The 114,905-nt window shown below is 70.6% G+C and carries 97 protein-coding genes and 3 pseudogenes (1 of these 100 running past the window's edge); 52 read left to right on the top strand and 48 right to left on the bottom strand.

All coding sequences use genetic code 11. The features are described 5' to 3' along the window. The 6 genes from ACZ4N5_RS28900 to ACZ4N5_RS28875 all read left to right on the top strand — a co-directional run. Positions 1-416, top strand: the 3' portion of a protein-coding gene (locus ACZ4N5_RS28900) for a phospholipase (RefSeq protein WP_467759970.1). Its footprint begins 37 nt before the window's first position; 416 of the gene's 453 nt are visible here — the last part of the coding sequence; its start codon lies off the left edge, out of view; its stop codon occupies positions 414-416. A gap of 243 nt (positions 417-659) precedes the next feature. After that, positions 660-1,340: a lipoprotein gene (locus tag ACZ4N5_RS28895; protein WP_467759969.1), complete on the top strand. Its 681-nt coding sequence runs from the start codon at positions 660-662 to the stop codon at positions 1,338-1,340. Between the two features lie 318 nt (positions 1,341-1,658). Next, complete coding sequence (locus ACZ4N5_RS28890; protein ID WP_467759968.1) at positions 1,659-2,156, top strand: three-helix bundle dimerization domain-containing protein; 498 nt, start codon at positions 1,659-1,661, stop codon at positions 2,154-2,156. Between the two features lie 41 nt (positions 2,157-2,197). Continuing rightward, positions 2,198-3,235, top strand: a complete 1,038-nt coding sequence (locus ACZ4N5_RS28885; RefSeq protein WP_467759967.1) for a polyphosphate kinase 2 family protein — start codon at positions 2,198-2,200, stop codon at positions 3,233-3,235. 63 nt (positions 3,236-3,298) lie between these two features. Next, positions 3,299-6,016 (top strand): cation-translocating P-type ATPase, encoded by a 2,718-nt coding sequence (locus ACZ4N5_RS28880; RefSeq protein ID WP_467759979.1) that lies wholly within the window; start codon positions 3,299-3,301, stop codon positions 6,014-6,016. Positions 6,017-6,071: 55 nt separating this feature from the next. Next, positions 6,072-7,937, top strand: a complete 1,866-nt coding sequence (locus ACZ4N5_RS28875) for a SulP family inorganic anion transporter (RefSeq protein WP_467759966.1) — start codon at positions 6,072-6,074, stop codon at positions 7,935-7,937. 43 nt (positions 7,938-7,980) lie between these two features. Here the strand turns inward: ACZ4N5_RS28875 and ACZ4N5_RS28870 are convergent, their stop codons facing one another. Beyond that, positions 7,981-10,446, bottom strand: a complete 2,466-nt coding sequence (locus ACZ4N5_RS28870) for a SpoIIE family protein phosphatase (RefSeq protein WP_467759965.1) — start codon at positions 10,444-10,446, stop codon at positions 7,981-7,983. Positions 10,447-10,699: 253 nt separating this feature from the next. Here ACZ4N5_RS28870 and ACZ4N5_RS28865 point away from each other — a divergent pair, with 253 nt between their 5' ends. Beyond that, positions 10,700-12,766: a SpoIIE family protein phosphatase gene (locus tag ACZ4N5_RS28865; RefSeq protein WP_467759964.1), complete on the top strand. Its 2,067-nt coding sequence runs from the start codon at positions 10,700-10,702 to the stop codon at positions 12,764-12,766. Between the two features lie 2 nt (positions 12,767-12,768). Here the strand turns inward: ACZ4N5_RS28865 and ACZ4N5_RS28860 are convergent, their stop codons facing one another. Both ACZ4N5_RS28860 and ACZ4N5_RS28855 read right to left on the bottom strand, forming a co-directional pair. Further along, positions 12,769-13,647 (bottom strand): YhjD/YihY/BrkB family envelope integrity protein, encoded by an 879-nt coding sequence (locus tag ACZ4N5_RS28860; RefSeq protein ID WP_467759963.1) that lies wholly within the window; start codon positions 13,645-13,647, stop codon positions 12,769-12,771. A gap of 293 nt (positions 13,648-13,940) precedes the next feature. After that, positions 13,941-16,034, bottom strand: a complete 2,094-nt coding sequence (locus tag ACZ4N5_RS28855; RefSeq protein ID WP_467759962.1) for a SpoIIE family protein phosphatase — start codon at positions 16,032-16,034, stop codon at positions 13,941-13,943. A 255-nt stretch (positions 16,035-16,289) separates the two neighbouring features. Here ACZ4N5_RS28855 and ACZ4N5_RS28850 point away from each other — a divergent pair, with 255 nt between their 5' ends. Further along, positions 16,290-16,571 (top strand): glutaredoxin domain-containing protein, encoded by a 282-nt coding sequence (locus ACZ4N5_RS28850; RefSeq protein WP_467759961.1) that lies wholly within the window; start codon positions 16,290-16,292, stop codon positions 16,569-16,571. Here ACZ4N5_RS28850 and ACZ4N5_RS28845 read toward each other — a convergent pair. From ACZ4N5_RS28845 to ACZ4N5_RS28835, 3 genes are all read right to left on the bottom strand, one after another. Then, on the bottom strand, positions 16,516-18,003 hold the full coding sequence (locus ACZ4N5_RS28845; protein ID WP_467759960.1) for a hypothetical protein: 1,488 nt from the start codon (positions 18,001-18,003) through the stop codon (positions 16,516-16,518). The genes ACZ4N5_RS28850 and ACZ4N5_RS28845 overlap by 56 nt on opposite strands. A gap of 372 nt (positions 18,004-18,375) precedes the next feature. Then, on the bottom strand, positions 18,376-20,607 hold the full coding sequence (locus ACZ4N5_RS28840) for a S8 family serine peptidase (protein WP_467759959.1): 2,232 nt from the start codon (positions 20,605-20,607) through the stop codon (positions 18,376-18,378). 554 nt (positions 20,608-21,161) lie between these two features. Next, complete coding sequence (locus ACZ4N5_RS28835; RefSeq protein ID WP_467759958.1) at positions 21,162-22,334, bottom strand: serine/threonine-protein kinase; 1,173 nt, start codon at positions 22,332-22,334, stop codon at positions 21,162-21,164. A gap of 483 nt (positions 22,335-22,817) precedes the next feature. On the opposite strand from ACZ4N5_RS28835, the gene ACZ4N5_RS28830 reads away from it, so the two are divergent. From ACZ4N5_RS28830 to ACZ4N5_RS28820, 3 genes are all read left to right on the top strand, one after another. After that, a complete protein-coding gene (locus tag ACZ4N5_RS28830) occupies positions 22,818-23,972 on the top strand; it encodes a S1 family peptidase (protein ID WP_467759957.1) in 1,155 nt (384 codons plus the stop codon). Between the two features lie 240 nt (positions 23,973-24,212). Further along, entirely contained in the window at positions 24,213-25,043 is an 831-nt protein-coding gene (locus ACZ4N5_RS28825; protein WP_467759956.1) for an aldo/keto reductase, read from the top strand. A gap of 243 nt (positions 25,044-25,286) precedes the next feature. Further along, on the top strand, positions 25,287-26,474 hold the full coding sequence (locus ACZ4N5_RS28820; protein WP_467759955.1) for a purple acid phosphatase family protein: 1,188 nt from the start codon (positions 25,287-25,289) through the stop codon (positions 26,472-26,474). Positions 26,475-26,534: 60 nt separating this feature from the next. On the opposite strand, the pseudogene ACZ4N5_RS28815 reads toward ACZ4N5_RS28820, so the two are convergent. From ACZ4N5_RS28815 to ACZ4N5_RS28795, 5 genes and pseudogenes are all read right to left on the bottom strand, one after another. After that, positions 26,535-26,696, bottom strand: a pseudogene (locus ACZ4N5_RS28815) (zinc ribbon domain-containing protein); the annotation flags it as partial. Between the two features lie 115 nt (positions 26,697-26,811). Further along, complete coding sequence (locus tag ACZ4N5_RS28810; protein WP_467759954.1) at positions 26,812-29,610, bottom strand: hypothetical protein; 2,799 nt, start codon at positions 29,608-29,610, stop codon at positions 26,812-26,814. A 263-nt stretch (positions 29,611-29,873) separates the two neighbouring features. After that, the gene (locus tag ACZ4N5_RS28805; protein WP_467759953.1) at positions 29,874-32,819 is read right to left on the bottom strand and encodes an ABC transporter substrate-binding protein; all 2,946 of its coding nucleotides are present in this window, start codon (positions 32,817-32,819) and stop codon (positions 29,874-29,876) included. 202 nt (positions 32,820-33,021) lie between these two features. After that, positions 33,022-33,930, bottom strand: a complete 909-nt coding sequence (locus ACZ4N5_RS28800; protein WP_467759952.1) for a glycoside hydrolase family 16 protein — start codon at positions 33,928-33,930, stop codon at positions 33,022-33,024. 272 nt (positions 33,931-34,202) lie between these two features. After that, a complete protein-coding gene (locus ACZ4N5_RS28795) occupies positions 34,203-35,624 on the bottom strand; it encodes a lipase family protein (RefSeq protein ID WP_467759951.1) in 1,422 nt (473 codons plus the stop codon). A gap of 551 nt (positions 35,625-36,175) precedes the next feature. Between ACZ4N5_RS28795 and ACZ4N5_RS28790 the strand changes: the two genes are divergently transcribed. Together ACZ4N5_RS28790 and ACZ4N5_RS28785 are read left to right on the top strand one after the other, a co-directional pair. Beyond that, a complete protein-coding gene (locus tag ACZ4N5_RS28790) occupies positions 36,176-36,823 on the top strand; it encodes a TetR/AcrR family transcriptional regulator (RefSeq protein WP_467759950.1) in 648 nt (215 codons plus the stop codon). 250 nt (positions 36,824-37,073) lie between these two features. After that, a complete protein-coding gene (locus ACZ4N5_RS28785; protein WP_467759949.1) occupies positions 37,074-38,303 on the top strand; it encodes a carbohydrate-binding protein in 1,230 nt (409 codons plus the stop codon). A 158-nt stretch (positions 38,304-38,461) separates the two neighbouring features. Here ACZ4N5_RS28785 and ACZ4N5_RS28780 read toward each other — a convergent pair whose 3' ends face one another. Further along, positions 38,462-38,809: a DUF1330 domain-containing protein gene (locus ACZ4N5_RS28780; RefSeq protein ID WP_467759948.1), complete on the bottom strand. Its 348-nt coding sequence runs from the start codon at positions 38,807-38,809 to the stop codon at positions 38,462-38,464. 210 nt (positions 38,810-39,019) lie between these two features. Here ACZ4N5_RS28780 and ACZ4N5_RS28775 point away from each other — a divergent pair, with 210 nt between their 5' ends. From ACZ4N5_RS28775 to ACZ4N5_RS28765, 3 genes are all read left to right on the top strand, one after another. Then, positions 39,020-39,493, top strand: a complete 474-nt coding sequence (locus ACZ4N5_RS28775; RefSeq protein WP_467759947.1) for a P-loop nucleotide/nucleoside kinase family protein — start codon at positions 39,020-39,022, stop codon at positions 39,491-39,493. Positions 39,494-39,651: 158 nt separating this feature from the next. Next, positions 39,652-40,314: a hypothetical protein gene (locus tag ACZ4N5_RS28770; RefSeq protein WP_467759946.1), complete on the top strand. Its 663-nt coding sequence runs from the start codon at positions 39,652-39,654 to the stop codon at positions 40,312-40,314. 180 nt (positions 40,315-40,494) lie between these two features. Then, positions 40,495-41,319, top strand: a complete 825-nt coding sequence (locus ACZ4N5_RS28765; protein WP_467759945.1) for a maleylpyruvate isomerase family mycothiol-dependent enzyme — start codon at positions 40,495-40,497, stop codon at positions 41,317-41,319. Between the two features lie 56 nt (positions 41,320-41,375). Here ACZ4N5_RS28765 and ACZ4N5_RS28760 read toward each other — a convergent pair whose 3' ends face one another. After that, positions 41,376-43,268: a glycoside hydrolase family 15 protein gene (locus ACZ4N5_RS28760; protein WP_467759944.1), complete on the bottom strand. Its 1,893-nt coding sequence runs from the start codon at positions 43,266-43,268 to the stop codon at positions 41,376-41,378. Between the two features lie 222 nt (positions 43,269-43,490). Continuing rightward, complete coding sequence (locus tag ACZ4N5_RS28755; RefSeq protein ID WP_467759943.1) at positions 43,491-43,907, bottom strand: hypothetical protein; 417 nt, start codon at positions 43,905-43,907, stop codon at positions 43,491-43,493. A 305-nt stretch (positions 43,908-44,212) separates the two neighbouring features. Here ACZ4N5_RS28755 and ACZ4N5_RS28750 point away from each other — a divergent pair. From ACZ4N5_RS28750 to ACZ4N5_RS28740, 3 genes and pseudogenes are all read left to right on the top strand, one after another. Next, positions 44,213-44,911, top strand: a pseudogene (locus ACZ4N5_RS28750) (helix-turn-helix transcriptional regulator); the annotation flags it as partial. Between the two features lie 409 nt (positions 44,912-45,320). Continuing rightward, positions 45,321-45,818 (top strand): hypothetical protein, encoded by a 498-nt coding sequence (locus ACZ4N5_RS28745; RefSeq protein ID WP_467759942.1) that lies wholly within the window; start codon positions 45,321-45,323, stop codon positions 45,816-45,818. Positions 45,819-46,249: 431 nt separating this feature from the next. Then, positions 46,250-48,904 carry an alpha-L-rhamnosidase-related protein gene (locus ACZ4N5_RS28740; protein ID WP_467759941.1) on the top strand — a complete coding sequence of 885 codons (2,655 nt, stop codon included), beginning with the start codon at positions 46,250-46,252 and terminating at the stop codon, positions 48,902-48,904. Between the two features lie 329 nt (positions 48,905-49,233). On the opposite strand, the gene ACZ4N5_RS28735 is transcribed toward ACZ4N5_RS28740, so the two are convergent. Further along, complete coding sequence (locus tag ACZ4N5_RS28735; RefSeq protein ID WP_467759940.1) at positions 49,234-49,653, bottom strand: ATP-binding protein; 420 nt, start codon at positions 49,651-49,653, stop codon at positions 49,234-49,236. A gap of 400 nt (positions 49,654-50,053) precedes the next feature. Here ACZ4N5_RS28735 and ACZ4N5_RS28730 point away from each other — a divergent pair, with 400 nt between their 5' ends. Continuing rightward, complete coding sequence (locus ACZ4N5_RS28730) at positions 50,054-50,704, top strand: hypothetical protein (protein ID WP_467759939.1); 651 nt, start codon at positions 50,054-50,056, stop codon at positions 50,702-50,704. 352 nt (positions 50,705-51,056) lie between these two features. On the opposite strand, the gene ACZ4N5_RS28725 is transcribed toward ACZ4N5_RS28730, so the two are convergent. Then, positions 51,057-51,548: an FBP domain-containing protein gene (locus ACZ4N5_RS28725; RefSeq protein WP_467759938.1), complete on the bottom strand. Its 492-nt coding sequence runs from the start codon at positions 51,546-51,548 to the stop codon at positions 51,057-51,059. 71 nt (positions 51,549-51,619) lie between these two features. Between ACZ4N5_RS28725 and ACZ4N5_RS28720 the strand changes: the two genes are divergently transcribed. Further along, the gene (locus ACZ4N5_RS28720) at positions 51,620-52,189 is read left to right on the top strand and encodes a TetR/AcrR family transcriptional regulator (RefSeq protein WP_467759937.1); all 570 of its coding nucleotides are present in this window, start codon (positions 51,620-51,622) and stop codon (positions 52,187-52,189) included. Between the two features lie 236 nt (positions 52,190-52,425). Then, a complete protein-coding gene (locus ACZ4N5_RS28715; RefSeq protein WP_467759936.1) occupies positions 52,426-53,484 on the top strand; it encodes a PucR family transcriptional regulator in 1,059 nt (352 codons plus the stop codon). A 1-nt stretch (position 53,485) separates the two neighbouring features. On the opposite strand, the gene ACZ4N5_RS28710 is transcribed toward ACZ4N5_RS28715, so the two are convergent. Then, the gene (locus ACZ4N5_RS28710) at positions 53,486-54,226 is read right to left on the bottom strand and encodes a flavodoxin family protein (RefSeq protein ID WP_467759935.1); all 741 of its coding nucleotides are present in this window, start codon (positions 54,224-54,226) and stop codon (positions 53,486-53,488) included. A 342-nt stretch (positions 54,227-54,568) separates the two neighbouring features. Between ACZ4N5_RS28710 and ACZ4N5_RS28705 the strand changes: the two genes are divergently transcribed. Both ACZ4N5_RS28705 and ACZ4N5_RS28700 read left to right on the top strand, forming a co-directional pair. Further along, positions 54,569-55,429, top strand: coding sequence for an oxidoreductase (locus ACZ4N5_RS28705; RefSeq protein ID WP_467759934.1), 861 nt, complete (start codon positions 54,569-54,571; stop codon positions 55,427-55,429). A gap of 33 nt (positions 55,430-55,462) precedes the next feature. Then, positions 55,463-56,083 carry a hypothetical protein gene (locus ACZ4N5_RS28700; RefSeq protein ID WP_467759933.1) on the top strand — a complete coding sequence of 207 codons (621 nt, stop codon included), beginning with the start codon at positions 55,463-55,465 and terminating at the stop codon, positions 56,081-56,083. A gap of 77 nt (positions 56,084-56,160) precedes the next feature. Here the strand turns inward: ACZ4N5_RS28700 and ACZ4N5_RS28695 are convergent, their stop codons facing one another. After that, a complete protein-coding gene (locus tag ACZ4N5_RS28695) occupies positions 56,161-56,445 on the bottom strand; it encodes a hypothetical protein (RefSeq protein ID WP_467759932.1) in 285 nt (94 codons plus the stop codon). 194 nt (positions 56,446-56,639) lie between these two features. Here ACZ4N5_RS28695 and ACZ4N5_RS28690 point away from each other — a divergent pair, with 194 nt between their 5' ends. Further along, a complete protein-coding gene (locus tag ACZ4N5_RS28690; RefSeq protein ID WP_467759931.1) occupies positions 56,640-58,289 on the top strand; it encodes a protein kinase domain-containing protein in 1,650 nt (549 codons plus the stop codon). Then, on the top strand, positions 58,286-59,005 hold the full coding sequence (locus ACZ4N5_RS28685) for a hypothetical protein (protein WP_467759930.1): 720 nt from the start codon (positions 58,286-58,288) through the stop codon (positions 59,003-59,005). The genes ACZ4N5_RS28690 and ACZ4N5_RS28685 overlap by 4 nt, the downstream gene beginning before the upstream one ends. A 45-nt stretch (positions 59,006-59,050) precedes the next feature. Here ACZ4N5_RS28685 and ACZ4N5_RS28680 read toward each other — a convergent pair whose 3' ends face one another. Then, a complete protein-coding gene (locus ACZ4N5_RS28680) occupies positions 59,051-60,055 on the bottom strand; it encodes a LacI family DNA-binding transcriptional regulator (RefSeq protein WP_467759929.1) in 1,005 nt (334 codons plus the stop codon). A 147-nt stretch (positions 60,056-60,202) separates the two neighbouring features. On the opposite strand from ACZ4N5_RS28680, the gene ACZ4N5_RS28675 reads away from it, so the two are divergent. Together ACZ4N5_RS28675 and ACZ4N5_RS28670 are read left to right on the top strand one after the other, a co-directional pair. Continuing rightward, positions 60,203-61,093, top strand: coding sequence for an amidohydrolase family protein (locus ACZ4N5_RS28675; RefSeq protein WP_467759928.1), 891 nt, complete (start codon positions 60,203-60,205; stop codon positions 61,091-61,093). A gap of 37 nt (positions 61,094-61,130) precedes the next feature. Continuing rightward, complete coding sequence (locus ACZ4N5_RS28670) at positions 61,131-61,631, top strand: cysteine dioxygenase (RefSeq protein ID WP_467759927.1); 501 nt, start codon at positions 61,131-61,133, stop codon at positions 61,629-61,631. An 81-nt stretch (positions 61,632-61,712) separates the two neighbouring features. Here ACZ4N5_RS28670 and ACZ4N5_RS28665 read toward each other — a convergent pair whose 3' ends face one another. From ACZ4N5_RS28665 to ACZ4N5_RS28650, 4 genes are all read right to left on the bottom strand, one after another. After that, positions 61,713-62,147 (bottom strand): alpha-amylase, encoded by a 435-nt coding sequence (locus tag ACZ4N5_RS28665; protein ID WP_467759926.1) that lies wholly within the window; start codon positions 62,145-62,147, stop codon positions 61,713-61,715. A gap of 484 nt (positions 62,148-62,631) precedes the next feature. Continuing rightward, entirely contained in the window at positions 62,632-63,132 is a 501-nt protein-coding gene (locus tag ACZ4N5_RS28660) for a hypothetical protein (protein ID WP_467759925.1), read from the bottom strand. A gap of 395 nt (positions 63,133-63,527) precedes the next feature. After that, positions 63,528-63,785 (bottom strand): hypothetical protein, encoded by a 258-nt coding sequence (locus ACZ4N5_RS28655; protein ID WP_467759924.1) that lies wholly within the window; start codon positions 63,783-63,785, stop codon positions 63,528-63,530. Further along, complete coding sequence (locus ACZ4N5_RS28650) at positions 63,772-64,086, bottom strand: DUF6400 family protein (protein WP_467759923.1); 315 nt, start codon at positions 64,084-64,086, stop codon at positions 63,772-63,774. The genes ACZ4N5_RS28655 and ACZ4N5_RS28650 overlap by 14 nt, the downstream gene beginning before the upstream one ends. 236 nt (positions 64,087-64,322) lie before the next feature. On the opposite strand from ACZ4N5_RS28650, the gene ACZ4N5_RS28645 reads away from it, so the two are divergent. Next, positions 64,323-64,820, top strand: a complete 498-nt coding sequence (locus ACZ4N5_RS28645) for a lamin tail domain-containing protein (protein WP_467759922.1) — start codon at positions 64,323-64,325, stop codon at positions 64,818-64,820. A gap of 238 nt (positions 64,821-65,058) precedes the next feature. On the opposite strand, the gene ACZ4N5_RS28640 is transcribed toward ACZ4N5_RS28645, so the two are convergent. Further along, positions 65,059-65,250: a hypothetical protein gene (locus tag ACZ4N5_RS28640; protein ID WP_467759921.1), complete on the bottom strand. Its 192-nt coding sequence runs from the start codon at positions 65,248-65,250 to the stop codon at positions 65,059-65,061. Between ACZ4N5_RS28640 and ACZ4N5_RS28635 the strand changes: the two genes are divergently transcribed. The 5 genes from ACZ4N5_RS28635 (at position 65,249) to ACZ4N5_RS28615 (ending at position 69,964) form a co-directional block, all read left to right on the top strand. Next, positions 65,249-66,835: a bifunctional phosphatase PAP2/diacylglycerol kinase family protein gene (locus tag ACZ4N5_RS28635; protein ID WP_467759920.1), complete on the top strand. Its 1,587-nt coding sequence runs from the start codon at positions 65,249-65,251 to the stop codon at positions 66,833-66,835. The two genes, ACZ4N5_RS28640 and ACZ4N5_RS28635, sit on opposite strands and share 2 nt — an antisense overlap. Beyond that, complete coding sequence (locus ACZ4N5_RS28630) at positions 66,836-67,789, top strand: YihY/virulence factor BrkB family protein (RefSeq protein ID WP_467759919.1); 954 nt, start codon at positions 66,836-66,838, stop codon at positions 67,787-67,789. It abuts the gene before it with no gap. Continuing rightward, the gene (locus ACZ4N5_RS28625; protein ID WP_467759918.1) at positions 67,790-68,596 is read left to right on the top strand and encodes a phosphatase PAP2 family protein; all 807 of its coding nucleotides are present in this window, start codon (positions 67,790-67,792) and stop codon (positions 68,594-68,596) included. A gap of 55 nt (positions 68,597-68,651) precedes the next feature. After that, on the top strand, positions 68,652-69,323 hold the full coding sequence (locus ACZ4N5_RS28620) for a VOC family protein (protein WP_467759917.1): 672 nt from the start codon (positions 68,652-68,654) through the stop codon (positions 69,321-69,323). A 308-nt stretch (positions 69,324-69,631) separates the two neighbouring features. Further along, the gene (locus tag ACZ4N5_RS28615) at positions 69,632-69,964 is read left to right on the top strand and encodes a putative quinol monooxygenase (protein WP_467759916.1); all 333 of its coding nucleotides are present in this window, start codon (positions 69,632-69,634) and stop codon (positions 69,962-69,964) included. Between the two features lie 37 nt (positions 69,965-70,001). Here the strand turns inward: ACZ4N5_RS28615 and ACZ4N5_RS28610 are convergent, their stop codons facing one another. The 12 genes from ACZ4N5_RS28610 to ACZ4N5_RS28555 all read right to left on the bottom strand — a co-directional run bounded on the left by ACZ4N5_RS28610 (position 70,002) and on the right by ACZ4N5_RS28555 (position 82,957). After that, positions 70,002-70,325 (bottom strand): hypothetical protein, encoded by a 324-nt coding sequence (locus ACZ4N5_RS28610; RefSeq protein ID WP_467759915.1) that lies wholly within the window; start codon positions 70,323-70,325, stop codon positions 70,002-70,004. A gap of 970 nt (positions 70,326-71,295) precedes the next feature. Beyond that, positions 71,296-71,679, bottom strand: coding sequence for a DUF2267 domain-containing protein (locus ACZ4N5_RS28605; RefSeq protein ID WP_467759914.1), 384 nt, complete (start codon positions 71,677-71,679; stop codon positions 71,296-71,298). 180 nt (positions 71,680-71,859) lie between these two features. After that, positions 71,860-72,438 (bottom strand): ester cyclase, encoded by a 579-nt coding sequence (locus tag ACZ4N5_RS28600; protein WP_467759913.1) that lies wholly within the window; start codon positions 72,436-72,438, stop codon positions 71,860-71,862. A gap of 63 nt (positions 72,439-72,501) precedes the next feature. Next, entirely contained in the window at positions 72,502-73,533 is a 1,032-nt protein-coding gene (locus ACZ4N5_RS28595; protein ID WP_467759912.1) for a medium chain dehydrogenase/reductase family protein, read from the bottom strand. 158 nt (positions 73,534-73,691) lie between these two features. After that, the gene (locus ACZ4N5_RS28590) at positions 73,692-74,171 is read right to left on the bottom strand and encodes a DUF5990 family protein (protein WP_467759978.1); all 480 of its coding nucleotides are present in this window, start codon (positions 74,169-74,171) and stop codon (positions 73,692-73,694) included. Positions 74,172-74,443: 272 nt separating this feature from the next. Beyond that, positions 74,444-76,084 (bottom strand): phosphoglucomutase (alpha-D-glucose-1,6-bisphosphate-dependent), encoded by a 1,641-nt coding sequence (gene pgm / locus ACZ4N5_RS28585; RefSeq protein ID WP_467759911.1) that lies wholly within the window; start codon positions 76,082-76,084, stop codon positions 74,444-74,446. Positions 76,085-76,304: 220 nt separating this feature from the next. Then, complete coding sequence (locus tag ACZ4N5_RS28580) at positions 76,305-77,318, bottom strand: MASE1 domain-containing protein (protein WP_467759910.1); 1,014 nt, start codon at positions 77,316-77,318, stop codon at positions 76,305-76,307. 200 nt (positions 77,319-77,518) lie between these two features. Then, positions 77,519-78,403, bottom strand: a complete 885-nt coding sequence (locus tag ACZ4N5_RS28575) for a PP2C family protein-serine/threonine phosphatase (RefSeq protein WP_467759909.1) — start codon at positions 78,401-78,403, stop codon at positions 77,519-77,521. Between the two features lie 187 nt (positions 78,404-78,590). Further along, the gene (locus tag ACZ4N5_RS28570) at positions 78,591-79,130 is read right to left on the bottom strand and encodes an SbtR family transcriptional regulator (protein WP_467759908.1); all 540 of its coding nucleotides are present in this window, start codon (positions 79,128-79,130) and stop codon (positions 78,591-78,593) included. A 31-nt stretch (positions 79,131-79,161) separates the two neighbouring features. Further along, positions 79,162-81,312: an MMPL family transporter gene (locus tag ACZ4N5_RS28565; protein ID WP_467759907.1), complete on the bottom strand. Its 2,151-nt coding sequence runs from the start codon at positions 81,310-81,312 to the stop codon at positions 79,162-79,164. A gap of 254 nt (positions 81,313-81,566) precedes the next feature. After that, positions 81,567-82,340: an LmeA family phospholipid-binding protein gene (locus ACZ4N5_RS28560; RefSeq protein ID WP_467759906.1), complete on the bottom strand. Its 774-nt coding sequence runs from the start codon at positions 82,338-82,340 to the stop codon at positions 81,567-81,569. Beyond that, positions 82,337-82,957: a TetR/AcrR family transcriptional regulator gene (locus ACZ4N5_RS28555; protein ID WP_467759905.1), complete on the bottom strand. Its 621-nt coding sequence runs from the start codon at positions 82,955-82,957 to the stop codon at positions 82,337-82,339. Before ACZ4N5_RS28555 ends, ACZ4N5_RS28560 begins: the two co-directional genes overlap by 4 nt. A 239-nt stretch (positions 82,958-83,196) precedes the next feature. On the opposite strand from ACZ4N5_RS28555, the gene ACZ4N5_RS28550 reads away from it, so the two are divergent. The 9 genes from ACZ4N5_RS28550 to ACZ4N5_RS28510 all read left to right on the top strand — a co-directional run bounded on the left by ACZ4N5_RS28550 (position 83,197) and on the right by ACZ4N5_RS28510 (position 90,455). Further along, positions 83,197-84,132: an ABC transporter ATP-binding protein gene (locus tag ACZ4N5_RS28550; RefSeq protein ID WP_467759904.1), complete on the top strand. Its 936-nt coding sequence runs from the start codon at positions 83,197-83,199 to the stop codon at positions 84,130-84,132. Further along, positions 84,129-84,977 carry an ABC transporter permease gene (locus ACZ4N5_RS28545; protein WP_467759903.1) on the top strand — a complete coding sequence of 283 codons (849 nt, stop codon included), beginning with the start codon at positions 84,129-84,131 and terminating at the stop codon, positions 84,975-84,977. The genes ACZ4N5_RS28550 and ACZ4N5_RS28545 overlap by 4 nt, the downstream gene beginning before the upstream one ends. A 204-nt stretch (positions 84,978-85,181) precedes the next feature. Continuing rightward, entirely contained in the window at positions 85,182-86,540 is a 1,359-nt protein-coding gene (locus ACZ4N5_RS28540) for a sensor histidine kinase (protein ID WP_467759902.1), read from the top strand. Then, positions 86,537-87,214 (top strand): response regulator, encoded by a 678-nt coding sequence (locus tag ACZ4N5_RS28535; protein WP_467759901.1) that lies wholly within the window; start codon positions 86,537-86,539, stop codon positions 87,212-87,214. Before ACZ4N5_RS28540 ends, ACZ4N5_RS28535 begins: the two co-directional genes overlap by 4 nt. 154 nt (positions 87,215-87,368) lie before the next feature. Then, complete coding sequence (locus ACZ4N5_RS28530; protein ID WP_467759900.1) at positions 87,369-87,809, top strand: OsmC family protein; 441 nt, start codon at positions 87,369-87,371, stop codon at positions 87,807-87,809. A gap of 113 nt (positions 87,810-87,922) precedes the next feature. After that, positions 87,923-88,399: an ATP-binding protein gene (locus tag ACZ4N5_RS28525; RefSeq protein ID WP_389283196.1), complete on the top strand. Its 477-nt coding sequence runs from the start codon at positions 87,923-87,925 to the stop codon at positions 88,397-88,399. A 203-nt stretch (positions 88,400-88,602) separates the two neighbouring features. Next, complete coding sequence (locus ACZ4N5_RS28520; protein WP_467759899.1) at positions 88,603-89,556, top strand: Ppx/GppA phosphatase family protein; 954 nt, start codon at positions 88,603-88,605, stop codon at positions 89,554-89,556. A gap of 400 nt (positions 89,557-89,956) precedes the next feature. Then, positions 89,957-90,181 carry a hypothetical protein gene (locus ACZ4N5_RS28515; protein WP_467759898.1) on the top strand — a complete coding sequence of 75 codons (225 nt, stop codon included), beginning with the start codon at positions 89,957-89,959 and terminating at the stop codon, positions 90,179-90,181. A gap of 85 nt (positions 90,182-90,266) precedes the next feature. After that, entirely contained in the window at positions 90,267-90,455 is a 189-nt protein-coding gene (locus ACZ4N5_RS28510) for a hypothetical protein (RefSeq protein WP_467759897.1), read from the top strand. 248 nt (positions 90,456-90,703) lie between these two features. Here ACZ4N5_RS28510 and ACZ4N5_RS28505 read toward each other — a convergent pair whose 3' ends face one another. Then, positions 90,704-91,126 (bottom strand): Hsp20/alpha crystallin family protein, encoded by a 423-nt coding sequence (locus ACZ4N5_RS28505; protein ID WP_467759896.1) that lies wholly within the window; start codon positions 91,124-91,126, stop codon positions 90,704-90,706. 259 nt (positions 91,127-91,385) lie between these two features. On the opposite strand from ACZ4N5_RS28505, the gene ACZ4N5_RS28500 reads away from it, so the two are divergent. Together ACZ4N5_RS28500 and ACZ4N5_RS28495 are read left to right on the top strand one after the other, a co-directional pair. Beyond that, positions 91,386-92,087: a CBS domain-containing protein gene (locus tag ACZ4N5_RS28500; protein ID WP_467759895.1), complete on the top strand. Its 702-nt coding sequence runs from the start codon at positions 91,386-91,388 to the stop codon at positions 92,085-92,087. A 134-nt stretch (positions 92,088-92,221) separates the two neighbouring features. Continuing rightward, on the top strand, positions 92,222-92,773 hold the full coding sequence (locus ACZ4N5_RS28495; protein WP_467759894.1) for an Rv1733c family protein: 552 nt from the start codon (positions 92,222-92,224) through the stop codon (positions 92,771-92,773). Positions 92,774-92,888: 115 nt separating this feature from the next. Here the strand turns inward: ACZ4N5_RS28495 and ACZ4N5_RS28490 are convergent, their stop codons facing one another. From ACZ4N5_RS28490 to ACZ4N5_RS28475, 4 genes are all read right to left on the bottom strand, one after another. Beyond that, positions 92,889-95,432 carry a discoidin domain-containing protein gene (locus tag ACZ4N5_RS28490; protein ID WP_467759893.1) on the bottom strand — a complete coding sequence of 848 codons (2,544 nt, stop codon included), beginning with the start codon at positions 95,430-95,432 and terminating at the stop codon, positions 92,889-92,891. A gap of 495 nt (positions 95,433-95,927) precedes the next feature. After that, positions 95,928-98,213, bottom strand: a complete 2,286-nt coding sequence (locus ACZ4N5_RS28485; RefSeq protein WP_467759892.1) for a M4 family metallopeptidase — start codon at positions 98,211-98,213, stop codon at positions 95,928-95,930. 602 nt (positions 98,214-98,815) lie between these two features. Next, entirely contained in the window at positions 98,816-100,378 is a 1,563-nt protein-coding gene (locus ACZ4N5_RS28480) for an MFS transporter (RefSeq protein WP_467759891.1), read from the bottom strand. A 153-nt stretch (positions 100,379-100,531) separates the two neighbouring features. After that, on the bottom strand, positions 100,532-100,705 hold the full coding sequence (locus ACZ4N5_RS28475) for a CsbD family protein (RefSeq protein ID WP_467759890.1): 174 nt from the start codon (positions 100,703-100,705) through the stop codon (positions 100,532-100,534). Positions 100,706-100,884: 179 nt separating this feature from the next. Between ACZ4N5_RS28475 and ACZ4N5_RS28470 the strand changes: the two are divergent. From ACZ4N5_RS28470 to ACZ4N5_RS28450, 5 genes and pseudogenes are all read left to right on the top strand, one after another. Beyond that, a pseudogene (locus tag ACZ4N5_RS28470) lies at positions 100,885-101,406 on the top strand (DUF5709 domain-containing protein); the annotation flags it as partial. Between the two features lie 604 nt (positions 101,407-102,010). Next, entirely contained in the window at positions 102,011-102,232 is a 222-nt protein-coding gene (locus ACZ4N5_RS28465) for a CsbD family protein (protein ID WP_467759889.1), read from the top strand. Positions 102,233-102,234: 2 nt separating this feature from the next. Then, positions 102,235-102,603 carry a low affinity iron permease family protein gene (locus ACZ4N5_RS28460; protein WP_467759888.1) on the top strand — a complete coding sequence of 123 codons (369 nt, stop codon included), beginning with the start codon at positions 102,235-102,237 and terminating at the stop codon, positions 102,601-102,603. A gap of 434 nt (positions 102,604-103,037) precedes the next feature. Further along, entirely contained in the window at positions 103,038-103,751 is a 714-nt protein-coding gene (locus tag ACZ4N5_RS28455) for a GvpL/GvpF family gas vesicle protein (RefSeq protein ID WP_467759887.1), read from the top strand. Between the two features lie 61 nt (positions 103,752-103,812). Further along, the gene (locus ACZ4N5_RS28450) at positions 103,813-104,511 is read left to right on the top strand and encodes a hypothetical protein (protein ID WP_467759886.1); all 699 of its coding nucleotides are present in this window, start codon (positions 103,813-103,815) and stop codon (positions 104,509-104,511) included. Between the two features lie 32 nt (positions 104,512-104,543). On the opposite strand, the gene ACZ4N5_RS28445 is transcribed toward ACZ4N5_RS28450, so the two are convergent. From ACZ4N5_RS28445 to ACZ4N5_RS28430, 4 genes are all read right to left on the bottom strand, one after another. Then, a complete protein-coding gene (locus ACZ4N5_RS28445; RefSeq protein WP_467759885.1) occupies positions 104,544-104,768 on the bottom strand; it encodes a hypothetical protein in 225 nt (74 codons plus the stop codon). An 86-nt stretch (positions 104,769-104,854) separates the two neighbouring features. Beyond that, entirely contained in the window at positions 104,855-106,714 is a 1,860-nt protein-coding gene (locus tag ACZ4N5_RS28440; RefSeq protein ID WP_467759884.1) for an SPFH domain-containing protein, read from the bottom strand. After that, entirely contained in the window at positions 106,711-108,207 is a 1,497-nt protein-coding gene (locus ACZ4N5_RS28435; RefSeq protein ID WP_467759977.1) for a TIR domain-containing protein, read from the bottom strand. Before ACZ4N5_RS28435 ends, ACZ4N5_RS28440 begins: the two co-directional genes overlap by 4 nt. A gap of 317 nt (positions 108,208-108,524) precedes the next feature. Beyond that, on the bottom strand, positions 108,525-109,148 hold the full coding sequence (locus ACZ4N5_RS28430; protein WP_467759883.1) for a toll/interleukin-1 receptor domain-containing protein: 624 nt from the start codon (positions 109,146-109,148) through the stop codon (positions 108,525-108,527). A 292-nt stretch (positions 109,149-109,440) separates the two neighbouring features. Between ACZ4N5_RS28430 and ACZ4N5_RS28425 the strand changes: the two genes are divergently transcribed. After that, the gene (locus ACZ4N5_RS28425) at positions 109,441-111,090 is read left to right on the top strand and encodes an alkaline phosphatase family protein (protein ID WP_467759882.1); all 1,650 of its coding nucleotides are present in this window, start codon (positions 109,441-109,443) and stop codon (positions 111,088-111,090) included. 176 nt (positions 111,091-111,266) lie between these two features. Here the strand turns inward: ACZ4N5_RS28425 and ACZ4N5_RS28420 are convergent, their stop codons facing one another. Continuing rightward, complete coding sequence (locus ACZ4N5_RS28420; protein ID WP_467759881.1) at positions 111,267-112,640, bottom strand: NAD(P)-binding domain-containing protein; 1,374 nt, start codon at positions 112,638-112,640, stop codon at positions 111,267-111,269. A 171-nt stretch (positions 112,641-112,811) separates the two neighbouring features. On the opposite strand from ACZ4N5_RS28420, the gene ACZ4N5_RS28415 reads away from it, so the two are divergent. Further along, positions 112,812-113,183 (top strand): ArsR/SmtB family transcription factor, encoded by a 372-nt coding sequence (locus ACZ4N5_RS28415; protein ID WP_467759880.1) that lies wholly within the window; start codon positions 112,812-112,814, stop codon positions 113,181-113,183. Positions 113,184-113,563: 380 nt separating this feature from the next. Here the strand turns inward: ACZ4N5_RS28415 and ACZ4N5_RS28410 are convergent, their stop codons facing one another. Next, positions 113,564-114,364, bottom strand: coding sequence for an aquaporin (locus ACZ4N5_RS28410; protein ID WP_467759879.1), 801 nt, complete (start codon positions 114,362-114,364; stop codon positions 113,564-113,566). A 37-nt stretch (positions 114,365-114,401) separates the two neighbouring features. After that, positions 114,402-114,716, bottom strand: a complete 315-nt coding sequence (locus ACZ4N5_RS28405) for an ArsR/SmtB family transcription factor (protein WP_467759878.1) — start codon at positions 114,714-114,716, stop codon at positions 114,402-114,404. Positions 114,717-114,905 lie beyond the last annotated feature (189 nt).

The following is a 114,905-nucleotide window of genomic DNA, read 5'->3' as shown; positions in this document are numbered from 1 at the left end:
CCATGGCTCTGGCAACCATCACGGCGACCGCTACAGCCGCTAGCGCCGCCCCTGCCGACAAGCCCCAAGTCCTGTCCAGTTGGACCCAGACCAGCACGTCGAGCTACAACACCTGGGTCGCCGCCCGCGCGAACCAGTCCGCCTGGTCAGCGTATGCGTTCGACTGGTCCACGGACTACTGTTCCTCCTCGCCGGACAACCCGTTCGGCTTCCCCTTCGCCACCTCATGCGCCCGCCACGACTTCGGCTACCGCAACTACAAGGCCGCCGGCGCCTTCGATGCCAACAAGTCGCGTCTCGACAGCGCCCTGTACGCAGACCTCGAGCGCGTCTGTGCCAATTACAGCGGCGCGACGAAGGTCTCCTGCGACAGCACGGCCTGGACCTACTACCAGGCGGTCAAGGCCTTCGGCTGACCCTCCGCCCACCCACCGGGAGCGCCCGACAGCGCGCAGGCAGTGACATGTGTCCTGCCCGCACCCTGGTGATGTTCGGGCCAACTGCGGTCGAGCTGAACATGGGTGACGGGACGTCAGTCACCAGCCCGTCACAGCGGACACTTCCTGCCCGGTCCACAGACGGAACCTTCCCACCCGCCCCGCACCCCACAGCCATGCCCTCGTCTACATTGTGTCCACAGGACCGAGGGGGAGCACATCATGGTTGTCGGGACACGGGGCGGGTGGCACGGAGCGGTGTACGTGGCCTTGTCGACCGTTGTGGCGACGGGCTGCTCGACCACCGCCGACGAGAGCCCGCGGGCGGGCACGAGCGCGACGTCCACGGACCGGACGTCCGGTGCCACCGGCACCGTGGCCAAGAGCGGCGGCTCACTCGGTCCCGCGGGCTCGGCCTGCGAACTGCCGGTCAGTTTCGACACGGCCGAGAACTGGAAGCCGCAGTCCATCGACGCGGCGGCGCAGGCCCCGATCGGATCGGACGGCTCCAGGGACCTCACCGATCCGCTGTTTCGGCAGGGACCGGTGACCCTCGCCTGCGAGATCGATGCCAAACCCGCCGGGAACATCGGCTACCTCAGGGTCTGGACCGGAAAACCGGGCGCCGATGACGCCGGCACCGTACTCAAGGCCTTCGTGGCGGCCGAGCACGGCGCGAGCAAGGCGGTCTACCGCACGTTCGACGCGGGTGGCCTCTCCGGCACCGAGGTGGAGTACGTCTACACCAGCGAGTCCTTCCACGAGTCGAAGAAGGAGTCCGCCTTCGCCGTCACCACGCATGACGGCCCGGTCGTCCTGCACCTCGGCGGACTGGACACCGGGGAGCACACAGAGATGCTTCCCGCGTACCGCCTCGCCCAGCGGACCCTGCGCACCACCTGACCTCCGCGAGCGATCGGGGCCTCCGCGCGCACTCCGGCGACGAGCCGCCACCCGACCTCACACGATCGGTCGCTACGCGGGCACGGCCCTTGTGCCGTCCCGCGAGCGGCCGTTTGCGACGGCCGCGCCCGCGACCGGGCAGGCACCGGTGAGGACGCACCGTCCGTGAGGCGGTTTCGACCGGGCGGACCCAGAATGAGTGGGACGGCCTCGTACCCGGCCGTCGAGCCGTCTCGGGGCGGTCGGATCGGGACCGTTGGCCCTACGGTCTCCGCCCCTTTGAGGCTCGAGTCTTGCGAGCGCGCGGGTGGTTGAGCGATGAAGACGGACGAGCCGGCATCCACGGCCGACGAGGGCGGCGCACCGCGGGAAGCGAGTCGCGCTCCCGCTCCGCCCGCGGGCACCGTACCGACGGCAGACCCCGCGGCTCACAAGGCTGTCCGCCAGGACGAGGCGGTCGCCCTCCTCCGCCTGGCCGCGAGGCTGAAGGCCGCGTACCCCTCGGTCGACCCGTCCGTCGTGGATGAAGTGGTCGCGACGGCCCGCGGTTCGTTCCAGCAGGCGAAGGTCCGGACGTACGTCCCGATCCTGGTCGAACGCCGCGTCCGGGCGCTGCTCGGCGCCCTGCCCGATGAAGAGGTCTCCCACGCGCCGACGGCCGTCGGCGACCCGACCGCCGAGCGGCCGGCACCGGCAGCGACGGCGGAGCGGCAGGCCGAAAGCCCGGGACGCCCGTCCCTGCTCGGCCGGTGGATTCCCGCCAGGCTACGGCCCGCGCCCGCGTCCGACCTGGGCGGTGTCGGTGAGCGCTCATGACCGCGCGGTGCTCCCCGTGACAGGAAAAGAGGCGGGTCGTCATGACGGATGCCAGGGCCGAACGCATCGCGAAGCTCATCGAGCCACTACGGGTCGAGCCCGGCTCGCGGGTGGACCTGGGCGAGGACTTCGACCCCCGGTACAAGGCCGGTCTGAAGAAGAAGCACGGTGTGGAGCTGCTGCGCACGGGCGTGTCCCTGCTCGCCGAGTACCAGGAACGGCTGGCGGCCCAGGACGCGTACGGCGTACTGCTCTGTCTTCAGGCGCTCGACGCCGGAGGCAAGGACGGCACGATCCGACACGTCATGAGCGGGGTGAACCCGCAAGGCGTCAAGGTCAGCAGCTTCAAACAGCCCTCCGCCGAAGAGCTCGACCACGACTACCTGTGGCGGTACGCCACCAGACTGCCCGCCCGTGGCGACATCGCGATCTTCAACCGTTCGCACTACGAGGAGGTACTCGTCGTCCGGGTGCACCCGGAGCTCCTCGACCGGCAGCGACTGCCGGCGGACGTGCGCGGGGCGGACATCTGGGACCGCCGCTACCGGGCCATCAACGACTGGGAGCGCTACCTGACCGACAACGGGTTCAAGGTCGTGAAGATCTTCCTGAACCTGTCCAAGGAAGAGCAGCGCACCCGTTTCATGAAGCGGCTCGACGTGCCGCAGCGGAACTGGAAGTTCTCCGCCGCCGACGTCCGGGAACGCCGGCGGTGGGACGAGTATCAGCACGCGTTCTCCGAGATGCTCTCGCATACGAGTACGCCGTGGGCGCCCTGGTACGTCGTCCCGGCGGACCGGAAGTGGTTCGCGCGCCTCTCCACCGCGGCGGTGCTGGCCCACACGCTCATGGACATCGACCCCAGTTACCCGGTGCTCGGCAAGGAGGCCCGCAAGGACCTCCGGGCCGCGCGGCGCGAACTGGAGGCCGACGCTCCCAAGGGTGCGCCGGCCGATCCGTACGCAGCCGGTCATCCGGTCCCCGAAGCGGGCGACGGACAGCGCGGGAGCGGCCGTAGGGCGAAGGGGCGGCAGGCGTCCGGCGCGGCATCGCGGACCGGGAAGGGCAAGCGGAAGTAGGTCGCTCGGGGCCCTCGGAACACGGGCGGCGGACCGAATCCAGATCGGAGAGCTGAGATGGGGATGCAGTCGAGCGGCCCAAAGGCTCCGGAGCGCGTTGCTCCGGAGCTCTGGTACGCGCGTGCTCCGCAGGACGTCGCGTCGGCCTTCGGTGTCGATCCCGCGTCCGGACTCACCGCGGCACGGGTCGCCGAACTGCTCGCCGAGAACGGGCCGAACACGCTGCCGGAGGAGAAGCCGAAGCCGGCGTGGCGGCGGTTCGTCGACCAGTACCGCAGCTATATGCAGGTCGTCCTCCTGGTGGCCGCGGTCGTCTCGCTGGCGATCGCCGAGTGGACCACCGCGATCCTGCTCGTCCTGCTGACCCTGCTGAACGCGGTCGTGGGTCTGCGGCAGGAGGGGAAGGCAGAGAGCGCGATGAACGCGCTCCAGTCCATGCTGACGGCGACGGCCCGGGTCAGACGGGACGGAACCGAGTCGGAGATCCCGGCGGAGCAACTGGTCGTGGGCGATGTCGTGCACATCACCGCCGGCGACCAAGTTCCGGCGGACGGGCGGATCGTCGAAGCCCATGCGTTGCAGATCGACGAGTCGGCGCTCACCGGCGAGAGCGTTCCCGCCTCGAAGGACGCCACGACACTTCCGGCCGTCCTCATGGGCCCGGGGGATCAGTCGAACATGGCGTTCATGCACACCCCGGTCACCCACGGCAGCGGTGTCGTGGTCGTCACCGGGACGGGTGAGGGCACCGAGCTCGGAAAGATCTCGGAGATGCTGTCGGCGACCGAGAGGGAGGAGGCGCCGCTCACCAAGGAGCTCGACACGCTGACGCTGTGGATCACGGCCGCCGCGGGCCTGACCATGATCGTGATGTTCGCGCTCGGGTACCGCCGCGACCAGGCGTGGGACGCCCTGTTCGTCAGCGCGGTCTCGCTGGCCATCGCCGCCATTCCCGAGGCCCTGCCCACGGTGACCCAGGCGATCCTGTCCGTCGGCAGTCTCAATCTGGCGAAGCGCAACGCGATCGTGAAGGAGCTGCCGTCCGTCGAGACCCTGGCGTTCACGTCGGCGATCAACTCGGACAAGACCGGCACCCTGACCATGAACCAGATGACGGCCGTGGAGGTCGTGACCCCCACGGACCGCTACACCGTCTCGGGCACGGGCTACGGCCTCGACGGAAGGATCCAGCATGCCGCGGGCTCCTCCGCGAGCATCGAGGACGTGATCCTTCCGTACCTCGTCGCGAACGACGCCAGGCTGGTGGACGGCGAGGTCGTGGGCGATCCCACGGAGGGCGCGTTCCTGGTACTGGCCCACAAGGCGGGGCTGGACATCGATGCCACGCGCGAGCGGCTGCCGCGTCTCGCCACCCTGCCCTTCGACCCGGATTACAAGTTGATGGCGACCTTCAACTCCACGGTCGACTCCTCCGGCCGGCCGGTGGTGCGCTGTTTCGTCAAGGGAGCGGCTCCGGCGGTGACGGCCCGCGCGGCCACGGCGCTCTCGGGCGGCGCGACCGTCCCGTGGGACGCGGAGCTCAGCCGGCGCGCCGACGAGCAGGCCGAGCGCATGGGCGGTGAGGGACGCCGGGTGATGGCGGCGGCCACCCGGGATCTGGACCCGGACGACTTCGATCCCGGCGGAGATCTGCTGGGCTATGTCACGGGCCTGCGGATGACCAGCCTGGTCGGGATGGTCGACCCGCCCCGCGAGGAGTCCCGGGCCGCCGTGGCCAACGCCCAGGCCGCCCATATCCGGGTCCGCATGGTGACCGGGGACGACGTCACGACGGGTGCCGCCATCGCCCGGCAGCTCGGGATCCCCGGCGAGGCGGTCCTCGGCGCGGACTTCGCCGCGCTGCCGGAGCACGAGCAACTGGCCCGCATCGACGACATCGGGGTGGTGGGTCGGGTCGCGCCGGAGCACAAGGTGCTGCTGGCGGCCACGCTCAAGAAGAAGGGCGATGTCGTCGCGATGACCGGCGACGGTGTCAACGACGCTCCCGCCATCAAGTCCGCCGACATCGGTATCGCCATGGGCAGCGGTACGGACGTGGCGAAGAACGCGGCGCGGATGATCCTGTCCGACGACAACTTCGCGACGATCGTCTACGCCGTGGAACAGGGCCGCAATCTCTACGACAACCTCACCAAGTACATCCGCTTCGTGCTCCTGCTGCTGGTCACCTTCGTCCTGACCTTCCTAGGGGCGACCATCTTCAACATCGCGGCCGGTGAACCCTTCACCCCGCCGCAGGTGTTGTGGATCCACTTCGTGGTCAACGCCTCCTTCGGCTTCGCGCTCGGCTTCGACAAGGAGAGCGCGGGACTCATGCGGCGCAGGCCGCGTCCTCGGGGGGAGTCGGTGCTGACCCGGCCCGTGATGGTGACCGTCTCCCTCAGCGGGCTGGCGATCACGCTCATCCTGCTCGGGCTGATCAAGCTGGGCGAATCCCGCTTCGACAGCGTCCACATCGGCAGCTCGATGGCGTTCACGGCGTTCGCGCTCTGTCTGATCGTGGCCGCGTTCGAATGCCGCAGCGAGACGGATTCGGTGCTGACGACGAGCACGTTCGACAGCAAGCAGATGAACTGGACGGCACTGGCCCAGTTCGTCCTCGCGGTCCTGGTGACCCAGATGGACGGGTTCCGTCGCATCCTCGGCACCACCCAGATCGATCTGCGGCAGTTCGGCTGGGCCCTGCTGTCCGCCGTCGCACTCCTGGTCCTGTGGGAGGTGGGTAAGCTCCTGGCCCGCAGGGCGCAGCGCACCGAGTGAGTGGGCGGGCCCGTGTCCGTGCCCGTCCGGCGCGGACCTACCCCGAAGGACGGCCGTGTCGAAGCACCCCGGCACCCCAGGCGGAGGGTGGCGTCGTGCTGTGCCGGGCGTCCCCGGTCTCGCGGTGCTCAGGGGGTACCGGCGGAGCTGGCTGCGCGGGGACCTGCTGGCCGGGGTCACGGTCGCGGCCTATCTGGTGCCGCAGGTCATGGCGTACGCCAGTGTCGCGGGGCTGCCGCCCGTCGTGGGTCTGTGGGCGATCCTGCCCGCCATCGTGCTGTACGCCCTCCTGGGCTCGTCCCGGCTTCTGTCGGTGGGCCCGGAGTCGACGACGGCGCTGATGACCGCGACGGTCGTGGGGCCCCTCGCCGGCGGCGATCCGGCGCGGTACGCGGTCCTGGCCTCCGCGCTCGCCTTCGCTGTGGGTCTGATGTGTCTCGTGGCGTGGGCGGCGCGGCTGGGATTCGTGGCCGATCTGCTCTCCCGGCCCGTGCTGATCGGGTATCTGGCGGGCGTGGCGCTGATCATGATGGTGGATCAGCTCACCAAGCTCACCGGTGTCCCGACGGATGGTTCGGGGTTCTTTCCGAAGCTGGCGTCCTTCTTCGGGAACCTGGACGAGGTCCATCCCACAACGGTGATCTTCAGTGCCGTGACGCTGGTCTTCCTGTACGTGGCGACGCGCTTCCGCTGGAGGATTCCGGGGCCGCTGCTCGCGCTCGTCCTCGGCACGGCCGTGGTCGCGGCGTTCGACCTCCAGGACCACGGCCTCGCGGTGATCGGGGAGATTCCGGCCGGGCTGCCCCGCCCTGAACTGCCCGATCTCGGCAACCTGCCCGAACTGCTGCTGCCGGCCGTCGGTGTCCTGCTCGTGGGCTACACCGACTTCATCCTGACCGCGCGTGCCTTCACGACCGACGACGGCGGTACGGAGCTGGACGCGAACCAGGAGTTGCTGGCCCTGGGCGCCGTGAACCTCGGCGCCGGCACCCTTCAGGGGTTCCCGGTGAGCAGCAGCGCCAGTCGTACGGCTCTCGCGCAGTCCACGGGGGCGCACAGTCAGGCGTACGGGCTCACCGCCGGGGTTTCCGTGCTGGCCGTCCTGCTGTTCCTGAGTCCCCTTCTCACCAACACCCCCATGGCCGTCCTCGGCGCGCTGGTCGTCTACGCCGCGATCCGGATGATCGACCTGGCCGGCTTCCGGCGGCTGGCGTCCTTCCGGCGCCGGGAACTCCTGCTGGCCCTCGGCTGTCTCGTCGGAGTCCTCGCCCTCGACATCCTGTACGGGGTGCTCGTGGCCGTTGGTCTGTCGGTCGCCGAGTTGCTGAGCAGGGTGGCGCGCCCGCACGACGCGGTCCAGGGACTGGTGCCGGGCGTGGCCGGCATGCACGACGTCGACGACTTCCCCGAGGCCCGGGTGATCCCCGGTCTGCTGGTCTACCGCTACGACTCCCCGCTGTTCTTCGCCAACGCGGAGGACTTCCGGCGCAGTGCCCTGGGCGCGGTGGCCGAACAGGAGATCCCGGTCAGGTGGTTCGTCCTCAACGCCGAGGCCAATGTGGAGGTGGACATCACCGCGCTGGACTCGCTGGACGAGCTGCGGCAGGAACTCGACGGGCGCGGGATCGAGTTCGCGATGGCCCGGGTCAAGCAGGATCTGCGCGACGACCTGGACGCCTACGGGCTGAGCTCGTCCGTCGGCGAGGACCGGATCTTCCCCACGCTGCCCACGGCGGTCGCCGCGTACCGTTCCTGGTGCGACAGCCACGGCGTCGGTCTCGGCGACTACGGCGTCGATCCCGGCGACCAGGACGGCGGTTCGGGCGACCAGGACGGCGGTTCGGGCGACCAGGACGGCGGTTCGGGCGACCAGGACGGCGGTTCGGGCCGGGCGGACCGGCCGGAGGCCGGCCTCGGCTGAGGAACGCGGCCCGTGCGGAGCCGGCCGCTGAGGTCCGGTGTACTCACGGAATCTCCTGTTCGGCCCAGATGACCTTTCCCTCCGCCGAGTGGCGAGCGCCCCAGCGATGGGCGAGTTGGGCCACCAGAAAGAGACCGCGGCCGCCTTCGTCCATGCTCCGGGCGTGTCTGAGCCGTGGGGCGGTGCTGCTGGCGTCGGAGACCTCACAGGTCAGGCGGGTGTCGCAGAGCAGCCGCAGTCGAATGGGCGGTTCGGCGTAGCGGATCGCGTTGGTGACCAGTTCGCTCACGATGAGTTCCGTCGTCATGGTCAGTTCCCCGAGACCCCAGGATTCGACGACGCGTGTGGCACGGGCCCGCATGTCGGAGACGGCGGCCGGGTCCACCGGCACCTCCCACGAGACGACATGGTCGTCTCCCAGGGTGTGGGTGCGCGCCAGGAGCAGGGCGATGTCATCGGGCTGGGGCACGGGCACGAGCTGCCGTACGACGTCCGAGCACAGTGCTTCGAGGTCGGGGTCCGACCGTGCGAGCAGTTCCCCGAGGCGTGCCATGCCGAGTTCCATGTCGTAGTGCCCGCCCTCGACGAGGCCGTCGGTGTAGAGACCGATCAGGCTGTTCTCGGCGAGTTCGAGTTCATGGCTCTCGAACGCCATCCCGCCGAGCCCGAGCGGAGGGCCGGCGGGCAGTTCCGGAAAGGTGACCTGCCCGTCGGGGGCGACGACGACGGGGGGCGGATGTCCGGCCCGAGCCATCGTGCAGCGCCTGGTAACGGGATCGTAGACGGCGTACAGACAGGTCGCTCCGAGGAAGGACGCGGTCGTGCTCCGGTCGGCCTCCTGCTCATGGGTCCGCTCCTCGCTCAGCCGGAGCACGAGGTCGTCGAGGTGCGCCAGCAGTTCGTCGGGAGGCATCTCCATGTCGGCGAGGGTCTGCACCGCGGTGCGCAGCCGGCCCATGGTGGCCGCCGCGGTGATGCCGTGGCCGACGACATCGCCGACGACCAGGCCGACGCGGGCACCGGACAGCGGAATGACGTCGAACCAGTCGCCGCCGACCCCGCCGCTCGGGTCCGCCGGCAGATAGGAGGAGGCGATCTCCAGCGCTGTCCCGCCTGTCAGGGCATGGGGCAGCAGACTGCGCTGAAGGGTGACCGCCGCCGTGTGTTCGCGGGTGTAGCGGCGGGCGTTGTCGACACACAGCGCCGCGCGTGCCACCACCTCGCGTGCCAGCAGGACGTCGTCGGGCTGGAACGAGACCGGATTGATGGATCGTACGAACGTGGTGAGGCCGAGGGCGGTGTTGCGTGCCCGCATCGGCACGGAGATGAGGGAGTGCAGCCCGTACCGGCGGATGCTCTCCGCTCTCTCGGGCTCTTCGACGATCCACAGGTCGTCGTTCGGGTCGAGTACCTGGATGAGGACCGGCTCGCCGTTGGTGAGCAGGTGCACGTCGTGGGGCGGCGGGAGGAAGTCCGCCCGGTCCCCGATCCGGGCCACGGCCTCCGGGCAGCCCTCCCGCACCGAGTTCATGCCGGCGCGCCGCATCATCGGCTTCGCGGGCGCCGGTCCCGCGTCCGACAGCCAGGCTCCGTGTCCCTCGGTGCTGAGGACGGATTCCAGGAGGTCGACGACGACGAAGTCCGCGAAGCGCGGAACGGCGAAGTCCGCGAGCTCCTGCGCCGTCCGCATGACGTCGAGCGTCCTGCCGATGGTGGTACCGGCTTCGTTGACCAGCGACAGGAGCAGACGGGCGTTCCACCGCTCGGTGACGTCCAGGACCATGTAACACACACCGGTGTACGAGTTGTCGACGCCCAGCAGCGGGAAGAACGAGGTGGAATAGGCGTGTCGGCGATGCGGGTCGGCCCAGCTCCAGCCCAGGTACTCGTAGTCGATCACGGGCTCGCCGGTCGTCAGGACCTTGTGCATCAGGCCCTCGATCGTCTCCGACTGGAACCCCGGCAGCAGTTCGGAGAGCCGACGCCCGAGCCGCTGTTCGCGGGGCACACCGCCCAGATGTTCCAGGGTGTCGTTCATCCAGACGTAGCGCAGCTGCAGGTCCAGCACCGCCATGCCGACCGGTGAGCGGGTCAGGAATCCGTCGAGGAAGGCCGGGCCAACGGTCCACTGCCGTCTCCGGTCCCGTGCCGAGATCAGGAAGCACTCGCTCTCGCCCATACGGAAGGACGCGGACACGCGCAGGTCCACGTCGATGCGCCGGCCGTCGCGGTGCCGTACGGGGATGAGGCCGCTCCAGCCCATTCCGGCGCGGCACCGGTCCGCGACGCCCGCCACCCGCAACGGGTCCCTGGGCAGCGCGAGCAGATGCGCGGCCGAGGAGCCGACCATCTCGGCCGCCGGGTAGCCGAGGAGCGCTTCGGCACCCCGGGTCCAGCCCAGCACCACCCCGTCGCCGGACACCACCGCCGCCGCGTCCGTGGACGCGTCGAAGGGATCGCCCGGTCCTTCGGACGCGGGCGCATCGGAACCTTCCTGCGCAGAAACCATGAAGCTCTCATCCTTTACACACGACCATGTTCCTGCTTGTCCGCCCGATGTGCAGGCCCGGCGGATGATCACCGGACCGGGCAGCGCCGCACAGCACCCGCTCCCTGGCCCTGAACATGCCAACGTGCTGCTCTGGAGTGGGCAAGGCCGGGGGGAGGGCGCAGCATGGAAGGGCCGGGGTCGGCATACAGGTGCGCGGCGACGGCGACGGAGCCCGGCACACCGCGCCGCGGCCGGTGGAGGAGAGCCAGGGATGACAGCCGATTCCTCGCAGTCCGACAGTGGAGGCTACGAGCCCGACCCTTCCCGGCCGACCGGCCTGCTGGATGTGCTCAGTGTGGCCGCGATGGTCCTCGACGCCGACGGGCGCATCGTGTTCTGGACCCCGCAGGCCGAGGAACTCATCGGCTACTCGGCGGAAGAGGCTCTCGGCAAGTACGCCGCGCGGTTGATCATCCACCCCGAGCACCTGCAGTCCGTCACCAAGCTGTTCGCCGATGTGCTGGAGACGGGGCGCAGTTGGGCCGGCGCCTTTCCCATCCGGCACAAGGACGGCAGCACCCGTCTGATGGAGTTCCGCAACATGCGGCTCCTGGATGACCTCGGGGACGTCTACGCCCTCGGTATCGCGGCCGACCACACCCTGCTCCAGCGGGTGGAGACCGATCTCGCCCTGTCCGAACAGCTGATCAACCAGTCTCCGATCGGTCTGGCCCTGATGGACCCCGATCTGCGCTATCTCATGGTCAACCCGGCGCTGGAGCGGATCGACGGCATCCCCGCCGAGGACCACGTCGGCCGCCATCTGCGCGAGACGCTGCCCTTTCCCGACGTGGACACCGTCGAGTCCGCTCTGCGTCAGGTGCTCACCACGGGCACACCACTGCTCGACCAGTACCACGTGGGCCGCCCGCCGGTCGATCCCGACCACGAACACGCCTGGTCGCTGTCCTTCTACCGGCTGGAGGACGCGGGCGGACGGGTCCTGGGCGCGGCCGCCTCGGTCGTCGACGTCACCGAACGCCATCGCGCCGCGGCCGAGGCAGACCGGGCGCGGCGTCGCCTCGCGCTCATCGCCAGCGCCTCCACCCGTGTCGGCACCACCCTGGAGGTGGAGCAGACCGCTCGCGAACTGGCCGAGATCGCCGCCCCCGAGCTGGCCGACGTGGTCGCGGTGGACGTCCTCGACTCCGTCCTGGCCTGCCGCCGCAAGCGCAGGCCGGACAACGGCCCGGAGTTCTTCCGCGCTCTCGCGCTGAAGGCGTCCTACCCCACCGTGGCGCTGCGCGCCGCCGACCCTCCGGGCGACGTGGCCGCGTACGACGGTGACCGCCTGGTGACCCTGTGCGTCCACACCGGCAGGCCGGTCCTGGTGCGGCACGTCGGCGAGCACGATCTGCCGCGCATCGCCCGCGACGCCGAGGGCACGGCCCTCCTGGCACGGGCCGGCGTCCACTCGTATCTCGCCGTTCCGCTGATCGCGCACGGCGAGGTGCTCGGTGCCCTCGACCTCAAGCGCACCCGCAACCCGCTCCCCTTCGACGACGACGACGTCGTCCTGGCCACTGAGCTGGCCACCCGTGCCGCCGTGGCGATCGACAACGCCCGGTGGTTCCAGAGCGTGCGCAACACCGCCGTCACTCTTCAGCGCAGTCTGCTGCCGGAGCATCCGCCCCATCTCACCGGTCTTGAGGTGGCGTCCCGCTATCAGCCCGCCCAGGCCACCAGCGAGGTCGGCGGCGACTGGTACGACGTGATTCCGCTGACCGGCGACCGGACCGCGCTGGTCGTCGGCGACGTCATGGGCAACGGCATCGACGCCGCCGCCACCATGGGCCGACTGCGCACGGCCACCTGCGCCTACGCGGACCTCGACCTCGACCCCGGAGCTGTGCTCCACCACCTCGACAAGATCACGTGCGACCTGGAGCACTACATCGTCACGTGTCTCTACGCCGTGTACGACCCCCGCACCGGGCAGTGCCGCATCGCGAACGCCGGGCACATGCCGCCCGCGCTGGCCCGTCCCGGCGCCGCCGCCGAACTGCTGGACCTGCCGTCGGGCGCGCCCCTCGGCGTCGGCGGCATCCCCTTCGAGACCACCACGGTCGAACTCAACCCGGGCGACCTGCTCGTCCTCTACACGGACGGCCTCGTCGAGACCCGGCTGCATCCCATCGACGACCGCCTGAACGTTCTTCTCGGCTTCCTCGACGAACCGGACCGGCCGCTCGAGGAGATCTGCGACCTGCTGCTGTACGGCCTGCGCAACTCCGACGACCACGACGACGTCGCCCTCCTCGTCGCCCGCGCGACGTAGCCCTACGGCTTCTTCGTGTCCTTGGTACGGCGGTGGGAGGAGACCTGTTCGCGTGTGGTGCGCCATCGCGACCGGGTCTGTTCGACCACGCTGTCCCACTGGCGGCGGACCTCGTCGTCGGAGGGGCGGTCGCCGCCGCGGATCCGGGTGAGTTCGTCGCGCATCTCGCGTCCGAGGGCCGCCGACGCGACGATGACGAACATCGCGGCGAAGAGCGCCGAGATCATCGCGAACACGGCACCGACCGCTCCGTAGCGTGATGCGTAGGAGTTGAAGAGCCGCGGGAGGTAGACGGTCGCGCCCACCGAATAGAGCGCGGTCAGGACGGCCGCCGTGATGCCGAACGGCAGGAGATCGCGCCAGGGGATCCGCTTGGCGGACAGATCCCAGCCGCTCCAGACGAGGAAGGCGACACTCACCGGAATCTCGCACACCGAAGCCACCAGCCCGAACTTGCTCCCCCCGAGGACCGCTTGGAGCCATCCGGTGAGGGCCGCGTAGCCGCCGAGCCCGAGGATCCACCACAGGCCGTTCTTCGTGTTGCGCACGCTGAGCGGCGTCAGTTCCCAGGTCTGTTCGAACAGGCGCTGTGTGGCGCGTGCGAAGCTCAGCACGGAGATGACCAGGAACACGCTTCCGAAGACACCCACGCTCGCGCTGGTGCCCTCGGCGGGGGCGAGGAGTGACCTGACCGCCTCGGCGCCCTGTCCGGTGAGGCCGTAGCGCTGGATGATCCGCTCGGCGGCGTCGTAGTCCGAGAAGCTGCTCAGCACGGCGCCGCAGAGAATCGTGAGCGGGATCAGCGCTGTGAGCGCACTGGATGCCAGGGCCATCGAGCGGTCGAAGCCCACGATCTTCTGGAACCGGTTGATGACCCGCAACGCGAAGGCGGGACGCAGCCAGAACGTCAGCGTCCTGACGAGGCGCTCGCGATTGATCCCCGCCGTCCTGTCCTCCGTATTTTCGGGCCCGGTATGGCGCTGCGAGCGTAACGGACGGCCGTCCGGGCAGGAACGGACGACACGGCCGGGTGGCGGCGGCCGGGCGGACTACGCGCATCAGGTCACCGGGTCGGCCGTCACCGCCGGTCCTGACCGGCTCCCTCCCTCATCACCAGGGCGCCCTGTTCCGCGTACCCGAAGCACTCACTCGCCGGCCAGAGGGCCTCACGCTCTCATCCGTCCTCGGACAGGGCGATTTCCGCCCAGATCGTCTTTCCGCGGGCCTCGGGGCGGGTTCCCCAGCGGCGGCTGACCTGCCAGGTGAGGTAGAGGCCCCGGCCGCCCTCGTCGACCTCTTCCGCGTGCCTCAGATGCGGCGCGGTACTGCTGTCGTCGGTCACCTCGCAGACGATGGCGGAACCGTCGAGGATGAGGCGTACTTCGATGGGACCGTCCGCGTAACGCACCGCGTTCGTGACGAGTTCGCTGACCACCAGAGTGGCGGTGAAGGCGTGCTGTTCCAGGCCCCAGGCCGCCAGTGCGCGCTCGGTGCGGGCGCGCGCCTCGGCAACGGAGGCGGGGTGGTTGGGCAGCGTCCACGATGCGACCTGATCCGCTCCCAGGGCGCGGGTACGGGCCAGCAGCAGCACGGCGTCGTTCTCCGGGCGCTCCGGCGTCAGCCGGTAGAGCACCTCGTCACAGATCTTCTGCAGGGGCCGGTCGGTCGGCAGCAACGCACCGCTGATCCGGACCAGCTGTTCGTGCGGGTCTTCCGAGACGGCACGCAGCATGGCGGTGTTGGACAGCAGAAGGATGCTGCCTTCGGCGATTTCGAACTCGGCCGTGCCGTACTTCGACAGACCCCGGCCCAGCGACGGCCCGGTGGGTACCACGGCGTATTCGACGGTCCCGTCGGGCAGGGCCAGCACCGGAGGCGGATGCCCGGCACTCGCGACCGCGCAACGGCGGGTGATGGGGCTGTAGACGAGGTAGAGACAGGTGGTGTCCTCGAGCTCGTCGTCAGCCGAGCCGTCCGGATCACGCTGCCGTTCTCCGCGGAGACGGGTCACCAGGGCGTGCAGCCGCTCCAGGACCTCGTCGGGTGCCAGGTCGAGGACGGCCAGCGCGCTGATCGCGGCCCTCACCTCGCCCATGGTGGCGGCGGCCCTCAGCCCCCTGCCCGCCGTGTCGCCCGTCACCAGGGCCACCCGCGCCCCGGAGAGGGGGATGACGTCGAACCAGTCTCCGCCGGCGCCGAGCGGGCAGTAGCTGTAGGCCGTCTCCACCGCGGCGTGACCGAGGATCCGGGCCGGTCGCAGACTGAGCTGGAGTACACGGGCGGCCGATCGCTCCCTCGTGTACAGCCGGGCGTTGTCCAGGCACAGAGCCACGCGATCGGCGAGTTCGGCGGCGAGGGCGAGCTCGCCGTCGTCGAAGGCGTGTGCGGTGCCTGCCCGGTAGCAGTGCGCCACACCGACCACGGAGCCGCGGGCCGCCAAGGGCAGCACGAGCACCGAATGTGCCCCCGCCTGGATCATGCGGCGCCCGCGCACCGGTTCCCGCCCCAGCCAGTCCGCGTCCGGGCTCAAGTGCTCGATCATGCGTGGCCGGAGGTCGGACAGACACTGGGCGAAGGGGGTCGCCGAGGACAGGCCGATCGCCTCGCCGATGGAGGGAAGGTACCCCTCGGCCTCCGGAGCGACGGAACGACGGCCCGTACACCGCAGAGCCCCGAACTCCATCACGGTGCCCGATGGGGAGACCTCGCCCCGCAGGACGGAGTCGAGAACCTCGATGACCACCGTGTCGGCCAGCGCGGGCACCATCTCGTCGGCGAACTCCTGGGCCGTGCGGAAGATGTCCAGCGTCGTGCCGATGCGCCCGCTCGCCCGCTCCAGCAGGGCCAGGCGCGCCGCCGCCCGTTTCCGCTCGGTGATGTCCACGACCGCCGTCGCCAGCCCCAAGACGCCGCCGGCCGCGTCCTCCAGCCGGAAGCAGGAGACCGACAGGACGAGCTCGGGCTGCTCGGGACTCAGATGGCCGCGCACCTCCACATCCAGAGCCGGCACACCCGTCTCCAGTACCTCCAGCACGGTCGCCTCATAGTCCCCTTTGTAGAAGTCACCGGCCCAGTCCCTCGGGTGACGGCCCAGTGCCTCCTCCAGGGCGAACGCCCGGACGTAGCGGGCCGCCGTGTTGAAGCGCACCAGGCGAAGCTGCGCGTCGAGGACATGCAGGCCCACTGTCGACTCGGAGAAGAGCGCCGAGAGAACGGCCTCGTCCAGCTCCGACCCCGGTCGGCCGTGTCCGCCCAGCGATGCACCCATGGCACTTCCGTAGACCGTTGACCGCCCATACATTCCGAATTGTCAGAGTTCCACCATATTCGCTCACCAGTGGCGCGCGACCGGAGCACCGGTGCGTGTCGACCATCCCGCGCCGGAACGAATGGATGTTCCCCCGTCCTGCGGGATTTCTCCTTCCACCGGCCGGAGGCCCCGACCGGTGGCGGGACACCCTGGGCACCGCCCCCTGGCTCGTCTACGCTGCCCGAGGCACCGTGACGATCAAGGGGGAGATCCGTGACCGGGAACGACGAGGGCGTGGTCGTCTATTGGCGGCCGCTGTGCCCGTACTGCATGAAACTGCGCCTGCGGCTGCGCTTCGGCCGGTTGCGGTACACGGAGAAGAACATCTGGGCGGACCCCGAGGCAGCCGCCTTCGTCCGCTCGGTCGCGGACGGGAACGAGACCGTCCCGACCGTGACGGTCGCGGGCACCTCCATGGTGAACCCGTCGAAACGGCAGGTCATGTCGGCGGTGGCGACGCACGCGCCCCACTTGCTCGCCAAAGGCGGGTCCTGACGCTCTTCCCCGCGCCCGCGAGGATGGACTCCGACTCCTCGAAGCAGGAGACCGCCGCGTCGGGGTCGCCGCCCCGACGGAGGGCGCGGCCGAGCACACGGAGACGGCGGGCCGTCAGGGCGTGGTGGGCCGGCCAGTCGGACTCGGCCAGGCGGCGGGTGAGGGCCACCGCCTCCCGGGCGTCCCCGATCGCGCCGTCGAGGTCTCCGTCGTCCTGCCGTCTCAAGCTCAAGCCCACCAGCGCGCGGGCGAGTTGTGGCTCGTGCACGGCGGGGTCGAAGCCCGCGGCACGCCGGCGTGCCGCGACGCCGAGCTCACCCGCCCGCACTGCCTCACGACGGTCACCCGCCGCGTCGTGACAGTCGGCCAGCCGATCGAGGCAGGCCGCGAGGAGAGGGTCGTAGACGTCCGGTCGCTCGACGGCGAGGGCGGTGCAGAGGTCCGCCGCTTCCCGGCGTGCGTTCAACTCCGCCGCGCGATCGTCCAGTTCACCCAGCTGGTCGGCAAGACAGTCGAGCGTCACCATGAGCCACGGCTCCCCCGTCCGCCGGTCCGTGCCTGCCAGGGTCCGGGCCTCGGCGACAGCTTCCTCGGCGGTCTTCAGCGCCGCGGGCAGGTCTCCGGGGATGTTCAGGCAGCGGGCCAGGTCCTCGAAAAGGCGTACCCGCAAAGGTCGTACCGCATCGGGCAAGGCCCACACGAGGATCGGGTCGGCGGCATCCCGGGCCTCCCGGCCGACGTTCAGCGCCGCCTCGTACCGGCCCAATGCCCGCAGTCCGGTGGTCAGTTCACTCAGTACGCGCGCCCGGACCAGCATCACGCGTCCCGACTCCCGGGACGACATGGCCCGCAGCAGCCCGGCGCACTCCTGGTAGACGGCCACGGACTCCTCAGCGCGACCCAGGGTGGCCAGCACCAGCGCGTACGTGCGCGACGCGCCCGGCAGACCGCCCAGGGCGCGATCCCGGCGTGCGGGGAGAAGACCACGGTACGCGGCCACACACTCCTCCGCCGAGGCCAGCGCGTCGTCCGGTCGCCCCAGGTCGAGCTGCGCCTGCGCCCGAAGGTGCAGCAGGAACGCGCGCTGCGCCGGAGACCGCCGCGCACCCGGGACGGCCAGGGACGCGTCCATCGCCGTGCACGACTGTTCACAGCGGCCGACGAGCAGCAGCGCCCAGGCGTGCTGGGCAAGGCTGCGGGCCAGGAGGTCCCGGTGTCGCGGGCGCGGGTTCTCCGTCTCGACCAGGGCCCGGTACACGGCCACCGCCTCCTCGGCCCAGGCCAGCCGACGCTGCGACGGCGCCGGCCGCAACAGCACCCAGTCGGGGGTGAGGCAGCGCATCAGCGCGGCGGCGTGCAACTGCCGCCCCGGACGAGGGCTCAGGCGGGCCGCCGCCCGCGACAGCGGCAGCAGTGTGCGCACCGGCCCCATCAGCGCCTCCCCTCCGGGATCCTCAACCAGAGGACGACCGAGCGCCCGAACTGGTTGCCCGGACGGCACGAAAACGGATCGGGTGCGCGCGATCGGACGGTCCGCGCACGCGCGCCACCGCTCCGCGTGGCGTCGCGTTCTGCCCTGCCGGCGGGTCGGCCGACGGACGGCGAACGGCGGTCGGCGCGATGACGCGGGGGCGCTGGGGCGCTGGGGCGCGGAGGCGGAGGACCATGAAAACGGCAGCCGTCCTGAGCCTCCACGCGTACGGAGGCTGTCGCCCCATCGGTCGCCGGCGGGTGGGCGACACAATGACTCGGGGCGACAGCCTCCGTATTCGGGCTATCAGTCTGCGGCCTATTCCTCTGCGGGCTACTTCAGACCGTAGGCGCGGATCACCTCCTGGGTGATCCGGTTGCCCGCGTCGTCCCAGCCCTCGGCCTTCAACGACACATAGCCGTGGTGCGGGGCGTCGTAACAGGCGCTCCAGGTACCGGACTTGCCGTCCGTCCTGACCGGCGTCCAGGTCGCGCCGTCGTCGTAGGACACCGACAGTGTGGCGCCCTGGATCTTCCCGGCGCCGGCCGCACCCTCAAGATGGCGCGGAGTGAGCCGGAGCGTCTGGCGGCCGCCACGAGCGTCACCCGCCAGATCGGTGTCGACCCCGTAGTCCATCTGGAGAACCGCCATCCGGTCGATCTTCGTCGGATCGGTCACCGGATCGGACTTCACCTGCCACACCGTGTGAGTGCGGGGCGACAACCGGTAGGTGTCGGCGTCGCGTTCGGCGGTCAGGTCGAAGGTGTAGACCGACGGGGTGGCCGGGACGGGGTAGAGCGTGGCTGCCTGCGAGGTGCTCGTCCTGATCAGGGTGCCGTCCAGATAGACCTTCAGGCTCTTCTTGTCACCGCTCTGCATGACGCCGGCGTGCTGTCCCGCGCTGCTGTCGGCCCAAGGCTGGACGTTGAACGCGATCTGGGCCTTCTGCCGCTGCGACCACCAGTAGGTGCCGCCGTTGGCGGGCCGCGTCACCGCTCCGAAGAAGTCACGGACCTGCCGCGATCCCGGCTTGTACGCGTTCCGCACGCTCTGCGAGGAGAGCACCATTCCCGGCCCGGTGGCCAGGGTCTCCACCCACTGGGTGCCCGCCCTCGTCGAGACGTAGTCGGTGCGCGTGCCGGGGATGTCCAAGCGCTGCAGGAACCCGGAGCCGTACTTGCGGTACGGACGGAAGCCCGACCGGTACTCGCCGCTGGGCGTGGTGGTGGTGCCGTGGAAGCGCATGTCCACGGTGGCCAGATCGGACGAACGGGGCCGGTAGGTCAGCCCGGTGGACGGGATCTGTCCCGGGTGGGCGTCGGAGAGGTCGTACACGTACGGGGAGTTGGGCACGCCCTCGACGTCCAACCGCAGTCGGCCCCGCTTGGCGTCCGTGATCAGCGGCGCGCCGGTGCGGGCGGTCACGGTGGCCACCGGCACGGCGCTGTAGCCGCCCCCGGAGGGGCCGGCGTACGCGAACAGCTTGCCGGGCCCGTCGTTGACGATGACCAACTGCACGGCCCCGGCGTCGGCCGCCGCCTGTGCCTGGTCGGGGGCGGAGATCGCGTCCGAACGGGTCACCAGTACGACCTTGCCCTTGGCACGCGCGATCACGAACAGGGCGCCGCTCTCGTCGGTGAGCCGGTTCACCGCGTGGCTCATCGGGTCGGTGCCGTCGGACGGCGTCGAGGAGCCCAGGCTCATGCTGATCACCTTGGCGCCCTGGTCGACGGCCCACTCCATGCCGGCGATGATCCAGGAGTCCTGGCCGTAGCCGGCGTTGGAGAGCACCTTGCCGATCAGCAGGTCGGCGCCGGGCGCCACACCCTTCTCCACACCGTCCGAGGCTGCCCCGCTGCCGCCGACGGTGGAGGAGGTGTGCGTGCCATGGCCGTGGCCGTCGTCGGTGGTCTCGTCGGGGACGAAACTCTGCGACGCGCCGATCCGTCCGGCCAGGTCGGGGTGGTGGGAGTCGGCGCCGGTGTCCAGGACGGCGACCTTGACGCCCTTGCCGTCATAGCCCTTGTCCCAGGCGGCGGGTGAGCCGATCTGGGCGGTGCTGTCCTTCAGAGTGGCCTTGACGCGGCCGTCCAGCCAGATCTTGGACAGCCCGTCGCCGAGCCGGGGAGAGGAAGTGGAGGCCGCTCCGGTGAGGGAATTCGCGCCGACGGAGGTACCGGTGGCGGACGTCGCGGGCGCGACGGACTTCCACAGCTTCCGGGCCTGCTTCTTGGCGGCGCGGACGGACGTCGCGTGGATGGCGGGCAGGGTGCGCACCCGGGTGGCGCCGACGGGCGTGGTCGTGGCGGAGGGCGCCGTCTTCGAGCCGTAACCCAGTATCAGCGGGATGCCGTCGCTGTGGGCGTCGTCGTAGCCCTGCTCGATCAGGGCGGTGACGTCGAACAGCCGCCGGTCCAGCCGGTTCGCGGCCAGGTAGGGCAGTGCTTCGTCCGGATAGACGTAGAGGTCGCCGCCGACGGTCTCGGTGCGCACGCCGCCGAGGGCGCCGGGCGGGCGGGTCACGTCGGCGGTCTGCCGAGCGCTGCCGAGGTCGCTGACGCGCACGACGTCACCGGTGAGGAGAGTGACGGTTTGTTGCCCGGTGCCCGAGGGGGCAACGGGCCGGGTCGCGTCCGTTTCTGATGACGCGTCTGCCACGGCGAGGCCGGGCGGCCACGCCAGAGATGTCAGAACTGCGAGGGAACCGACCGCTGCCGCGAGCGCCCTGCGGCTGCTCCGGCTGGGGGGTATGCGGGAGATCATGGAGCGCTTTCTATCGGCCCCGGACCTGCGGTGGGAACAGTGCGAGGTGGCACGAAAGCGCCACGTCTCACCTGTGCCAGATTGGCGAACTACCCACAAACCTAAGGGAGTTGTCACAACCGCACCGTTCGCTGACGCCCTCACCGTATGCCACCCCGAAGGCCCCCATGAAGGGATACCGCGAAGATCCGGTACGTGTGGCCCGCGTGTCCGATTCGATGCCGGGCTCGACCCCGTACGCGTCGACGGCCGGCCGGCTCGCGGCGCCCGTTGCGGGCCGTCGCGACCGACTCGCGGGCCCGGATCCTGGCCGAACTCCGGCCCGTCCCCGCCGTCATCGGCCTCCGTCCGGCCGGTCACGAGCCCGTGGGAGAACCGCCCGGTGCAGTGACTGCGGGAGAGGACGGGGTCACCGCGCCGGTCGAACCGGGCTGCGGGGTCTGCGCGGAGCTGCTGTCGGGCGAGAACCACGCCACGCCCACGAGCACCGCCAGGAGGAAGACCAGCGCGCCGGCGGCCGCGCCCACGGCTCTTCGCCGATCAGTGAGGAGCTCACCGACTCCCGGGCGCGGGCGTCTGCGCGACCGGTGGCCACCCGCGGTGTCCCTCGCCATCGACGGCAGGGCGTACGTGGTCGCGGGGCCGGCGGCCCTGAGGTCCTGCCGGTCCTGCCGGTGGCGCCACGGCTCCGGCATCGCTGCCGGCAGCGGCTCGGGACGCCCCTGCCAGGCGCCCGCGCCGTACCAGGCGGCTGCCTGAAGGGCGGTGGGCCGGTCGTCGGGCTGCTTGGCGAGAAGGCCGAGCAGGTAGTTCTCGAACGCGGGCGGAACGTCGGCACCGAGCTCCCGGGGCGGCGTGGGGGCGGTGTCGAGGTGGTGATGGAGGACCGCGACGGGGCTGCCGGCCTGGAACGGCGGTCGGCCGGTGACGAGTTGGTACAGGACACAGCCGAGGGAGTACATGTCGGACGGCGGTCCGGCGGTCTTGCCCAGAGCCCGCTCGGGAGCCAGGTACAGGCTGGTGCCGACGATCTGTCCCGTCGCGGTCAGGCCGCCCGCCGGATCGTCCAGGAAGCGGGCGATCCCGAAGTCGCCGATCTTGACATTCCCCTCGGCGTCCAGCAGCAGATTGCCGGGCTTGATGTCCCGGTGCACGATGCCTTGTTGATGGGCGGCGGCGAGCCCCGCGGCAGCCTGTGCCGCGATCCGCGCGACGCGCTCGGCGGGAAGCGTCCCGGCGCCGGCGAGGACACGGGCGAGACTGTCGCCCTCGACCAGCTCCATCACCAGGAACAGCCGGTTCTCGTACGACCCGAAGTCCAGGACGCCCACCACATGAGGATGGTTCAGCAGGCCCGCGGTCTGGGCCTCCAGACGGAAGCGGGCCGCGGCGGTCGGGTCGGCGTCCTGGGAGAGAAGCAGCTTGACGGCCACGGACCGGCCGATCATCTCGTCGTAGGCCCGCCACACCTCCCCCATCGCGCCCCGCCCGAGAGTGGTGTGCAGCCGATACCGCCCCGCTATCAGCACTTGTGCTTCATCCTCACGCCGTTGGGATCTCGTCGATCGCCACGGGTCAATGCCCTACCGAGCAGGAGTGATCACCGGGGCGCCGCAGCAGGTTGAGCCTACTGCCAACACGACAGTGATCAGACGCTGTTCACCCTCGGCCTCAAGATCACGGAGAACCGGTCGAAGTACCAACGGGCGTTGACCGAATGTGACACCAAAAGTCGATCCAGGGTTCACCGACGAGGCCATACGGAAGCGGACCCGGCAGCGATTAAGTCCCGCCGCCCCACGTCCGCGTCCACCCCCGGAAAAGTCTCCGTACTCCCAACCTCTAGCCGGTAGGACCCCCACGCCCTCGGACAACAGGCCGAGCGGGCGGCCGGTGCATTGGTATGGACCTACTTACGGACACCCACTACCCTCGTTCACGCAACTCTGAGAGCGCTCTCTCCTGCCCTTCGCCCCACTCACCGACCATCGGATCGACGAAAGGCAACTCCCTTGAGACGCACCACAGTTCTGCGTATCGCCTTGTCCGCCGGCCTGCTCGTCAGCGCCGCGACGCTCGGGCTCACCCAGGCCGCGGCCGACGAAGCCCCCCTCAACGCCACAGCGACCCGGGCACCCGCCTCCTCCGCACTGATCTCGGCCATGCAGCACGACCTCGGACTCACCGAGCAGCAGGCGACCGCGAGGCTCGCCGACGAGACAGCGGCACGCGGCGTCGAGCACAGTGCCCGGCGCGCGGCCGGCACCTCGTACGGAGGCTCCTGGTTCGACGCCAAGAGCGGCCGGCTCGTCGTGGCCCTCACCAAGGCCGCCTCACGCGAAGCCGTGGAGGCGACCGGCGCCCGGGTCACCCTCGTCAAACACAGCCAGCGGCAGCTCGACGCCACCATGGCACGCATCGACGCGCTCGGCGCACCGGCCGGCGTGGGCAGTTGGCACGTCGACCCCAAGGCCAGCTCGGTCGTCGTCAATGTGGTCGCCGCGCACAAGAATGACAACGATGTCCGGGCTTTCGTCGCCCGGGCCCGCACATCCGGTCCCGTCACCGTGCGGCAGACCGACAAGGCACCGACGACGTTCGCGGCCGGCACGGTGGGCGGAGACCCGTACTACACGGGCAACGTCCGCTGTTCCATAGGCTTCTCGGTCTACGGCGGCTTCGTCACCGCGGGGCACTGCGCCCAGCCGGGCGCCGGCGTCAGCGGCTGGGACCACAGCTACATCGGCAACTTCCAGGGTTCCTCGTTCCCCGACAACGACTACGCCTGGGTCAACGTGGGCAGCGGCTGGTGGACCGTTCCCGTCGTCCTCGGCTGGGGCACCGTGTCCGACCAGCTCGTCCGAGGCTCGGGCGAAGCCCCCATCGGAGCGTCGATCTGCCGCTCCGGATCGACCTCACACTGGCACTGCGGCAACGTCCTCGCGAAGAACGAGACCGTCAACTACAGCCAGGGCGCGGTGCACCAGATGACCAAGACCAGTGTCTGCGCCGAGCCCGGCGACTCCGGCGGCTCGTTCATCAGTGGTGACCAGGCGCAGGGCGTCACCTCGGGTGGCTGGGGCAACTGCACCAGCGGAGGCGAGACCTGGTACCAGCCCGTGAACGAGATCCTGAGCCGCTACGGACTCACACTGCACACCGCGTGACCCTGGTGCACCGGCCCGCCCGCCAAGCGGGCCGGTGCACCGGCGAGTCGGCTGCCGGCCGACCAGGACGAAGGCCCGCCACCTCTGGTGGCGGGCCTTCGGACGGAAATCCGGCGCTCCGCGGGTGGGGCGGGTGTCCGCCGGGCCGGCCCCTGTCGACAGGGGCGCGCCCACGTCGCCACGACGGCGGCGGCCGTGCACGATGGGACCGTATCCATCGCGACTCGGAAAGGCTCTCCCGTGATCAGCATCCCGGCTCACACGGCCCATGACGGTACGAAGATCCCGGCTGTCGGCCTGGGCACCTGGCCGATGGACGACGCGCAGGCCGAGGAGGCCGTCAGCCAGGCGCTCGGCATGGGCTATCGACTCGTCGACACGGCGACCAACTACCGCAACGAGACCGGCACCGGACGAGGCGTCGCCCGCGCCGACGTCCCTCGCGAGGAGATCGTCGTCACCACCAAACTGCCGGGCAGGCACCACGGTTACGACGAGACCCTCGCCTCCTTCGAAGAGTCCCGCAACCGCCTGGGACTCTCCTACGTCGATCTCTACCTCATTCACTGGCCGCTGCCACGCGTGGACAAGTACGTGGAATCCTGGAAGGCGATGATCGAGCTCCGCGCCAGGGGCCTGGTGCGTTCGATCGGCGTCTCGAACTTCACGGCCGAACATCTCACCCGGCTGGAGGCGGAGACCGGGGTGCTGCCTTCGGTGAACCAGATCGAGCTCCATCCCTACTTTCCCCAGGACGAGTTGCGCGCCTTCCACGCCGACAAAGGCATCGTCACGGAGAGCTGGAGCCCCCTGGGCCGTGGCAGCAGCCTGCTCGACGATCCGGAGCTCGGAAAGATCGCCGAGGCGCACGACGTGACGCCCGGTCAGGTCGTACTGCGCTGGCACACGCAGCTCGGCGCGGTCCCCATTCCCAAGTCCGCCGACGCCGGACGGCAGCGGGAGAACCTCGACATCTTCGACTTCGAGCTGACTCCGGCCGAGATGACGGCCGTCGCCGACCATCCGCGACGGCGCCTCGGCGGTGACCCCACGACACACGAGGAGTTCTGAGCACTCAGGGGCCGCCCTCGCGTCAGACCTCCGCGCCGGGGCGCCGACGCGGAGGTGTTCCTCCGGTCCCCCACAAGCCCGGACGCGACATCATTCCCACGGCGTCACTTCAAGTTCCGGCCCCCAACGGCACCGTCGCCGTTCACCGCCCTTGGGCACCCAACCGGCATTCAGCGCCCACGCTTTCCCGCCGTCGCCCCGCGCCGTACGGCACCCGCACGCACTCCCCGCTCACCCGACGCCGTGTCCGCCGTACATCTGGAGCTGGTCACTCTCCTCGAGGACCGCGCCGTCATCACCTGGTTCACCGGAACGTCCGCCACCGACAACGGGCAACGTCGGATGCTCCCGGTCGTGACCGAGGGCGAAGTCGTCTACGGGACCCATCCCGCCCGGCTGAACCGCACCGCCTCCGGAGGCCGCCGGACCGCCCACCACACAGTGGAGTTGACGGATCTGGAACCCGGCCAGACCTACTACTACCGGGCGCACTCACGGGGTTCGGCGGCGACGCCCACACCCCTGCACCTGGTGCGCGGCAACGCGGTGGGAACCTCCCCGTACGGGCTGGGCTCGCACGGCGGCCCGTACTGCTTCACCACACCGGAGCCGCCACCGGGCCGCCATGTGATGTCGATCGCGCTGTGCAACGACCTGCACCTCGGGGAGACCACCGCCGGTCTGATGGCCGGGGTTCCGTTGCTGCGCGGCATCTCGCAGGAGCACGGCCTCGCCCCGTATCCGGCGATCATGGCCCGGGCCCTGGTCGACGAGGCCCGCCGGCGAGGCGCGGACCGGCTGCTGGCCGCGGGCGACATATCCGCCGGGGGCGCGCCGCGGGACCTGCTGGAGGCCAGACGGATCCTGGACGGCTTCGGCGAGCACGGGCAGGACTACTTCGTCGTACGGGGAAACCACGACCGGCCCCGGGACCGTAGCCCCGGAGAGTCGGGGGACAGCTTCCGGGACGGCTTCTTCGGCGGCGACGGTCCCGCGTACTTCACCCGTGACCTCGGCGGGTTGCGGATCGTCGGCCTCGACACCTATGACAAGCGCGGCAACGGCGGCGACGCCGGAGGGCTCTCGCCAGAACAACTGTATTGGTTTCGCAGGCAGTTGAAGGAGGACCGGGAGCGGCCCACCGTGGTCTTCGGGCATCATCCGCTGACGGTCCGCCACTCGGCCTTCCCCGTGACGAGCGGGCAGCGGCTCAACCGTCGCCAGGCCCGGAGCATCGTCGACGCCTACGCCATGGCCCCCGGCGTCTTCCTGCACCACGCGGGGCACACCCACCGCAACAAACGCACCGTCCTTCCGCGGGCCGGGCATGTCACTCTGCAGGAGGTCGGCGCGGCGAAGGACTACCCGGGTGGCTTCGTTCTGCTGCGCGTCCACACCGGCGGCTACGCGGTCAACTTGACCCGGCCGTAAACGACCGGGCTTGGAGGTAGGGCACCACTGGTTGTGGTGTGGCCTCCTCCGTCCAGACACCTAGGAAGGTGCCGGGACGCGTGACTCACGCCCCGCTATCCATACAGCCTCACCGCGAGCGGCGATGTTGTGAGAAGCATTCCGGTCGGCGTGGGCAACGACCCCGCACTTCTGGCAGATGAAGAGGGCCTGGTCGACCCGGTTCTTCTTCTCGATGTGATGACACTCGGCGCATAGTAGGCGTTCGTACGTCGACGCCGTGGACGCCGGTCCCGCGCGCCGGCCGGAGGCCCGGGTCGATGGTCCGGGTCCGGTCGGCGCGCGGGTCGGCGCCGAGCTACGCGGGGTCGTACACCGTGCCGGTGAACTCCGGCCCGTCGTGCGCCGTACCGCTCCCGTCGTAGACGGTCAGGCGCAGCCGTACCGTCTCCTCGGGCTCGGTCACGGTGTCCGCGATGGTGGGGATGGTGATCTCGGCGCTCGTCCGGCCGGGCGGGACATCGGCGAAGAGGAGGAGCCCGCTCACCTGGGACAGCGGCCGTGACGGCAGCGGTTCCTTGCCGGAGTTCTCCCGCAGCCATTGGGGATCGACGTCGGTGGTGGACAGTTCGGCGCCGCCGGTGACCGGCAGGACGGCGATGTCGGCCGAGATGTCCACGTCGGCCGCGGTGGAGAGGGACACCCGCCAGGTCAGGCTCCGGCCCTCGGCGGCGCGGGCGGCGGCCGGGGTCACCTTGAGGGTGGGCGCCGGATCGTCGTTCAGGGCGGTGACACCGCCTCGGTGTGCGCCGATCACTGTGCCGTGGACCGCCTTCACGAAGACGTCGTGCGACACGTCGTAGCCGAAGCGTGTGTCGCCCCGGACCTCCACCTTCACATCAGGACTCCGGCCGCCTGGTCGCACGGCCACCTCACGCGAGATAGTCCGGCCCGTTTCCGGATCGGCGACGAACAGACGGACCGTGCCGCTCCCGTGCCCTGAGACCTTCACCGGCACGTGGTAGGTCCGGACGCCCGTGTCGCCCTCCTTGACGGCCAGCCGGCCGATGTCGACGCGCGCCAGGCCCGCGGCCCGCGCGGCGGGGGTTCCCGCGCGCCATCCCCATGAGTCGATGAGCCACGCCTGCCCGGACCGGGTGCGCGGGACGATCTGAAGGGTCGCCACCTTGTGCAGGTCGACTCCCGCTCGGGTGGCGGCTGTCAGGGGCAGCCGGACCTCCTGGGCCCAGTGGGAGGCGGTGCGGCCGGTTCCGGGGAGGCCGTCGAGGTGGACTCGCCCCAGGACCGCCCGGTGGCCGGAGGTGTCGGTCAGGGCGACGTCGAGCCGGGTGTCCCTGGTGTTCGGCGGAACGATCAGACGCATGGCCAGAGATTGGGAGCCGGAGATCGAGACCGGCCTCGCCGAGCGGACCCGGACCGGGGGGCCTGCGGCTGTCCACCGCAGCGCCACGGCGCGCCGGCCCGGCTCCTTGGAGGTCTCCCACCGGGCGAAGTGCGGCGAGACGCCGTTCGTGCCGGAGCCGAGGCAGGCCGCGGACTCGTTCTCGTCCACCTCCTGGCACAGCCGGCCGCCTTCGACGGAGACCGGTCCGTCAGGAAGGAACGCCGGAGTGCGGTGTGCGCCGACCGCGTGGGTGAGAACCCGCGCGGGGTCGGCGGAGGGCGCGCGGCGGCCCGAACCGTCGAGCAGCGGCCGTACGCGGTCGTCACCGGCGACGAACAGCCGCGCGGCGGCGGCGATGTAGGTCGCGCCGGCGGTCTGCTGCTGACGGGCCGTCAATCTCGTCGCGGTACCCGGCGAGCACACCCGGTCCGGCTGGTCCCCGCTCCAGAAGTCGTCCTCAGCGGGTGCCTGGGCCTGGCCCGGTGTCCACTCGCTGTTGAAGAAGTTGTGGTCGGCGCCGACCATGTAGACGGCGCTGTGCAGGGCGGCGCCACGGCTGACACCGCGTGTCGCGTCCACGTACATCTCGCCCTGGAGGTCGGACACATCGCCGTCGCAGCCGGGCAGGATCGTCGCCGACGGTACGTCGGGTGCCGGGTTCTGGCCGAAGATGGTGGGGCCGATCAGTACGGTGCCACGGATGTGCCAGCGCACCGGCCCGCGGTAGCCGTCCCGGTCGGCCGGAGCGGGGTAGAGGCTGTCCATCGCGGCCCGGTTCACGCCCTCGCCGCCGCGCGAGTGGCCGACCAGCAGGACGCGTGACAGGTCGGCGGCGGCCGCCCGTCGTACGATCGCGGGCGCCGAGGCCGGGCGTGCCGCCCAGTCCGCCCAGCGGGCCAAGTGCTGTCGCACCAGGGACGATCGAGCCTGTGCGCCGCCGTCCTCTGCGGCGGAGTCCTGTCCGTTGATGCCGTTGGCGGCGATGGAAACAGTCACATATCCCTGCGAGGCCAGCAATTTCTGGTCGGCGAGGTAGCCCCGATAGCTCGGGATCGGCTTCGCGCCCGCGGGGCAGGGCCATTCACCGCCGGCCTCGTTGCCGTGGCCGGTGTAGCAGGTGGCGTGCCGGCCGTGCAGGAACAGGGCCAGCGGACGGTGTCCCGGGGCGTTCGTGGGAGCGACCACCACCGCGCGCATCTCCACGGGCTGGGCAAAGCCGGGCAGACGGATCGAGGCGAGCGCGTAGTCGCCGGTGACTGTCCGGTAGGTGCCCGGCCTACCGGGGTCAACCGCGTTGGCGGGAAGCCGGGTCGAGGGCTGGGCCGCGAGTCCGGGCCGTTGTCCGGCGGGCCGGTTCTGCTGGGCGCCCGGCGCGTCCAGGCGCCGTTCGCCCGTCCGTGCCTGGAGGTCCGACGGTTTCCCGAGCTGTGCCGCGCCCAGCGCGAGCCGGAAGGTGCGGCCGTTCTGCGCGCCGACGGGCCGGCCGAGGAACCGGTCGCCGGCATAGAACGCGACGCCTGAATCACTGATCGGCACCGGAGTGTCCGAGCGCCAGACCAACTGGCGCGCCGTTCCCTCGCCGGTGACGCTCCACCCGGCGGGAAGTCCGCCGTCGGCGTCCGCGAGCGGTGCGCGTCCCGCGGACTGTGCGGAGCCGTTCGTGTTCTGCTGTGCCTGGGTCGATCCTGGCGATCCTGCGACCGCTGCGAGTAACACCGCAGCGACAACCCCTATTCGCCGGACTCGGAACAAGGTTCTTCTCCTCTGGTCGGCATTCGCCCCCGTCGCCCCGTTGGTCCCGAAGCGCTCCCCCGTCCCACGAGGACGGCAGGCAAAGCCGAGGGGTTGCCTCAGGTCGCAGGAGTTTCGCTGCCTCAACTCCCCCGCAGAGAAGCGGAGTCCGACGGTCCGGCGCGAGGCGAGGAGGTGCACCGGGCAGGGAAGCCGGTGCGCGGCGGCCGACCTTGGTCACGCGTCCGAGCCGCCGTGCTCGGACGCGTGACGCGAGGCCGTTCTCAGTCGTCCTCCGGACAGAGGAAGTTGCCGGAGGGCCCCCAGCGCGTCACAGGGGCCGCTTTCGCGGCCACCGCTCCGCACGTCAGGTCGGTGATCCTGGTGCCGTCCTCGGTGATCTCCCGAATGTCGACTTCCTTGTTCACCGGATACTTGTGTCCCTTGCCGAAGGTCATGATCCCCGACTCGCCGACGAAGTCGGTGACTCCGGTCGACTGGAGGAACGTGACGACGGCACTGGGGGTGAACTGCGGGTCGGTGACCGAGATTTCGTTCATCACCTGGAAGAAGACCTTCACCGCGTCGTAGCCGGCGGCGGCGTCACTGTCGGAGGAAACCTCGTAGGAATTCCGGAAGTTCGTGGCGAAGGGTCCCTTGGCGTCGGGCAGGCTGAACTGGTTGTAGAAGAGGCTGAGCGAGCCGTACTCCCGCGCCATCAGTTCCGGGTGCAGCACGAGATTGGGAGCGGCGCTCTCGGCCAGCACGGCGACGCGGCCCTGGTGCGTACGGCACTGCTTGTCGCTCTGGAGGTAGTAGAACAGGTCGTACATGACGCTGGACCGGCCCGCGTAGAGGACGAAACCGTCGGTCCTGCGGATCAGCGCGCAGATACCCGCCGCAACGGAGGGCGTCTGGCTGTCGTTGCCCGATTCGCCGTACGGCACGGGGTAGACCGGCCCCGCCGAACCGTAGGCGTCGGTGAACCGCTTCTTCAGATCCGCGCTGAAGTACGTGTCGTGCGGGTCGAAGACCAGGACGGCCGCGGGCGCGGTGTGCCCCGGAGCCACCTTGGTCAGGGCCGCCAGCCGGGGTGAGCGCCGGGCGAAGGACGCCATGATCCGCGCGACCCGCGCGTCCGGCGCCGAGAGCTGGAAGTACGACACCGGGGAGTCGCCCTCGACCATGGGCTGGCCCGAGACTCCGGTGCCGAGGACCGTGACGCCCTGGGCGTCGAGTTCGATGGCGGCCTGGAGGGACTCCGGACGGCTCTGTGTGAGGCCGATGACGCCGGCGATGTGGTCTCGGTGGATACGGTCGACGATCATATGGGCCACATCCACACCGGTGTGGTTCTTCGTGTTGAGTCCTCCGTGCGATCCGAACGCGAAGTATTCGCCCGCGTTCGCGACGAGCAGCCGGATCGGCATCTGTGACTTGAGGTTGAGGTCGTTCACCTCCTTCTGGGCGAGCAGCGCGCCGCGCAGCATCTGGAAGCCCGTGGGCACCGTTCGGCGGGAGGTGGAGCCGACGCTCAGCGGAGCGAAGAAGACCAGGGTGCGATAGGGCTTGGTCCGGTCGACGTCCGCGTTCTGGCGGCCCAGCCGGGCTTCGAGTGCTCGCAGTTCGGGCGCGTACAGGCCATGGGCGAGCTCGCAGGTGTCGCTGCCGTCGGTGATCCCGACGCGTTCGCCCGTACCGACCCGCGGACACCAGGTGTCGGTGGCGCGGGGTACAGCGCGGGTTTCGGTGCGGGAGTGCGGCTCGCCGGCCCTCACCGCCTGGAACAGTCCGGCGGCGACCACCGCCAGCACGGCCACGGCGGCCACTCCGGGACGCAGCCAGTCACCCGCGCGCCGCTCGCGGGAGCGCACGGTCCGTTGCACGGCCGGCCGTTCGGCACTCGTCCCGTTGTCGGGCACGCGTGACAACGGCACCACACGTACCGCTTCGACCGGCTGTCCGGAAGCGCCCGCCGCGAGCAGCGACGCCACCGCCTGAGCCGTCGTGCGGTGAGCGCTCTGCCGGACGCCCTGGCCCGGGATGCCGGGCCTGGGCAGGCCGACGGCGTACGGCGGGATGTCCGCCGTGGCGGCGCCGAGGACGAGCAGCGGGCAGGTCCCGACGTCCTCGGAGACGGCGGCGAAGGAGTTCAGGAGTTTACGGCTCGGGGAATCGTCGCCGCCGACCGTCGGGAGCAGCAGGACGAACGGCCATCGCCGCCGCGGCCTGCGCACGCTCCACACCGGCGGGTGCGCCGCCCGCGCCAGGTCATGGATGAGCGCGGTCAGCAGGACCTGGCGGACCACCGCCTCGTCACGGGCCGACACGGCGGGCACCGCGGACCTGGCCGAAGCCCCCGGTGCGCCCGCGTCGGCCGGGGCTCCCTGATCGGCCCTGTCCTGGGCCCGGGAACGCAGGTGGGCGTCGCGCAGGGACATCGCGGCGTTCAGGAAGCTGCGCCCCGGCTCGTCCAGCATCCCGCCGACCCACCGGAAGCGGGCACCGCGGTCGATCCGTACGCCGTACGACCACCGCCACAGCCAGGCCAGCGGTGTGGTCACCAGCTTCGTGATGGCCGACCACTGCTTGGCGCCGAGTTCGTCGCCGAGGGCCGTGACCTCGGAGGCGAACCCGAACTTCCAGGCGTACTTGTCGTAGATCCGGTCGCGCAGTGCCCGGCGTTCGTCCGTCACGTCCCCCGGGACGACGACGGCACGCAGCACCGACAGACAGGCGTCGAACTCGGTCAGCCGCAAGGTGCCGGAACCGTCCGGCATGGTGACGCGCAACTGCCTGGCCACCCTGTCCAGCAGCCGTACGTGGGGGCCGTCCTGCCCCTCGGCGTCCTCCCCGGGGTGGTCGCACGCGAGCACTTCCTCGTCGACCAGCGCGTGCGGCGCGAGGCTGGCCAGGTGGCCGGTCTCACCGGTGCTGAGGCGTACCAGGCGGTGGTGGTAGACGTGCACCAACGCCGAGAGCGCCGGATCCGGCTCGCCCCGCGCGGTGTCGGCCGCCGCGAGAGCGGCCGCGGTGGTGCCGTCCGCGGTCGTGTCGGCCGCCGGCTCGCGGGTGAGCAACAGGGCGGGCAGCCTGTGTCTTGAGCTCCGCCGCCTGGGCGGGATGCCGGCTCGGCGGTCGACGACATAGCGGTCGATCACTCGGACGATGTCGTCGAAACCGCTGGGAAGGACGAGATCATGCTCGTTCGTCCGATGGGGTTGCGGCACGCGGGGCCTCCCGGATGCTGAGAAACAGGAGGCGAGCCTAGGAATATCCAGGCCGATTCAAGCTGCTTTGCCTCTAATAGGCGCCCATTGAGCGATTACGGCCGCTTGTCTTTCGGATCGGACACACGCGGTCGGACGACCTCGACGCGGTGTGCGGCGCTTTCCGGGAAAGCCTCTTCTACGGCCGTACCCGCGCGGCCGGTCACTTCCACCCGTAGGCGTAGGCGGCCACCCAGGTGACATCGAGTTCGGCGCTGCTGCCCGGTGCCGCGCCGGGGCCTTCGAGTGCGCTCTCGTTCTGCAGCACCCAGGAAAGGGGTATCGAGGGAACCCGGCGGGTGTCCTCACCGGTCTGACGGCCGTCGACGAAGAAGCGCACCCGCCCGGGGGTCCATTCCGTGGAGACGGTGTGCCACTGGGTCCAGTCGTCGTTGCTCGGGAAGTAGCCCTGTTCGCCCCCTCCGCACGGATGGTGGAACGCGGTGATGGTGCCGGTCCACTCTCCTTCGGGGTGGTCCATTTCGCAGCCACCGCCGTAGTGCAGCCATGCGGACTTGTATCCGGGGGCCGGCTTCGTCACTTTGATACGAGCGCTGTACTTGCCGTACGCCATCTGCATCACGGCACGCGGTACGAGCGCCGCAGCGTGCACGGGGCCTCCGTCCTCGGGGCGCCACATCCGGATGTGCATCATCCCGTCGCCGTTCTCACCGGGACCCACGCTCACCGTGTCCTCGGGGTGGTACTCGCCCACGACGTCCCGGCCCCGGTCGTTCGCCGTGTCCCGCCAACCGGTGGGATACGCCCACCAGTTGTCGCGGTACTTGCCGCTCAGCCCACCGCAGTACGCGCCGGACGTGTCGACGGCGTGGTCGCAGTCGCTGAACGAACCCAGCGGTACCCGGTCGCCGTTGAAGTCCTCCGCGAGGACCTGCCAGAACGGCCCGCAGTCACCGCGGGGCAGGACGGTACTCGCGTTGTGGCAGGCGTCCGCCGGGCGCGGTGCTCCGTCGGCACGGGGTACCCAGAACAGGGCGCCGGCCAGGAGGGCGAGAGCGAGAGGCATCAGCAGAGCACGCCCGCGTCGGCCGGGCGCCGCGTGTGAACCCATCGGGGGGCCTCCCTCGCTCCTCGGCGTGCGGGCGCCGTCGCCCTCCCCGTACGGGGTCCGCGAGGACCGCTCCGGACACCGTCCGCGGCGGCGGGCACCACGCGAAGGAGCATCCTCGCGTCACGACAGGGCCGGCACCACCCCGTGGACACCGCACGATGCGGATGGTCCGGCTCCGACGCACCGGAATTGCGGGCCCTGGCGTCCGCTGTTCTTCAGCGTCCCGCGGGCCCCGGCGCCGAGGATCCGCGCCGGAGCCCGCACCACGTGGATCAGGGCTGCAAGGGCATCGTCCAGCAGTTGGAGGTGGCACGCCGGCCCGAGAGGCGGTCGGTCAGCCAGGAGATGGCGTCGCCCTGATCGGTGATGAGGGGCGCGACATGGTTGGTGAGCAGTCCGTCGCCGAGGTTCGGCAGGTTGATGGCGTCGTAGGTGATGTTCGCGCCCTTGCGGCACCAGTCGACGGCGAGTTGACGGGCCTGGGCGTGCGGGACGATGTCGTCCTGGATGCCGGTGGCCAGGCGTACCGGACTGGTCGGCTCCAGGTTGCCGATGCGCTGGTTGTCGAGCGTGGCCCGGAGCGCCGGTGTGCTCTCGACGAGGTCGCTGACGGACTCGCCGTTCGTCGTCCAGGACGTGCTCTTCTTGAACGCGTATCCGAGGATCGCGTCACCGACGCACATCGTGGACAGTTCGTTCAGCGCGGCCTTCCCGGCGGCGTTGAGGTGCGCGTCGGCGACGGCCCGCAGGGCGGGGTCGGACTGCAGGAATCCGTTGAGCGACCAGCCCAGGGCACCGGCGAGGGCGCTGCCGTCGATACCCTTGATCACCTCGGTGAGGTTGGCGGGCGGGGCTCCGGAGTAGGTGCCGGCCAGCGTGATGTCCGGGGCGTAGGAGGGCTGGAGTTCGGCCGCCGACGCGCTGGCGCCGCCGCCCTGGCTGTAGCCGAAGAGGCCGACGGGTGAGGCGGAGGTGATCGATGCCCCGGTCAGCGCGCGTGCCGCGCGGACGGCGTCAAGGAGCGCGTGGCCGCCGTCGAGGCGGTTGACGTACGTGTGGAGCCGGTCGGTCGCGCCCAGCCCGACGTAGTCGGTGACGACGACCGCCGTGCCGGAGGCCAGGAGCCGGTAGATCGCGAGATCCTCGTAACCGACCGACACCGTCTCGCCGTTCAGGGTGATCGGGTGCTGAAGGCCCATGGAGGCGGCGCACTGGTCGCCCTGGCCCATGGTGCCGGGGGCCACGGCCACCAGGGGGCGCGGACCGCTGCCCCGCCAGGCGGCCGAGGGCTCGATGTAGGCGCCGGTCACCGCCACGGGCTGCCCGTTGGAGTCGGTCGACTTGTACATCAGGCGGGTCGCGGTGCCGGGGAGCGGACCGTCGAGACCGGGCAGGCTGAGCGCGAGCGGAAGGGGTTCGCTGCGGACCAGGGCGCCGTTGGCCGAGGGGAGGCTTGCGGGCGGCATGTAGAACGCGGGAATGGTCACGCCTCGGGAGACCACGTCGTCCGTGCCGGCGGCCGCCGCGGGGATCGCCTGGACACTCAGGCAGGCGAGAGCCGCGAGTGCGGTGGCGAGGAGACGGCTGCGGTTCGGTGTGGCGGGCCCGGCGTGCGCGGAGGGCAAGGACCGCTCTGCGCGGGGACTTCGGCTGGACGCCGGACGCGGCTGATGGGTGCTGTGGGGTCGTTCCATGCGGCTCACTCCCTGCTTCGTCAAAACGTGGGGGTCGTGCGGGCGGCCGACGGCGTCAATGGCGTGACGCCGCTGTTGACTGAGGTGCGGACCACGCCGCCACGGGGGGCTGGTGGCGGTCTCAGATCGGTGTGGTGGGGGGAAGGGCAGCGCCCGGAGACGGACGCGGGCAGGACGAGGCCGCCTCCGCCCGCATCGCGGAGGTGGGCAGGACGAAGGCACCGCCCGCGCGCCGTCGGCCGGGCGGCGCGCAGTGCGGTGCCCGCCCACGCGTCGTACGACGCCGGGCGAGGCGGATGTCCTTGGGGGTTCTGTATACGGCGGAGCCCGGTGCTCGTGGCTTGGCTCCGCCGTCCTGCGCTGTCCTGTTCCTGTATCTGTCCTCGACAGTGAACGGACGCCGAAGTCCCGTACGACGCCCGCTAGTTACTCCCGAGTTACATCAGGAGAGTAGGAGTGGATGTCACTCAGTGACAAGATGTCTGCGTGCGTCATTTCTGAGGGGTTCGCTATGCTGCCGACGGTCGAAAGACAGGGGTGGTGGGGCAACGGTGCGCGATGCGGCACCCTCAGACCGGGCCACGACGGCCGCCGCGGCCGCGAGGCCGTCACTGGGCGAACGGCGCAAGCAGGCTCTCCGTCTCGACATAGCCCGCGAGGCCGTCCGCCTGTTCGTCTCGCAGGGCGTCACAAGCACCACGGGGGACCAGATCGCGGAGGCTGTCGGCGTCTCGACCCGCACGCTGTGGCGCCACTTCCCCACGAAGGAAAGCTGCGTACGCCCCCTGCTCACAGCGGGACTTGACGCCGCCACGGATCAACTCCGGCACTGGCCGCCGGAGACCGGCCTGCTGGACTTCCTCACCCATTCCTGCCGACACGGGAGACTGCCGTCCGCCGACCCCGCGGTGCTCGACCTGATCCGCATGACCCCGACCGAGCCCGCACTGCGCGCCGTCTGGCTCCAGGCGCACGACGACGCACTGCCCGTCCTCACCCAACTCCTCGCCCGGCGTTCCGGCAGGAGCTCCGACGATCTGCGGGTGAAGGTGCACGCGGCCACCGTCAACGGCGCACTGCGCGCGGCGGCGGAGGACTTCGCCGTGCGTTTCGCCGACGAGGCGAAGGCCTCGGAAGAGGATCTCGCCGCATGCCTGCACGCCGCCCTGCACGCGGCGTCGGAGGGCCTGCCGTACTGACAACGACTCACCAGGTCCGGCCAATTGGAGCTGGGCCGCGCTTGAGTGAGGCACCCGATCGCGCGAGGGCGCCCGGGGCTCGCAAAGGGCGAATCGTCCCCTCGCGCCCCACAAGCGACGAGAAGGGAACGGCGGCCGAGTAAAGAGTTCGTCTGGTCTAGTCCAAAGACCCGTTTGGTCTAGTCCAACTTATTGACGTGATCTCGACAGAGACCGGAGGCTGGGGCTCCCCCACCCCTCTGGAGGCACAGTGAGACGTCTTCGCGCATGTCTGGGCGCGGCAGCCGCCGTCAGTCTGGCTGCGGTCGGCACGACCGCACTCGTCGCGGGCAGCGCCTCGGGCGCGACCACCGCGCTCAGCAACCGGTGGTACGCCGCCGCCCCCTACCTGATGCCGCTGGACAACGATCCGCCGGACGCGGCCGCCATCATGGACGCGACCGGTCTCAAGGCATTCCAGCTCGCCTTCGTCCTCGCCCCCAACGGCGGCGGATGCTCGCCCACTTGGGGCGGGACGGCCGCGGTCTCCTCGGACACCGCCGTGCAGTCGGTCATCAACACCATCCGTGCCAAGGGCGGCGACGTCTCCATCTCCATCGGCGGCTACGGCGGCACCAAGCTCGGCCAGACCTGCTCGGACCCGGCCGCCACCGCTGCCGCGTACCAGCAGGTCATCACCAAGTACGGCCTGCACGCGATCGACTTCGATCTTGAGGAGCCGGAGTACGAGAACACGGCCGCCATCAAGAACGAGATCGGCGCCGCCAAGATCCTTCAGCAGAACAACGCCGGCCTGTACGTGTCCGTCACCACGGCCGGAACGGCGGACGGAACCGGCTGGTTCGGCAAGCAGATGCTGCTGGAGGCGAAGTCGCAGGGCTTCACTCCGAACAACTTCTCCATCATGCCGTTCGACGGCGGCTTCAACGGTGCCGCGTCGCAGACCAGCGCGCTCGCCAACTTCAACACCATCCTCCAGTCGACGTTCGGCTGGGACCAGGCGACCGCGTACGCCCATGAGGGCTTCTCCGGCATGAACGGCCGCAGCGACAGTGGCGAGTACTTCTCCCAGGCCGACTTCCAGACGGTCCTGGACTTCGCCACCGGTCACAACATGGACCGCTTCACCTTCTGGTCCCTCAACCGGGACCGTCAGTGCTCGCCCGCCGACAACGGCGGCCGTACGTCGGGCACTTGCTCCAGCGTGGCCCAGAACTCCTGGGACTTCGCGAAGTATTCGGTGAAGTTCGCCGGCGCGACCCCGCCCACCGGCACACCCACCCCGACGCCCACACCGACTCCGACCCCGACTCCGCCGCCGGGCACCGGCTGCAAGACGGCCTGGAATGCGACCACGGTCTACACCGCCGGCAACGAGGCTTCTTACAACAACCACAACTGGAAGGCCAAGTGGTGGACCCAGAACGAGACGCCGACCGGCGTTGACTGGGGTCCGTGGCAGGACGAAGGCGCCTGCTGACACCTGATCGGCTCCGGACGGGGTGCCCAAGAGGTGCCTCGTCCGGCTCCGTCGCCGCCGGGCTTCCCACCAGGCGGTACCCCCTGAGGGGATGACGTCATCCCGAGGTCCGGGCGGCGCCATCCCCTCAGTGCGTACTCCCCCGGCCGGCACGCGGGCTACGCGGCCGGCAGTGCCTCCCTCATCGCCCTCGCGGTGGCCCTCGGGTCGTAGCCCTCGGGAACACCCGGGACCAGGATGATGTCCCCCTCGATGTGCCGCGAGCGGAGCGGTGCGATCTCCCGGTACGCGGGTGAGTCCCACCAGGCACGTGCCTCGGCGATGGCGGGAAAGCCGATCACCACGACATGGCCGGGCCAGCTGCCCTCCATCACCTCGTGCTGCGCGGCGTGTACCAGGAAGCGGCCACCGTACGGCTCGAAGGTGGCGCCGATCCGCTCGATGTACTCGGCGATCTCCGGGTGCGGTGCGGCTTCCCGCAGGTGAGCTATGGCGTACGCGGTCATGACATCCTTCCGGCCGTTCGGGCTCCGTACACGAACGACCCTGCCTGCCGCGCGCACCGGAGTCGATTACCCGAGGGGTAAGCGCCCCCTCCGTGAAGGTTCCCGGGTTGTGGGGTGCCGCCGCAGCCGATGCCCTTCTCGCCCCGGAGGATGAGGTGTCTTCCGCACTAACCTGGCTTCGTGACACAACATGTGAGCACCGTTGTCCTGATGTGTGGTCTTCCGGGGTCGGGCAAGACCACGTACGCGATGGAGCTGGTGCGACGTGGCTATGTCCGGCTCTCGATCGACGAGGCGGTCTGGCGACGACTCGGGCAGCGCGACGCCGGCCTGGTGCTGGAAGCGGCGGCGTTCGACCAGCTCAAGGAAGTGGTCCGCAGCGAGCAGCGGCTGGAACTGGTCGAACTGATGCTGGCCGGGCGCGATGCGGTGGTGGACTACAGCTTCTGGAGCCGCGCCGCCCGTGACGACTACAAGGCACTGGTCGAGAGTCACGGCTGCCGTTGGGAACTGGTCCACCTCAAGGCCGACCGGACGACGCTGGAGCGTCGCCTGAAGGTCCGCAACCGCGAGGAAGGGGCCAACTCCGTCACCGTGGACCAGGAGTTGTTCGACCGCTACCTGACCCGATTCGAGGAACCGAGGGGTGAGGGGGAACAGGTCCGCACACAGTCCCCGCCTTGAGGTCCACCGGAACCCCTGCCCCCGCGGGCCTTGTTCGTCACAGCACTCGCCGAGTGCCGCCGCCTCCCGATCGCTTGTGCGGCCGCGGTCGCTCACCACGGACCTGCCACCCGCGGCAGCCTTACGCTGGGCACGTTGCCTGGACAACGGGGGGAATTATGAACAGGCTTCGTTCGTTCGCGCTGGCCGGCACCGTTCTTCTCTCAGCGGCGGCGTGCACCGGCGGTGGCCAGTCGTCCCAGGCCGAGGCACACACTCCAAGGGCGACGCGGACGACGACACGCACCGCCTCGCCGCGGGCCGCCACACCCACCCGGAACGAGGTGATCGCCGCAGCGACCTCCCACACGCCGGCACAGTTGCCCGCCCGGAACCTTCCCCGCCCGCCAGGCATGTCCACCGCCGCCGTCGACTGGTGGACGGCACTGTTCGTCTGGGAGACCGCCGACATGCGTTTCTGCTTCGGTTCAGCGACGGAGGACGGCGGCGCCGTCACGACGACGTGCACCTCGTCCCCCGGCAACACCCCCTTCTCCGCCCGTCCCGCGATCGTCCCCCTCGCCACCGTCGGGATCCTCGACCAGCACCACGTGATCGGCGCAGACCGCGAAACCGTCCTGTCGGTGACATGCAACGGCACACCCCTCGCGCTCCGACCGCTTCCCCCCTTCCTTGACGGCAGGCGCAGGCTCCACGCCTTCGACCTCCCTGGCCGGACCGGTGGACGGGTCACGGTGACCGTCAGCCGCCCGCACGCCATCGCCACGGAACACGTGAAGCTTCTCTGGAGGCGCGCCAAGGGCCGCCCGTCATGCGACTGACGCAACACATGACCGTTTTGGCGCCGCCGTCCAGCACGGGAAGCGCGTTCTCGCTGTTCAGGGTCTTGTCGCCGCCCCCGTTGCCTGGTCTTCTGGACGCCCGGTGATCGACAGTGTCTCGCCTCCCCACGGTCTGCCCGCAGACGATGGGGAGGCGAGGCCGGCAGGAAAGGCAACGACGTGGACTCAGTGGCTGGGCAGGACGTGCGGAGGTCGCTGCCCGAAGGGCTGGGTACGGCGATACGCGAGACCGCCGAGGAGATCGCCGCGCTGCTGCGGTCCGACGCCGACATGGACCGCCGGATCCCCGGGGCACAGTGGAGTGTCGGCGAGGCGGCGGCCCATCTGGCCCTGGCCAACGAACTGATGGCCGAGCTCGCGGAGGGACGGACGCGCCCCTATGGGGACGGCACACCGCAGAGCCTCGCCGAGGCCAATGAGCGGTCGCTGTCGGAGTTCGCGGAGCGGGCGGCCGAGCCGCTGGCGGCGATGATCGTCGAGCACGCCGATGCCTGTGTGAAGGCGTTGGAGGAGGGTGCGGCGGAGGGGACCGTGGTCACTCCGCTGGGCTCGATGAGCCCACAGGAGCTGGGGTCGTACCTGCTCACGCACATGCTCGGCCACGGCTACGATCTCGCTCGCGCGCTCGGCCGGGCGCACATGCTCGACCGGGCCCGCGTCGCGCTGACCCTGCCGTTCATGCTCACCGCGATGCCACGCGTGACCGATTCGGCCCGCACGGCCGGGATGAACGCCCGCTACGACATCCGGTTGTGGGGCGGCAGCGGCCGGTTCGGCGTGACCCTGGCCGACGGCGTACTGACCGTCGACCCACAGCCACCCGCCAGGCCGGACTGCACCATCTCCATCGAGCCGGTCACCTTCCTCCTGATGGCGCTCGGCCGCCAAGGACAGGTGAGCCCCATCGCCCGCGGCCGCATCCTCGTCCGGGGCCGCAAGCCGTGGCTCGCGCCCCGCTTCCCGGGCCTGTTCACCGCGCCCTGAGCACGCGGACGGCTCTCGCGGCGGACCCGACAGATCCGGCCGCGCTCCCGACGGGGTCAGCCGAGTTTGCGGTCGAGGTTGAAGGCGGCGCTGATCAGGGCGAGGTGGGTGAAGGCCTGGGGGAAGTTGCCGCGCTGTTCACCGGTGTGGCCGATCTCCTCCGCGTAGAGGCCGAGGTGGTTGGCGTACGTGAGCATCTTCTCGAAGGCGAGTCGGGCCTCGTCCAGACGGCCCGCGCGGGTGAGTGCCTCGACATACCAGAAGGAGCAGATCGAGAAGGTGCCTTCCTCGCCCTTGAGGCCGTCGGGGCTCGCCTGCGGGTCGTAGCGGTAGACCAGGGAGTCGGAGACGAGGTCCTCGCCCAGGGCGTCGAGGGTCGCGAGCCATTTCGGGTCGGTCGGGGAGATGAACTTCCCGAGCGGCATCATCAGCAGCGACGCGTCGAGGATGTCGCTGTTCTCGGTCTGGGTGAAGGCGTTGCGTCTGGTGGACCAGCCCTGGCTCATGATCCGCCGGTAGATCGTGTCCCGGACGGTGCCCCAGCGGATGACGTCGGCGGGCAGGCCGCGGTGCCGGGCCAGCCGCATGGCCCGTTCGATGGCCACCCAGCACATGAGCCGGGAGTAGAGGAAGGGCTTGCGCCCCCCGCGGGTCTCCCACACTCCCTCGTCGGGCTGGTCCCAGTTGTCGCACACCCAGTCGACGAGCCCGCTCACGGTGTCCCAGTGCGCGCTGGAGAGGGGCTGTCCCCACTTGTCGTAGAGGTAGAGGCAATCGACGAGGGCGCCGTAGATGTCCAGCTGGAGCTGGCCGACGGCGCCGTTGCCGATGCGTACGGGAGCGGATCCGCGATAGCCCTCAAGGTGTGTCAGCTCGTGTTCGGGCAGGTCACGGCGCCCGTCGATGCCGTACATGATCTGCAGCGGGCCGTCCGGGCCGACACGCTCGGGTATGTCGCTCTGGACGTGCACGGCGAGGAATCCCATGAAGGCCTCGGCCTCGTCGGTGAAGCCCAGACGCAGCATCGCGTACACGCAGAACGCGGCGTCGCGGATCCACACGTAGCGGTAGTCCCAATTGCGCTCGCCGCCGATCCTTTCGGGCAGGCTGGTGGTCGGCGCGGCGATGATGGCGCCGGTGGGGGCGTAGGTGAGCAGTTTCAGCGTGAGGGCGGAGCGGTGCACCATCTCCCGCCAGCGACCGCGGTAGCGCGACTGGGACAGCCAGCGCCGCCAGTAGCGCACGGTGGCGTTGAAGTCCCTTTCGGCCTCGGCCACGGCGCAGAAGCGCGGGCCCACCTCGTCGTCGACCTGGTCGAGGGCGAAGACCGCGGACTCCCCCTCGCGCAGCTTGAACAGCGACCACACGTCCTGTCCCGCGACCTCGATCGGCACGGTGGACGTCAGGGCCAGGATGAGCGCGGGCGAGGTGAAGACGGCCTGGCCGGAGTCCACGCGCACGGTGTGCGGGACCGTCCCGTACTCGAAGCGGGGGGCGACCCGCGCCCGAAAGGGAAGCGTTCCGCGGACGCACACCACACGGCGGATCAGGCGGTGCCGACGGACCTCGCGCGAGTCGTCGACGACCGGCATGAAGTCCTGGATCTCACCGACCCCGTCGTCCGCGAAGAACCGGGTGATCAGCACATTCGTGTCGGGAAAGTAGAACTGTTTCGTACGCGCCGGGACGTCGGCGGCGAGTTCGAAGCAGCCACCGCGGTCGGCGTCCAGGATCGAGGCGAAGACGCTGGGCGCGTCGAAGCGCGGGCAGCAGTACCAGTCGATGGTGCCGTCCGTTCCGACCAGAGCCGCGCTGCGCAGGTCGCCGATCAGACCGTGGTCGGAGATGGGCAGATAGCGCGGAGAGCCCGCGCCACGCGGTCCGCCAGGCACACCACGGGTCCCGTCGTCCCCTATGGCCTCAGAAGTCACATCAGCGATACCGGCCATACCGGCCTCCTCTGGGCCGTCACCCGAGCCTCCCCCTCCGCTCCAGGCTAACGAGTTATCCGGGGTCCGGAGCGCTCGTACGATCCGCGGGCCGGGTCGTTCGCACATCCGGGGGTCGCAGGCGTTCGCGCATTCCGGGGTCCGGGGCGTTCATGCGTTCCGGGGGTCCGGGGCGCGTTCATGCGTCTGGACACCCGGCCGCTCGACAGCCGGGCCGCGCCATCAGTGCTTCAGGACGACCTTCGCGGCCACGATGATCAGTCCGAGAGCCAGGTTGACGAAGCCCTCGGCGACGATCAGCCCGCGGGAGGCGCCGGCGCGGGCAGCCCCGAGGCACGCCCACATGACCTGTTGCGCCACCGCGATGCCCAGCGCGATCCAGAGGCCCGTGCTCACACTCATGTCGAATACGGCGCTGAGGGCCACAGCGGCAGCGGGAAGGGTGGCTGCCTCGACGATGGACCACTCGTGCGTACCGATCCGGCGGATCTCCCCCCAGGACCAGGGCTGACCGACCATGCGCTCCCCGGCGATCTGTGCGTAGACATGGGTCGCCCAGAAGACCAGGCCGGTGATCACCAGCAGCACGACGGCCTGGAGCCGCGGGTACTCCCCTCCCGTTCCGGCCGTGGCCACCACGGAAGCCGCCAGGATCGATCCGTAGATGGCACCCGCGTAGTCGGTTCGATGGCCGGCCGGCCGGTCTGCACGATCCCCACGCTCAGGTGGAACGCTGGAGCCACTCACACTCACCAATTCAACATAGGCGGCGGGCCAGGACCACGCCCGGCGGGTGGGCCGTCCGGACGGGCCCTGCGAGCTCATCACGCTCTCCGAGTGCTGCTCCCTCTCCGACGTGGCCGGACAGTACGTCACCGAAGCGGCCGTGACCACGCTTCTCCTGGCCGCTCCGGCATTGCTCGGCGCCTGCGTATCCAGCCCGCGAGGACGCCGTACACGCCCTCACCATGATCCGCCAGGTCATGCCGTCCCGCCTTCGCCACCGCATGGACATGCTGCGCATCACGGCCGTCCACCCACCCGAGAACGGCGACGTCCCACAGGTCGACACCCAGGTCTTCACGGACCTGAGCAGCGCCATCCACGCCCGTGAGGAACTCCGTTTCGACTACGTGCAGGACCAGAAGGCCGCAACCGGGCAGCAGCATCGTCGGGTACAGCCCCACCACCTGATCGCCTGGCGCGGCCGCTGGTACCTCCTGGCCTGGGACCTCGACCGCGACAACTGGCGGACCTTCCGCGTCGACCGCATACACCCGCGCACACCGACCGGCCCCCGCTTCACCCCGCGTGAACCGCCCGGAGGCGACGTGTCCGCCTTCATCACCAGCCGATTCCGCGGCTCCGACGGCACCACCACCGACTGGCCCTGCCAAGGCGAAGTCGTCCTCGACCTTCCCGCCACCGTCGTCGCCCCCTTCGCCCAGGACGGAATCGTCGAAGAGCTCGGCCCGGACCGTTGCCGACTCGCCCTCGGCTCCTGGTCGTGGACCGGTCTGGCAGCCACCATCGGCCGCTTCGACGCCGACGTCGAAGTCATCGGTCCACCCGAACTCGACGCGGCCTTCGCCCGCCTCGCCACCCGCTACGCCAACGCCGCCCGCTCAACCACCCTGCCCTGACGGCCAAGGAGCACTCACCCGCTCCGCTGGTTACAAGGCACTCAGTCACCGCGATTGCGGCTCGTCGCCAGGGCCTGCTTGAAGCGGTCCAGCGAGGTGCGGAACTTGCCTTGCAGCGGTGATGAACTCCCCGGCGTCCTGCGGCTGGCCCAGCGCTGTGTAGCGCACGTCCCGGTTGCCCTCGAAGTCCGCCGCCAGGCCGTCCTCCGGAGCAGCCGCATCATGTCGTCTTCGAGCAGCGCCCAGACCCCGATCAGGCTTTCCGGCCCCCAGTCCTGCCGCAGCCGTACTCCCCCACCCAACCAGTTGGATCACCACATCGTGGGGACCGGGCAACAGTCGGAACGCCAGAAGATCAGGACCGTCGGAAGATGGTCGGTGCATCCGTGGGTCCGGTTGGAACACGAGGGTGCTGTGCAAGCCGAAGGGCTTCGGCCGTGACATCGGCGTCGACCTGCGCCGGTGTTCTGTCGCCGTATTCGAGGGTGTCGTACTCGTCATCGAGTTCAGCGAGCCGTTCGGCCAACGGCAGCTCGTGTCCGAAGCGCTGGTGGATCCGGAAGGCCAACTCTCGTGGGGTCAGCTCACCGGCCGGCATCCGGGCGGCAAGTGCTCGTGCGGCGGCTTCCTGTCCGGCAACGCTGCCCACGGAGTAGTAGGTGAGGCCCAGTTCGTCGAGTGCCGGGGGAAGGAGGTCGGGGACGTCGTATTACGCCTCCGCGCGTGTGCACGCGGCCAAGATCCGCAGGGCTGGACTGTCGAGGCCGGCAACGAGTGCGTCACAGGCAGCGGTGACGACGTCGGTTGCGCGGGCCTCGCCCATGCTCCAGAGAACGGCACGGTCCTGAAACTCGCGGGCTGCTGGTTCGGTCGACGGCATCTGTCCATGGTCTCGTCAGCGAGTTGAGCAGGTCGAGGGGGTTTCACTGCGATGCCTGCTCGGCAGCGTCTGCCAGAAGCGCGCCGAGTCCGCGTAGCGGACAGCGGTCCTTTCGTCGATGCCGAAGGCGAGGGTGAGGCGGAGCGGGTCGGCGCCCATGGGTGAGGGCCTCTTCGAGCCGACGGTCGACACGGAGCCGTTCGATTGTGGCGGTGAGGTTGCGGGTGGGCCCGGTGGTCCAGAGCGTGCCGGCCGGGCCGAGTTCGACACCGGTCTTCCGCCGGACGGACAGAACCCCAGCTCGGCGGCGAACGCGGGCCGGCCCCCCTCTCTGCCCGAAGACCATCAATCCGCGCAGCAGAGCCCGGCTCAATCCCTGTACGCGGACCAGGTCCTGAGATAACGTCACCTCGCCCACTACGATTGAATCGTTTCAATCAGTTGAGGAATGAGGCGTCATGCCGTCGAACAGCCCTTCTGAGAACGCCCCGCAGTCCGGTCTCCCCCGGCGAACGGTCATCGCCGCCGGGGCCGGCGCCCTGGCCCTGTCCGCCGCGGGCCTCCCTGCCGCGGGGGCCGCGTCCGCCGCCGAGAGATCGGCCGGTGCGGCGGCCCCAGCGGCCCCCTCGACCGCGCCCCGCTCCGGAACGGGCTGGCAGCGCTACGTGCAGGCCCCGGCATCGCGCGCGGTACAACCCGTGCGCGTCATCGCCTCCACCGGAGACGTCGGCAGCCCCGAGGGCCTGTTGCAGCCCGGCGGCCCCCGGACCGTCCTGCGGCGCCCCCGGCCCGCACCGGCCCCACGCTGGCCCGACGGCACCACGGCCGAGGCCTCGTCGGCGCACGCGGGCAACAACGGCAACGACGGACAGCCACGCACCTACGACGCCAAGAACGCCATCGACGGCGATCCCGGCACGTTCTGGAACGACGACACACTGGGCGTGTTTCCCGACACCCTCACCATCACCCTTCCGGCGCCGCGGGAACTGTCGGGCATCACGCTGATCTCCAACAGCGACGGCGTCCCCACAAGCTTCGTCGTCGACGTGTTGCAGAACGGCGCATGGCAGACGGCCGCCACCGTCGCGGACAACGATGTCATCCAGCGAGCCGTCCCGTTCGCGGCCAAGGTGTCCACCACCGGGGTCCGCATCACGGTGACGGGCGTCCAGGACACTCCGCGCGGAGCCTTCACCCGGGTCAACGAGGTGTGGCCGGAGCCCGTCGCGCCGGTGGTGGCCCCCAGTGTCACGGTGGACTTCGGCAAAGTCGTCGTCGGATACCCGCGCGTCCGCTTCACCTCCGCGTCGGACAACTCCCCCGGTGTGCGACTCGCGTTCTCCGAGACCCGGCAATTCCTGACCGACCGCTCCGACTTCACCCGCTCCGACCAGTCCGGCGGGGCGGGCCAGGGAACCGACCAGTTCGCCGTGCCGGCCGCGGGCGCGTACTGGACCGACCACAAGGGCTTCCAGGCGGGCGACAAGGTCTACGCGGACGGACTCCACGGCTTCCGCTATCTCAGGATCACGCTCGACGCACTGGCGGGGGACGCGCCCGCGGCTCAGCCGTGGGGAACGGTCGAGATCGACTCCGTCGGCCTCGACTTCAGCGCCTACCTGGGCACGCCGAGCACCTACCGGGGATGGTTCCTGTGCTCCGACGACGACCTCAATCGCTATTGGTACGGAGCCTCGTACACCAATGAGCTGGTCACGGACACCTTCCGTCAGGACGACGTCGACCCGCGCAACGCCTGGAGCCCTTCGCTCGAAGGCAAGTCGGTGCTGCACGACGGTGCCAAGCGCGACAGGGACCCCTACGTCGGTGACCTGGCGGTGTCCGCGCGTACCCTCTATCTGACGCATGACGACGCTGCCGCCGCCGCACGCAACGTCCTGGCCGACCTGGCCGACCACCAGCGTGCCGACGGCTGGATCCCTCCCGCCTCCATCTCCGGTTACGCACTGCCCCTGTTCGACTATCCGCTGTGGTGGGTGACGTGCAGTTGGGACTATGTGCTCTACACGGGAGACCGCTCCTACGCGAACCGCTACTACCCGAACCTGCTGAAGGTGCTCGACACCTGGTACCCGAGTGTCACCGACAGCGCCGGTCTCCTGAGCAAGGGCCTCAACGGCACGGGCGGATACGGCGATTACGCCTTCCTGGACCGCACCGGACGCATCACCTACTACAACGCCAACTATGTCCAGGCCCTCAACGACGCGGCAGTGCTGGCACGTTGGCTGGGGCGCGAGGAGGACGCCAAGCGCTGGACCCAGCGGGCCGCTTCGGTGAAGGACGCCATCAACACCCATCTGTGGGACGAGGCCGCCGGCGCCTACCTCGACTCCGCGACGGGACCGATCAGGCACGCGCAGGACGGCAACGCGATCGCCATCACCGCGGGCGTCGCCGACAGCGCACGCGCCGCCTCGGCCCTCGCCCATCTGGACGCGACCACACAACGGCCCTACGGCAACGCGTTCATGGACAACGACACCATCTTCGGCGATGCCTCACAGCGTGTGTACGCCTTCACCTCGTACCCCGAGATCGTGGCACGCTTCGAGGCCGGTCGGGCGGAGTCCGCCCTCGACCAGATCCGGCGCACCTACGGCTGGATGGACAGCCACGACCCCGGCATCACGAACTGGGAGGGTATCGGTCCCGGCGGGTCGTTGTACGAGGGTGCCTACACCAGCATGGCGCACGGCTGGTCCACCGGCGTTCTCCCTGCGTTGACGCATCAACTGCTGGGCGCCCTGCCGACATCCCCCGGATACGCCACCTGGGAAGTACGGCCGCATCCCGGCGGCGTGGCCTGGGCCCAGGGACAACTGCCCACACCTCAGGGCCCTTTGGAGGTCAAGTGGGAAAACAGTGCGAGGGTCTTCGCGTTGACCGTTCATGTGCCCGCGGGAACCCGCGGTGCGGTCGTGTTCCCGATGGACAGTCATGAGGTGACGGTTCGAGGGGGCGGGCGCGTGCTCTGGAACGGACACCAGGCATCGGCCGGCAGCAACGTTCGGGTCACCGACGGCCGGATCACGGTTTCCGGTCTGCGCACGGGCACCCACAGCTTCTCCGCCGTTCGACACGGCTGAGCCGCGCTTGTCCGAGGCGATCCGGCTCGGTCCCGCGGCGCCCCACCCGGTGCGTTGTCTCGGCATCCGCGAGGGGCGTCGCGGGAGAGGTGCTCAGGTCGCCTGGCCAGGCGCCGGGGAGGAACTTCGTCAACGTGCCGCTGTTGGTGACCGCACACCACTCGCAAACCGCTGCCCCTTGATGCACCGAGCGCGGGGCCGACAGCAAGTCGGCCCCGCGCTCGGTGAGGTTGGTGTCAGCCGAGTTCCGCTCCGCCGGCCATGAGAATCCCATCGGCACCGGCACATGGACATCACGCGCACGCTCCGCCCACGAAAGACAGGGAGCCTCAGGCGTCGTCACCGTGCTGCCGGGCACCGACCGGGCGGAAACACGCCGTGACCGTCTTCCCGTGCCGCTGACACTTCATGCCCCACTCGTCGGCGAGCATCCTCACGATGCCGACCCCACGGCCGGACACCGCGCCCGGTTCCGGATCACGCTGGAGCGGCAGTGTGGAGTCCTCGTCGTGGACACTCACATGCAGGCAGTCGCCGTCCCAGGTGAGAACGAGATACGCGTCGCTCCGGGCGTGGATGTGGGCGTTGGTGAGCAGCTCGGACACCGTCAGCACGACGGCGTCCACCGTCTCGGGTTCCTCGGCCGTCCACGCCAGGGACTCCAGGTGCCCACGGGTCCAGCGCCGCCCGGCGCTCACCCCTCCGGAGACCGGGAACGAGTGCGCCCAGCCCATCGCCTTGACCGCCATCGCCCGACCTCGCTCCCGATTGCGTCACCCGTGCCTCTCGTACTCGCCGGGTACCCGAAAGCCGCCCACCCAGTCGGCACCCCGCCGACCCGTCCGAGACATCGCGCCGCTCCAGGCCTGCTCCGTCGATGAGTTGAAACGGGCGTCGTGCGCTCGGTGCGGAGCGCGGACGACACCTGTGGGGGTCAATCCGGCACCACAACCCGCGTTCCCCTTTGGGGCGAACCAGCACGCGAACGGAACAACAGGCCAACAGTGTCCGTACTATCTGTAAGCCGGGGCATACGCATCAAGTGCGGCCGCCCAGCCATGCAGCCCGGTCAACAGGAACACGCCCCGCCCTCCGGCACCTTCCCGGTGTGTTCATGTGGCGACCGCGCATCGAAGAGAGGTCTCCATCGTGCCCGACACCAAGACTCCCACCGAACTGACATCGCAGTACACCGCTCAGGTGGTCGGCGACCTGGAGCGCAACGCCAAGGAGCAGGAGCGCATCGGCGCGGAAATCGACGCACTGCAGGAGCAGTTGAACGCTCTGCGGCACGACCACTCCGTCCTCACCAACCTGCACCAGGCGCTGGGTGCCACGGGCGCGCTCGTCGAGGCCGAGCCCGAGCCGAAGGCGGCATCCTCGGTGCCTCGCCAGAAGACTCCCGGCAAGTCGGCCGACGGCAAGCGCGCGCGGACCAGGAAGGCCGACGCCGTGAAGGACACGCCGGCGCGGACGTCGGCGGCCAAGAAGCCCGCGGCCGAGGCCACCTCGACGCAGCCCACCCTCATCGACCTCATCCGCCGCTACCTCACGGAACAGCGGGAACCGCGCTCCGCCGCGGAGGTGTCCACGGCGCTCGGCCAGACCCACCCCGACCGTCGCATCCAGACCAACGTCGTCCGGACCACGCTCGAAAACCTCGTGGCCAAGAGCCATGCCCACCGTGCCAAGCAGGGCAGTTCCGTGTTCTACACGGCCGTCGGCGCTCAAGAGCCGTCGGCGCCGGCGCCGAGCGCGGACCGGCCGACGGAGGCGGAGGCTGTGGCGGACAGCAACTGAACCCTGTCAACCTCGGTTCGTCGCACGGTAGTTGGACATCCGCTCCGATCCCGTGGACGGAAATGGTGGGGCGCTCGCGACGGCCATCTGTATGTCCGGCGCGGCTCCGCACCGAACACCTCGATGTGCCCTCGCCCGAAGGTGGTCTCCGCCACTTCGAGCACATGGTGAGGTCCGGTGCCACGGCCGCGGCGTTCGCGCTGCGGCCCGCCGCCGACACGGCGAGCCGGTCCGACGCCGGGATCCCGCACATCCCGGCGACCTGGCTCACCACCGCGACCGAGCGCCGCGCGACGGGCCCGACAGACCGACGCGTCCCCCGCTTCGGGCTGCCGGACGCCCGGAGAGTCGCTCAGGCCGTCACCTTGGCGATGAACGCCGCGAGGTTCGCCACGGTCCGCTGGATCTTCTCCTCCAGGGTCAGCGACTCGTGGAGCCGCCCTCCGACGCCGGCGTCCTTCTTTCCCCGTACGTACAGCGAGCAGGCCAGGTCGCTGCACAGATAGGCACCCACCGAGTTGCCCTGCTGTCCGGCCTTCCCCGCCCTGGGGGCGACCATCAGGGAGACACCGCCGGTGTGGGTCGTCACGCACATCGAGCACATGCTGCGCCGCAGTTGGCCCGAGGTGGCGCTGGGGCAGCGGAGCTGGAGGGCCTTCGGGCCGCCGTGCAGTTCGGCCACGATGTACGCGCGTTCGGGCGCCTGCGGGTCTCGCCAGCCGAGGTGGTCCAGGTCGTCCCATGGCCGGTCGGCCAGGTCACGCGGGACGGAGAGGCGCTTCGCCTCGCCCTTGGTGCAGTTCACGAACGCGGCACGGATCTCTTGCTCGGTCAACGGCTTCATGGACCCCACGGTAATTTGCCTAAAAGTATTAGGCAAATGCATAATCAGTTACATCGAGGGAGAGGAAGGGCATGGTTCGCGCGGGACTGAACGCCGAGCGCCTGACGCGGGCGGGAGCGGAGCTGGCCGACGAGGTCGGCTTCGACCAGGTGACCGTGTCGGCGCTGGCCAGGCGGTTCGACGTCAAGGTCGCGAGTCTGTACTCGCACCTGAAGAGCTCCCACGACCTCAAGACCCGGATCGCCCTGCTCGCTCTGGACGAACTCGCCGACCAAGGGGCCGCCGCGCTGGCCGGGCGAGCAGGCAAGGACGCCCTGACCGCCTTCGCGAACATCTACCGCGACTACGCCAGGGAACACCCCGGCCGCTACGCCGCCGCGCAGCTCAGGCTCGACCCGGAGACGGCGGCGGCAAGCGCCGGCGTCAAGCACGCGCAGATGATGCGGGCGATCCTGCGCGGCTACGACCTGACGGAACCGGACCAGACCCATGCGGTCCGGATGCTGGGCAGTGTGTTCCACGGCTATGTCAGCCTGGAGATGGGCGGAGGGTTCAGCCACAGCGCCCCCGACTCGCAGGAGAGCTGGTCGCGTGTCCTCGACGCCCTCGACGCCCTGCTGCGGAACTGGCCCGCCCCCTGAGACCGATGCCTCCACCGGCGGGATGCGGACAGCACCGGCATCTTTCCGGTCCTGTGCCGGTCACCGTCGACTCTGCCGGTGTCCGGCACAGGACCATCCGCCGTGCTCCCCTGCCGACATCGTGCATCGCGGTGCGTGACAGGCGCATTGCCGGTTCCCGGCAGTGTTGCCTAGTCTCTGCGTGCCGGTCACCGCTAAGAAGTCGTCACCGGGCCGTCAAGAAACCGGGGGACGATGTGATGGAACGGCAGATACCCGAGCAGTATCTGGAGGGCTATGCCCGGATACTGGCCGATGTCTCCGTCACCGGCAGGCGCCTCACCCGGGACGAGATCGAGTCCCGGCGAGCTCTCGGCGAACGGGCCGCCGACGCCGGTCACGGCCTGGCCGCCCTCGTCAGTGCCCACCTCTCCGCCGCCCGCGCCGCCTGGCCCGCCTCACCCGGTTCGGCCGACTGCACACTCGCCGCGATCCAACAGGTCATCGACGCGTTCGCCGAGGGTTACGGGCGGGCCCAGTTCCTCGCTGTGCGCAAGGAGGAGGCCGCGCGCCGCGAGTTCATCGACGACCTCCTCTACGGGCGCAGCGACCTGGGCCGTCTCGCCGAGCGCGCGGAACGCTTCGGGCTGCGGCTCTCCCACGCGCACGCCGTCGCCGTCGCACAGGGCCCGACGGCCTACGACGAGTCGGCGCCCGTGCCCCGCCGGGTGGAACAGTCCCTCATCGCCCGCTTCGGCGACCGCAACATCCTCTTCACCACGAAGAACGGCAGGATGCTGTGCGTCGCACCGGGCGAACAGGAGGACGTCCTCACCCACTTCGCCAAGCAGGCGCACGCGGCGACCGACGGCGGGCATGTGGCCATCGGCCGTCCGCAGCCCGGCCCCGGCGGAGTCGTGCAGTCCTACGAGGAGGCGCTGAACACCCTCGAACTCGCCGAGCGGCTCGGCCTGGACGCTCCCGTGCTGCACGCCGCCGACCTGCTTGTCTACCCCGTCCTCACCCGGGACCGCCAGGCGATGGCCGACCTGGTCCTCGCCGCGCTCGGCCCGCTCACCGGCGCCCGCGGCGGCGCCCAGCCACTCCTGGACACCCTCACCGCGTACTTCGACACCGGCTGCGTCGCCGCCGCGGCGGCCCGCCACCTCTCCTTGAGCGTGCGCGCCCTGACGTACCGCCTGGAACGCATCCACCAGCTCACCGGGGCCGACCCCGCGGACCCCGCGCAGCGCTACATGCTGCAGACAGCGGTCATCGGTGCCCGGCTGCTGGACTGGCCCGCGCGGAGCCTGTGAGTCAGCGGTAGTCGGGGTTCGGGGCGTCGGGACGACAGCCCGCATCCCACTCCGAACGCTGGTTGCCGTGGGCCGGGATGCCGCCGGACCGCTTCAGCAGGGCCGCCATATGCATCAGGTTCCAGGTCATGAAGGTGGTGTTGCGGTTGGTGAAGTCGTTCTCGGGGCCGCCCGAACCCGGGTCGAGATACGACGGACCGGGTCCCGCCGGGCCGATCCAGCCCGCGTCGGCCTGCGGCGGGATGGTGTAGCCGAGGTGCTGGAGGCTGTAGAGGAGGTTCATCGCGCAGTGCTTCACGCCGTCCTCGTTGCCGGTGATCAGACAGCCGCCGACCCGCCCGTAATAGGCGTACTGGCCGGCGGAGTTGAGAAGTCCGGAGCCGCTGTAGAGCCGTTCGACGACCTGTTTGGTGACCGAGCTGTTGTCACCGAGCCAGATCGGCCCGGCGAGGACGAGGATGTCCGCGGCCATCACCCGCTCCTGAATGGCCGGCCAGTCGTCCGTGGCGAAGCCGTGTTCGGTCATGTCCGGGTACACGCCCGGCGCGATGTCGTGGTCGACGGCGCGTACCTCCTCGACCGTGACTCCCTGCGCCTCCATGATCGCGCTGCTCTTGTCGACCAGCCCCTGGGTGTGGCTCTGCTGGGGTGCCGGTTTGAGGGTGCAGTTGATGAACAGCGCGCGCAGATCGTCGAAGCGGTACGCGTCGTCGGCTGCCGAGGTCGACGGTGACTCGGTCATGGGGGACTCCTTCGTGCGGGGCTGCGGCGATACGGCCGGGGTACGGGGTGACTCGGTGTCGGGTCCGACGGGTCACTCAGGAGCAGGGTCTCCCGTGCATCCCGGCTTGTCCCCGAACGACGCACGCGAGCGCGTCACGTATGGCGTGCACGGGTGCGCCGTGCGGGTGTACGACGTGTGTCGTGCGCCCTGTGGTGTACGCCCTTGCGGTGCGCGCCCTGTGCGGGGCTGGATTCCGGTCGCGCGACCGCCCGACCGGCACGGCTCGCGGGCCGCGCAGCCGTTCGAGCGAGGCCCTCGTCACCGATATCGCCCTTCCGCCGTAGGTCTAGGGTGGTGATCGTGACGACTGAACGATGGGCACTCGGCGGCGACTTGAGCGTCGCACGAATCGGATACGGCACGATGAAGCTGACCGGTTGGCCTCGGGGCGACCGGCCGGACCGGGACACCGCACTGGGGATTCTGCGCCGTGCCGTGGAACTCGGGGTGAACCACATCGACACCTCCTACTACTACGCACGGGACGGGGTGTCGGCCAACGAACTGATCCGGGAGGCCCTGTACCCCTACCCGGACGACCTGGTGATCGTGACCAAGGTGGGCGCGCTGGTCGAGGGCGCCGACATCGCTCTGCCGGCGGCCGAGAAGACGGGCCTCACGGCCGACAATCTGCGCCGTGGAATCGAGGCGAACCTCAGCTCGCTGGGCCTGGACCGGATGGACGTGGTGAACCTCCGGCTGGGTGATCTCGCCGAGACCGGGACACCGTCCTTGGCCGAACCCCTGGAAGCCCTGCTGGCGCTGCGCGACGAGGGCCTGATCCGGCATCTGGGCATCTCCAACGTCACGGCCGACGAGTTCGCCGAGGCCCGCAAGATCGCGCCGATCTCCTGTGTCCAGAACCTCTACAACCTGTCCCAGCGCGATGACGACCCCCTCGTCGACGCCTGCGCGGAAGCAGGCATCGCCTACGTCCCCTTCTTCCCGGTCGGCGGCTTCCAGCCGGTCACCGCCCAGCACCTGGAGTCCGTCGCCGCCCGCCACCGGGCGACCACGCCCCAGGTGGCCCTGGCCTGGCTGCTGGCCCGGTCACCCAACATCCTCCTCATCCCCGGCACCGGTTCCCTGGCCCATCTGGAGGAGAACCTCGCCGCCGGAGCGCTCGAACTGAGTGCCGAGGACGTCGCCGAACTGGGGTAGCGCATGCGTTTCGGAGGTGCGGGTTCGGAAGCGGTGGACGAGACTCAGTCTGCCGATGGGGCAGCCGGGGCCTCGTACGCGGACCGTCCGGACGAGTTGAGCGACGCGGAGCGCGAACGCTCGGGATCGCGGCGGTGGTTGGGGTGCGCGGGCGTCGTGATGGTCGTCCTCGCGCTGGTGGCGGGAGGGTTCGTGTGGCTGTTCCAGGACGAGTTGTTCCATCCGTTCGGGGACACACGAGCATGTGACGGCAGCGAAACCAGGCTGCCGAACGTGATCTCGGCCGGGGGCGTTCCGATCCCCGCCGACGCCTCGGACATCCACTACGTCACCCGGAAGGGCGTCGCCGAGGTCTCGTTCCTCAGCGATCTCATGCCCGACTACCTGCGACGCGCGGGGATCATCCCGAAGGGGGAGCCCCTGCTCGACGAGCGGTACGGCAGCCCGTACGGGCTCGCCGAGGGCGACAGCGAACGACCCGAGGGACTGTGCGGCCCGGCGCTCAGGGGACCTGCCTGGAGCTATCAGGCCACGGGCCCGGGCCCGGACAGGGGGCGCGGTCCCAGCGCCGAGATCCTGATCGAGCGCTTCTCCATCGACTCGGCCGGCTTCCGCACACCGGCCCGGGTCATCATTTCGTTCGCCACCCCCTGAACTCGCCGCCGAGGGGCTCTGGTCGGCCGGCGTGCGGGGGAGGTGGCGCACGGCGCGGTGTCGCCGGAGTCGTCGCTTCAGAGCGGGTCCGCCGCCGGCCCGGCGTCCGGCGCCTTGGCTCGGCCCCGGCCGGACGTGCGCGCCGCCGCGTCCATGCCCACCTCCCGGCGGTCCACGGTCCGGCCCAGGCGACGGGTGAACACCTCGCACAGCGGATCCGGGACCGGTTCACGGGCACGGGTTCCGCGGACCCTGCGCGCGATGGAGGTCCGGTGGTAGGTCATGGCCCTGCCCCAGGCGCGCCCCAGCGCGTTGACCCGCCGGGCCGGCGCCTCGTACGTCGGATCCGCTTCGTCGATCAACGTCAACGTGCGCCGCCACGACAGCCCGGGACCGGCGACGACCGACCGTGTGACGAGGATGACGGCGGTCCGGCGATCCGGCCTCTGGCCACCTGCAACCGAAGTGGCCAAAATCGTGTCTCACTGCACACGGCTGGGAGCGCGTGGGGACCGGAATGCCTCACGTGCCCCATGTCTCGGGGGAGAGTTGGGGCATGAGTACATGGGCGGTACCGGGCTACACCGAGTCCCGCGAGCTCGGTTCGGGGGCGAGCGGACGCGTCGCGCTGGCCGTTCACGAGGAGACCGGCCATCCGGTCGCGGTCAAATACCTCAGTGAGTCGCTGCGTACCCGTCCGGGCTTCGTGCTGGAGTTCCGGGCGGAGGCCCGGCTGCTCGGCGGGCTGCGGAGTGATCACGTGGCCGGCCTCTACGAGTACGTGGAGGGGCCGGAGGGCGCGGCGATCGTGATGGAGCTGGTGGACGGCGTGTCCCTGCGGGCCCTGCTCGCCCGGGAGGCTCCCCTCGATCCGGAAGCCGCTCTCGTCCTCCTCAAGGGCTCACTGCTCGGCCTCGCCGACGCCCACCGCATCGGCGTGGTCCACCGCGACTACAAACCGGAGAACGTCCTCGTCCGCCCCGACGGCACGTCGAAGCTCGTCGACTTCGGGATCGCCGCCACCGACGGCACCACCGCGGGCATCGCGGGCACCCCGTCGTACATGGCTCCCGAGCAGTGGACCGGCGCCCCCGCCTCGCCGGCCGCCGACGTGTACGCCGCGACCGCGACGTTCTTCGAGTGCCTGACCGGCCGCAAGCCCTACACGGGCGAGAACCTGGCCGAACTCGCCCTCCAGCACGTGGACGGAGCGATCCCCGCCGACGAGGTCCCCGAGCCGGTGCGCTCCCTCGTCCAGCGCGGCCTCGCCAAGTCGCCCGAGCAACGGCCCGCCCATGCCGAGGACTTCGTCGCGGAACTCGAGGCCACGGCCGGCGGCGCGTACGGTCCGGACTGGGAGGAGCGCGGCCGCGGACGGCTCGCGGCACTCGCGGCGCTGTCCCTTCTGCTCCTTCCCTCCGCCCCCTCCGTTCCGCGCCGCGCCACGGACACGGCGCGCACGATCCTCGGCGGGACGCCCGACTGGCTCCGAGCCTGGCAGCCGAGCCTCCGCGCACTGCTCGTGTCGGGGGCCGCGCTCGTCGCGGCCCTCCTCCTGACGTACGGCATCGACCGGCACGCTCCGGACTTCGGCACACCGCGAAGGGCGGCACAGGCACTCGCCACCACCAGCGCGCAGCCGACCGGCAACGGCGGCCCCACGACGACGGCGGACCCCGGCTCCCCGACGCCGTCCTCCTCGTCGTCCACCTCGGCTCCGCCCACGCCTTCCGGCTCGGTCGCGGACGCCACCACGCCACCGCCCGCCTCGGCGTCCGCGACCACTACCGCGACCGCGACCGCCACGGTCGCGCCCCCGACGGCACCGGCCACGACGACAGCCGAGCCCACGACGACATCCCCGTCGCCCACCATCGGCGTCAACGTCAAGTCCGTCACGTTCAGCGGCTTCCGGCAGACGGGCACGGCGACCGCGGCGGCCACGGCCACCGTCACCGCCGACGGAACCGGACCGGTCACCATCACGGTCGCGTGGTTCACCGGTGAGGTCAGCGGCCAGGCCGGGGCCCAGGACGGGGCGGCGGACACGTACCAGCGCAGCGGTTCGACCCAGTACACCATCGCCCTCGACCACACGTTCCAGGGAGCGGGCTGCTACTGGGGTGTCCAGGCCAGGACCCAGCCGGCCTCCGCCGACGGCGGCGCCTTTCAACAGCTACTGACCCGGCGGTGCACCCTCCGATGAACGAACACCCCAACGCTCCGGGCGCCCACTCCCCCGACGACGACTACAGCGCGACCGCGCTGGCCAGCCACTGGATCCAGCGGCCGGACTCACCCGACACGCTTCCCCTGTCCGGGGATACGGCGACGGTGGCGCTGTCGGGTGCCACGGCAGCGACGGTGGCGCTGACGGAACCCACGGCAGCGACGGTGGCGCTGACGGAACCCACGACCGGGGAGACGCGTCCCGACCGGATCGAGGGCACCCTGCTGCGCTTCGGCCCCGGCGTGAACGCCGACACCATGCGCCGGGTCACCGAGGCTCCTGTGGCGGTCCCGGTACGCCGCCGGACCTGGCGCAGACATGCGCTGCCCACCGTGGTGCTGCTGGCCGTCGTCGCCTTTCTTCTCTGGCACCGCGCAGCGCCGTCCCTCGACGTCGACCACGTCACGGTCTCCGCCGCGTCGCCCTCCCCCGGATGCGACGAAACCGCCGACATCACGGGCACGGTCACCACCAACGGCAGGCCCGGCACACTCACATACCGCTGGGTCCGCAGCGACGGCACGTTCTCGGACGTCCTGCACGAGGACATGACGCGCGGTCAGAAACAGGCCCGGCTGCACTTGTTGTGGACGTTCCAGGGCGACGGCCGCTACGAGGCGAGCGCCGAGCTGCACCTGCTCTCACCCGTGCGCCGTACTGTCTCGACGGGGCTCACCTACCACTGCCCATGACAGGCTGACCGGCCGGGCGGCCGGCCCGCGGCACCTCCGTGGCCTTCAGACGGCCACGGCGGATCCGCGCGCGCACATCACCGGAGCGCACAGGATCCGCTTTCTGCGCGCCCGCTTCCCCTCGATCGCGGAAGCGGTCAAGCGGGCGGCTTCCGCGGCGATCTGCGTCAGTCCCCAGCCCACCGTGGTCAACGGCGGTGTGAGGACCCGGGAGACCGGGTGGTCGTCGAAGCCGACCACCGAGACGTCACGCCCCACGACGAGTGACGCCTCCGCCGCCGCCGCGTACACCCCGTACGCCAGGGAGTCGGAGAAACAGAAGACGGCCGTGGCAGGCCGGTCCCCGTCCAGGACCCGCCGTGCGACAACGGTCGCCGCACCCAACTCCTGCGGGCAGGGCACGAGTTCGGCGCGCAGCCCTATCCGGTCGGCCGCCTCGCGCACATACACGTCGGCGGGCCGGTCGGGCGTGCTCGGCCGGGTCGGGGTCAGCACGGTCACCCGGCTGTGGCCGAGACCGTGGAGGTACTCCAGTACGGCGTCGATCCCGGCCCGGTTGTCGAAGATGACCTGCCCGGCCGTGCGCGCCCGGCTCAGTGAGTCGCCCACGGCGACGACCGGCAGTGCGTCGGCGATCGCCCCCCACGCCTCCGCCGCCGGGTTCACCGGGGACACCACGAGCGCGTCGACGCGCTGATCGCGCAGCTGCTTGGCGAGGACGAGCTCCCGGTCGGGATCGCCGCCCGCGTCCAGGATCAGCGCATAGCGGTCGCCGGCCAGGAGTTCCCGGCCGATGGCCGCCATGAGCTGCTGTTGCCACAGATCCTGGAGGTCGCCGGCGAGCACGCCGACCATGCTGGTCCGGCCGCTGGCGAGGGCTCGGGCGATGGGGTCGGCCTCGTAGCCGAGTTCGGCCGCGGCCTTGCGTACGCGTTCCTCGGTCTCCTTGGAGACGTGCTTGCCGCGCAGGGCGTAGGAGACGGCGGCGGTGGAGAGGCCGGTGGCCTCGGCCACCTCCCTGAGGGTGGTGCGCTTCTGAGGCCTGACCATGCCGGAAAGCCTACCGGGCCGCGTCCGCAGCGTGGGCATGCGCTTGACACGCTTCGTTGTTAAGCGCTTAAGTGAAGCGCATCACTGAAGCGCTTAACCCATGCCACTCCCGCGCAGTCACCGCACGGACTCCTCAAGGACTTCAGGGTGCACATCGACGTCCACCAGCACATCTGGCCGCCCGACTTCGTCGGTCTGCTGCGTGCGCGCACCACGCCGCCGCACCTCGACGGCTGGACGCTGCGTCTTGAGGGCGAGCCGCCCTACGAGGTGGACCCGGCCGACCACGACATCGACGCCCGTACCCGTCTGGCCGCCGCCGACGGCCTCGGCCTCGCCCTGGTCTCCCTCTCCAGTCCACTGGGCATCGAGTACCTGCCGGCGGCCGAAGCCCTGCCGCTGCTGAGCGCCTTCCACGAGGGGGCACTCACCCTCCCCGCACCCTTCGGTGCCTGGGCCTCCCCCTGTCTGAGCGAGCCGGACCCCGGGGCGGTGGAGCGCGAGCTGCGCCGGGGCTGTGTGGGTCTTCAACTCCCGGCCACGGCACTCCTGGACGCGACAGGCCGGCGGGACTGCGCCCCGTACCTGGACCTGCTCACCCACCTCGACAAACCCTTGTTCGTCCATCCGGGCAAGGCCCCGCCCACCCCCCAGGCCCCGCCCTGGTGGTCTGCCCTGGTCCCCTACCAACAGCAGTTGCACGGTGCGTGGTTCGCGTTCCGGGCCTTCGGCCGCGCCCGCCATCCGGGACTGCGTGTCTGTTTCGCCGCACTCGCCGGCCTGGCCCCCTTGCACGGCGAACGGCTCGCGGCCCGCGGCGGCGGCCGAGGCGAGGTCGACTTCGACGTCTTCTACGACACCTCCTCGTACGGCACGCGGGCCGTGGACGCTCTCGTCCGGGCCGTCGGCATCGATGTCGTCGTCGGCGGAAGCGACCGGCCGTACGCGCCGCCCATCATCCCCGACCTGGGGGCGGACGCCGCCGTCCACGCCCTGCGCACCGTCAACCCCGCCCGTCTGCTGTACGGCCGCACCTGAGCCGCCCGGCGGACCACTCCTGGAAGGGCACCTCGCCGTGACGTACTCCTCCCTGCCGGACCGCACGCTCGACAAGCACGAACTCCAGCGGCTCGTCGACGATCTCGCCGCCCGGCCCGAGCTCTGGCGCGACCGGATCGCCTTCTCCCACGAGGAGCGGCACTACGCCTCCCTGCACCGCGACGAGTACGTCGACGTCTGGCTGCTGTGCTGGACCCGGCGGAACGACACCGGCTGGCACGACCACGACGTCTCCTCAGGTGCCGTCCGGGTGGTCCAGGGCGCCCTGATCGAGTCCAACCCCCGCATCGGCGGCCGTCACCTGTCCGTCGGCGTCGGCGCGGGTGACTCGTTCTGCTTCGGCCCCGACCACATCCACCGCCTCACCGGCGCCACCGACGACGCGGTCTCCCTGCACGCCTACTCGCCGCCGCTGTGGCGCCTGGGGCAGTACGACATCGCCGAGGACGGTCTGATGCGCCGCGTCTCCGTCTCGTACGCCGACGAACTCCGGCCCCTGGACAGCCCTGCCGCGTGACGGCGCTCGGCCCGCCCGCACGGACCGGAGACCCGGGCGAGGGGGAGACCGTCGCCCGGGTCGGCACGAGGTGCGACGACCTCACACGCCCGCCGGCGTGCAGGTGCTCAGGCCCGTGACGTAGTTGAGCTGGGGGCCGTAGCCCGCGAAGGTGGCGATGGCCTGGGGAAGCAGGGTGCGGCAAGGGGCGCCCTGGCCGTCGGTGTACTCGACGGTGACGTTCACGGTGGTGTCGCAGTCGTTGACGACGGTCGTGTAGCGCCAGTCGCTGTAGTAGTGGACGCAGTCCAAAACGGCTGCCGCATGGACGACGTCGTCGGCGAGGGGACCCCGGCCGGCGTCGCGCGCGGTGGCGGGTGCGCCGGTCGCACCCAACAGGCCCAGAACGGCGGCGGACAGACCCAGGACCGTCCTGAGCCGGTGCGAGGGTACGAAGCGGCTGACGGGGAGCATGGTGGCGTCCTTCATGTCGGCGAAGCAGCGGCCTTGGAGCCGCTGCGCGGTGCCACCCTGCAACGCCTGCAAGAATTGCGCAAAACTCTGCAACGCCTTTCAGTCGATGATGAACTCTCAACCGAGTCGGTGCCGTTCACGCAAATGCCCCGATCCTGGCCTTGCGCCCGCCTCCGGGGCGACATGCGCGTACGCCGCGTCGCCGACGGACATATGGGCGCCGGCGCTCATGCGCGGGCCGGGTGAGGACCGAGGGGAACCCTGGGCAGGCCGGGCGCACCGTTCGGGTCGTCCGGTCGTCGGATCGGTCGGACCGGCGCGCAGCGCACTCCCGCCGAGGGGTGGAAGGGGACCCGGGCTTCGCCTTCGCCCGGGTCGGGTCGGCCACCGGTCGACGACGATCGGCAGCGGGGCGAGCGGCCACGATGGGACCACGGCCGACCGCCGTGGACCGTGGTCGGTCGACCACTAAGGCCGTGGTCAGCGGGCTGGGGCCATGGTCAGCCGACTGCGGGTGGGGCCCGTGGTCAGCCGGCTGCGGACATGGTCAGCCGCGAGATCTGCCCTGATCCCGTCGGCCCTGTCGGGGCTGGGGGCGGCCACGGCCGCCGGCGCGGCGCCGTGACGGGGCCGGCGGTGCGTCCGCGCTGTTGAAACCGGGCCCGCTCGGGGCACTGAATCCGCCGGGGACCGCGGGGGCGACCGCAGGGGCACCGGCGGTCGCCGCCGGAGCGGACGGCGCGGTGGGTGCGGACGGCGTGCGGGTGCGGGGCACGGCACGGCCCACGACGCGGGTGTGCGTCATCAACGGGGCGCAGGCGGCGCAGACTTCCATCAGGGTCCACACCTGGGCAATGGCCGGATCATGGCGCAGCACCAGCAGCACACTGCCCATGCAGTGCACCTGGCTGTCCTCGTGGGAGGCGCATTGCGTCTGCCTGCAGGCGCAGGCGGCGTCCGCATGCACGGTGGCCGCGCGGGCATGCGCCCCGACGTGGGCCTCGGCGAAGCGGCGCAGCGAGGCGAGGTCACGGGACCGCGGCGGCATGGCACAGGGAGAGGAGCACGTGACCGACGCGGTGCGGTCGCTGTGGCCGGAGATGCGGACGGTCCAAGTACGTCCCGGACGTCGCGCGGCAGCAGATTCGGAGTGTGGGAGGTCCAAGACCGGCAGTCCTTCGGCAGTGGGATGTTCGCGCTGGTGCGCATAGTTTCTTTACCCGCGCGGGCCGGTCCGTCATCCACCGGTGGGCCGCGAGCGTCGTCGAATCTACGAGCGATGGCGTGCACGGGCCCGGACTGCTGTCGTGCGGGGTTGCGATCTTCCCACAGCGGCGCATCGGACAAGTTCGACCCGCCTGGGGCCCTTGAGGATATCCCCGCCGTGACATGCGGTTCCTTGGGGGTGGGCAAAGAATTGGCCTCGCGTCGCCTGCCCGCCGGTCAGCGTTCGGGGCGGCGGCCCGCGAGGCGGTTCCACAGGGAGCGGGTGGCGCCGAATCCGGTCTCGTGGACCCAGACATGGGTGCACGAAGGGCACTGCAGGTGGAGCAGGCTTCCCGTGGTGGAGAGCAGGTAGCGCCAGTGGTCGGAGCACGACCGCCGCTGCTCGCACGACGCGCACCCGCGACTGTCGGCGCAGTTCGGGCACGCCACCCAGGCGCGGCGCCCGATGTCCGCCTGCGGGTCAAGCGGCAGCACTGTCGCCTCCACGCCGGGGGAGCACGCCGGACGCGACCAGGCCGTCGTAGACGCGCTGCTGCTCCTCGTCGAGACCGGAGTACAGGAGGGCGTACGCGGCTTCCTCTCCGCGCATTACCTCCATCGGGTCCCAGTCGGGTCCGAGGGCGGCCAGGACCTGGGCCTGCCGCAGAACCTCCTGAGAGGTGAGGTCGATGGCGAAATCGACCAGCGCGGGTGCGCCCGGTCGACCGGCACCCGGGGAGCGCGGTGTGTCGGCGTCGCCGGGGCCTTCCGGGAGCGGGGGATTCTGTGGGGCCATGGGACAGAACTTAGGTATGCCTTCCTTGTCGGGACAAGAGGAGGTGGGAGAAGTCACAGCAGGTCGGCGGTCACGGCGGCGGGCTCCCCCGACGAATCGGCAGGTCCGTCCGCCGGGCGGCACGGGACACCCGCAGCGCGAGGGCGTTTACGCGTCCCACACATTTCCGCCATCCGCCGATCACATCGTCGGTATGCTCCTGGAGCTTCATCCGCACCACCGAGGGGGGAATCCTCATGCGTATTCGCCACGTCCTGGCTGTCACCGCCGCCGCTGCCGGCACGCTCGCCGCCATCGCCGCGGCCCCGGCCCAGGCCACGGAGTACTCGTCCGCGCTGAAGATCAAGGGCGTCCAGTACGACGCGCCCGGCCGGGACTCCAACAGCTGCTCCAGCGGCAACACGAGAGACGAGTACCTGACGATCAAGAACTACTCGTCCAGCACGACCGTGAATCTGAAGGGCTACGTCGTCAAGGACGCCGCAGGCCACAAGTTCACGTTCCCCGCGAACCACTACCTCCAGCCCGGGGACTACATCAAGCTCCGGGGCGGGTACGGCACCGACTCGGACACGAACAACGTCGTCTACCGCCAGAACTGCAACTTCATCTGGAACAACGACAAGGACACCATCTACCTGTACAAGTCGTCCGGCGCGCGCGCCGACGTCCACTCGTACACCAAGTCGGCCAACGACCGTGACGGCAACGGCTACATCTCGTATCACGGCTGAGCCGATCCGCGGAGCCCGTTGACCGGTCTTCGGACCGGTCAACGGGCTCCGCCTGCGCGTGCGATCCGGTCGGGCTCTCCGCACCAGGGGCGGCGAGCCGCTCACCCGGATCGGCGCCCGGCTGCGGGACACCCGCTCGAACCGGGGCCTTCGCCCAATTCCACGGCGTGCCAGGCCTGTCCGAGGCGTTCCGGGGCAAACGGCGATGGACCCGGGAGGAAGCGCGGCCCGGGCGGAATCAGGCCGCACCGCGCTGCCCCTGGGAGTCCCCGATGCCGACCGCCGTACCGGACAGAACAGCCGGAACGTCCGGCAGCCGCACCGAAGCCACGGGCTCCGCCCGCTCGTTCGCACTGCCCCGGGGCACCGGCGGGACCACCGCACGCATCGGTGCGCTGACCGCGTGCCAGGCGGCGTTGATGGTGGGCATGGGGCTCCTGATCACCGGTCCCGCCCGCGGACTGTGGCCGCTGACGGCCGAGGACACCGTGAACGAGCGCCTCGAACGGGCCCGCACCGGCACCCTCACCACGCTGTCGTCCGTCGCCTCGGAGGCCGGCAACACCCTCACGGTCATCGCCGTCACGCTTCTGACCTGCCTCGGCCTGCTCCTGCTGCCCCGTCTGCCGATGTGGCGCCAGGCGATCTTCCTCGCCGTCGCCGTCTCGCTCCAGTCGCTGGTCTTCCTGGCCATCACCGAGTCGGTGGACCGGAACCGGCCGGACGTGGACCGCCTCGACGCCTCGCCTCCCACCTCCAGTTACACCTCCGGACACACCGGGGCTGCGACCGCGCTCTACGCGGGTCTGGCGGTGGTCGCGCTGTCCCGGATCCGCGGGCCGTGGCGCAGGGTCGTGGCCGGACTGCTGCTGCTCCTGCCGCTGATCGTGGGCGCCGCCCGGCTCTACCGGGGCATGCATCACCCCACTGACGTCCTGGGCGGCCTCGCCAACGGCGGGCTGTCCCTGCTGATCGTGGGCCGTGCCCTGCTCGTCGACCGGTCCGTGACCGCCGCGCCGTCCGCGGGCGGCGTCCCCGCCGCACGGACCGCCGATGAGCGCCGATCCGGCACGACAGCCGTGATCCTCAATCCCACGGTGACCGACGAGTCCGAGCGCCACGAGCTGCGGCGAACCCTGGAACGGCACGGCCACCGCGAACTCATGTTCCTGGAGACCACCGCGGACGATCCCGGGGCCGGGCAGACGGCCCGCGCGGTCCGCGAGGGCGCGACCCTGGTCGTGGTCTGCGGTGGCGACGGGACCGTCCGCACGGTCGCCGACGCGCTGGCCGGGAGCGATGTTCCCCTGGCCATCGTCCCGTGCGGCACCGGCAACCTGCTGGCTCGCAATCTCGGTCTGCCGCTCTCCCCCACCGCCGCGCTCGACGCCGCGCTGGGCGGCGGTCCGCACCGGCTCGACCTCGGCAGAATCGAGGGCGACGGCCTGACCGCCAACCGGTTCGCCGCGATGGCCGGGGCGGGCCTCGACGCCGCGATGATGGAGCACACCGATCCGCGCGCCAAGGCCCACCTGGGCTGGCCGGCCTACACCCTGGCCGCGATCGGAACGCTGCGCACCCCCCGCATGCGGGTGACGATCCGGCTGGACGGATCCCCCGCCATCCGCCGGACGGCCCGCATGGTGCTCGTCGGCAATGTCGGAACCGTGCAGGGCGGGATGACCCTGCTGCCCGCGGCACGTCCCGACGACGGGCTGCTCGACCTTCTGGTCCTCGACCCGCGCGGCCCGGGCGGCTGGCTGCGCGCCGTGCGGACGCTGCTGCGCGGCCGCGCCGAGTCGCCCCGGCCGTCCGCCGTGCACACCATCCCCGCCGATGGCGCCGCCCAACGCCGGGTGCCCGTCGAGTTCTTCACCTTCCGACGCGCCGAACTCACCTTCGACACCCCTCAGTCCCGGGAACTCGACGGGGATCCGGTGGGCCTCGGCCGCCGCCTCACCGCCGAGGTCGAGCCCGGTGCGCTGACCGTCCTGCTGCCCGCCCGGGAGAAGTGAATGGGTACCGCGACCAAGGTCCCCGAGACCCGCGCCATGACCGGAGACGAGCTCTCCGCCGACGAGGCACTGGCGTCCCTGCGCCGCTACGGCGGCTGGCCCCTGCTGCGCGACGCGTTCATCCGTTTCCGCTACGCCGACGGGTTCAGCCACTCCCGGGCGCTCGCCCTGCAGACGGTACTGGCCCTGATCCCGCTCGCCATCGCGTTCGTGGGTCTCTCCTCGGCCCTGCACACCGAGGACATCGGCAGAGTCGCCGAGCTGACGATCCGCCGGATCGCCGCGGGCCCGAGCGCCGACGTCGTCGACGACGCGCTGCGCCGCAGCCGGCACACGGCGGGCGACGGGGCACAGGTCGCGCTGTGGTTCGGTCTGGCCTTCTCCCTGGTCAACGTGACCACCGCAATGTGCCAGATAGAGCGCGGTGCCAACCGGATCTACGGCAACGAGCGCGACCGCGTATTCCACCGGAAGTATCTGCGCGGCCTGGTCATGTCCCTGAGCGCGGGAATCCCGCTCGGCCTCGGATTCGTCCTGATGGTGGCCGGCGGCGACCTGGCGTCCGCGGTCGTGACCGTCTACCACCTCGACGGAGGCGCCAAGACCGCCTGGGACATGCTGCGCTGGCCGTTCGGGCTGCTCCTCGCCCTCCTCTCGGCCAGCGCGATCTTCCGCCGCTCGCCCCGCCGCCGGCAACCCGGATACACCTGGCTGGCCTTCGGCGCCGCCGTGTATCTGGTGCTGTGGACGGCGCTGACCTGGCTGTTGAGCCTCTACCTCGGGGTCAGCGGCTCGTTCGACACGGTCTACGGCCCCCTCAGCGCCTTCATGTCGCTGCTGCTCTGGGCCTACCTGACATCGATCGCCCTCTTCCTCGGGCTGTCCTTCGCCGCGCAGTTGGAGGCCTCACGCGCCCGGCGCCCCGGTCCGATCCACCCCGATCCGGGAGTCTGAATGACGGCGCGCGTCACGGTCCGGAACCTGCGAGAGCGTCGCCGCCGGGCGGCCGACCGCAGATTCGGCGCCCGGCTCCTCGGCTCGGCCACCGTCGCGGCGATCGCCGCGGTGCCCTTCGGTCTGCTCCTCGTCCTCGTGGAAGGACAATGGCAGCCTCTGCGCCGGCTGGACGCGGGCGCTGCCCGGCGGCTGCACGGCATCGCCCTGGAGCATCCCGCCTGGACGAGTACGCTGCGCTTCCTCTCCGATCGGGTCTGGGACCCGCTCACCTTGCGCACGGCTGTTGCGCTGCTGACCGTCTGGCTGCTGTACCGCCGGGCATGGCGTCTGGCCGCCTGGTCCGCGGTGACCGCCGTCGCCGGCGGAGTCATCGGGCTCCTGGTGAAGACGGTCGTCGAGCGGGCACGTCCGTCGCTGGAGGATCCGGTGGCACGGGCCCCCGGTTTCTCCTTCCCGTCGGGCCACGCGATGACCGCCACCACCTCGTTCGCCATCCTCTTGCTGGTCCTGCTGCCCGTGGTGCCGCCCTCCCGGCGAGCGCTGTGCTGGTGCGCCGCTGTGCTCTCCGTCCTCGGGGTCGGCTTCACCCGCGTCGCCTTGGGTGTGCACTGGTTCAGTGATGTGGTGGGCGGCTGGCTGCTCGGTCTGGCCGTCGTCGCCCTCACCGCGTGGGCCTTCGAGGCATGGCGTGCCGACGCGGGGAGGCGCCCTGCCGCCGTCGGCGAGGGCCTGGAGCCCGAACTCACCGACGAACGCCCCGAACCCGGGGCATCCGGCGGGAAGGGGGAACGGCCCGTCGTCTGACGGTTCGTTCGGACAGCTTCTCGTGGCACGGAAGGCAGCCTGGAAACATGGGCACATGGACAAGATCAGCAACCGCGAGATTCTTGAATCGATCGCGCACGGGCTGAACGACTGGCGCAAGCTCGCTCAGCCCCTCGCCGCCCGCTACCGGGCCCCTGATACCGGCTGGGGGGCCGCTTTCGTGGGCGCTGTCGCGCAGGCGTCGGTCTCCGCCGGACATGGCGTCCCGGACATCAGGTCGGCGCCCGGTCTGGTTGATGTGAGCCTTTTCAGCGTCGATGAGAGCGGTGCCCGCTGGGTCACCTCGAAGGACCTGGAGCTGGCTCGCGTCATCTCGGCTCTCGCCCGCGAACACGGGCTGACCGCTGCCCCTGAAGAGGTGACCCAGCTGGAGATCGCCCTCGACACCGCTGACGACACGGCGGCAGGCCCCTTCTGGGCGGCCCTGCTCACGGGAGACGCCGACAACACGGTGTACGACACGGTCTTCGACCCGACGAACCGTGTCCCCAGCGTGTGGTTCCAGCGGACGGATGCCCACGAGACCCCGCGCCAGCGCTGGCACATGGATCTCTGGCTGGCCCCCGAGACGGCGGGGACGCGCATTCGGGCCGCCGTCGCCGCCGGGGGCACGGTGGTCGACGACTCCCACTCCCCGTCGTACACCGTGCTCGCCGACCCGGGGGGAAACAGAGTCTGCGTCTGCACGGCGGTCGGACGCGACTAGGGCCTGTCTGACCATGCGCGTCGGATCAGGCCGCGGCGTCCGGTGCCGTGCATCGCAAGGCGGAGTCTCGCCCTCGTAATGGGCGTACTCGGGCGTGCCCGACAACGCGGCGAGGTGCGGCCAGGCGCCGCGGGCCCGGCGGGAATGGTCAGACCCGGCCGTAGGGAAATTCAGCACCGGACGGAGGCTCTCGCGGGCCCCGTGCTCAGGGCCTCCTCGTGGAGGTTCCCCCGGTCGGCCTGCGGGCCCATGGTGTTCAACTGCCGCAGACAGCACAGAATGACTCAACACATACCCGAGGAGCCTTCATGATCTTCATTACCGTCAAGTTCCGCGTCCGCCCCGAAGACGCGGAGAAGTGGCCTCAGATCACAGCCGACTTCACCGCCGCGACCCGCGCCGAGCCCGGCTGTCTCTGGTTCGACTGGTCCCGGAGCCTCGATGATCCGACGGAGTACGTCCTGGTCGAGGCCTTCCGGGACGACGAGGCCGGAGCGTCCCACGTCCAGTCCGCGCATTTCAAGGCCGCTCAGCAGACCCTGCCCCCTCACCTGGTCGCGACGCCGCGCATCGTGAACATGAAGATCCCTCAGGACGACTGGTCACTCCTGGGCGAGATGGTCGTCGAGGAGCAGTCGTAGAGGTTGTCGGACGCCGGAACGGACGGCTACGGCCGCCTCAGGCGGCCGTGCCGTCGGGTTCTTGGACGAGCCCGCCGTTGACGGCGCGGTCGTAGAGCCGGTGATGCCACTCGTTCGCGTGGGGTGCGGGGCGGGTGGCCAGGACCGGGTTCGGACCCGTCTCGATCAGGTGCAGGAGCGTCCACGCGACGCCGTAACAGTCGTCCGGGCCGAAACAGGCGACCAGCGCGGCCGCCTCTTCCGCCGTGACCGGCCGGGCGATTCCTTCGAGTTGCCGGACTCGTGCGTCGATCTCTTCCTCGCTCGCGTCCCAGTCCGGGAGCGGACCGTCATCGACGAACGCCCGCACTTCGGATCTCATGGCCGGATCATCGACCGCCACTTCGGCCGGGCCAATTCGAGCACGCTGAGAGGCTGTTGCGTCGCACGTCGGCCCGCTCACCGCCGCCCTGCGAGTACGCGGCCCCGCCCGGCCCCCGAAGTACCCGGCGCTACCGGGCGTTGCCGGGGTCGTGGCCGATGGCCCGGGGTGAGTTGATGTGACCGTGTTCTGCTGGAGGGCATCGCCCCGGAGGATCAGCGGCATCAGGGGGGCCGCCGCAGGCTCCCGCATGGGGTGGACGACCGCTTCCGTGCGCAGGACGGCCGCGGCACGGTCGTGCTCCCCCAACGTGGTTTAGGCACGGGCCAGTTGTTCGACGGCCGCCGGCCGTGGTTCCTCCAGTGAGTGCGCTGCCGCCGGGAGCGACGGGCCGGGGAACGCACCCGCGAGGGCCGGTCCCTGCCGCAGGCACAGTGCGTCCTTGAGTATCAACACGGCGTCGTGCGCGTCTCGTTGCTCCCTGGCCGGCACCCGAAGTGGGAGACGAGGAGGAAGACTGGAGGATATCGGGGCTGCGACGGGACCCCGACGGGGTACATCGGTGTCCGGCCACGGGCAGCGAGGCACGCGAACCCGCGCCCAGGGACCGCACGGCGCACCGGAGTCACCGGCGTGCGTGGCTCGAACGGCCGCCCGGCCCCAGCGGCGGTCCGGCCCGAAGGCGGCCCGGCGCGAAGGGGCAGGGATCTGCGGCGGCTCGTGCGGCACCTGCGGACCGCGGAGCACGTCTGCGGTCCAGGGGCCCACATGCCGACAGCCCGGCACACGGTGCCGGGACTGCCGGGTGAGGCCAGTGGCTGCCCTGCCGCGACGCGACAGCTTGGCGCGAGGCTACGGCGGGGAGAGCGCTACTGCGGTACCGCGGGGCTGTCCGCTCGGAGGGCGACGCCTTGATCGGACGCGGGAACGGAACTTCCGGAATCGTGTGCCCGCGAGAAGGGCCGGCGCGTCAGCCGACGAATTCCTCGACCGGGTTGGAGAACTCGGCTCCGAGCTGCGACATCATGTTGCCGAATTCCTTGTCGCTGATCGCGTCGCGCAGCGTCACGAGCACGGCGCGGACGCCACGGTCGGCCTCGTCCTTCTTGAGCATGTTGCGTTCGGCGACACGCCGTACGGTCTCGTCGTAGCCGAAGACCTCGATGGCCGAGGTGGCACCTCGCCGAACGGACTCGGCCAGGCTTTCCGGGAGCTCCAGCGCCAGGGCCCGGTCCTTGCTGCCGCTCAGCCGGTGGGCAAGCGTCTCCAGCGTGGCGCGTGTCAGATCCGCCGACTCCTGTCGCGACAGGCCCGTGCGCTCCGACACCGCTTGGATGAATTCCCTATCCTCCACGCGCTGTCTCCTTTTCTGCCTCGTCGGTCCGACGACTCGGCGGTCTGAGGGCCTGGCGCCCGAAGTCCTGACGGTCTCGCGGCCACGTGGCCCTGAAACCACATTGACACGCGGCTGCCGGGCCCGCGCGGGCAAGTGGCCACGCCCCCGTTCACGAGCACCTCGGAACGGGGGCGTGCTTCAGAGGACTTCGAGCTGGGTGAGGAGCTGCAGGGTGTCGGAATTGACCCAGTACTCGACGAACCTCCCGTCGCGAATGCGGAGGGTGTCGGTACCGGTGAAGGCGACCTCGGTGCCCGGGGCGGCCTTGGCGCCGGGGAAGCCGCCGGCGTAGGTGCCGGTCGCCGTCCACCGCAGGGACGCGTACCGGCCGTCCACCAAGGGAGCGACCTGCAGCGCGAAGCGCAGGTCCGGGAACGCGGCACGGGTCTGCCCGATCCAGGCCACGAGCCCGTCGGCACCCCGGATGGCACTGCCGTCGCCGCCGTCGAGGAGCGCGGCGTGGACGCGGAAGTCGGCCGAGATGATGCCCGGCGCCTGGGTGTGGTCGCCGTTCCAGAGGCGCAGCCACGCGTCGAGCATCGCCTTCGTCTTCCGGGCGGTCCCGTGACGGCCCGCGCCGGAGACCGTCCGTGCGGACGAGCCGGTCGTCGAGGTGTCCGCGGCGGCCGTCGTGGCGGTGAGCCCGAGAGCGGCGAGCGCGGCGGGGGCGAGCAGGAGCATCCGGCGGCGCGGAGGGGTGGCGCAGGTGTCGGGCATGGCAGGTCCTCGCGTTTCGGAGAGGGAGGGAAGAGCTGCTGTCAGGCGTGTCGAGGCATGGCCCTACGGATTGAGGACGACCTTTCCGGCGACGGTGCCGGACTCGGCCAGCCGCAGGGCCTCGGCTACGCGGGTCAGCGGCAGCTGGGCGGCGATCTGCGCGGTGACGTCACCCTGCTGGAGGGCGGTGAAGACCTGTGTGAGGTCGGCGCGCAGCCGGGCCCGGAAGCGGTTCTTGGACAGGGCCCGGCCCGCCCAGACGTTGAAGAAGTACGCGTGGCGGCCGTTCGGCAGGGCGTTCCACAGCCACACCCGGCCGAGCAGCTTGAGCACGGGCCCCTGCTTGGACCCCGTGTCGTCCCGGGTGGAGGCGCTGCCGTAGGAGACGAGCGTGCCGCCGGGGGCGAGCAGGTGCCAGGAGTCGACGGCACTGTGACCTCCGACATGGTCGAAGACGGCGTCGACGCCACCGGGGGCGAGTTCGCGGACGCGGGCGGCGACGTCATCGGTGCGGTAGTCGACAGGGGTGACGCCCCGTTCCCGCAGCGCGTCGTGGTGGCGCGCGGAGGCCGTACCGATCACCTTCGCGCCCGCGGCGTGCGCGAGCTGGACCAGGACCGAGCCGACGCCGCCGTTGGCACCGTGCACCAGGACCGTCTGTCCGGCCCGGACCCGTGCCTTGCGGTGCAGCATCTGCCAGGCGGTGATGCCGTTGACGACCACGGTCTCCGCCTCCGCGGCGCCGATCCCGTCGGGCACGGGCACCACGTCCACCGCCTCCACGCGCACATGACTGGCCCAGCCGCCGACCTTGACGAGAGCGGCCACCCGGGTGCCGGCAAGCCCCGGGTCGACTCCCTGGCCGGTGGTGAGGACCGTGCCGACCAGGTCGTAGCCGGGTACGAAGGGGAACGGCGGCTGGTCGTAGTACCGCCCGCGGCGCATCTGCTGCTCGGCGAAGGAGACACCGGTCGCCTCCATCCGGATCACGACCTGGCCGGGGCCCGCGACGGGGACGGCGCCGTGCCGGATCTCCAGCCCTTCCGGCTCCACCTTGCCCGGCAGGACGACCTCGACGAGCCCTTCGGCGTTCATGACGACCTCCACTGCGCTTCGCGCGAGTTATCGACTATCGCTTTAGTTAGAAGCTATAACTCACGGGTGTGAACGTCAAGAGCTTTCGTTATAGGTTCTAACTGCGATGGCATGGGCGTGTCGGTCGGCCGCCATCGCCTCAGGGGCGGCGCAGGGATCTAACCGGCGTGTTCGGCGGTCCACTCGATCTCTGGCGGTACGACGCGGGCGCATCGCGGGTTGCCGCGTTCGTCGGTCAGGCCCAGGCGCCCGACGAGGAGACCCTCGCGCGCGGCCGCCGCGAGTACGTCGGAGGGGACGGCGTCGATCATGAGCTTGGCGCGGCGGAACATGCTGAAGACGCCCGCCTCGTCGACGGTGCCCCACGACAGATAGATGAACCGGTGGCCCAGTCGGTCCTGCACATAGGGACCCTTCACCTCGACACCCGTCGGCGAGGGTGTCGCGGTGCATTCGAGGGTCCAGGTCGCGGACGCGCCGTCGCCCGGCTGGGGATCGAGCAGCTCGCCCGGGCGGTCGCGGCGTTGCACAGCCACGTGGATGTTGTCGTACGCCGAGACGGTGCGGCCCTCGGGGGCCGGGCACGTGAGGCCGGGCAGGTCAATGGCGTCGATACGGATGCGCATGCGGGCCATCATGCCGCCGAACCGCCCGGCGGCGAGATCCGCGAGACGTGCCACGCACCTCGAACGCGGCGCTGCACACGCCTTACATGGCGCCACAGACACTGAACACCGCGCACATCGGCACGGAACACCGAACAGCGCCCGCCTCGGCACGGAACGCCGAACGCCGCCCGCCTCGGCACGGAACGCCGAACACCGCGCGCCTCGGCAGGGAATTCCGTGCGCCGCGCGGTCGACGGGTGCCGGCGCCGGGTCGCGGGGACCGCGGCGCCGGTGGCGTGCTCTCAGCCGGCCAGTGCCGCCGAGACGACCGCCTTCGCCTCGTCCTGCACCTGGCGGAGGTGATCGGTTCCGCGGAACGACTCCGCGTAGATCTTGTAGACGTCCTCGGTACCCGACGGGCGGGCCGCGAACCAGGCGTTCTCGGTGGTCACCTTGATTCCGCCGATGGGCGCGCCGTTGCCCGGGGCCTCGGTGAGGACCGCGGTGACCGCTTCCCCGGCGAGGGTGTCCGTGGTGATCTGGGCGGGTGAGAGCTTGGCGAGGAGGGCCTTCTCGTCGCGGGACGCCGGGGCGTCGATGCGCTCGTAGGCGGGCTCGCCGAATCGCGCGGTGAGCCCGGCGTAGTGCTCGGAGGGCGTCTTTCCGGTCACTCCCGTGATCTCGGAGGCGAGGAGGGCCAGGATGATGCCGTCCTTGTCGGTGGTCCAGACCGAGCCGTCGCGGCGCAGGAAGGAGGCGCCCGCCGACTCCTCCCCGCCGAATCCGATGGAGCCGTCGACCAGCCCGTCCACGAACCACTTGAATCCGACGGGCACCTCGACCAGCTGACGGCCGAGATCGGCGGCGACCCGGTCGATCATTCCGGACGACACCAGGGTCTTGCCGATCCCCGTGTCGGCGGGCCACTGCTCCCGGTGGGTGTAGAGGTAGGCGATGGCGGCGGCGAGATAGTGGTTGGGGTTCATGAGTCCGGCGTCCGGGGTGACGATCCCGTGGCGGTCGGCGTCGGCGTCGTTGCCCGTGGAGATCTGGAAACGGTCGCGCCGCTCGATGAGCGAGGCCATCGCGTACGGCGACGAGCAGTCCATCCGGATCTTGCCGTCCCAGTCCAGCGTCATGAACCGCCAGGTGGGGTCGGTGAGCGGGTTGACCACGGTCAGGTCCAGTGCGTGCTGCTCGGCGATGCGCCCCCAGTAGGCGACCGAGGCCCCGCCCAGCGGGTCGGCGCCGATCCGGACGCCGGCCGCGCGGATCGCGTCCAGATCGAGCACCTGGGGCAGATCGGCCACGTAGGTGCCGAGGAAGTCGTGACGGCCGGTGCCGGGAGCGGCGAGCGCCCTGGCGTAGGTGACGCGCCGTACGCCCTTGAGGCCGTCCCTGATGAGTTCGTTGGCCCGGTCCTGGATCCAGGAGGTCGCCTCGGAGGCCGCCGGGCCGCCGTTCGGCGGGTTGTACTTGAAGCCGCCGTCGGCCGGCGGATTGTGGGAGGGGGTGACCACCACACCGTCCGCGAGACCCGAGGACCGTCCGCGGTTGTGGGTGAGGATGGCGTGCGAGACCGCCGGAGTGGGCGTGTAACCGTCCGCGCTGTCGAGGAGCACCGACACGTCGTTGGCCGCGAACACTTCCAGGGCGGTGACCTTCGCGGGCTCCGAGAGCGCATGGCTGTCGGCGCCCAGGAAGAGCGGGCCGTCGATGCCCTGGCCGTCGCGGTACTCGCAGATGGCCTGGCTCGTCGCGGCGATGTGGTCCTCGTTGAACGCGGTCGCCAGTGACGAACCGCGGTGTCCGGACGTACCGAAGGAGACGCGCTGGCCGGGTTCGGCCGGGTCGGGGTGGAGCGCGTAGTACGCGGTGACCAACCGGGCTACGTCGACGAGATCCTCGGGGCCGGCCGTACGGCCCGCTCGCTCGTGCTGCATGTGCCCGCACCTCCACATCGGTGGTTCTTCGCTGGTGGTCTCATCTTTCCCCACCGGGCTCCACGGCGGTACGGCAGCCGTCGCGACGGCTGCCGTAGGCGGCACTGGGCCGCATCCCTTCGCGAGGGCGGCCGGGCACCTTCGGGTGACGGCGGCGCCGGCGACGGAGCGGCGGACGGACCGGAACGGCAGAGAGCCTCCCCCCGCCCCTCCCCCGCCGTCAGCCCAGTCCGTCGTCGTCCGCGGGAGAGGGTCTGGGCGTGGGGGGCGGTCTGGGCATGGGGTTCCCGGCGGTCAGGTGTTCCAGCACCTGAACCAGCTCCTGGCAGGCCAGTTCGACGGAACGTCTGGTGTTGCGCTGTTCGGTGATCACGGCGGACAGGAGAAGCGCTGTCAGGGCCATGGTTCCGTTGAAGGCCTGCAGCTTGAACATGATCTCGGTGTGGCTCAGCCGGTGGAACGGACCGACGTCCTCCGTGGCCGCGACGGTGGCCATGACGGAGGCGAAGAGGGCGCACCCCAGGCTGCCCGGGAGCTCAAAGCGCAGCGCCGCCCAGATCAGCAGCGGATAGATGAGGAACAGCAGACTGATGGAATTGCGCGTGGCGATCGGCACCGTGACGCAGACCGCGACCAGCAGTACGGCGGCCTCCTTCCATCGTGTCAGGCTCACCGGCGCGCGTACGGCGTACAGCATCAGAAGCACCGGGGTGACGATCAGAACCCCCATCGCGTCACCCACCCACCAAGCCAGCCAGACCGCCCAGAAGCCGGCCGCGGCGAGTTTGTCCGTGAGCACCAGCAGACCGACATCCACCGTCGCGCTGATCATCATGCTGCCCAGGGCCGCCAGGAACACCAGGGCGAGGCCATCGCGCAATCGGCTGAGATCGGAGCGGAAGCGCACCCCGCGCAGCAGGAGGTAGGCACAGATCGGGGCGACGGTGTTGCCCGCGACGATGCCCAGCGCGGAGGGCTGGAACGAGGAGAACGAGGAGAGGGAGAGGACAACCAGAAGGGCCCCGATCGCGATCCCGAGCCACGACCGGATCCCCAGGATCAGCAGGGCGGCGACAGCCACGCCGGTGGGCGGCCAGATGGGTGTGAACACTGCTCCCTCGACGGAGAGCCGCCGCAGGAGTCCCAGCCGCCCTGCTCCGTAGTAGCAGGCAGCGATCACCAGAGTCTGAACTGCGAAGACGGCCGATCGGCGCAGCTCGTGTGTAGCCACCACAGAGCCATCAGACACCGCCGGGGCCCGGTCGGCGAGGCGAGCGGGTCCTGCGGCCGGACCGGGGGTGGTGTCCCTGGGGCGGGACGCGGGTGGCGTCCCTGGGGGCCGGACGGGGGTGGCGCCCCTGGGGGCCGGAGGCAGGTGGCGTCCCCGGGACCGGACGGGGGTGGCGTCCCCGGGACCGGACGCGGGTCGCGTCCCTAGGGCCGGACGGGGGTCGCGTCCCCAGGGGGCCGGGCGGTGGGCGCGTCCCCGGGGGGCCGGACGGTCGGCGCGCCGTGGCCGACCACGAGTACGGCCGCGTCGTCCTCGTGTCCCACACGCTCGGCGCCCCTGATCACCGCGGCGGCCAGCGCACCGGCCGACAGGCCCGCGACGGCGGCGATGCCGGCGAGCCGCACGACCTGGTCGAGTCCCTCGTCGACGCTCATGGAAGGTCCCTCGACGACGCCGTCGGTCAGCAGGACGAAGACTCCGCCGGTGGTGAGCCGGTGCCGGGTCACCGGGTACTGCATCCCCGCCTCGATGCCGAGCGGCGGCCCCCCTTCGTCCTCGGCGATGCCGGACTTGCCGTCCGCGGTCGCCCAGACGCTGGGTATGTGCCCGGCCCGCGCGGTCTCCAGCACGCCGGTGGCCGGGTCGAGCCGCATGAAGGTGCAGGTCGCGAAGAGGTCGGCGCCGATGGACAGGATGAGGTCGTTGGTCCGGGCGAGGATCTCTCCCGGGTCGCTCGTCACGGAGGCGAGCGCACGCAGACCGACCCTGACCTGTCCCATGAACGCGGCGGCCTCGATGTTGTGGCCCTGTACGTCACCTATGGACAGGCCAATGCGATCGTCGGGCAGCCTGAAGGCGTCGTACCAGTCCCCGCCCACGTTGAGGCCGTAGCAGGCGGGCGCGTACTGGACGGCCACGTCGAATCCTGGGGCGGACGGCATGTCTCCCGGAAGCATGCCGCGTTGCAGCGCGATGGCCAGTTCGACCTGCGAGCGCTGGAACTCCGCGCGTTCACGCGCCTGGGCGGTCAGCGACCCGAGCCGGGCCAGCAGCTCGTCGTCGTCGCCCGTCGGGGGCTTGCGGGACATCGACCACCCCGGAAGAAAAGCCACACAAGGAAAGAAATGTTAAGAAAGCATCTCTATCGGATGATAACGACCCGGGCGGCAGGACCCGACATCGGCACCTCCCGGCCGACGGCGCGGACGATGGGCGGGGATGACGTCGGGCTCGACCGGAGGCGTACGAGTTGTCCGGCGACAGGGACGGGATTCGTCAGATCGTCGGCTCGGGACGCGGCCGGCGGAGGCCGTCGACGATCAGGTCGAGGATCCGTGCGGCGCGGACGTCGCCGCCGCGCGCCGGATCGATCCACAACACGCTGAGCTGCAGCAGGACGTCCTCGGGATCGAGACCGCCCTTGAGCGTGCCCTCGGCGGCTCCGGCATCGAGCAGCACGGTGATGGCACGGAGAAAGGGTTCGTAGTACTCGTCGTCGAGGCCGCGATCCGTCACGGCGTGGATGACCTCGGCGACGCCGTACTTGAGCCGGCCGTAACAGGCGACCTCGTCGAACCACTGCCGCGGGGCCTCGAGCGGGGGGCGCGTCCTCGGCCGGCGACCGCGTCCAGCCCGCCGGACGGTAGTGGACTGCGGGAGAAGTCTGGTCGCACACGGAGCCGTCCGCGCCTGACCGGGCCCGGCAACCGCCCGTGCGCGAGCGCCGACGGACCCTGCGCCAGGACAGCGGTGCCGGGAAAGCGACGCCGGGACATCAACTCCCGGACACCCAAGGGCCGGTGCGGGCGCGGCCACGGGGAGCCGTGCCCGCCCGCGTTCGCCGGTATCAGACGGTCGTGTGCGGCAGTCGGCGGTCCAGCCAGGGCGGCAGCCACCAATTGGCCCGCCCCATAAGGAACATGAGGGACGGCACCAGCACGAGGCGGACGACGGTGGCGTCGAGGACGACACTGACGGCGAGGCCGAGCGCGAGCATCTTCACCACGACGGCCGGTGAGCCGGTGAAGGACAGGAACACGGCCGTCATGATGAGCGCGGCGCAGGTGATGACCCGTCCGGTGAGCGAGAGACCGGTGCCGACCGCCCGCTCGTTGTCGTGGGTCGCATGCCACTCCTCGGCGATGCGGGAGAGCAGGAAGATCTCGTAGTCCATCGAGAGCCCGAAGACGATGGCGAACATCATCATCGGGACGTACGACTCGATCGGTACGGGCTCGCTCATGCCGAGCAGGTCGTCGCCCCAGCCCCACTGGAAGACGGCGACCAGGATGCCGTACGACGCGCCGGTCGTCAGCAGGTTGAGGACGACCGCCTTGAGCGGGATCACCAGGCTGCGGAAGACGAGCGTCAGCAGCAGGAACGCGGCGACCAGCACGATGCCGATGATGAGGGGCAGGCGTTCGGTGACGGTGTCGCGGAATTCGAGCTGGCCCGCGGTGCTGCCGGTCAGATGGCCTGTCGCGCCGGTGCCCTTGAGAGCGTCGGACACGGCGGTGTCGGTGAGGGTGGCGAACAGGGCGCCCGTGTCGGCCGATTGGGGGCCGGTGGCGGGGACGACCGTCGTGACGAGCACCTTGCCGTCCGGGCTGGGCCGCGGTGGTGTCACGCGGGCGACGCCGTCCGTCTTCGTCAGACCGTCGGCGAGCCGGTCCGCGACCCGGTCGGCGGACGCGGTCGCGTCGGCGAGGTCGACGACGAGGGTGAAGGGTCCGTTGACGCCCGGCCCGAATCCGGGACCGTCGGCGTCGGCTGTCCAGTCGTAGGCGTCGCGGGTGGTGCTGCCCGCCGGATCCGCCCCGTCGTCGATGTGCCCGAGGCGCATCGAGAACAACGGGATCGCGCAGAGGGCGACGAGGACGAATCCCGCGGTGAAGAACTTCCACGGGTGCCGGGCGACCATGCGCGCGTAACGGTGCCATCCGTCGTGGTCCCCGGCGCTCTCGGCGACCGGCCGACGGCGGACGCGCAGTACGTCGATCCGGCGGCCCACGAGCCCCATGGCCGCGGGCACCAGGGTGAGCGCGGCGACGGCGGTGACGACCACCGCGACGGTGGCGGCGAGACCCAGCCGCCCGATCATGGTCAGACCGCAGGCGTACAGGCTGAGCAGGGCCACGGCCACGGTGACGGCGGCGACCAGAACGGCCTTGCCGCTGACGGCGGTTGTGCGGCCGACCGCCGTTTCGGGATCGTGCCCGTCGATCAGGTACTGACGGAACCGTGTGATCAGGAAGAGCGCGTAGTCGATGCCCACGCCCAGCCCGATCATCGTGGCCAGCGTGGGTGCCGAGGTGGCGAAGGTGAGGGTGCCGGCCACGATGCCGACCACACCGAGTCCCACACCCACGCCGATCAGGGCGGTGACCAGCGGCATGAGGGCCGCGGCAACGCTGCCGAAGGCGAGCAGCAGCACGATCAGCGCGGCGCTGATGCCGATGGCCTCGGCGGCGGCGTCCTCGGCGGGCGCGCGCACGATGTCGTGCAGGTCGCCGCCGTAGCCGACGCCGATCCCGGCGTCCCTGGCGGGAGCGGTCGCCTCGTCGAGCCGCTCGGTGTAGGCGTGGCCGAGGGACTTGAGCTTCTGGTCGAAGGACACCGTGGCGTAGGCGGTAGCGCCGTCGGAGCTGGTCACCGGTGCGGCGACGGCGGTGACATGGGGCAGATGCTTCAGGCGGTCGAGCGTCGTCTCCAGCCCGGCGTGGTGGTCGGACACCTTCCCGGAGCCGACGTGGAACACGACCTTTCCGCTCGCCGCGCCCGCTGCCGGGTCGGACTTCTCCAGCAGGTCCGCGCCGATGCTCGCCTGGCTGCCGGGAAGGCTGACCTCGTCGCCGTAGGTCGCCCCGACCGCGTGCCGGCCCGCGAACGCGGCCGCCAGGACCAGCAGCCAGGCGGCGATCACCCACACGGGGTGCCGGGCACAGAAGGCGCCCGTGCGGTGCAGGACCGTCGGACGGGGGGCAGGGGGAAGGGACACTGCGCCTCCAAAGAAGTGGCAGGACTGCCACAACTTAACCCGGAAGATGGCAGGGACGTCAATTGTCAGTCGTGCCACTTTCCTGAACGGTCCCGCCCGGCTCCTCACCCGACCGCCACCCGGTCAGCGCCCGACCGCCACCCCTCAGCACCCGGTCAGCGCCCGGCCCTTGCCCGGCCGGAACCGTTCTCACCCCGGCCCCGCCCGGTTCCGGACATGGGCGCGGCGCCCCGGGGCGGACGACGGATCGACCGTCAGCTGTCGGCCTGCCGCCGACCGGAAACGCAGGCGGAACCCGCCTTCGCCGTCTTCACCGCCGCCTTCGGACCGCCGGACGACACCTTGAAGTCCAGGACGAGACCGTCGCTTCCGGCGTGGGCGCCGACGAGTGTGGCGCCGTCCGGGAGCTTGTGGATGTCGATGGTGCGCGGCTTCAGCTTGTCGGCGAAGCCTGCGGCGCCCGGGAGCGCGGAGAGCGCCGACACCGGCACTTGGCGGCCGAGGATCTGGACGTCGGCGGGGGTGATGGTGAGGCTGTGGGCCGTGGTGGACAGGTTCGTCACCACCGTGACGGGCATACCGGCGCTGCCCGCGGCGCCCGTGAGCGTGAGATGCGTGCCGTCCGTGCCCGTCTTCAGCCCGCTCGCGCCGGCGTCGGCACCGCCCTGCGCGCCAACCGTCTTGTCCAGGGCGCCGTACGCGATGGTGGCGGTGGCCGTTCCGCCGGAGGTGGCGCCGCCCGTCGACACGTCACGCAGGTAGACGTCGACGTCCATGTCGGTGCCCTGGCGGCGCACACCGTCGGCGCTGACATGGACGGCGCCGACCGTGCCGGTGAGCGCCTCGAGCCCGGCCAGTGTGTCGTCGAGGTCGACCTGCACGCCTCCGGTCGCGCCGAGACGGCACTGGGCGGCCTCCGCGACCCGGCGCTGCACCTTGTGCTCGACGACGAGGTCGGCGGCCGCGGCTCCCACGACGGCGGCGGTCAGGCATATCGCGGTGATGGTGACGCGACGGCGACGGCTCACGAGGTGGTGGCTCCGATCATGGTCAGGAAGGTGAACGCCTGCGGGAGCAGGCGGTCGGGTTCCACGGGAATTCCGGCCGTACGACGGTTGCGCAGGGTGCGCAGGACGGCGCGCGCGGCCGACAGCGCGCAGTTGGCGATCACGGCGGCCTGCAGGTCGGCGTCCGGAGCCCCCGACGGGAGGCGCTCCAGGACGAGTTCGGTGAGCCTTGCCTCGAACTGCTGGAACTGCCGGGCCAGGCCTTCGCGCGCCTGTTCGCGGATCTCGCCGAGCGGATGGGCCAGCGCGGTCAGGCTGCTGGTGGCGAAGTAGGACACGGCGTCGGTGATGGCACCGCAGGCCGCTTCGAGGGGGGTGTCGCTCTCCGGCCGGGCCAGGAAGGCTTCCTCTATGCGCGCGAAGAGCTCGATCCCGTCCGGGAGCAGCAGGGCTTCCTTGCTGTCGAAGTAGCGGAAGAAGGTCCGCTCGGACACGTTCGCCTCCGCGGCGATGTCGGCCACCGTCGTCTGCGCGAACCCGTGTTCGGCGAAGAGCCGCCCGGCGGCCTCGCGCAGTCCGCGCCGGGTCTCGTCCTTCTTCCGCTCACGCAGACCGGGCTTCTCGGTTCTCTCTGGCATGGTGACACCCTCACCACTGGCGCCGGGCCTGTCAATTGTCAGCCCTGCCATTTTGGCGCGCGTCGACGTCCGCCGGTTCCCCGGTCTGTCATCCGAGCGCCCGACCCGAGTGATACCGCGGTACTACGGGCCGCCCGGCAAGCCAGCTCTCAGGTGCCACGGATCCGGGGCGATGGTCTCCTAGCGTTGAGGGTGAGCAGTCAGGTGGGGGGCCTGCCCCCGAACGTAAGGGAACATCGATGATCGAGGCACATCAGCTGACGAAGCGGTACGGGGAGAAGACGGCGGTGGATCAGCTGGACTTCGTCGTGAAGCCCGGCACCGTCACCGGCTTCCTGGGCCCGAACGGCGCAGGCAAGTCCACGACCATGCGCATGATCGTCGGACTGGACGCGCCGTCCAGCGGCAACGTCACGGTCAACGGCAAGCACTACGCCCAGCACGCGGCGCCGCTCCAGGAAGTCGGCGCGCTGCTCGAGGCCAAGTCGATCCACCCGGGCCGGTCCGCCTTCGACCACCTCATGGCCCAGGCCTACACCCACGGCATTCCGCGCCGCCGGGTGGAGGAAGTCATCGAGCTGACCGGCCTCCAGACCGTGGCAAAGAAGCGCGCGGGCGCCTTCTCCCTCGGCATGGGCCAGCGCCTCGGCATCGCCGCGGCCCTCCTCGGCGACCCGGCCACGATCATGCTCGACGAGCCGGTCAACGGACTGGATCCCGAGGGCGTGCTGTGGATCCGCAACCTGCTCACCGGGCTCGCGGCGGACGGTCGTACGGTCTTCGTCTCCTCGCACCTGATGAGCGAGATGGCGCTGGTCGCCGACCACCTGATCGTCGTCGGACGTGGGCGGCTGCTGGCCGACACCACCGTGCGGGAACTGATCCAGCAGGCCGGCGGTGACACCGTCACCGTGGCGACCGACCAGGCGTCCCGCCTGCGCGAGGTGCTGGCAGGCCCCGGCGTCGAGATCACCGGTGCTGCCGGATCCGAAGAGCTCCAGGTGACGGGTCTGACCCCGCGGGCGATCGGTCTCAAGGCCGCCGAGCACGGCATCCCGCTGTTCGAGCTCAGCTCCCGGACCGTCTCTCTCGAAGAGGCGTTCATGGATCTGACCCGCGACGCTGTCGAGTACCACGCCAGCGCCACCGTCGAGGCCCCTGGGAGGGCGGCATGAGCACCGTCACCGTCACCGACAGCCCCGCGCCCGCACCGGTGCGGGCGGCACGCCCGACGTACAAGGTCACCGGGCGCCGTGTGCTGCGCTCCGAGTGGGCGAAGCTGTGGTCGCTGCGCTCCACCTGGATCACCCTCGGCCTCGGACTGCTTTTCCTCGTCGCGTTCGGCGTGATCGCCGCCGCGCACTACAAGTCCGAGCTCAACTCGGGCCGTCCCCTGCACCGGGACGACGTCGGGGCCACCGCGCTCAGCCTCTCCGTGTTCGGCACGAACTTCGCGCAACTGGCGCTCGGTGTGCTGGGTGTGCTGATCACCGCGGGTGAGTACTCGACGGGCATGATCCGTTCCACGCTGGCCGCCGTGCCGCGCCGTCTGCCGGTGCTGTGGTCCAAGGCCTCGGTGTTCGGCCTGGTCGCCCTCGTCGTCTCCACCATCGGCGTCTTCGTCGCGTTCACGATCGACAGCGGCATCGTCTCCGGCACGCCCGCGGCCCTCACCATGTCCCACTCGGGCGTGGTCCGGAGCCTGCTGGGCGCGGGCCTCTACCTCGGTCTGGTCGGCGTGATCGGCACCGCCCTGGGCGCCCTGCTCCGCTCGGTCGCCGGTGGCATCTCGGTCCTGGTCGCCTCGCTGATGCTGGTGCCCGGCCTGATCTCACTGCTGCCCAGCTCGTGGCAGGACAACATCAGCCCGTACCTGCCGAGCAACGCGGGCCAGTCGATGTTCGCGCTGACCCACGACTCGACCACCCTGTCGCCCACCGCCGGGCTCGTGGTCTTCCTCGGCTGGACCGTGCTCGCCCTGGCCGGCGCCGCCTACCGTCTCGTCCGCTCGGACGCCTGACACACGGCGCACCGCGCCCCACGACCGGCACGGCACCCGACCGGAACACCCGGTTCGGTGTCGTGCCGTCCGGGCACCGGGGACCGGGCGTCACGACCGACCTGCGCGGTGACGCCCGTACGAGGACACGAGGAGGCGCGTACGAGGACGCGGCCGGACCCACAATGGACAGGTGAGACCCATGAGCGCGGACCAGTGACTCCCATGAACATCGACGACCCCGCCCTGCTCGGACCGGCGGACGACCGGCCCTTCGCCGAGGCGGACCTGCCGTGGAACCACCCGCTGGCCCGTGCGCTGTCCCGTCTCGGCCGCCGGCTCAAGCAGGGCGACCGGAGGCGTCCATGGATCCTCGACGCGACGGTGACGGCTGTCGTGGCGCTGATGTTCTGCGTGCCCGACCTGGCGCACGACAACGACGGCAGACACCATGGATTCGACACCCAGTTCACCCATCTGCCCTGGCCGGGGACGCTCGCGCTGCAGGCCGGACTGGTCCTCCCCCTGCTGTGGCGGCGGAGAAGGCCCACGCTCGCCTTCGCCGTGATCACCGCGGTGTTCATCCTCCAGCTGACGCTGGGCGTCTGGCTGCGCGCCGATGTCGCCGTGCTGATCGCCCTCTACAGCCTGGTGCTGCACGGAGAGCTGCGACGGCTCCCCGCGGCCTGCGCGGTCACGGCCGGCGCGCTGGGGCTGGTCGCCGTACGGCTGCCGTCCGACGTGCACGTGCTGGACGCGCTGTTCTTCCTGTTCAGCACCATAACCGCGGCCGTCGCGCTCGGACTGGCGGTACGGATCCGGCGTGGCCAGCTCGCCGTCCTGCGGGACCGCGCGACCCGCCTGGAGGTCGAACGCGACCAGCGCAGCAAACTGGCCGCCGCCGCCGAACGCACCCGCGTGGCCCGCGAGATGCACGACATCGTGGGCCACAACCTCTCCGTCATCATCACCCTTGCCGACGGCGGCGCGTACGCGACCGACCTCGCGCCGGAACGCGGCAAGCAGGCCCTGCTGCTCATCGGTGACACCGGGCGGCAGGCGCTCGGCGAACTGCGCCGCATGCTCGGCGTCCTGCGCGAACAGACCCAGGCTCCCGCCACGCCCGAGCTGAGCCCCCAACCGGGCACAGGGGACATCGACGGCCTGTGCGAGCGCATCCGGGCCGCCGGCCCGCGCGTCGTCCACCGCAGCCGTGGCGAACTGGGATCCCTGGACCGCGGCGTCCAACTGGCCGTCTACCGCATCGTCCAGGAGGGTCTCACCAACGCCCTCAAGCACGGGGGACCCGAGACACGCGTGGATCTCATGGTGAGCGTCGAGGACACCTTGCTGCGCATCGACGTCCACGACACCGGCCCGGGTACCGGCACCCCCCGTTCCCGGCAGCGCGACGACGAAGGACACGGAATCCCCGGCATGAGAGAACGCGCGGCCCTCTACAACGGGACCGTCGTCGCGGGACCCGCCCCCGACGGCGGATGGACGCTGCAGGCCACCCTCGACCTCACCCCTCTGGCCGGCACCGATCTCGCTCCCTCGGCCGCCGCGGGCGGTGCGCCATGACCAGTGTGCTCATCGTCGACGACCAGCCGCTTCAGCGCCTCGGTTTTCGGATGCTCCTGGAGAGCACGCCGGACACCGATGTCGTCGGTGAGGCGTCCCACGGCGGCGACGCCGTCCGCAGGGCGGCCGAACTCCGCCCGGACGTGATCCTCATGGACGTACGGATGCCCGGTATGGACGGCATCGAGGCCACCCGTCGGGTCGTCGCGTCCGGCGGCCGCTCCCGCGTCCTGATCCTGACCACGTTCGACCTGGACGAATACGCCTACGCCGCACTGCGCGCGGGAGCCAGCGGATTCCTCCTCAAGGACGCCCATCCGGAGGAACTGCTCGCCGGTATCCGCGCGGTCGCCGCGGGCGACGCGGTGATCGCCCCCGCCCTGACCCGCCGCCTCCTGGACGCCTACGCCAAGCATCTCCCGCACGGTTCGTCGACCGGAAGACCGCAGGACGACACCCGCGTACGCGCCCTCACCGAGCGGGAGTACGAGATCTTCGTCGCCATCGGCGAGGGCTGGAGCAACAGCGAGATCGCCGAGCGCCTGGTCGTGGCGGAATCCACCGTCAAGACCCATGTCGGCCGCGTCCTGGCGAAGGTCGGAGTCCGCGACCGGGTCCAGGCGGTCATCCTCGCCTACGACCTCGGCGTCGTCCGCCCGAACCCGCCCGACTGACACTCCCGAGCCCGTCGAGGGCTGCGCGTACTCCACCCTCGGCAACCGGTGCATGCGTCCGGCGGCGGACAACTCGGCCGGCGTGGCCGCGGTCGGCGACCGGGCCTGGGCGCATCCGATGCGGGTGCTGCGACCCGACATTAGGGTCGGCGGTATGACCGACAACAACCTGCGCCTCGTCACCGTCGAGCGGACCGGCACCGGCCACTTCACAGCGACCAACGCGCGCGGCGGGACGATCGCCTTCGGTACCGGTTCCGGTCCCGACGGGGAGGACGCGTTCACCCCGGTCGAGTTGCTGCTCGCCGCCATCGGGGGCTGCACCGCCGCCGACGTCGATGTCGCGACCGGCCGCCACGCGGAGCCCTCGACGTTCACCCTGACCGTGACCGGCAACAAGATCGCCGACGAGCTCGGAAACCGGATGACCGACCTCGCGGTCACCTTCTCCGTGGCGTTCCCGGACGGCGAACCCGGCGACCGCGCCCGCGCGATCCTCCCCCGGGCCGTCAAGACCTCCCACGACAAGCTCTGCACGGTCAGCCGCACGGTGGAGGCAGGCACCCCCGTCGCCGTGACGATCGCCGACGTCTGACGCACCGGAGCCGGGCGGCGTGCCCGGCAAACGATTGCGTGACGGGGTGGAGTGAAGTGGGATTTCCGGGGCAGACGCCGAAAGTCGAAGAGGGTGGATGCGGGACGGATCGTATGGGCCAACCGGTGAGCGAAGCGGGACAGCAGGAACAGCGGGGTGCACTGATCGAGGCGTCCGTCGCGTACGACGGTGGGTCCGCGTGCATCGCCCAGGCGCGGGCGTTCACCCGTGACTTCCTGACGCGGGTGCAGGCGGTCGCCGGGCTGCCCGTCTCCGCTCGGGTGATGGGCATGGTGCCCCTGGTCGTCAGCGAACTGGTGACCAACGCGGTCAAGTATTCGGGCGGACCGTGCCTGTTGTCGCTGGAGGTGGACCAGGGTGCCGTGAAGGCGACCGTGTGGGATTCCGACCCGACCCTTCCGGTGGCGCGGGCCGCCGACGCGGGCCGGGTCGGTCAGCACGGGTTGGAAATCGTCATGGCCGTGTGCCACGCCTTCGAGGTGCACCGGGAGCCCGTCGGCAAACGGATCACCGCCGTGGTGACGCTGGCCGACCCGCCGGGCAGTGATATGAGCCACTCCGTCACCTGACGCCGAGCCCCGTCACCCCCGCAACAGCGGGGAACACGGCAGCGCGTACGAAATCGCCGCCGACAGCCGCGCGGAGTCGCCGTGGCACCCTGAAGGGCGCCCCGAAGAGCGCTCTGAAGAGCCGAAACGAAATCGTGTCGCGTCACTGCGGCCGGCTTGCGGGACAATGGTGAGTTCGCAGATCTCCTTCGGCAGGAAAACGGGTGGTTAACACAGTGCGGCAGGCAGGTGTACTAGACGTCGGATGTCACAGCGCGTTGCTCACCGTGGCGCGGCGACGCGCCGGGGTCGACATGGAGCCGGTGCTGTCCCGAAAGGTACGACTCCAGTTGCACGAGACGCTCGACGCCACGGGGCGCCTGGACAAATCAGGCGTACGCAGTGTGCAGCGGGCCGTGGCCGAAACGCTCGCCGAGGACCGGGAGTCCCTGCCGGAGGTGTACGCGTTCGCCACGTCGGTGATTCGCGACGCGCCCAATCGCGAGGAGGTCCTCGCCCAGGTGGCCCGCGCCACCGGCACCCGGCTGCGGGTGCTGTCCGGCGAGGAGGAGGCCCGCCTGGCGTATGTGGCCGCACGCCAATGGGCGGGCGCGCGGGCCGGCTCGCTGCTGGTGCTCGACATCGGCGGCGGGACCGTGGAGATCGCGTCCGGCACGGCCAAGCAGCCCCGTACGGCCCTCTCCCTGCCGCTGGGCGCCCGGACGGTCACCCGTGACTGGAAGCTCGACGAGGCCGTGTCCTCGAAGCGGCGGCTGGCCGAGGTACGCGACCACCTGAGCGACCGCCTGGCCGAGGTGACCGACCTGCCGCGGGCCGAGCCGGACGGGCGCGTGCTGGCCTGTTCCAAGACCTTCACCCAGCTCGCCCGCTACACCACCGCCGGCCGCGACCGCTCCCGGGCCCCGCAGCGGCTGACCCTTGACGACGTACGGGCCGCGGTGAACGTGCTGGCCAAGAACGGGCCCGCGGGCCGTGGCCGTCTGCCCGGTATCTCACGTCACCGGGCCGGGCAGTCCCTGGCCGGGGCGCTGGTCGCGGAAGCGCTGATGGAGGCCTGCCGGGCCACGAGCGTGGAGATCTCCCCCTGGTCCACCAGGGAGGGCCTGCTCCTGGAGCGCCTCGGCGCCCTGCGCACCAAGGGTTCCACCAACCGCTGATCCGCCCGATCATCCCTGTGAATCCCCCGGCTCCGGGCTCGCTGCCGCCGGATCCCGTCAAAAGGGCGAATGCCACGACGCGTTCGAGGCGCACATGCCCGACAGGCGGCTCGGCGCGAGGAGTTGCGGGGGGCGCGTGACGATCGCGGGCGGGGAACAAACCGGTACCGCCTGATGCTGATTTGAATAGCCCGGCGGGTGCCGGGGCGCGGAGTGTCACCCGGTGCGGTGGACCCAGCGGCGGCTCTGTTCGTGGAAAGGCGTGAGAACGATGATGGCGTCCGGACAGCGGCGATTGCACGGGGCCGGGGCGGACGAGTCGCCCCTGGTGACTTCCTGCGGACGCAGGATCTCCGTGAGGGAGATGCGGCTGGCCACGCCGGACCGGCCGATCGGCCGCGTGACTCTGGATGTGGGCCCCGACCAGGGCGACGAACACGGGGTGTGGGCCTCTCTCACCCCCGCCGAGGCACGTGAACTGGCCCGTCGTCTCCTCGCGCACGCCGCCTTGGTGGAGCCGGCGGGACCGCCCGACCAGGAAGCGCCCAGGCCTCACAGCGCTCCGGTCGACACGGCGCTTCCCGGCACGCGGGCCGGAACACGCGAGGACCCCCTCCCCCGCTGAGGGAAAGACCCCGGCGACCGATGTGGCTGACGGACCGCCGTCGTCAAGGCGCCATCACCCAGTCGCGTCCTCGTGTGCCACGTGGGTGCGATCTGCGCCCGGCTGCGTGGTCGTGGAACTCGCCGACGGTGACGACAGCGTGAACCTGCTCCACGAGGTCGTTCTCGTCGAGTTCGGCCTGCGGCGCAACCGGTCGGCCGTCAGTGGGCCGGCGGTGCCGCTTCCGAGAATGACGATGTTCTTGGCCATGTTCCCTCTGTCGTACGGGAGTTGATGGCCCGGCAGGGGCACAGGTCCCTCACCGAGCACCCACGGCGATATCCCGGTCCTCCCGCGAGTCCGTCGCTCTCGGCCGACCAGGAATCCCGTCGCCGAAACACCCTGCGGGGTCTGCCTCGACCGACAGGGACCCGGGGGCCGCACGGCTCCCGTCGGGCCGCGCGCTCGCGGCACGCGAAAGTGCCTGCGCGACCGGCGCCTGTCCGGTCGCGCAGGCGTGTGCGGTACGGCGGGGACGGTCCTTCAGCCGTGTCGCACCGGGATGGTCCTGGTGCCCGTCTTCGGTTCGGGAACCGGGACCGTGATGGTCAGAACGCCGTCCTTGTAGTCCGCGGTGGCGTCCTCGCCACTGGCTCCGGCCGGCAGCCGGACCGAGCGCGTGAACGTGCCGTAGCGGAACTCCGAACGGTGCTTCTGCGCTGTCTCCTCAGTGCGCTCGGCACGCAGTGTCAGCACGTCCTCGGAAACCGTGATCTCGACGTCCGAGGCGGGGTCGACCCCCGGGAGTTCGGCTCGCAGGACGTACGTGCCGTCCGTGACGCGCTCCTCGATGCGGATACCGTGCAGGCCCTGAACCACGTGCGCACCGGGGAATCCGGCCTCGACCCAGCCCATCAGGTCAGGCAGCGGCGGCCAGCCAGGCAGCCGTTCCATCATGGTGCTCATTGTCACCCTTCCTTCCCGTCTTGCCTCTGTCTCGCGCTCACGTTCCGTCCCCTTCAGCGTCACGCGACGGGGCCGCGGGCGCGTGGGCCGACCGGCTCCGCGCGCGGGCCGTCGGGCCCCTGGTGGCTGTCCGCTCAGCCACTCCCCCTTCGCCGCCGCATGGGCCGGTCGGCGGCGGCCGGGGCCTACCGGCCCAAGCGGTCGAGACCCGGCGGGCCGGACAGTGGAAGAAACGCACGTGACGGAGGAGGCGGTTGCTATGCGGCACCGGATGGTGAGCGATCTGATGACGACATCCGTCGTACGGGTGCGCGGGAACACCGGTTTCAAGGAGATCGCCAAACTGCTCGCCGAGCACGACATCACGGCCGTCCCGGTCGTGGACGACGACGACCGGCCGGTCGGCGTGGTGTCCGAGGCCGATCTGCTGCGCAAGGAGGCGGGTCAGCTGGACCAGGCGGGACTGCTGCCGGTCCTGCATCCGCGCCCCACGGATCGGGCCAAACAGGAGGCGACGACCGCGGAAGGCCTGATGAACAGTCCCGCCATCACGGCCCGTCCCCAGTGGACGGTGGTGGAGGCGGCCCAGGTCATGGAGACCCACCGGATGAAAAGGCTGCCGGTGGTGGACGAGGCGGACCGGCTGATCGGCCTGATCAGCCGCGCCGACCTGCTGCGGGTGTTCCTGCGCTCGGACCAGGCCATCCGGGAGGAGATCTCCGGGGACGTCCTCGTCCGCACGCTGGGCATCGCGCCCTCCGCGGTGACGGTGCACGTCGTGGACGGCCGCGTCACGCTGAGCGGAACCGTCGAACGCGCGTCCCTCATCCCCCTCGCCGTGCGGCTGTGCCAAGGCGTGGACGGGGTGGTCGATGTCTCCGAGCGCCTGGACCACCGGACGGACGACACCGCCGAGGCCGCGTCCGGCGACGCGCCGCGCCGCGCCCAACTGGCGCCCTGACCGCACGACCCGGCACGGTCCACGAGTCCCCCGACAGGGGCCGGTCGTCCCCGGCTGCACGGCCTGCCCGGCCCTGACGCCAGGGGCGCCACCCGTGTCACGGTCTGTGCATCGGCGAGCGAAGGGGGCGTGGGATGGGTACGAGGATCAGGTTCTGGCGTTGGCGGCGCAACCCGCTGCGGCGGCGCTCCGACGTGGCCGAGGCGTGGGTGGTGCTCGGCACGTCCGTGCTGCTGGCAACGGCTGCTCCGGCGGTCGGTGCGGCCGTCGGACTGAACGCGGACACCGCCGCGCTGCGGCACGGCCAGGACTGGCACAAAACCACCGCCGTGCTGGTCATGGACGCCTCGACGAGCATCTACGCGGATGTGCACGCCGATGTGCGTTGGACGGCACCCGACGGGTCCATCCGTACCGGTACCGCTCTTGTGCGGGCCGGTACCAAGGCGGGGGCCAGGACCACCGTCTGGCAGGACGAGCGTGGCGTGCAGCACGAAGCGCCCGCCACGGCCACCGAGGCCGCGGCACAGGGCGTCCTCTTCGGGGCGCTGGCTGCGGGCGGCGCCGCCACGGTGATTCTCGGGGGCCGCTGGGTCGTGCGCGTCCGGCTGGACCGGCGCCGCGACAGGGAATGGGAACGCGAGTGGGCCGCGATGGGCCCCCGGCCGGGGCACCGCCCCGCCTGACAGGGCAGACGGCGGCGAAGCCCTCGCCCGCCGCGAACGGCACACGGGTGCCGGGCTCCCCCTGTTCCGGGGGGAGCCCGGCACCCGTGTGCCTGTCAGCCTGCGCAGTTCGGGGTCACGGGAACTGCGTGACCTTCGACGGGACGGTGTCCGTCCCCGATGTGGGTGCGCCGGTGTTGTTGATGACGTGGGCGTACTGACCCTTGCCACCCAGGGAGATCACCAGGATGTCGTGCATCTTGACCCCTGTCTTCACCGGGACCTGGAAGCCGTGCGCCTGGACGATCGACGGGTCCGTGGTGAAGTTGCAGTAGCTTCCCAGACCCCATGCCTCGTGCACGGCGACGGAGTCGGCGACCTTGTAGGCCGCGTATCCGACGATGCCGTCATGGGTGATGGCGGCGGAGTTGGGCACGTCGTACGCCTTCTCGTTCTGGAAGAAGATCGTGCGTCCGTTCTCGCCGTTCCACAGCACGTCGTACTTGTTGAAGTGTTCGACGAACAGGCCGGTCGCCAGGACGTCGTCGCCGTTGACCACGAGGCCGTAGTCGGCACGGTTGGTGTCCCAGCCGACCCCGTCGCCGTGGTCGGCGCGCCAGAGCCAGGTGTGGTCGATCACGACGTCGTCGCTGTTGACCACGACCGAGTTGGTGGCGAGGCCGGGGCCCGCGCCGCCGATCCGCACGAACACGTCCTGCATGGTGGTGGGGTTGGCGGAGTGGTCGGCCGAGGAGCCCGACGGGCCGATCTGGAGCAGCGTGTCGGAGTTGGAGCGGCCGGCGTCGATGAGGAATCCGGCGAGCCTGACTCCGTCGACGTCCGCCACATGCATGGCGTCGATGCCGTTGTCCGGCACGATGGTCGCCAGGCCGAGACCGAGGACGACGGTGTTGGCCCGGGTCACGTTGATGGTCTGGTCGAGGTGGTAGACACCCGGGGTGAACAGCAGGTTGAGGCCCTGGGCGAGGGCCGCGTTGATGGTCGCCGCGGTCGCTCCGGGCTTGACGACGTAGAACTGGTCGAGCGGGATCGACGTACCTGCCGTGTTGGGCCACGAGACACCGCGGGCGTTGGTGCGCTTGGAGGGCACGAACACCTTGTAGGCGCTGCCGTCCAGGTAGAGGAAGGGCTTCTCGCGGGAGACCGGGGTGGTGTCCAGGGTGGTGTAGGGGCCGGAGTCGAAGTTCGTCGCCGGTGCGCCCTGGACACCGGTGAAGGTCATGTTCCAGACGCCGTTGGTCCAGCCACCGACGGAACTGTCACGGGTGTACCACTGCTGCTGCGAGTACGGGCCGACCGTGCCGTCGATCTTGGAGTCGGCGATGTAGCCGCCGGAGGCCCAACCGTAGCCGTTCGGGGCGAGGTTGAGGCCGCCCTGTACGTGGATACGGCGGAAGGGGGCCGCCTGTGCCACCGCCCAGCGGTCGGTGCCGTTGGAGGGAGTGATCGACAGGTTCTCCGCCGAACGCCAGAAGTTCTGGGTGGCGTTGCCGTTGAACCAGCCCGCGTCCACGGTGATGTCACCGTTGATGTGGGTGTCGTCGGGGTTGAGACCGAGGCCCGAGACCGAGGTGTAGAAGCCGAGTTGGGCGTTGATGCTGTTGTAGGTGCCGGGCTTCATCAGGAACTGGTAGCGGCCGGCGCCGAACTGGTTCGACTCCTGCTGGGCGAAGACCTGGTCGAACTTGCCCTGCAGATCGGGCGTCGAGGGGTCCACGACGATGACGTTGGGCCCGAGATCGCCGCCGCCCTGCACGGGCGGGATGCCGCTTCCTGTACCGGTGTGGACGGCGACCTCCCACAGGGAGTACCCGTAGGCGGTGCCCCGGGTCGTCCCGTAGATCCGTACGTAGCGGCCCTGGCCGGAGACGTCGTAGGAGGCCGTGCCCCCGGTGCCGTCGGTTACGGTCTTGAGGGTGGTCCAGTTCTGGCCGTCCGTGGAGGCCTGGATCTGGAAGGCCTTGCCGTACGCCGCCTCCCAGTTGAGGTCGATCCGGCACAGGTCGCTGGTCGCTCCGAGGTCGACCTGGACCCACTGCGGGTCGGAGAAGACGCTGGACCAGCGCGTTCCGGTGTTGCCGTCGAAGGCGGCCGAGGCCGGGCTTGCCGCGTTCTCGGAGGAGGAGGCGGTGGCCGTCCTGCCCTGCGCCGCGTTGGCCGCGTCACAGGTCGCGGGCGTGGTGGTGCCGCTGGTGCCGAACACCTGGAACTCCCAGAGGGAGTAGCCGTACGGGGTGGCGCGGTGGACGCCGTTCATCCGTACGTAGCGGCCCTGGCCCGAGACGTCGAGGCTGTCGGTGCCCCCGTCGCCGCCGGTCACCGTCTTGATGTCGGTCCAGGTGCTGCCGTCCGGGGACGTCTGGATGCGGTACTCACTGCCGTACGCGGTCTCCCAGTTGAGGACGACCTTGGTGATCGTGGCCGAGGCGCCGAGGTCGACCTGGAGCCACTGGGTGTCCGTGGCGGCCGAGGACCACCTGGTGGCGGTGTTGCCGTCGACGGCGTAGGCGGCGGGAGTGCCCCCGTTCTCGTCCGAGGACGACGTGGCCGTCTTGCCCTGGGACAGCGGGAGATCGGCCGCGGCGGCCGGTCTCTGCAAGGGCAGGGTGATGAGCGCGGCCATTGCGGCCAGCGCGACACCCAGGGTTCTGAGTTTCATGCCGTGACTCCATGCGGGTGGGGTGACGAGCGAAGCGGACACACTGGGTCAGGAGCTGAGGAAACAGCTGCTTGCGAGGGGATGGACGTGAACTGGCCTTCCGGCACGCTTAGTTCACGATTTGATTTAAGTAATGAACCATCAGGGTGGCAAGTCCCGCGACGCGAGTTTCTTCAACTCGTGTGCGCGGAGCCCACATTGGCGGGCCACTCCAAGGGGTGTGACCTGGACGGGGGGCGTCACGGACGGGCCGGAGGCCGCTCGATTCCGTCAAGGCTTGAAGGCGCGCAAGGGTGCGGGAGGAGGCCAGAGGGGGCTGGAGGGGGCGGGACACCCCGGCAGCCCGGCTCGCGAACGACGTTCGCGGAAACACAGAAGCCGAGCGTCCCGGGGCGCCGGCCGTCGAAACGGCGGGACGCCCGCGGACACTCGGCGCGGACAGCAAGCCCGTCCGGTCCGCGAGGGCGGTCCGGACGGGCACGGGTCAGTTCTGCGTCAGGGCGTGATCCGCCACTGCTGGATGTAGCCCACGTCGATCGACGCGAGGTCTTGCACGCGCAGCTTCCAGGTGCCCTCGACCGGCTGTGCCGAGGCGTCCACGGTGAACGTCTGGTCCACGTTGTCGGCCGAACCCCCGCTGCGGTTCAGCAGCGAGTACACGGTGCCGTCGGGGCCGACCAGATCGACCTTCAGATCACCGCGGTAGGTGTGGATGATGTTGACGTAGACCTCGGTGGTCGCCGAGGCGTTGCCGGGCCGGCCCGTGATCGTGATGGGCGACTCGACCGCCGCGCCCAGGTCGGGGATGTCCACGCGGGTGCTGTTGGCGTAGATGTACGCGATCCGCCACTGGAAGGCCACCGACACGGCCGCGCCGGTGCTGTCGGTCACCGTGACCGTCGTGTCGCTGGTCCCGATCGTGGTCGGGACCCCGGAGATCAGCCCGGTGTCGCTGATGGCCAGACCGTCCGGCAGGCCGGTGGCCGCGTAGACCAGGGTCGCGCCGGTGTTGGTGGTGTACGCGTTCACCTGGAGGGACACCTCCTGGCCGACCCCGGAGGTCTGGTCGGCGACCGGGGCGATGTTGACACCCAGGGCGATGCGGTCGCCGACGTTGATGCCCGCCCAGGCGTCGGCCACGGCGAGATAGGTGCTGCTGTAGGCCCCGAAGAGATCGGCCGCGGCCTGCAGGGTGGCGACCCTGGCACCGGCGTAGTCGGTCGTCGATGTCATGTACGTCGTCAGCGCGCGGTACCAGATCCGGGCGGCGTTCTCGATGCCGATGCCGGTCACCGGCAGGCCGTCATGGGTCGGGCTGTCGTACGACACGCCGTTGACGGTCTTCGGGCCGCTCCCCTCGGAGAGCAGGTAGAAGAAGTGGTTCGCCGGCCCCGAGGAGTAGTGGACGTCGATGCCGCCCAGCGAGGAGTCCCAGTAGTCGCGCGAGGAACCGTCCTTGGAAGGCTTGTCCATGTAGCGCAGCGGTGTGCCGTTGCCGCGGATGTCGATCTTCTCGCCGACGAGGTAGTCGGGGACGTCGGCCGCGAGGTTCGCGTGGAACTCCACCGCCGCGGCGAAGATGTCCGACGTCGCTTCGTTTAGGCCGCCGGACTCTCCCGAGTACGCCAGGTTCGCGGTGGCGCTGGTGACGCCGTGGCTCATCTCGTGGGCCGCCACGTCCAGCGCCGTCAGCGGCTTGGCGTTGTTCGAGCCGTCGCCGTAGGTCATGCAGAAGCAGCTGTCGGACCAGAAGGCGTTGACGTAGTTGTTGCCGTAGTGGGCCCGGCTGTAGGCGGCCACACCGTCGTTGCGGATGCCGTTGCGGCCGTAGACGTCCTTGTAGTAGTCCCAGGTCGCCGCCGCTCCGTAGGCGACGTCGACGCCGGCGGTCTGCCGGTCGCTCTGGGTGCCGTCGCCCCAGACATCGTTGTCATCCGTGTAAAGGGTTCCGGTGCCCGAGGTTCCCTGGTTGAGGTCGTAGGTGCGGTGGCCCGCGCGGTCCGCGTCGACCAGTTGGTACGACGAGCCGGACGGCGTGGTGGAGAGCGGCACCGTGCCCACGTACTGGCCCGTGCCCGTGCCGGTGTCCACGCCCTCGTACTGGGCGGCGACCTTGCCGCTGGACGCGTCCGTGATGACATGCAGCTCGCTCGGTGTGCCGTCGCGCTGGAAGCCCCCGATGACCGACTCCCAGGCCAGGACCGGGCGGGTGCCCTCGGCCCAGACGACGAGCCGGGGTGCCCCCTCGACCCGGGATCGCCCGACGGCCGCCTTCCTGCTCACCGAGAGAGCCTTCGCCGCGGCGTCGGCGGCCACGATCCCCGGTTTGACGCTCGGGACGGTGATGGTCGCCCGACTGGCCTCGGACACGGTGCTCCGGCCGTTCTTCAGGTGCTCGACCAGGTCACCGCCGACCACCGGAAGTCCCGCGAAGGTGCGCTCGTACCGCGTGTGGGTCGTACCGTCCACGTCCTGGACGACGTCCTTGACGACGAGTTTCTCCCGCGCGCCGAGGCCGAGCCGCTTCGCGGTGGCACCGGCCGCCGCTCCGGCGCCGCGGACGAGGGCGGTGCGCCTGGCGGGCGACAGCGGGACCTGGGCGGCACCGGCCCGGGGCTTGGCGACGATCTTGGCAACGCTCTTGGCTGGGCCGGGGTCCGCGGAGGCGGACGCGGAGCCCGGCTGGACAGCGAGGGCCAGTAACGAGCTCGCGGCGGTGAGGGCGAGGGCAGCGGCGCGTCTGCGCCGACGTGCGGAGGGGTGTTGCCGGTTCAAGGTCATCTCCTTTTGCGGGGGGTTGGCCCGGGTGGAGACCCTGGGCGACCGGCGGACGGGGTACGGCCGGCCCGTAGAGGGCTGGGCTGGAAGAAGCGCCGCAGGAAGTGGGAAGTGCCGCACGAAAGCGCTCGCGGACTCGGCGGCGCGTGGATCGCGAGGGGGCGGATCGTGAGCGTGCGGATCGCGAAGGGGCAGATCGTCAGCATGCGGATCGCGAGGGGCGCGACGGCACTGGCGGGGGACGAGGGGAGCGGGGGCGTGAACGAAGCGTGAAGGTTCGACAGCAGAGTGACATCTCGCCGTTGGTCTTGTCATGGAGGCGACAAGACATCGGCTTGAACTGACCATTGCCTACTGCGAGTTCATCACCTCGGTGAGACCATTTCGGCCCCTGTGAGGTGGCTGTGGACGCGCCCGCCATCGCCGACCCGCACGGACCGGCGTCCGGACGCCTCCTGGCGGAGAAGGGTGCGCTCGGCGGGATGCTCGGCTGTTCAGTGACTCAGAGTTGCTCGGCTGTTCGGCGAGTTCCTCGGCTGCTCGGCCGGTTTCGGAGGACCTGCCCTCTCAGGCCTGCGAGGGATCGGTCCTCGCAGGACCGGCTCTCAGAGCTGACTCGCGTGGGTGTGGCCGTGGGACAGTTCAGGTGGGCAGGGCGGCGGCTGGGGCTTGCGGTCGCGCAGCCAGTCGTGAACGGCGAGGCCGAGGGCGCCGAGGATGAACACGACCCCGGAGCCGACGGCGATCACCACGGCGGAGCGGTAGTCGTGACGGCCGGTGCCGAGCACCACGTAGAACAGCCCCGGCAGCGCGGCCGTACCGACGGCGCCGCCCAGCCGTTGGGCCGTCTGCAACGCGCCACCGGCCGCTCCCGCCATCCGCACCGGCACGTCCCGCAGTGTCATCGTGACGTTGGGCGAGATGACGCAGCCGCTGCCCAGACCGCCGACGAGCAGGACGGGAGCCGCGAACCACACGGCGGTGTCGCCGGGAACGAGGCGCAGGACGAGCACCGCTCCGCCCAGTCCGACAGCGACGGCGGCGAGACCGCAGACGGTCAGCAGCCGGCCCAGCCGCTCCACCAGCCGTCCGGCCACCACGGCCGCCGCGGCCGAACCGATGGCGAAGGGGGTCACCGCGAGTCCCGAGCGCAGCGGGGAGTAGCCCTGACCGTTCTGGTAGTAGAGGGCGAACACCAGCCACACCCCGCTGAACCCCACGAAGTACAGGGCGGCGATGGCCGCTCCGGCGGCGTACCCTCGCGTGCTCGTCACCAGGCGGGGATCCAGGAGCGGCTGACCGCCGCCCGCCGCCAGGCGACGCTCCCACCGCGCGAAGGCCACCAGGAGGCCCAGCCCCACCGGGAAGAGCCACCACAGCTTCCGTATCCCGCCGGACTCCGCGAGGACCAGCGGAAGCATCATCGCGAGGACTCCACAGCCGAGCAGCAGCACACCCCGCAGGTCCAGCCGTTCCCGGCGTCCCGGAGCGACCTTGGGCAGCAGGCGCACGCCCAGAAGGAAGGCGACGGCCCCGACCGGTACGTTCACGTAGAAGATCCAGCGCCAGCCCTGGGGGCCGTCGGCGAGCATCAGGATCAGTCCGCCGATGACGGGGCCCACCGCGCTGGAGATGCCGACCGTGGCGCCGAAGAGCCCGAAGGCCCGACCGCGCTCGGCTCCCCGGAACATCTGCTGGATGAGGGCGGAGTTCTGTGGTGCGAGGCAGCCGGCGGCCACACCCTGCGCCAGTCTGGCCACGATGAGGAGCGTGATGGTCGGTGCCGCACCCGCCGCGGCACTGCACAGGACGAACGCGGCGAGCGCGAGCAGGAAGATCCGCCGTCGGCCGATCGCGTCGCCCAGCCGTCCGGCCGTCACGAGAACCAGCGCGAAGGTGAGGGCGTAGCCGGAGACGACCCACTGGATGGACGGGGCGGTGGCGTGCAGGTCTCGCTGCATCGAGGGCAGGGCCACCGCGACGATGGTGACGTCGAGCAGGCTCATGAACCCGGCCGCCAGGGTGACCCACAGGGCGCGCCACCGCCGCGGATCGGCGCCTTCGGCCGCCCCTCGCGGCCTGTCCCCGCGTCCGCCTGCCTGCGTGTCCGGTCCCACGCCGGGGGCTCCTCTCCGCCGCTCCCCACCATCTTCGGCCCGTGCGGGCATCCGGCAACAGGAGATCCCGCGCGGCTCACCCCGAGGGCATGACTGTGGGGGGGCGCATGACTGTGGTGGACGCATGACTGTGGGGCCCGTTCTCCGGAACGGGCCCCACGTCGTTCGGTCGGACGACCGCACCGACTCCCTGAACGTGAGCGGTCAGTGCTTGAAAATGTCCTTCGTCTTCTCCTTGGCCTCTCGCGCGTCGCCCTTCGCCTTCTCGGCCCGGCCCTCGGCGGTCATCCGCTCGTTGCCGACGGCACGTCCAGCCGCTTCCTTCGTCTTGCCCTTGGCCTGCTCCATCTTGGCCTTGGCCTTCTGCTCGCCACCCACGATGTCTCACTTCCCCATCACGATCGACTTCGGGTGTCGAGTCATCGAGTGACCCGTCCAGCCCGCGCCAAACGTGAAGATCGAGGTTCGATACCCGGCCGATCGGTGACCCTCCGTGGTCGCGTGCGGCTCCGGCGTGCCGGAACGGGTCTGCTGGGCCAGCCTGGATACATGGGCCGATGACGCTTCGATCCGTCCGGAGGGTCACGCCCGTATTGGGCAGCCAGAGCGAGGACGACGTCATGGGTGATGAGGTCTACCAGCCAGGAGGCCCCGATGTCCGCGAGGACGAAGGCATCCTCGACCCGGAGGACACCCTTGAGGTCCGGGGCTCGGATCCCTTCGACGAAGGGTGGTCGCCGCCCGAACGCCCGCTCGCAGTGGAACATCGAGGCACTACGGCGCGTGAGCAGCGCGAAGGGGAGACCCTGGACGAGAAGCTGGCCGAGGAACGGACGGATCCGGCCCTGGAGGAGCCCGACGAGGACGACGGTACGGGCGATCTGGAGGGCGCCGAGGGCGAACTCCTTGACGACGAGGTGGGCCCGGACCCTGCGGACCGGATCCTGGCCCTCGACGAAGGCGCCCATCAGGACGCCGAACACGACATGATCGCCGAGGACGTCGACTCCGACGACGGCGCGTCCTCCGGTGAGGAGGATGCGGCGGTGGGCCACCTGATTCCTGACGACGACATGCCGGAGCGCCTGCCGGACGAGGACGTGCGCCGCCCCCCTGAGGACGAGGTCCGTCGACTGCGTTCCAAGACGGACACCGCTCCCTAGCGAGGACCGGGACGCGGGCACCGAGTACGTGCGGTCCCCGAGTTCTACCGAGCCCAAGTGACCGTACGAAGCCCGGGTGTTGCTGCGAAGCCGAAGTGAACGCACGAAACCGAAGTGCGCGTACGAAGCCGAGGCGACGGCTGGTCAGTCCTCACCCCTGACGATGTTCCACTCGGGGGCAAACCGGTCCGTGCGGGCCGTTCGGTCGGCCGTCGCCGGAACACAGGTCCGCGGAGCGCTCTTGCGCCGACGCCGCGCCATGGCCCATCCCGTTTCGGGTCGTGTGGTGATCCTGATGCTGATGTCCGCGGTCACGGCGCTTCATCTTCCTTCTCTGCTCGGCCCCGGTTTCCTCTGTGTTCGGGCCCCGTCGGGTCCGGCCTCTCCTACGGCTCCGGGCTGTCACCATCGAGTCCCCCTCGGTTGCGCGGGGAAACCCGGGCGCACGCCACGGGGCGTCGTACGTGGACGGACATGCCGGTTTGCGGTGCCGTCCGCGAGGCCACACGGTGAAGAAGGAGTGGCCCGACGCGCCACGGAGCGCCCCGAGAGGACGGCGACGATGATGTTCAAGGGCAACGCGAAGGTGAAGCAGGTCAAGGGCAAGGTGAAGGAGTCCGTCGGAAAGGCGTTGGGCGACACGTCGGTCCAAAGAGCGGGGCGCCGTGATCAACTGAGCGGCAAGGCCCAGGAGATGACGGAGAAGGCCACGGCACGCGTCCGCAAGTGGACCAAGCACTGACCATGACCTTTCAGCATCCCGCCGACCGCGGGGGCGACCAACGCGGCAGGTTCGAGCGGCTCGCCGAGTCCGGGTCGAGGTTCACCAGCTCGCCGGCCTTCTTCGCGTTCTGCGTCGGGCTGGTCTCCCTCGCTGTCGCCGCGCACATCGCAGGGCTCGCCGAGGAATGGCTCCTTCTCGTCGGCGAGGCGATGACCGCGGTGACGCTGCTGCTCCTCGCCTTGCTGAAGAACTCCGAACTCCGGTCCGAGCGGGCGATCCAGCGCAAGCTGGACGCCATCGCGGCGGCGCTGCTGGAAGCGCAGGAAGGCGCACCCGGCAAGGCGCACGAGGACCTCAGGCGGGTGATCCGCATGGAGGACGAGACCTAGGACCAGACCCAGCGACCGTGGGACCCGGCGGCTCACCACCACCCAGCCGGGCAGGGCCGCGCAGGGTGTTCCCGTCGGATCACGCGGCCCGCGACTCCCCCGGGCCGCGTGATCCGACGGAGGCACCTCATCAGTTGCCCCTGCCCACCCGATGTCACAAATGCCCCCTATATGATGGTATTGGGCCTTTTCGGTACCGGCGACGGATGCCGCCCACACGTGGGGCGGACCGACCGGCGCGGAGGCGTCGCGACCGGTGGAAGGAGGCGCCATGTCACCGAAGCGCTCCGGGGAGTGACAGGCAACGGGGCTGCGGCGGCGGGGCGGACAAGGGAGAAGTGGGGGACGAGGAGGAGACGGTCGAGCGAGGGCGGAGACCGGCCCGGCGCTCCTCCCAGCGGGAGAGCAGCGCGTCTCACGCGGAGGAGTGAGCCATGGCCGTATACGTCTACTCGATCACCTTCAAGGACCATCCATTGCGCCTCGACGATCTCGACGGCATCGGTCCATCGCCCGCCCGGCTGCGTACGGTGAGCGCCGGCCCGCTCTGCGCGGTGGTGAGTGACGCGCCGGAGGAACTGCCCCTCGAACAAGGGGACATCGGCGCGCATCAAGAGGTCCAGAAGCATCTCATGACGGACGGCACCGTTCTGCCACTGAGGTTCGGCTACACCGCCCCGGACGACGAAGCGGTCCGGTTGGCGCTGGAGACGCGGGCGGACGAATTCACTGACCGGCTGGGCCTGTTGGAGGGCTGCGTCGAGTACAACCTGAAGGCGTCGCAGGACCGGGAGATGCTGCTGCGGGAGATCCTCTCGCAGTCGGAGGTGGCCCGACGGCTCGACGACCGGATCCGCGAAGGCACGGCGGACCCGGACGCGGCTCCGCGTCTGGGTGAACTGGTCGTTGTGGAAACGCGGGCACGGCAGGAGGCCTTGGCGTCGGGAGTGATCGAGGCGCTCCGCCCGTTCGCCCGGGAGATCTCCTCCGCTCAGCCGCACGGAACGGATTTCCTCAGCGTCTCTTTCCTGGTGAGCGAGGAGCAGGACGAGCTGTTCCTCGCAACGGAGTTGAGCCTCGCCCACCAGATGGGCGAGGGTTTCGACTTCCGGCTCGACGGTCCGCTCCCTCCGTACAGCTTCAGCTGACGGAGGACGCCCCGGGCGCGTACCGAGCAACCCGAGGCACGGAAATGGCATCTGCCCCGGTATGGCGACGATCTCTCACCCTTTCATCGGCTCCATCGGGCGGGCCCGCGCGCTCGGTCTCGTCGTGGGAGCGTGCCTGGCCGCGTCCGCGTGCGGTTCGACGGGCGACTCCTCCCGGCCGTCGGCGGCGCCGCCCGACGGGACCGGTCGGCCTGCGTCCGCGCCCGGATACCGGCAGGCGTACGACGCGGGATTCGCCGTGGGCAAGCGGCTGTTCGAGGACGGCGGCAAGGGCGCCGCGGTACGGGAGGTGAACGGCGGGTGCGTCCGCCGCTCCCACACCGCCAAGCCCACGGCGGTGGTGGACCTCGACCCGGGAGCATGGATCCTGGGCTGCAAGCAGGGCACCGGAAACAGCACCCCCAGCCCGCCGAGCGGCCCCGTCACCCGGCGCGAGCCGGACGCGGACCTGTTGCACCGCTTCGGGAGCTGGGCGCGGAAGAGCGACGCGGCCGACTCGGCCCGGCACGTCACCCGGGTGACATTGGTCCACCTCGACGCCACCGAGTACGACGTCGAGATCACCACCACGTACACCGCTGGCGTCGACAGGCCCGAAGCGCGGCGCCTGGCCCGCGAGTTCACACGCTGGTGGGACAACGACGACGGTGACGGAACGGCCTGGAACCTCGTGGTCGCCGACACCGGCGGCCGGCGCATCGCCACCCGCGACCTGCGCCCCCGGGACGAATCATCGTGACCGACGCGCTGCGCGAACTTCTCGCCCCCTCCTCACCATGGCGTGTTCGCACCCGCGACGATCACGACGGCGACGGCGGCCGGCGGGAGTCGCACATCATGGCCCGGTGACTCCGGGCCGGCCGGGAACGTCAACTGCGCGGAACGCGGCGGCACCAGCCGGCACCGGGCCGTCGCGACCTGCGTCAACGACGTCGGCAGCCGGTGCACGATCTCGGCCCGACGGCCGCCGCCCGCTGCGGGAGCCTCTGCGGGCACTCGGGCCTTGATCGCTTGCCCCGTCGCGGGGTCGGAGAGGCTGGAGCCCCGGCGCCCGACGACGGGTCCGAAACCGTCGTCGTCGGCTACTCCTCGTCGTGCCCGTCGTGCCCGTCGTCCGCGTCCGCGCCCAGATCCTCGTACTCGACCCCATCGGTGTCCGCGTCGATCGTCTCCGTCCCGTCCTCGGTCAATTCCCTCCGCTTCGGGGCGGCCGCGATTTCCTGGCCCGTGCGCAGCTCGCGCAGCCGGGCGAGCAGGTCCTGCATGGTGGTCATCGGGAGGGCCTGGACGAGTGCCGAGATGTCGCCGCCGCCGATGTACTCCGGGACGTCGAACTTGGCGAACTCCCGCACGATGCGGATCATCGACACGTTGTCGGGGCCCAGCAGGGCCACCTCCGCCTTGAGGTCGAGGGCGACCCGCCGGGATTCCTGCCGGGCGCGGTACTTGTCGATGAGATCCTCCAGCTTGGCGTTCTGCAGGCTCACGCCGAGGTTTTCTCCGCGCATCTCCTCGTAGAACTTCTCCTTGAGGCGTTCGAGGAGGACCGGGTCCGTGGGGGTGAAGCTGCCGAGGGTGGTGCCCAGCATGCCGAGTTCCCACTTCTCCAGCGCGTGCATGACCCGGTCGGTCAGTTCCTTGCGGACGTCGTGGTAGCTGGCGAGGAAGTCGAGCACCGAGCTGGTCGTGGCGATCTCGGCGAAGTATCCGGCGACGGCCAGGCCGAGGACGTCCCGGACGAACCGCTTCATGGGTGCCCGGTCGTTCACGAGGCCGCCCAGGTCGGAGTCGCGGTCGTTGCCGAACTGACTGACCAGCTTCGGTGCCACGCGCGCCGGGATCTGCAGGTTCTGCGAGAGCGTCACCGCCAGGTCGAAGCCCTGGACGTTGACGACGATCTGCCCGAGGTCCGCGTCGTAGTTGTCGGTCTCGGCGCCCTGTTTGTTGTGCCAGGTGAGGATCAGAACCCGGGTCGGAATCAGCATCACGCGGACGAACCAGGAATTGAGGGCGTACGTGGTGCCCTGGCCCAGCGTCTCCGCCTGGATACCGCGCTGTCCTTCCTTCGCCAGGAAGTCCCAGGGTCGACGGAAGCTGCTGTGGCCCGGCACCCGCGGGGCCACAGCGCCGGACTCGTCGTCATGCGGGGGTTCGGTCCCGTCCAGGGTGACGACCACTCCGGTGTAACCCTCGTTGATGGCGATCTCCCGGAGGTGGGCCTTGGTCAGTCCCTCGCTCGAGTCGGCCACGTTGTCGACCGTGATGACCTCGAACAGGGCCGGATTGATGGCGTACGAGGTCCCACCGCCGAGAATGGCCAGCTGTTTGCCCTGCTCGCCGCCGCCGGACAGGAAGGCCTGGCCGTCCTGGAAGCTGTCGCACTCGACATGGCGGCCGAACCGCTGGTCCGGCGGCCGTACGGCCCCTGCCTTGGCCTGGACCAGACCGATCGTGCCCGCCGGCACCTGAACGCGTGGGCGCATCTCGACTGTGAAGAGCCGGGTGTTGAGGTAGTACGACTGACCGCCGGCCAGCATCGTCACCTGGACACCCTGTTCACCGCCGCCGCGCAGGAAGGCCTGGCCGTCCCGGAAGCTGTTGCACTCGACATGGCGGCCCAGCATCCGCCCGTCGGCGCGGTCCCTGCCCTCCGTGGCTGTGACCAGGCCGATCATCCCCGCAGGAACATGCACACGCGGGACGTACTCCACGGTGTGCAGCACCGGCGCTCGCCAGTGGAACCCGCCCGGGAGCAGGGTGCGCGCGTGCACACCCTTCGCGCTGTCGGGATTGATCTCGTTGAACGCGGGATCGTCGTGCGAGCGGCCGAAACGGCGGGTGACGATGCCGACATGATCGGCGGGCACCAGCACGCGTCCCGCCCAGCCGGCCCACCCGGCGGCTCCCAGCAGGAGTAAGAACACAATCAGGATCAACGTCATCGGGCAGCCTTCCACTCGCGCAGCCGTGCGTGCACAGCCAGCACGGTTGAGCTCCAACGGTCGTACCAGTCGGGGTCGTTCTCGTGTCCGGGGTCCCGGAGGGTCGGAAAGAATCCGGGGAGCCGGAGCGGGCCGGGCTCCACGTCGGCTCCGGGTCCGGCCTGTTCGCCGACGGGTGCGGACCGTCGTACGAAGTCGCGGTAGAGCCGGGGGACGGGGTCCTCGGGCGCGCCGCGCCAGCCCAGGGCCGTGCCCAACTCGGTGAAGCGCGGGGGGCGTCGGCCCCGGGAAGGGGCCTGCGCGAGCTGTCGGCCGAAGCCCTGGCGGCCGTCGGAGCGGGCGGTCCACAGCGCGTCCATGCCGGCCAACAGGTTCAACGGGACGCCGATGGCCTGCCGTTCGCGCAGCCAGCCCTCCGTGAGACGGCCCGCCGCCTCCAGGACGAGCCGCGTGGTGAGCAGGTCCGCGTGCTCGTACTCGTCCTCGGCAAGATGGGCGCGCAGCCGTTCGAGCCCGGCGGATCCCGTCATGGCCACCACCGGGCGCCGCGAGCCGGCGGGCACGCGGCGCGCCGCCTCCGGAAGACGCACGGGGCGGTTCTCCCTGACGTCCTCGTGCAGTTGGCGCAGCAGGTCGAGTCGCGCCTCGTCGAGCAGCGCTCCGTCGCGGGCGTCCACGTACCAGGTGGCGGCCAGGTGGTAGTTGACGTCGCCGTCCAGGAGTACGGGTACGAAGGGCCGCCCGTGCACCTGGCCCTCCAGGATCATGCGGGTGACGTCGTCGGAGTCCTGCGACCGGGGAGTCATCACCACAACGACCGCCGCGGCGTACCGGAGTTGCTGTCTGATCGTCCAGAAGTGGCCGTCGCCGGGCCGGAGATCGTCCGTCGACCACACCGGCAGCCCGGCCTCGAGCAGTTGTCGGGCCAGCCGAGCGCCGTACGCGGCGTCGGCCGGGGCACAGCAGACGACGAAGGCGGGACGGGGCGGAGGCGTGACAGGCCGGGGCGGAGTGGGGTGGGTGGCACGGAGGGTGTCCGGGGAAGGGGTGCCGTCGGTCGGGGCGGGGCGGTCCGCGATGACGGCGGCGAGTTCGGCGGCCTTCATCGTGAACTCCCGGCCGGTGACGTCGCTGAAGTCCCGCCAGACACGGTGGGCGGCGAACGGGGGCGCGGGCACATGTCCGAGGAGCACCGGGATGAAGCGCAGGCCGCGCGAGGCGGCCTCGGTGGCCAGCACGGCGTACTCGTCCATGGCGCGCGCGTCGCGCATGGCCGCCGGGCTGATCACGGCGATGCCGTGGGCGGAGGCGCGCAGGGCGGCCTCCACCCGGTGGAGGACGATGTCGCCCGGTTCGATGCTCCACTGGTCGAGGAAGGGCGACAGCCCGTGCCCGGTCAGCTGTTCGGCCAGGGTCCTGGCCCAGGCGGCGTCGTCGGCGGCGTAGGAGAGGAACACATCGTAGGACGGGGGTAATTCGCCGGAGAGGGACATGTGGTTCAACCGCGCGGACCTCCTCGACCGACCGCTGGACTCCTGGGTACGCGGCAGAACCGAAGCGTCCGCCGCGGGCGACCAAAGTACGGGCGGAATACCCCTCTCCGGCCGGCCTTCGCATAACTGGTCCCCTACACGCATCCACTGGGGTAGGAGGAGGTCCCTGGTGCCCTGCGCGTGCTTGCCTACGCCCCCGCGAACATCCACCGCGGGAGCGGCCGTTACCGGTCTTGGGCCGTTGGGCCTTTGCCGTCAGGCGTCAGGCGTCAGGCGTCAAGGTGAGGGATCAGAGTGAGGGGTTTCGGGGCGGGTCATCACGCGTCCGGCACGCGGCGCCGTCCACGCGCGATCCGCACCAGTCGCCCGACCTCGGCGTCGTACCGGGCGGAGCCGGGCGCACGCAGGTCCACCGGCTGACGGACGGCGGCGAACGCCGGGAGCGTGACGTCGTCGACCGGCGCCGGTACGAAGCGCAGACCGCCCCGGTGCGCGCGCTGGAGGAGCGCCGCGTACTCGTCGGCGATCCGGGCGTCGTCCATGGTCGTACGCCCGAAGAGGAGCACCCCCAACGCGGCTCCGTCCAGCGCCCGTTCGGCCTCCATCAGCGGGATCAGCCCCGGCTCGACCCACCGCACCAGGAACACCGACGCGTCCGCCTCCCGCAGGCACCCCGCCAGCCGTTCCGCCGCGTCGCTCTCCGTGTCCGCGTACGAGACGAAGACGTCGTACGTACCTTGCCCGTCGGGGCGGTTGTCCCCGGGGCCGGCCGCTGATCCGCCGGTTGATGCCGCGATCGGTGCCGCCATCGGTTCCGCCTCGGGCCGACCGGCGTGCCGTCGTCGAATCAGATGCCGAACGCCGAGGTAACCGAAGTAGGTTGACGCCAGCGTGGTCACCAGCCCGACGGCCGTGGCCACATCGCCGATGATCCGGTCCATGGGCGGGAGTCTAGGATGACAAGGCTCAAAATAACGGGAGTTGCACTGCACCCGACCGGCGCAGCTCCGCCCGCATCGGGCCGCGGAGTCGTTTCCCTTCGCCTGCGGCCCGGTTGAGAACCGGTCCGGGCCCGCGGACAGTCCTCCTTCCTGGCGAAATCCAGACCCCTGCTTGGCGAAGACCCGACCCCTCATTCCGTGTGCGTTCACACATACGCCGTTTCCGGTACACAGGGCGCGACTCTGATGGGTCCGGCCCTCGCAGCTCACCCTGAACACCCGGGAGACCTCTATGTCCAGACGCTATGTCAGGCACGCAGCCCTCCTCACCGCCACCGGAGTCCTGACCGGCTCGATGGTCGCCCAGCCCTCCGCTTTCGCCGCCTCCCACCGGCGGTCCGACGCCCGGCACGTCCTGCTGATCTCGGTCGACGGGCTGCACCAGTCGGACCTGGCCCGGTACGTCTCCCGGCACCCGGAGTCCGCGCTGGCCCGGCTGGTTGGCGGTGGCGTGGAATACACCCGTGCCAGGACCACCACGCCGTCCGACTCCTTCCCCGGCATGGTCGCCCAGGCGACCGGCGGCGGCCCCGGCACCACCGGCGTCTACTACGACGACACCTACGACGCGGCGCTTCTCCCGGCCGGAACCACGACCTGCAAGGGCGCCGGGCCCGGCGCCGAGGTGAACCTCACGGAGGGCCTGGACAAGAACCAGGCCTCCATCGACGCCGGGCAGGGCCTCACCGGTCTGCCCGACAGCATCCTTTCGATGACCGGCAACCCGGCGAGCCTGATCGACGCCTCGAAGCTGCCGGTCGATCCCAAGACCTGCGAGCCGGTCTACCCGCACTCGTACCTCAAGGTGAACACCGTCTTCGAGGTCGCCCGCAACGCGGGCCTGCGCACCGCGTGGTCGGACAAGCACGCGGCGTACGAGATCCTCAACGGGCCCTCGGGCACGGGCATCCAGGACCTGTTCACGCCCGAGATCAACAGCGACGCCCTCGGCTTCCCGGCCGGGAACGACTGGACCAAGGACAACCGGGCCACCGAGCAGTACGACGGCTACAAGGTGAAGGCCGTCCTCAACGAGATCGACGGCTACGACCACAGCCGAACCCACAAGGAGGGCACCCCGGCGATCTTCGGCCTCAACTTCCAGTCGGTCTCCACCGCGCAGAAGCTGCCCACCTCCGACGGCCTCGAGGGCGGCTACACCGCGAAGAACGTGCCCGGACCGCTGCTTGCGAAGAACCTGGACTTCGTCAACGCCGAGATCGGCGCCCTGACTTCCGAGATCGCCGAGCGCCACCTGGCCGACAGCACCACGATCATCCTGTCCGCCAAGCACGGCCAGTCGCCCACCGACCCCGCCGCGCTCACCCGGATCGACGACGGCCCGCTGCTGGACGGCCTCGACGCCGCCTGGAAGCAGCTCCACCCCGCCGCCGGCAACCTGGTCGCCCACAGCGTGGACGACGACGCGATGCTGCTCTGGCTGACCGACCGCTCCAAGGCCGCCACCGAGTTCGCCAAGACGTACCTGCTCGCCCGGAGCGGCACCGGTACTGACATCGACGCCGCACCCAAGGCCTTCACCCGCAGCGGGCTCAGCAAGGTCTACGCCGGGAGCTCCGCGGCCCGCTTCTTCCACGTCGAGGCCGGCGACGCCCGGGTCCCGGACATCTTCGGGCTCACGCAGTACGGCGTCGTCTACACCGGCGGCACGAAGAAGATCGCCGAGCACGGCGGCGCCCACTCCGACGACCTCGACGTGCCGCTGATCGTGTCCGGCGCCTCGGTTCCGGACGGCGTACGCGACTCCGCGAGCGTGCACACCACACAGATCGCACCCACGATCCTGAGCCTGCTCGGTCTCGACCCCCGTTCCCTGGAGGCCGTGCGCGAGGAACACACCGCCGTGCTGCCGGTCCGCTGACCCGTTCGGTGCGCACCGGCCGGGTCCGCTGACCCTCTCGGTGCGCACCGTCCGCGCAGGGCCCGGTGCGCACCCACGGATCACGAGTCCTTCGGGGACCTCGGCCGACGTTACCGATCCGGCTCACGCAGAGTTTTCGCAGGTCGGACTGTGTCGGCCTGGCTGGGGCACGGTGGTCAGCAGCCGCCGGAGGAAGCCGGGGCGCCGATGCCGATCTGGAGGGTGGCCGGGGCGGCGCAGCAGCCGGCGCCGTCGGTGTCCTGGGCGGCGGCGGGGTCGTCGAACAGGCCGGCGCCACCGCAGACCCCGGTCTCCGGCAGGGTCAACTCGACGCGCTCGGCTGCTTCCTGGTCGCCCGCGAGGGCGGCGGCGATCGAGCGGACCTGCTCGTAGCCGGTCATCGCCAGGAAGGTCGGCGCGCGGCCGTAGGACTTCATGCCGACCAGGTAGACGTCCTTCTCCGGGTGGGACAGCTCGTTCACGCCGTGCGGGTAGACGGTGCCGCACGAGTGCTGGTTGGGATCGATGAGCGGGGCCAGGGCGGTGGGGGCCTGGAGGCGCTCGTCCAGGCCCAGGCGGAGCTCGGACAGGAAGGAGAGGTCGGGGCGGAAGCCGGTGAGGACGATGACCTCGTCGACGGGGTCGAGGCGGCGGCCGTCCTCGCCGACGAGCACCAGGCGGCCGTCGGTGTCGCGTTCGATGGCGTCGGTGCGGAAGCCGGTGACCGCGTCGGCGTGGCCGTCGTCGACCGCGGCCCTGGCGGCGAGGCCCAGGGCGCCGCGGGCGGGGAGCTGATCGGCTTCGCCCCCGCCGAAGGTGGAGCCGGAGATGCCCCGGCGCAGGATCCACACTCCCTTGGTTCCGGTGCCGTCGTCGGACTTGGCGAGATCGGCGAGGTGGGCGAGCGCGGTGAACGCGGAGGCGCCGGAGCCGATGACCGCGGTGCGCTTGCCCGCGTACCGGACCCGCACGGCCGGGTCCTTGAGGTTGGGCACGCGGTAGGTGATTCGGTCGGACGCGGCCTTCTCGCCGAGGGCGGGGAGACCACTGCCTCCGGCCGGGCTCGGAGTGGTCCAGGTACCCGAGGCGTCGATCACCGCGTGGGCGAACAGCCGCTCCTCACCGCCGTCGGCGTGGGCGACGTGGACGACGAACGGCTGGGCCTCGCGGTCGGCGTCCACGATCCGGTCCCGGCCGGCCCGGGAGACGCCGGTGACGGTGGCACCGAAGCGCACCCTTTCACCGAGAACGTCGGCGAGCGGCTGGAGGTACTGATCGGCCCAGTCCCCGCCCGAGGGGTACGAGGCCGCGTCCGGCTTCACCCATCCCGTGGGGGCCAGCAGCTTCTCCGCGGCCGGGTCGGTGAGCTCGCCCCAGGTCGAGAACAGCCGCACGTGTGCCCACTCGCGCACCGCCGCGCCGGCGACCGGCCCGGCTTCCAGGACCAGCGGGGTGAGACCGCGGTCGAGCAGGTGGGCGGCGGCAGCGAGACCGGCGGGGCCGGCTCCGATCACGACGACGGGCAGATCGGTGGTGACAGGCGCGTTCACGGTCGACTCCTCGATATTTCGACATCCGTCGATGGCTTGCGTGCCCCAGCATGGCTCCTGATTCGACAAACGTCAACATAGACAGCCATCTAATCCAGGCACCTGACGGAAGTGCTCGGGTGGCCACCCACGCCCTCGCCAGGCTGGTTCGATGTATGTCAACATAGATGCATGTCGAACGCGAAGGCGCTGCCCCTACTGGATCTCGTCGACCAGGCCGTGGAACCGTGTTGCCCGCCTCTCACCGAGCGCCCGTTCACCGCCGAGGAGGCGGAGTCGGCCGCGCGGATGTTCAAGGCCCTCGGGGACCCGGTGCGACTACGGCTGTTCTCCGCGGTGGCCTCGCACGAGGGCGGCGAGGCGTGCGTGTGCGACATCTCCGACGTCGGCGTCTCCCAGCCGACGGTCTCCCACCACCTCAAGAAGCTCAAGGAGGCCGGCCTGCTCACCTCGGAGCGGCGCGGCACCTGGGTCTACTACCGGGTCGAGCCGTCCGTGCTGGCCGCGATGGGCAAGCTGCTGACGACGGCCGCACCGGCCTGATCCACCGTCGGCCGCGGCGGGATGCGACGACCTGACCGTGGACGTGAGCAGCCCCGCCCGCCCTGTCGTTCGGGGTCCAGCCGACGGCAAGGGCGTCGGCCGGCTTGCGCGGGAAGAAGTGGACCGAGGGCAGGCCAGGGGCGTAAGGCGGACGCGGAAGGGCCGGTCCGGCACCCCGAGGACGGCCCGCCGCAAGGCCCGCCCTTCCGGCCCGCCGCAAGGGCGGGCCGGAAGTCCGAGAACGGGCGGGCGAGAGGTTCAGCGATCCGCCTGGCGGCGTCCCGGGCAGGACGGCCTGCCCCTGTCCGGTCGCCGCAGACGGTGTCCGGCGGCGAGCCCGGACGGGCCGCCGCCGATCACGACGACCTGGGTTGCCGGCGTCACCCGGCGGGCTGCTCGGCCTGACTCCGGCCGGGCATGAAGATGAGTGCCACCAGCGCCAACCCCACCACGGCGCCGACGAGTTGCATGGCGACGAACCCCGGGACCGAGGCGGGTGCGATACCGGCGAAGGTGTCGGTGAAGGCGCGGCCGATCGTCACCGCAGGGTTGGCGAAGGACGTCGACGAGGTGAACCAGTAGGCGGCGCCGATGTACGAGGCGACCGCGACGGGCGCGAAGCGCAGCCGGTCGGTGCGGGCCAGGCCGAAGATCAGCAGGATCAGTCCGGCCGTCGCGACAACCTCGCCCAGCAGCAGGTGCCCCGCCGAACGGTTGTGCGTGGACCATTCCACCAGCGGCGCACCGAACATGGCGTCGGCCAGGATGGCGCCCGCGATCGCGCCGACGATCTGGGACGGGACGTAGAAGGCGGTCTCGCGCAGGGTGACTCCCGCGCCGCCGCGGCGGGTACTCCACCACTCGGCCAGGGTGACGGCCGGATTGAAGTGCGCGCCGGAGACCGGACCGAGCAGGGCGATCAGGACGCCGAGGCCGAAGACGGTGGCGGTGGAGTTGGCGAGCAGCTGCAGGCCGACGTCCTTCGTCAATTCGGTGGCCTGGATGCCGGAGCCGACCACGATGGCCACCAGGGCCGCGGTGCCGACCAGTTCGGCTGCCGCCTTGGCGATCAGCGGGGGTGCCTGGCGCCGAGTGGCGCCCGGGGCGGGCTGCGGTGCGACAGTGTCGGGGGCTGTGGCAGATCCGACGCTGTCGTGCTCGGTGGCCTCGGTGGCGGTCAACAGGACTCCTCGGTGCAGGTCGCCGCAGGGGCGGGGATCAGGGGCATGACCGCTTGATGCCGTTCTCGGCCGTGGCGCGCGCCGTCTCCGCCAGATCGGCGAACTGGCCCGCCAGGGAGGCGAAGACGTCGGGCTTGAGCCGGTAGTAGGTGAACCGGCCGCACGGCTCGGTCTCCACGATCCCGGCCTCGCGCAGCACCTTCAGATGGTTGGAGAGGTTGGTCTGCTTGGCCCCCGTCTCCTCGATCAGATGCGTGCTGCAGAGCGTCTCCCTGGCGAGCAGGGTGACGATCCGGAGCCGGAGCGGGTCGGCGAGAACCCGCATCAGATCAGTGTCGACTGACGTCATCATGGGCTGATACTGTCACATCATTCCGAGCTGATACCAGCCTGGAGTGATCCCTGGGGCCCGCATCCCCGCCCAGATGGGGACCCACGCCCCGAAAGGGGTTTCCCATGACCGCATCCCCGTCCCCCTTCCTGCCGGATGAGCGCTGTTCGTGCGCAGCCGCAACACGGACCGCTCCCCGATGGCCGCCGC

It is taken from the genome of Streptomyces sp. NPDC026500, from assembly GCF_055567635.1.
The sequence above is the reverse complement of the archived record's forward strand: the minus strand, read 5'-3'. Positions and strand labels throughout refer to the sequence as shown.

What these genes read in the sequence shown, in the direction of transcription:
- ACZ4N5_RS28895 (WP_467759969.1), top strand. Translation starts at nt 660, where the DNA reads ATGGTTGTCGGGACACGGGGCGGGTGGCACGGAGCGGTGTACGTGGCC.
- ACZ4N5_RS28890 (WP_467759968.1), top strand. Translation starts at nt 1,659, where the DNA reads ATGAAGACGGACGAGCCGGCATCCACGGCCGACGAGGGCGGCGCACCG.
- ACZ4N5_RS28885 (WP_467759967.1), top strand. Translation starts at nt 2,198, where the DNA reads ATGACGGATGCCAGGGCCGAACGCATCGCGAAGCTCATCGAGCCACTA.
- ACZ4N5_RS28880 (WP_467759979.1), top strand. Translation starts at nt 3,299, where the DNA reads ATGCAGTCGAGCGGCCCAAAGGCTCCGGAGCGCGTTGCTCCGGAGCTC.
- ACZ4N5_RS28870 (WP_467759965.1), bottom strand. Translation starts at nt 10,446, where the DNA reads ATGGTTTCTGCGCAGGAAGGTTCCGATGCGCCCGCGTCCGAAGGACCG.
- ACZ4N5_RS28865 (WP_467759964.1), top strand. Translation starts at nt 10,700, where the DNA reads ATGACAGCCGATTCCTCGCAGTCCGACAGTGGAGGCTACGAGCCCGAC.
- ACZ4N5_RS28855 (WP_467759962.1), bottom strand. Translation starts at nt 16,034, where the DNA reads ATGGGTGCATCGCTGGGCGGACACGGCCGACCGGGGTCGGAGCTGGAC.
- ACZ4N5_RS28845 (WP_467759960.1), bottom strand. Translation starts at nt 18,003, where the DNA reads ATGGGGCCGGTGCGCACACTGCTGCCGCTGTCGCGGGCGGCGGCCCGC.
- ACZ4N5_RS28800 (WP_467759952.1), bottom strand. Translation starts at nt 33,930, where the DNA reads ATGGGTTCACACGCGGCGCCCGGCCGACGCGGGCGTGCTCTGCTGATG.
- ACZ4N5_RS28795 (WP_467759951.1), bottom strand. Translation starts at nt 35,624, where the DNA reads ATGGAACGACCCCACAGCACCCATCAGCCGCGTCCGGCGTCCAGCCGA.
- ACZ4N5_RS28780 (WP_467759948.1), bottom strand. Translation starts at nt 38,809, where the DNA reads ATGACCGCGTACGCCATAGCTCACCTGCGGGAAGCCGCACCGCACCCG.
- ACZ4N5_RS28775 (WP_467759947.1), top strand. Translation starts at nt 39,020, where the DNA reads ATGTGTGGTCTTCCGGGGTCGGGCAAGACCACGTACGCGATGGAGCTG.
- ACZ4N5_RS28770 (WP_467759946.1), top strand. Translation starts at nt 39,652, where the DNA reads ATGAACAGGCTTCGTTCGTTCGCGCTGGCCGGCACCGTTCTTCTCTCA.
- ACZ4N5_RS28760 (WP_467759944.1), bottom strand. Translation starts at nt 43,268, where the DNA reads ATGGCCGGTATCGCTGATGTGACTTCTGAGGCCATAGGGGACGACGGG.
- ACZ4N5_RS28740 (WP_467759941.1), top strand. Translation starts at nt 46,250, where the DNA reads ATGCCGTCGAACAGCCCTTCTGAGAACGCCCCGCAGTCCGGTCTCCCC.
- ACZ4N5_RS28735 (WP_467759940.1), bottom strand. Translation starts at nt 49,653, where the DNA reads ATGGCGGTCAAGGCGATGGGCTGGGCGCACTCGTTCCCGGTCTCCGGA.
- ACZ4N5_RS28725 (WP_467759938.1), bottom strand. Translation starts at nt 51,548, where the DNA reads ATGAAGCCGTTGACCGAGCAAGAGATCCGTGCCGCGTTCGTGAACTGC.
- ACZ4N5_RS28720 (WP_467759937.1), top strand. Translation starts at nt 51,620, where the DNA reads ATGGTTCGCGCGGGACTGAACGCCGAGCGCCTGACGCGGGCGGGAGCG.
- ACZ4N5_RS28710 (WP_467759935.1), bottom strand. Translation starts at nt 54,226, where the DNA reads ATGACCGAGTCACCGTCGACCTCGGCAGCCGACGACGCGTACCGCTTC.
- ACZ4N5_RS28690 (WP_467759931.1), top strand. Translation starts at nt 56,640, where the DNA reads ATGAGTACATGGGCGGTACCGGGCTACACCGAGTCCCGCGAGCTCGGT.
- ACZ4N5_RS28685 (WP_467759930.1), top strand. Translation starts at nt 58,286, where the DNA reads ATGAACGAACACCCCAACGCTCCGGGCGCCCACTCCCCCGACGACGAC.
- ACZ4N5_RS28680 (WP_467759929.1), bottom strand. Translation starts at nt 60,055, where the DNA reads ATGGTCAGGCCTCAGAAGCGCACCACCCTCAGGGAGGTGGCCGAGGCC.
- ACZ4N5_RS28660 (WP_467759925.1), bottom strand. Translation starts at nt 63,132, where the DNA reads ATGCCGCCGCGGTCCCGTGACCTCGCCTCGCTGCGCCGCTTCGCCGAG.
- ACZ4N5_RS28650 (WP_467759923.1), bottom strand. Translation starts at nt 64,086, where the DNA reads ATGGCCCCACAGAATCCCCCGCTCCCGGAAGGCCCCGGCGACGCCGAC.
- ACZ4N5_RS28645 (WP_467759922.1), top strand. Translation starts at nt 64,323, where the DNA reads ATGCGTATTCGCCACGTCCTGGCTGTCACCGCCGCCGCTGCCGGCACG.
- ACZ4N5_RS28635 (WP_467759920.1), top strand. Translation starts at nt 65,249, where the DNA reads ATGGGGCTCCTGATCACCGGTCCCGCCCGCGGACTGTGGCCGCTGACG.
- ACZ4N5_RS28640 (WP_467759921.1), bottom strand. Translation starts at nt 65,250, where the DNA reads ATGCCCACCATCAACGCCGCCTGGCACGCGGTCAGCGCACCGATGCGT.
- ACZ4N5_RS28630 (WP_467759919.1), top strand. Translation starts at nt 66,836, where the DNA reads ATGGGTACCGCGACCAAGGTCCCCGAGACCCGCGCCATGACCGGAGAC.
- ACZ4N5_RS28625 (WP_467759918.1), top strand. Translation starts at nt 67,790, where the DNA reads ATGACGGCGCGCGTCACGGTCCGGAACCTGCGAGAGCGTCGCCGCCGG.
- ACZ4N5_RS28620 (WP_467759917.1), top strand. Translation starts at nt 68,652, where the DNA reads ATGGACAAGATCAGCAACCGCGAGATTCTTGAATCGATCGCGCACGGG.
- ACZ4N5_RS28615 (WP_467759916.1), top strand. Translation starts at nt 69,632, where the DNA reads ATGATCTTCATTACCGTCAAGTTCCGCGTCCGCCCCGAAGACGCGGAG.
- ACZ4N5_RS28610 (WP_467759915.1), bottom strand. Translation starts at nt 70,325, where the DNA reads ATGAGATCCGAAGTGCGGGCGTTCGTCGATGACGGTCCGCTCCCGGAC.
- ACZ4N5_RS28600 (WP_467759913.1), bottom strand. Translation starts at nt 72,438, where the DNA reads ATGCCCGACACCTGCGCCACCCCTCCGCGCCGCCGGATGCTCCTGCTC.
- ACZ4N5_RS28595 (WP_467759912.1), bottom strand. Translation starts at nt 73,533, where the DNA reads ATGAACGCCGAAGGGCTCGTCGAGGTCGTCCTGCCGGGCAAGGTGGAG.
- ACZ4N5_RS28590 (WP_467759978.1), bottom strand. Translation starts at nt 74,171, where the DNA reads ATGATGGCCCGCATGCGCATCCGTATCGACGCCATTGACCTGCCCGGC.
- pgm (WP_467759911.1), bottom strand. Translation starts at nt 76,084, where the DNA reads ATGCAGCACGAGCGAGCGGGCCGTACGGCCGGCCCCGAGGATCTCGTC.
- ACZ4N5_RS28575 (WP_467759909.1), bottom strand. Translation starts at nt 78,403, where the DNA reads ATGTCCCGCAAGCCCCCGACGGGCGACGACGACGAGCTGCTGGCCCGG.
- ACZ4N5_RS28555 (WP_467759905.1), bottom strand. Translation starts at nt 82,957, where the DNA reads ATGCCAGAGAGAACCGAGAAGCCCGGTCTGCGTGAGCGGAAGAAGGAC.
- ACZ4N5_RS28550 (WP_467759904.1), top strand. Translation starts at nt 83,197, where the DNA reads ATGATCGAGGCACATCAGCTGACGAAGCGGTACGGGGAGAAGACGGCG.
- ACZ4N5_RS28545 (WP_467759903.1), top strand. Translation starts at nt 84,129, where the DNA reads ATGAGCACCGTCACCGTCACCGACAGCCCCGCGCCCGCACCGGTGCGG.
- ACZ4N5_RS28540 (WP_467759902.1), top strand. Translation starts at nt 85,182, where the DNA reads ATGAACATCGACGACCCCGCCCTGCTCGGACCGGCGGACGACCGGCCC.
- ACZ4N5_RS28535 (WP_467759901.1), top strand. Translation starts at nt 86,537, where the DNA reads ATGACCAGTGTGCTCATCGTCGACGACCAGCCGCTTCAGCGCCTCGGT.
- ACZ4N5_RS28530 (WP_467759900.1), top strand. Translation starts at nt 87,369, where the DNA reads ATGACCGACAACAACCTGCGCCTCGTCACCGTCGAGCGGACCGGCACC.
- ACZ4N5_RS28525 (WP_389283196.1), top strand. Translation starts at nt 87,923, where the DNA reads ATGGGCCAACCGGTGAGCGAAGCGGGACAGCAGGAACAGCGGGGTGCA.
- ACZ4N5_RS28505 (WP_467759896.1), bottom strand. Translation starts at nt 91,126, where the DNA reads ATGAGCACCATGATGGAACGGCTGCCTGGCTGGCCGCCGCTGCCTGAC.
- ACZ4N5_RS28500 (WP_467759895.1), top strand. Translation starts at nt 91,386, where the DNA reads ATGCGGCACCGGATGGTGAGCGATCTGATGACGACATCCGTCGTACGG.
- ACZ4N5_RS28495 (WP_467759894.1), top strand. Translation starts at nt 92,222, where the DNA reads ATGGGTACGAGGATCAGGTTCTGGCGTTGGCGGCGCAACCCGCTGCGG.
- ACZ4N5_RS28490 (WP_467759893.1), bottom strand. Translation starts at nt 95,432, where the DNA reads ATGAAACTCAGAACCCTGGGTGTCGCGCTGGCCGCAATGGCCGCGCTC.
- ACZ4N5_RS28485 (WP_467759892.1), bottom strand. Translation starts at nt 98,213, where the DNA reads ATGACCTTGAACCGGCAACACCCCTCCGCACGTCGGCGCAGACGCGCC.
- ACZ4N5_RS28480 (WP_467759891.1), bottom strand. Translation starts at nt 100,378, where the DNA reads ATGCCCGCACGGGCCGAAGATGGTGGGGAGCGGCGGAGAGGAGCCCCC.
- ACZ4N5_RS28460 (WP_467759888.1), top strand. Translation starts at nt 102,235, where the DNA reads ATGACCTTTCAGCATCCCGCCGACCGCGGGGGCGACCAACGCGGCAGG.
- ACZ4N5_RS28455 (WP_467759887.1), top strand. Translation starts at nt 103,038, where the DNA reads ATGGCCGTATACGTCTACTCGATCACCTTCAAGGACCATCCATTGCGC.
- ACZ4N5_RS28450 (WP_467759886.1), top strand. Translation starts at nt 103,813, where the DNA reads ATGGCGACGATCTCTCACCCTTTCATCGGCTCCATCGGGCGGGCCCGC.
- ACZ4N5_RS28440 (WP_467759884.1), bottom strand. Translation starts at nt 106,714, where the DNA reads ATGACGTTGATCCTGATTGTGTTCTTACTCCTGCTGGGAGCCGCCGGG.
- ACZ4N5_RS28435 (WP_467759977.1), bottom strand. Translation starts at nt 108,207, where the DNA reads ATGTCCCTCTCCGGCGAATTACCCCCGTCCTACGATGTGTTCCTCTCC.
- ACZ4N5_RS28430 (WP_467759883.1), bottom strand. Translation starts at nt 109,148, where the DNA reads ATGGACCGGATCATCGGCGATGTGGCCACGGCCGTCGGGCTGGTGACC.
- ACZ4N5_RS28425 (WP_467759882.1), top strand. Translation starts at nt 109,441, where the DNA reads ATGTCCAGACGCTATGTCAGGCACGCAGCCCTCCTCACCGCCACCGGA.
- ACZ4N5_RS28415 (WP_467759880.1), top strand. Translation starts at nt 112,812, where the DNA reads ATGTCGAACGCGAAGGCGCTGCCCCTACTGGATCTCGTCGACCAGGCC.
- ACZ4N5_RS28405 (WP_467759878.1), bottom strand. Translation starts at nt 114,716, where the DNA reads ATGATGACGTCAGTCGACACTGATCTGATGCGGGTTCTCGCCGACCCG.